Consider the following 115,343-nt stretch of genomic DNA (forward strand, 5'->3'; position numbering starts at 1 on the left):
GCCCCCCCCCCGCCCGCGCGCGCATATTTATGGGGGGGGGGGGCCGCCGGGCCCACAATCCCCAACACCTTTGGGGGGGCACGCCCGGGACTGAACTCCGGGGCTTCCCGCACATCTGGTGATCGGCCAGTCAAGCCATCCGGCGCCAGAGTGAGACGTTGCAGGGGTCGTCTCGGTAGTCGCTACGTGCTCGGACATGGCCATCGCGGCCGTGAATGAGCAGTTCGACTTGCCTCTGGCGGGCCTTTGCGGTGCCCGAGGTGATGGCTTCTTCCAGCGAGCGAAATACTTCGCGACCGTGTCCGCCGTCGGCTACAACTGCCCATTGATCCGCGGCAGCCACGACGTGAATGTTGTTGCATGACATAACTATTTCCTGATATCGATGTTGAGCAGCGTCAGCGATCGGTGCTAGCTGCCCGTGTCCTCCTTTTAGGCGGCGCTCGCCGTCACTCCTTCGTCTACGGTTTGCTGCTTGCGCAGTTCCTCGGTCGTCGTTCCCTTGCCGTTGGGAGCCCAACCCGGGGGCATCATCAGGTAGCCCATCGCATGGATCACGCTCTTTGACTGCATCATGTCCTTGCCCAGGCCGATCCAGTGCTCGAATTGGTTGACGAAAGGGTTACGCGTAGTGGTCGGGTGGACGAGGCCGAAGCGGCACGGCTCGTCTTCACGCTCTTCCACATAGGTGCCGAACAGTCGGTCGAAGAGGATCAGTACGCCGCCGTAGTTGGCATCGAGGTAATCGAGGTTCGAGGCATGGTGCACGCGGTGAGCCGACGGGGTGTTGAACACGTACTCGAACCAGCCCAACTTGGGGATCCAGGTGGTGTGCAGCCAGAATTGGTACAGCAGGTTCAGGCTCAGGGTGGAGAGCACGACTTCAGGACGTACGCCCAGCCAGACCAGCGGGACGAAGAACATTGAGGCCCCCAGGATCTTGCCAGTCCACCCGAGTCGGTACGCGGTGCCGAGCGTCAGTTCGTTCGGTGAGTGATGGACCGCGTGCGTGGCCCAGAAAAAGCGGATGCGGTGAGAGGCGCGGTGGTACCAGTAGTAGCAGAACTCCTGGCCGAGGAAAAGCAGCAGCACGGCGAGCGCGCTGTTGATCTCGACGGTGAAGATGCGGTGGTGCCAGGCAAACGCGAAGATCGGCGTGGCCAGCGACAGCGGCAGCAGCGCCATCACCTTGCGCCCGGCCATATCGGCCAGCGACAGACCCATCTCATGCCAGGGATAGGTCTTTCCTTGCTTGCGTGCCTTGCGGGCCAGAAAGAAGGCCTCGACCAGTGAAACTGCTACGACAAAGATCGTAGCGAGTAGGGTGATCCTGTGAAGGTTGTGCATGATCGTCCTTTGGTTGCGCGGTGACGTGGCTGCGTCGGTGAGCCAACTGTAGGAGGCGATCAGGTCAGACGCCATGTGGCAATTATGTCGGTCTATGTCATGGCACGCGGGACCGTGCGCCGCATGGGATAGCAGGTGTTTCCTTTGCGTGCGGACGTCCATCTGCTGCTCTGGGCTATCTCCAGGTCGTGTAACGGCGTGACATGTTTTTCACCGCGAAATTCTCGAGTCTCCAACCTATAGTTCGGTCCGTTGCCGCGCTGCACCGGCCCGGCAGAAATCAAATGAAGGACTTGTGATGACCGCTCGCTTCTCCCAAATCTCCCGTTTCCTCGCAACCGCAGCCGGCACCGTGATCCTGTTGGCAAGCGGTCAGGCGTTCGCTTCAACTGTTGTGGTGACGCCGGCGCCGGTGTATGTCGCACCTGCGAAGGTGGTTGTGTTGACATCCTCCGCTCCCTCGGCCTTAGGCCGCCGCCTGGTGGCGGAAAGGGAGGGGATTCCTTCTGCGCTATGCCGCGATGGCAGAGTCGCTTCGGTGGGTTCCTGCTGCTGACGGCCTGACAGCGCCGTTCACTTCACAGGCTATCCGGGCTGTGCTTGCGCACCCGAGCGAAGCGACGCTCGTGTCCTGCCCTTCGATCATTTCCAGACCTCTTGCGAGGATATTCATTGCGCCGACCACGTCGGCGTTGTTCTCGTAGCCGCATCCGACGCACCTGAACAGCGCCTGCGCCTTGCGATTGTCGGCCGAAATGTGGCCGCAGCATGGACAGGTGCGGCTCGTGTTCCGCGGCGGCACCGCGACGAAGTAGCCGCCGCGCCATGCCGTTTTGTACTCAAGCTGGCGACGGAATTCGCCCCAGCCCTGGTCCAGAATGGCCTTATTGAGCCCACTCTTTGCGCGGACGTTGCGCCCCGGCGCGTCGACCGTACCGCTGGCCGATCGCGTCATGTTGCGAACCTGAAGGTCTTCGACGGCGATCATTGCGTGGTTTTTGCTGATCGTGTTCGATGCCTTGTGGAGAAAGTCAGAACGCACGTCTGCGATGCGCGCGTGGATGCGTTGGATTCTGGCTTTCGCCTTCTTCCAGTTCGCTGAGCCCTTCACCTTGCGGGCCATGCGGCGCTGATACTTCGCGAGCCGCTGCTCGTGCTTCTTGAAGCTCGCGAGCGGCTCCACGAACGAGCCGTCGCTCGCCGTCGCGAAGCGGGCCACGCCCACGTCGATACCGACTGACGCGCCGTGCGGAACCGGTTGCTCGACCTCGCGCAGCGTGAGGATAGAGACGTACCACTTGCCAGCACGATGCGATACTGTGGCGCTGCGAACCTCGCCGAGCACCATCCGGCTGTTGCGGTAGCGTAGCCAGCCAAGCTTGGGCAGCGAAATGCGGCCGTTCTCGCGTTCGAGCTTAATTCCTTGCGGAAAGCGGAACCCGTCGCGTTCACCCTTGCGCTTGAAGCGTGGGAAGGCCGCACGCTTCTCGAAGAAGTTCGCATAGGCGCGTTCGAGATCCTTTAGGGTCTGCTGGGCGACCTGAGCGTGCAGTTCGGACAGCCACGGCGTTTCAGCGCTGTTGCGCCATTCCGTTAGCTGCTTGCACAGCCCCCCGTAGCCGAGCTTCTTCTCCCCACGCTCGTAGCGCTCCTTCTGCATCGCCAGTGCCTTGTTGTAGACGAAGCGGCATGCGCCGGCGAACTGACGCATCTTGAGCATCTGTTCGCCGGACGGCATGAGTTCGAACTTGAAGGCCTGGAGTCTTTGCATGAACCAATCCTATCAGGATTCCAGCGCCTGCAAGGACGCCTGTGGCGTCCGCGCTCTACATCCCCGCCATGAATGACGGGGCTTTCCGCGCGTCCCGGTAAAGCCAGCACCCAAAGTGGTCGTCAAGCCTGCTCCGAAGGTGGTGTATGTCCCCGTGGCGCCGCTCCCGACCGTGGTGGTCAAGCCCGCCCCTCGTACCGTCTACGTCGCTTCCCGTCCGATCTATGTCGTGCGTTGAGACCGTAGGCCCACAGGGCATTGCCGGCGGATGGGGCAGCGTGCACATGGCGGCGCATTTGTTTAGTGATGCGTCTGCCTCGCACGAAGGCCGTGACATTGGATGAAATAACTCGTGGCTGGCTAACCGCCCCATCGTTTTCCATACTCTGATCACCGCGCCGCAGCGCCATGCCTTCCGAGGGAATCAAGATGTCCTCCACGCTCCAATTCATTGCGACCCAGACCAAGCGCCTCGCCATCGTCGCCCTCGCTACCGGTGCGATGCTGACAGCCGGCTACGCGAACGCAGGTGTTACCGACCTTGCCCATGTGGGTCTATTGCAGACGGTGAAGGCTGACGTGATCTACGTTCATGCTTTCAATGCCGACGCTGGTCAGGTGCAACTTGACGGTGGCGTGATGCAGAGGATGAAGTCAATTGCCGCCGGCAACGGTTCCGCTGATTCGCAATCGCAAGTCGCCGCCGAGGCCAGAGAGCAAGTGGCCAGCGAGATCGTCCGCACGTTACGTGCGCAGAGCCTGAACGCAGTGCGCTTGGATGGACCGGCACCGGAGAATGCCAATGCGTTGATCGTCGAGGGTGATTTCCGGAAGATTGATGAAGGCACCAGCCGTCGTCGGCTGCTGATTGGCTTGGGTGCGGGCAAGAGCGACGTTGGCGTACAGGTGCGCATCTCCTACAAGCCAGCTAACGGCGCATCGGTGCCGCTACAGAACTTTGTCGCGAATGCTGATAGTGGCCATATGCCTGGCGCTGCAGAGACAGCAGGCGTGGGCGCTGTAGCCGGGCATGTGGCTGTGGCCGCAACTGCGGGATCTGGCGTGCACGGTGTGTCCGAGGCGAAGCGCGACACGATCTCTGCCGATGCCACGCGCCTGGGTGAGTCGATTGGCAAGCAAGTGGCTGCGGCTTGTGAGACGGAAGGATGGATGGCTGTGCCGTCTGCAAAGTGATAGCGGAGGGGCAACGCCGGATGACGGTGAAGTACCGACGATCACTGGGCCCTCCGCAGACGATACTGGCGTTCTATGACTGGCTGCGAAAAGACCTGCGCCTGCAGACCAGCGTGCCGCGCAGCAGTTCGGGCTTGGAAAACGCCTGAATGAGACATAGGCAATATTGGCGTGGCAGATTCGCGCCCTGCATTATATTGGCATAACAATATGCTAATATCTCTCGATGTCACATATTATCGACCGACTCTCCACTGTTCCCCTATATAGCCAGATCAAGGAAATCCTGATCGCTGAGCTGCAAAGTGCGGGGCGCGGTACTGCGCCGGCATTGACGGAAGCCAGCTTGATGAAGCGGTTTCACGTGAGCCGGGCACCAATACGCCAGGCGCTGAAAGAACTGGTGGATGAAGGCTACGTGGTTCGCCAGAGGGCCAAGGGAACCTTTCCGGTTCAGGGTGCCAATGTTCGCCTTCCTCCGGCTTTGGAACTCGGTGGGTTGACCCGTTACCTGACAGAGCAGGGGTTGAAACCCACCTCGCGCGTGACGGGACTTGAACGGGTAGCGCCACCTGAAGAGGTCAGGGACGCGCTCGGTCTCGAGGCGCCTGAGAAGCTGCTGTACGTTCAGCGGGTCATATCCGTCCAGGGTGCCCCGCTGGTATGGGCGCATACCTACCTGCGTACGCCGCCGGACTTTATTCCTGATGTCGAAGAACTCGAGCGGGTCGGTACAGTGTTCGCTCTGATCGAGCTGAGGCTTGGTGTGGTCTACACGCGAGGCGTACAGCATATCTGGGCTTCCGCAGCCACTCGGCAGGAAGCGAAAGCCCTTGAGATCAAAGTGGGTGCGCCTGTCCTTGTTGCTGTGACGACGTTGATGACCAGCGACGGCTCTGCAGGCGGCTGGCGGCGGGCCGTGCATCGTGCCGATGACTTCAAGTACGCGTTCGGCCTGAGTCGATGAATTTTCGACATCGACGAGATTCCCGCTCGATTCATTAAACCTCTTTGTGAATTGCAACGCGGCATTGAAGACAGAAAATCCGACATTCCATTATCGTTGTCACCATGCCAAAGCCACAGAAGAACCAACGTCAAATCCAGAAGGAAGCGACTCGTCAGCACATCCTCGCCGTGGCACTCGAACTATTTGTTTCGCGCGGCTACGTGGCCACGACCGTCGATGACATTGCTGCCGCCGCGAACACCACACGCGTCACCTTTTACTCTCACTTCGAGTCGCGCCGCGAATTGATGCGTGCTTTGATTCACGGACTCAACGACATCCTTGAGCGGCGTGACGAACCAGGTCGCAGCTCGACGGCAAGTTTGCTGGTAGCGGCGGTACGCGAAGGCTCACGCGAAAAACTGGGGGGCTGGCTGAACGAGCAGGCCGCTCGCTGGCCATTAATCAAGCCACATGTGCTGGCTGCCACCGAAGCTTCCGCTGTTGATCCCGAAATGCGCGCACTGGTTCGCGGCTGGATCGAAGAGGTGGTGGCGGACATCCGCGAGGGTCTTGATGCCGCTAACCGCTATGAACCGAAAACGCGGCATTTTCGCGGTGAACTGGCTTATGTCGCGCTCGACCAGACCGCGCTCTCCTGGATGCGCGGCGACCTGGACCTAACGACCGAACCGGCGCTCGAAGTGCTGACCGAGTTGTGGTGGAAGTTGTTGGGGGCGCCATGACTAGGGGATTACCCTGTCAGGGCATTCGTTTACTTTACACAGTGTAAAGTCAAATCAATAATGCAGGCCATGGTCAACAACGAGGAAAAGGCTTGTGACTATGGTCCCCCAATCCGGCATCGATCTATGGGCTGACGATGTGCTCGTCGATCCCTACCCGGCATACCGGGCTTTGCGTGAACTCGGCGATGTCGTCTATCTCACGCACTCGAAGCTCTACGCTCTGACTGGCTACGACGTCATCAAGAGCGCGCTTGCCGACCCGACGCGCTTTTCTTCCGCACAGGGCATTGGCTTCAACGATGGCGTGAATCAGGCCCTGCAGGGAACGTCACTCGCTTCCGACCCGCCGACGCATACCCAACTGCGCGCCGCCCTTTCGGAAAACCTCACGCCGCGGGCGCTGCGCGGTCTGGGCGAGAAAATCAGGGCCGATGCGCACGCCCTGGTGGCCCGCCTGGTCAAGCAACCGTCGTTCGACGCGATCGATGAAATCGCCCGGCGCTTTCCGATCGGAGTTGTCGCCGACCTTGTGGGTTTCCAGGGTGAGGCCAGGGCGAACATGCTGCGCTGGGGACAGGCCGCGATGGAAGTCGTGGGACCGATGAACCAGCGCACCGCAGAGAATTTCCCCATCGCGGGCGAGCTCTACGGCTACTGCTCGCAAATCACCCAGGACGCCCTGACTCCCGGCTCGGTCGGTTGGGGCGTCTTCGAGGCCGAGAAGAAAGGGGTGATTCCCGCAGGCGCCGCGAGCCACATCATTCACCAATATCTCGGTGCCGGTCTTGACACGACACTGGCCGCGATCGGCAACACCATCGCTCTGTTCGGACGTTTTCCTGAAGAGTTTGCCAAGGTCCGCGCGGATTTGTCGCTGGTTCCCTCTGCGTTCAACGAGGTATTGCGCTACTACTCGCCCGTCCACGTGTGGAGTCGCGTGGCCACACATGACGTAGAGGTGGGGGGCGTGAAGATCCCGGCCGGCTCGCGCATCGCAATCATTCTGGGCGCAGGCAATCACGACCCGCGTCATTACAAGAATCCTGAAGTCTTCGATGTGACCCGCAACCCGATCGACCATCTCTCCTTTGGCTACGGTCCGCACGGTTGCGCCGGTCAAGGCCTTGCCCGCATGGAGGGTGCGGCAATCATCGAGGCGCTCGCGACCCAGATCAAATCGTTCCGCATCGGCGATGTCGCCCGCGTGCCAAGCAACGTCACGGTGTCTTTCGACACCGTTCCTGTCGTGGAGTTGGAGGCTGCATGATCAAACTGATTCTTGATCGTCCTCGTTGCGAAGGCCATGGACTGTGCGAAGAGGTGGCCGCACAGCTTCTTCACATCGACGAAGAAGGCTATGCGGCCATCGATGTCAACGAGATCAACGATGCGAACCTCGCGACCGCCAAGGCTGCGGCGCGCGTCTGCCCGGTAGCCGCGCTCAAGCTCGTCGACGACGAGGCGACTTGATGAGCGTGCATCAAAAGAACGTGCCACGCGACATCGTGGTGGTGGGCAACGGCATCGCCGGTCTGACCGCTTGCGATACGTTGCGCGCCGAAGGGTTCGACGGCCGAATCACGGTCGTCGGTGATGAACCGGTCGCGCCATACAGCCGTCCCGCTTTGTCCAAGGCCCTGCTGCGCGACGGGGAGGATCTCACTTCGCACTTGTTGCCGGAGGCGACGCACGGCGCAGTCGAGCGGCGCGGAATCGCAGCCGTTGGACTCGATGTCGATCGACAGCGTGTGCGGCTCGCGGATGGCGAAGAGGTGCCGTATGACGCCCTGGTAATCTCCACTGGCACGCGCGCCAGGCGCCTGAGTCCTGATAGTCGAAGCGGAGAATACACCGTTCGCACGCTCGTCGATGCGCTGACGCTGCGGGCACGACTCGCGTCGAAGCCTTCGGTCGTGGTGGTGGGTGGCGGCCCGCTCGGCATGGAGATCGCTTCCGGCGCGATCGGGGCCGGATGTGCCACGACGCTGGTTGCAAAAAGGATGCCGCTCGCAGCCCAGCTAGGCACACTGCTCGCGACGCGGTTCCATGGTGCTGCGCTCGCGCACGGTCTCAAGATCGTCACGACTGACTCCGCGAAGGTTGTGACACGCGACGGTACACCCGTGGTGGCGCTTGGCGATGGCACGGTCATCGAGGCCGAGGTGATCGTTTCTGCCGTCGGCGATGTCCCCAATGTCGAGTGGCTCTCCACAAGCGGACTGCTCAATGGCGGTGCGCTCGTGGTGGACACACACGGTCTTGCTCGCCCGAATATCGCAGCCGCGGGAGATGTCGCTGCCTTTCCGCACGCGGGTCGCGTGGCACGCGTTCCGCTGTGGACGAGCGCCATCGATCAAGCGAAAGTGGCCGCCGCCGCGCTCCTCAGACCGGATGCTCCGCAACTCGCATTTCAGCAGTACTTCTGGACAGAGGCGTTTGGCATTTCTCTCAAGGCCATTGGGCCGACACCCGTGGTGGGTGAGGCAGAAGTCGTGGAAGGCACCGACGAGCGGGGAGTGCTTCGCTGGCGGCAGTCCGACGGTACAGCGACGGCGGTTGCGCTCGACTATCGCATACCGATTCCCAAGCTGCGCCGCATGACTGCGTGCAGTACGTAGGCATCGGGAGCGGTTGAAAAGCGGGTAGGACGTTCGGCAGGACCGCGGCAAGGCATTAAGCGCGCGTAGACCCCAAACCAAAAGACAATTTCTGCTTTTTACTTTGGCATAACAATAGAACATTGCAATGAATGAACGCGTGTCGCTTCGCGGTGGCATGACGGTTTTTCTGCCGGTGACGTGCTTTGCACCCCGGCGCTTTTAGGAAGCAAACATGTGCGTGAAACACAGCCAGGGCGTCCCGGAAACGACGCCACCATTCACCTCCCTCATCCTGGATCCCCCCAGCGGCAAGGGCGTCAATGCAACGCTGGTCAACACGGTGCTCGGCCCGGTCGACGCCAGGCGGCTTGGAGTCACGCTCCTCAGCGAATCGCTGCTGTACGTGCTGCCGGGCGCGCAGTACGGGTATGACATCCGGATCGATCGTGCCGAGGTGTTCGATGCCATTGCGGCGAAGCTGAGGGCGTTCAAGGCGGCGGGAGGAGGTGCCATCGTCGATGCGACGGGCATGTTCGAAGGACGTGACCTGCGTCTGTATGAGGCACTGTCACGCGCTACCGGCGTGCATATCGTTGCGTCCACGGGGCAGGGGCCCGAGGCCATGCTCGGTGGTTACTTCCTGACACCGCAGGCCAATCCCCCCACGCCTTGGCCGGCACACAAGTTCGCCGAAATGTTTGGGCGAGAAGTGAATGAAGGCATGGTGGTTCCGCGTCTGGAGCGCCGTGCGCCTGCCGGCATGGTGGCTACCGCGGTCACCCACAGCGGCATGACGCCGACTGACGGCAGTCTGGTGCGCGGAGCGGCTCGCGCCGGCGCAACGTATGGGGTGCCCGTGTTCATCCGCTGCGGTGCCGATGCACTCGAAGAGATGCAGTTGGCCATTGACGAGGACCTTAGCCCGGAACGCCTTGTCATGGGCGGGATGGATCGCCGTGACGCCGTCGCCAAGGGCTGGCCGATGGCAGTGGCACGCGCAGGCGCCCGGGTGGGCGTCGACCACATTGGCTCGACCGACCCGCGCTACCTCAGTGATTCCGAACGTGTGGCATTGATCGTCGCATTGATCGAAGCAGGCCATGCAGATCGCGTCCTTCTGTCTGCCAGCGCCACCGGGGTTTCGTTTGGCGAAGCCGGCAACGATCTTCCTTATTGCAACGTACTGACGAAGTTCGTGCCCATGCTCAGGGCGGCTGGGGTGTCTCAGGCACACATCGAACAAATGCTGATTACCAATACCGCCCAACTGCTGAGCGTCCATGGGGAAGACAAATGACACGCGTAAACACAGTGCTTGGCACGATCTCGGCTTCGGAACTTGGATTCGTTGCGATTCACGAGCACATCGGCTACGGCATGCCTGGCTGCGAGCTCGACAGCCGCTGGTGGAAGACGCCAGAGCAGCGCTATGAGGAAACGGTGCCCAAGCTGCGCCAGTTTCACGAGAACACGAAACCATGGGGGGCCGCAACCTTCGTGGAAGCGACGGGCATCTGCAACGGCCGCGACATCGACTACTACAAGTCCCTGTCCGACAAGACCGGCGTGCATATTGTCGCCAGCACCGGCTTTGTCGGAGGCGACACGGCATTGCCGTTCTTCGAGCGTGCGAGCGTCGAGTATCTGACCGACCAGTTCGTTCACGAGATCACGGTCGGCATTGGTGACACCGGCGCGAAGGCCGGAATCATCAAGGTTGGGGTGAGCCGCGGCTTCAGGATGAAGGCGCTCGACCTGCGCATCTACCGCGCGGCGGCACGCGCATCCCGCATCACTGGCGCACCGATCTTCACCCATCTCGCGGTCGATTCCGCACCGGCACTGAACATCTTTGCGGAAGAGGGGCTGCCCTGCCACCGGGTGTTGTTCGGGCATGCAGATGATGGCGTGAGCCAGGGGCTGATCAACGAGGAAGGTCTCCTGGCCGCGGGCGGGCGGATTGGCTTCGATACCTTCGGCTACGACCTTGAATTGCCCGATCCGCCGTTCTGGGGTCGCCACCGTCAGGAGCGCCTCGAACACTTTCTGGGATTCCTGAACAGCGGCCTGGTGAAACAGGTTCTTGCCTCGGCAGATGCGAATTGCTCGCCGCTGGGCTGGCCTGGTGTGAAAGGCCACACCGTGAACTATCTGTTCGAGCAGCTCTTGCCTGATCTGCGCGCCGAAGGCATCGAGGATTCGGTCATTGACCAATTGTTCGTGCATAACACGGCCGAGTTCCTGGCCCTGACGCCCAATCCCGCTCATTGAAAAAAGCCAACTACAGAGACACATGATGACACCCGGTACTTTGAAGAGTCTGAACATTGCCGTGATCGGCGCCGGATACGCTGGCGCAACCGCAGCGTTGGCCCTTAGCCAGCTCGGCGCAACGGTGACAGTTTACGAACAGGCGCAGGAAGTCAAAGAGGTCGGTGCCGGAATCGGCCTGCGTCCCTCCACGGTAGACCAGTTCCGCAAGCTCGGAATCCTGGACCGCATCGCTGCCGTGACCTCGGCTAGCGACTACTTTGAGATCCTGACGGCTCACGGTCAACGGATCGCCATGGAGGCGTGGCCCGAAAAGGAAGCCTTTGGTGCCACCACCCGCTTCGTGCACCGTGGCGACTTCATCGATACCTTGCTGGGTGTGCTGCCCGACGGCATGGTGAAGCTGAACCACCGCCTGACCAAGATCATCGACAACGGAAGCAGCGCCACTGCCGTATTTGAAAACGGCGTGACGGTGACCGCCGATCTGATCGTCGGTGCCGACGGCATTCGCTCGCAGGTGCGCCAGCATCTGTTCAGCGACCGGCCTCCGGTATTTGCAGGCGAACACGCCTATCGCGCAGTCATCCCGGCCGCAGACACCTACGGTCTGGTGGATGACGGCAACCTTCGCATGTACGTGGGGCACGGCACCAAGATCTACTTGTTGCCGCTGAAGCATCGCAACGAGGTGTCTTTTGACGTGACGTGTCTTGCGACCGACTCCACGCCAGCGCCTGTTCCGGACAAGCAGCAGTTGCTGAAAGTCGTGGCGGGCTTCGATCCGCAACTGGTGGCAATCGCCGAGGGGCTCGATATGGACAAGGTGAACCTGCGCGCCGTGTATGACATTGACCCCGTTCCTGCTTGGCATACCGACTCGGTGGTGCTGATTGGTGATGCGGCGCACGCGATGCTGCACCACCAGGGGCAGGGCGCTAATTCGGCGGTCCTGGATGCCGGCGCGTTGGCCGCCAACCTCGGTGAGGCTGACTCGATTCCCGCAGCACTGGCGCAGTACCAGGCTAGCCGCAAGCTTGTGACCGATGAGTTGCAGCGCCTGTCCCGTCAGAGCTGGAGCGAAGACGAGATCCAGACCGTCTTTCCGAGCCAGCATCAGGGCGAACTCGCCGCGAGGAGTTGAGTCATGGCATTGCATTCCACGGTTGCCCAGTTCATCGCCTCATTGCCGCCCCCGCCTTCGGGACCTCTCAACCCGGAAGCCATGCGAACGGCAGATGCGAGCCACGTTTCTCCGATGGAGAAACGACTCCCCTTGCATTCGGTAGTCGACAAGTCCGTGCCGACGCCCGCAGGTGATGTGCCCGTACGCGTCTACAAGCCGTCGGCGGCGGATACCCATCCGGTGCTGGTGTATTTCCATGGTGGGGCCTTCTTCCTCGGCAGCCTCGACACGCACGATCACGTTGCGCGCGCGCTGGCCGACGTCACGCAATGTGTTGTTGTCTCCGTCGGGTATCGGCTGGCTCCCGAACATGCTTTCCCGGCAGGGTTGCGCGATTGCTACGCCGTAGTGCAGTGGCTCGAAAGCAATGGCCGCGGCCCGGATAGCGGAATTGGCTGGGACGGCCAGACCCTGGCCGTGGCCGGTGACAGTTCAGGCGGCAACATCGCGGCTGCCGTCGCGGCGATGGCACTCGACGATGGCCTGCAATGCATCACGCACCAGGTGCTCTATTACCCGTCGCTCGACCTCGATTTCGATGTGGATCGCTACGAATCGCTGAAGACCAATGCGGTTGGCAACGGGCTGGAGACCGCGATGCTGAAGCCATTCAATGCGTTCTACATCGACAGCGGTGCCGACCCGGCCGACCCGCTCGTATCGCCCATCAAGCGGGAGGATCTTTCCGGACTGCCTCCGGCACTCATTGTCACGGCGGAATGTGATCCGCTGCGTGATGAGGGTGAGCGGTACGGCCACAACCTGGAGCGAGCGGGAGTTCCGGCAACCGTACGTCGCTACGAATCGGCAGCGCACGGGTTTGTCCAGCACTTCTCGTGGCTGCCCGAGTTCCAGGGGGTGTTTGCCGAGACCGCCGATTTCATCAGGAACGCTCGATGACGAAGACCGTCGATATCCACCCGCTGTTCTCTCAGTGGGGGCGGTTTGGCCTCTACAGTTTTTTCATCGACGGAAGCGAACCAGCGATTGTCGATACCGGCATCGCATCGTCGCCTGCCAGCGGCATCGCACCGGCCCTGAAGCAACTGGGCCGGCGCATCGAAGACGTGCGCTGGATTCTCCTGACGCACGGGCACATCGACCACATCGGCGGTGCCCATGCGCTGTGGGAGCTCACCGGCCGGAAAGCCAAAGTCGTGATCCACGAGGCGGACGCACCGTTCCTGCGTTCGCGCCGCACCCATGTCGACGAATACCTGGAGGGTCGTGGTCGCTATATCGACGATCCGGAAGGGGAGGCCCGGTTGACGGCGGTCTGCCAGGCGGCCGTCTCGGGAGAAATGGAACCCGACGTGCTGGTTCGCCATGGCGACGAGATTTCGCTTGGGCCGGATGTCACGATTACCGTGCATTCCATGCCGGGTCACACGGCTGGCTCGGTGGCCTATGTGGTGGAAGGGCAGCGCGATGTCTTCGCGGGCGATGCCGTCCAGATCCACGGCGCGGCCAATGGATTTCCGAGCTATGCCGATCCCGATGCATACCGCGCCAGCCTGCTGCACCTGCGTGACCACGTCAGGCCAAACCGCCTGTTCCTCGGCCATCCCTATCGCAGCCAGGGTGCCGAATCACTGGGCGTCGTGCTCGATCGCGAGCAGGCGGCAGCAAAGATCCAGGAAAGCCTCGACATCGAGGCGCGGGTGCGTGCTGCTACCGAGCAACAGGGCCTCGACGGCCCCGCTGTTGCCAGGGCCTCCTGTTCGCCGTTCTGTTGCATCGCGCATCACCTGCGCTATGAGGGCGATCCATCGCTGGAACCTTCACCGTTTTTCACCACCATGCACGGCTACTTCCACAAGGGTTATCGGTCATGATCGTTGTACACAAAGACCTGCGCGTACCAATGCGCGACGGGATTCATCTGGCCGCCGATGCCTACCATGGCGAAGGCGATACGCCACGACCGGCGCTGGTTGCACTCAGCCCCTATGGCAAGGAACTGCAGGCGCTGGCGCTTACCGTACCGCCGCAACGGCGCCCGTCTCCACTGTGGGACGGCTGCATCGAGGCGGGTGACATTGCGCGTGTCGTAAAGGAAGGCTACGTGCATGTGATCGGGGATGTGCGTGGCTCCGGTGGTTCCGAAGGAGAACACATCGGCAACTACAACGCCGGCGGCGTGCCACTGGGTCAGGATGCCTACGATTTCATCGAGTGGGTGGCCGCGCAGCCGTGGTGTAACGGCGTGGTCGGGATGATCGGCATTTCGTACTTCGGCTCCATGCAGATCTTTGCGGCAGCAGAACGTCCCCCGCATCTCAAGGCAATTTTCGTCAGCGGCGGCCATTTCGATTTCTACGAGACCACCTATCACGGCGGCGTCATGTGGTTCATGCCACGAGCCGCGCGCGAGGGCCGTGGTGGCGATTCGGGCTGGGCCTTCACCCACCGTCACATGTCCCGCATGCTGGAGACGTACCCCGAGGACGAAATCAAGCGGCGTGTGGCCGAGCGGCTGGCCGACCCCGACGTGGCGGCCTGGCCCAATCTGGTGCATGTGCTGAACTATCCGATCCACCATGAATCGTGGTTCGACATCATCACCAACCACCTCGACGGCGAGTGGTATGAAGAACAGAACCCGATCAATCTGGCACGGAACATCGACATCCCCGTGTACCTGCAGATCAACCAGGGTCGCGGTTGGACTGTAGACGGAACGATCGAGCTCTTCGACGTGCTGAAAGGCCCCAAGAAACTGGATATCGGGCCATACCCGCCGATGCAGACGCGCCCGTGGGTGGACGAGCACGACACCATGTTTCGCTGGTATGAATACTGGCTCAAGGGTATCGACAACGGCATCATGGATGAGCCAAAGGTGAGGGTGCATGTCGAAGGCAGCCGCCAGTGGATGACGGGTGACCACTGGCCAGTCACGCCAGTCGAATACCGGCCGCTGTACCTGCGTACCCGTGGCAAGCTGGCGTTCGAGCCCGAGCCCATGGGCGTGGACCATGCGCATCCCGAGGGCTTCTATCAGGCGCCGCTGACCGTCGTGGACAAGGTGGAAAAGCTGACGTGGTCCACCGAACCCTTCCAGACCGCAACGTCGGTGCATGGCGTGGGTGCTGCGCATCTCTACGCTGCCATCGATCAGGACGACACCAACTTCATCCTGCGTCTGTGGGACGAGGCACCGTCCGGCAAACGTCAGCTTGTCACGACGGGCTTCCTCAAGGCATCGCATCGGGAACTCGACGAGCGGTCAAGCGACGGCAATCCGTATCACCCGCACACGCGCAGCGTGCCCGTCGAGCATGGCGTGATCAACGAATACGTCATCCGGCTCTATCCCTTCGCCAATGAATTCAAGGCTGGGCACAGGTTGGTCGTCGAGCTCATGTGCAATGAGCCACTGGTGGATGAGCACAACTCCCTGTTGCCGCCCGACGCATTTCACCTGCCGGTTGGGCGGCCAGTCACCCACACGATCTATCGCGACGCTACGAATCTTTCGCGTCTGATGCTGCCTTTTGCATCGTCCCCGAAGTAGGCAAAGGTTCGTTCACCGCAGGGGAATCGATCAGAGCCAATCCTCAGGAGAGCGGCTGCAAAGCCGTTTCTCCTTGCAGTAGCAAATAAAGAAATTCAAATATCTAGGAGACAAGAATGATCAATGAAGCGAGGTATCGAAGCAGGATTGGGCGCTACAAGCAGGCGATTGGGGGCGTTGCATTGGCTGCAATGGCGTGCGCAGGGCAGGCGTCGACGTATCAGCCGGCCGGCATCAATCTTGGCGCGACAACGTTCAACGACGGGTTCGGCCGTATGGACCCGGGCTGGACATCGATTCAACTTCTCCAGTTCAAGCACAACACCCGGTTCTATACGAATACCGGCGCGCAGAGCTCGGCGTTCAAGGATGCACAGCTCAATGCGTTCGTATGGATGCCGCAACTCGCCTATACGTCGCCGATCCAGGTGCTTGGCGGCGCGCTCGGTTTCACGGCGATGCTGCCGGTCACGTCGCTGAACGCACACTCCACCGAGTTCAGTCCCTATGCACCGACGCTGACTGCGCGTTCGGGCTTTGGCGATGTGACGTTCGGCCCGTTCCTGCAAATGCCGCCGGTGATCCGAAACGGTCGTCCGGTTTTCGTGCAGCGTTTCGAGTTCGACGTGATCGCGCCAACGGGTGCCTACGATCCGAACACGCTGGTGAATCCGAGTTCGGGGTTCTGGTCGCTGAATCCGTACTGGTCGGCAACCATCCTGCCCACGCCGGAGACGGAAGTGTCGGTGCGCATGCACTATCTGTACAACATGAAGAACACCAACCCGGGAATCAACAATCCATTCCAGGTCCCGGGCATCGCGAACTTCCAGGCCGGTCAGGCGGTGTGGGCCAACTTTACTGCGTCCTACAAGATACTGCCGAACTTCAACGTCGGCTTGAACGGCTACTGGTTCCGCCAGCTCACCGATGACCGTGTCAATAGCGCCACCCAGCCGGCCGCCCGCACGCTGAACCTCTCACTGGGTCCCGGCGCCCAATGGACCATCGACCACAAGAACTTTGTGTTCGTGAATCTCTATTTCCCGGTGGTGGAGCGCAATACGTACTCCGGCACTCATATGAACCTGCGCTGGATTCATACGTTCTGACCAGGAGATGAACATGCGGAAGGTCCGCGATTTACCAGTCATCGAGAGTGCTCGCGGTATAGCGGCACTGATGGTTTCCCACTGCGCAGGCATGTTGGACTTGATTGCACTGCCGTTATGGGTAGGTACGCTGGTTGCACATTATCGATTCAACCCCCAGCAGGCCGGAACACTGCCGACCCTGTTCCTGATCGGCGCATCGTTGTCCAGCATATTCTTTGCCTCACGATTCAACCGCTTGATGGCAAAGTGGGCTGTCGTGACTGGCTTTGCTGCGGCTGCACTGGCCTTCGTACTGTGTTTCGGTCAAACGACCTTGGCCGTGCTGGGCCCCCTGCATTTCGTCGGCGGCCTGGCAGTGGGAACCGCGCTGAGTGCCACACACGGCACGATTGGACGTGCGCTCAATCCTCATCGGGTATTTGCATGGGCCGGGCTGGCTATCGGCGTATTCGGCATCGCCTTTCTCGGCGGCACGCCGGGGATACTGGCCAGGCTCGGGGGCGCGACGTTGTTCGTTGTCTTTGCCGGAATCATGGGGCTTGCGGCCCTGATGGCGCTCCTGTTTTTCCCGCGTCCTAGCCGTCAGATTGCGGAGGATCGCCACGAGCCCCTTGATCCAGTACCGCCACTCTCCCGCGCGGTCTGGTATTCGATCGTCGGCATCGCACTGCTGGCGATGACTCAGGCCATGACGCTCAGCTTCTACGAGCGAATTGGCATGGAGCGAGCCTTTGGCCGGGAGATGGTAACGCTGGCGCTAGTGATTTACGGCATCGTCACGTTGTTTCCGGCGCCATTGGCCGGTCTGCTTGAGAAGCGCATCAAGGCCACAACGGTGATCTCGATCGCGCCGATCATGCAAGCTGTGTTTGCCATGGTGGTAACGCACACCGGAATCTATCCGTTGTTCGCCGCTTCAGGGGCGCTCATGGCATTCACGATTCTGTTCACGCACACCTACGCTTTTGGTCTGCTCGCACGACTGGATTCCACTGGACGCGCGGTGGCGGCCACGCCGGCCATGCTCATGGCGGGCGCAGCCATTGCGCCGTTTCTTGGCGGAACACTTGTCAAATTCGTCGGCTTCAGTGCGATTGGCTACGCTGCCGTTGTCCTGGTCGCCGTCCAGCTATTGTTGTTCAACCTGACTCGCCGGGCGGTGCGGTGTGAGTCATCGACCGAGCAAGTTCCAGCAGTAATTCAATCAGGTATCTGATGATGGGGAGTGGGTGTGCTGCCCGCTCCGATGACGCACCGTTTCAAGTACTACAGGTAACCAACATGATTCCCGTCACTATCCTGACCGGCTTTCTCGGCAGCGGTAAAACCACTTTGCTCAAGCGGATCCTGAATGAAGATCACGGCATGAAGATTGCCGTGATCGAGAACGAGTTTGGCGAAGAGAACATTGATAACGACATCCTCGTGCAGGATGCGAGCGAACAGATTATCCAGATGAGCAACGGCTGCATCTGCTGTACGATTCGCGGCGACCTGTCGCGCGTGCTGATCGATCTAGCGACCAGGAAGCAGGGCGGTGAAATGGATTTCGACCGCGTGGTCATCGAAACCACCGGCCTGGCCAATCCCGGCCCGGTCGCGCAGACATTCTTCATGGACGACCAGATCGCCAGGGAATTCCTGCTCGACGCCGTCATCACGCTGGCCGATGCCAAACACGCGAACCAGCAGCTCGACGAACACGAAGTGGCTCAGCGCCAGGTCGGCTTTGCCGACCGCCTGTTCATTACAAAAGCTGACCTGGTCGACGAGAATCAGGTGGCCGACCTGCGCCACCGTCTACTGCACATGAATTCCAAGGCGGCGATCAAGGTCGTCAACTTCGGTCAGGCGGACATCAAGGAAATCTTCGATCTGCGCGGTTTCAACCTGAATGCGAAGCTTGAGATCGATCCGGACTTCCTGGGTGACGATGAGCACACACACAGCCATGCTCACGCCCACTGCGATCACGACCACGGCCAGTGCGACCACGACGATCATGCGCACCACGACGACAAAATCAAATCGTTCGTCTACCGCAACGACCGACCGTTCGACCCGGTCAAGCTCGAAGATTTCCTTGGCGGCATCCTGCAGGTTCATGGCGAACGTCTGCTGCGCTACAAGGGGGTCCTGTATATGAAGGGCGTCGAACGCAAGGTCGTATTCCAGGGCGTGCACCAGATCATGGGAAGCGATCTGGCTGCGAAATGGCAACCCGCGGAGAAAATGACCAGCAAGATGGTGTTTATCGGCGTGGAACTGCCGCAAGACCTGATTGCCGCCGGTCTGGACGCCTGTCTGGCGTAGCGCCTGTACTGCGGTAGTGCGACTGACTCCCTTCAAGCGCGCTGTAGGGCTCCAGCGGAGCCATGGGCTCCCTTCTCAAGCCTGTGTTGTTCGGGTGATCAGAGATTGCACGGATCTTGTTGGCAACTGCGCGGATCTTTTGGTGTGTGAAGGCTGGCATCCGGGCCATCAGACTGCAGGACAATGGAGCGATAGGGAGTAGCGATCGGCGCAGCCAAACGCTCAATAGGAAATGCATTTGCCAAGTGCACCGCGCCGATCATCTAGATGCACGGTCGATCGAGTTCGCCCGAAGTTGACGTAGGCAAAGTCTGCTTCCGACCCCAAGGGCGTCATTCGATTGCATTGAACCGATTGGCTGAAACAGGCAGGAAACCGGCCAATGATGGAGTGGGGCGAAGTAAGCTCACTCTGGCTAACCACGCGGGTTTCCGGGCGGCCTCCATTTCCCTCGTAGCAAATCCGTAGCGCTGGCGTCGGCGTCCCGGGCAATTTCCTCTTTCAGATCGGGCGGCGGCGGCGCGAAGGCACGCACCACGCCAGACACGTCCAGCGCGCAGTAGCCTCTTTTTAGCAGTTCCACCAGGACGGTTCGCGGGTCGATGCCCGCTAGGGGCATGTCGGCCGTGATTTCCGTCCAAGCTTCCGAGTATGGTGTGCCGAGCCAGAGCCGGACCAGCAGGGGGCAGCGGCTCAGATCCCGGCTACGCGGGAGGATCAGCGCGCGATTGCCGCAGCGCAGCAGGAGGATGTCCATGTTGGGGAGCCGGAAGAGGCGGAGCCGGTGACGTAAGCCGGCCCGCGGGCAGGAAAAACCGCCATCTGGGCAGATTGCGGGCCGCTTCAAGCTATCGCTCCCCGTACAAGGGCAGCTACTCCGAGCATAGGTCAAACGCCGGCGTGCGGCGGCAATTTCGGCACTTCCGGGAGGCGATGCGCGATGGGTTCCGCCGTCTGCTGGATATCGGGCCGTGAGGCTGTTACCTAAGTTTTCCTGCGAGGAGACGACATGGTCTTGCACTGCATGGAGAAGGACGGCGTTACGCGCTCGAGTACGAACCACGTGATTGCCGAACTTGCGGGTAACTGGAGCATTCCCAATGGCGGGCCCGGGGTCGGGAAAAGACGTCTGGGTTAGCGTAGTGCTTCCATTCGTGCGTAGAAGTCATCCACCTGCTGCTGTGCAGTACGCCGCATCGTCTCGTTGCAGACGTTCAGAATGGTCGTGTCTTCCTGGGCTCCAGCCTCGCCAACTTTTCGTGAGGTGTCCTGCACGAACTTGCACGAGGGATCCATTGTCCGGCAGGCTCGGGCAGCGTACCGAACGGGTACAGTCGGTCGTCGCTGATCGGCATGATGCCGAGGCGCTTGCCGGTGCCCATCATCATGATCTTCGCGGTGAGGTCCTTCGGCCGGTTGTGTACGCTGCGCCAGACACCGAGTCCGGTATATACCTGTTCCAACGGACCCGTGACCAGGCGTCGGATCTCCGAGCGAATACCGTCCGCCCCAACCACAAGATCGTATTGGCCAGAGGTGCCATCGGAGAGCGTGACATTGACGTGGTCCTCCGTGTCCTGATCGATCTGGACGGCAGTGCTGCCTAGGCGGATATCGACGCGCAGCGCCTCGAGCCGGCTAGCGAGGATGCGATGCATTTCGGCCCGACGAATGCCGACGATAGGCGGAATATCCGGATGCGAGGAAGGATAGTAGGTATCGGTGATTGGCGCGCCGCGCTCGTCAAGGTAAATCTTCCGTCACTGCGCGTTCGGCCTTGCATGCGGAAAGGATTCGGCTTAGGACGTCGTGCGGTCCGGGGTTCATCGTTCGGGAAGCGAGGCGCTTGGATGGGCCATGGGATTCTAGCGCAGCACCTTTGGCGGCCGGGACATGGCCGCTTTGGTCGACTTCGGCCATGGGCGAAGTCGACGTTAAACGTCAGTAACTGACCCGATAGCTGCCGCTACGGGTTGGGAGTCCGCGAAGCGACGAGTACACGAGCGATGGATGCAGGCGATACGTATCGCGTGCCGATCGACGTACGCCTAGTGCTCTGAGCGCGCGGTACAAACTTATCGCGTCCAAACAGCCAGGTTGAGGCGGCATTCCACGCTCGCCTGGGTGTCTCTCGGCATAAGAGGAGCCGCCCGGAATTGCCGCGTAGAACACGAATACTTGTTCGCAGACCAGTGACCAGCCAGTAGGCCAGCCCAGTCTCGCGCGGTAGATGCCAGCCCCGCCTACTCCAGCTTGACCCCTGCGCCGGTCACCACCTTGTTCCAGCGGACGAGCTCCGCATCGATGTGCGCGCCAAGCGCCGCCGGCGTCGAACCCACGGGCTCATAGCCATTGGCCGCTATCTGCGCGCGCAGTTCGGGCTGGGCCAGCACGGCGGCAATCTCGCTGCTAAGCTTATCGACGATGTCGCGCGGCGTGCCGGCTGGTGCCAGGATGGCGTACCAACCGTTGATATCAAAGCCGGGCACGCCGGCTTCGGCCAGTGTGGGTACGTCTGGGGCCATGGCCGCACGCTTGGCGCTGGTCACGGCCAGCGCCCGCATCTTGCCCGCGCGGATCTGCGGCATCGACGTTGAAATGCTGTCGAACGTGAGCTGGATATCGCCAGCCAGCATGGCATTGACCACCTGCGCGCTTCCCTTATAGGGCACATGTGTCATCTTCACGCCCGTCATTGAATCGAACAGTTCGCCGGCCAGGTGTCCCGTATTGCCATTGCCGGCAGAGCCGAACGTGATCTTGCCGGGTGTGGCCTTGGCCTGCGCAATCAACTCGGCCACGTTGCGTGCCTGCAATGACTGGCTGCTGGCCAGGATCAGCGGCAGGTTGGCCACAAGAGAGACCGGCGCGAAATCCTTGCGCGTGTCGTACGGCAGCTTCGGATACAGACTGGGATTAATGGCGTGCGCGGCGAGCACCATGATTAGCGTATAGCCGTCCGGTTTGCTACGTGCCAATGTTTGTGAGGCAATCGTGCCGCCAGCACCGGGACGGTAGTCGAGCACGATCGGTTGCCCCAGCCGCTCTTGCAGCTTCGCACCCAGCGGGCGCGCCAGCAGGTCGGCACTGCCGCCGGGCGGATAGGGAATCAGTAGCTGGATGGGCTTGGCCGGCCATGTGTCGGTGGCGTGTGCGATGCGCGGTGCGGCCACCGCCAGCAGTGCACCAAGCATGATTGCTGCCGTGGCGCGCGGTTTGCCAATGGTTCTTGTTGTCATGGTGTCTCCCCTCGGTGAGCGACCGTGTCAGCGGCCTGTGCGCAGCACGCGATGATCGTTGGCCAGCGTCAATGGCGCAGCCGTCAATGCCTGGACCGTCTCGAACGAAACGCCCTCGACCAGTCCGGTCACCATCAGGCCGCTACCGGGCTGTACGTCGATCACGGCCAAGTCCGTGTAGATGCGATCCACCACGCCCAGGCCGGTCAGCGGATAGCTGCAGTCCGCCACGATCTTTGGCTGTCCGTCACGGGTCACGTGTTCCATCATTACGAACAGCTTCGCGGCACCAACGACGAGGTCCATCGCGCCGCCCACGGCGGGAATGGCATCGGGCTCGCCCGTCGACCAGTTGGCGAGGTCGCCGCCGGCCGATACCTGGAAGCCTCCCAGTACAGTGATGTCGATATGGCCGCCGCGCATCATCGTGAACGACACCGCGTGGTCGGAGATTGAGGCGCCAGCCAGCAGGCCGACCGGCTCCTTGCTGGCGTTGATCAGGTCGGGGTCGGCTACTCCATCGCGAATGACCGGGCCCATGCCGAGAATGCCGTTCTCGCTATGCAGCACAATCTCGCGATCGGCGGGCAGCTGGTCAGACACCAGAGTGGGCATGCCGATGCCAAGGTTGACCACGCTGCCATCGGGAATGTCGTGCGCAACGATGCGTGCGATTTGCATGCGAGACAGGCGCGGCAGCCCATCGGAACGAATGGAGCTGTCATGCGGCATGCTGAACTCCCGGGTTGGCTAGCGCCACGGCCTGGACGAAGATGCCAGGCGTCATTACGTGCTGCGGCGGCATCTCGCCCAACGGCACGATATCGTCCACCTGGACGATGGTGTGGCGCGCAGCCGTGCACATCACCGGCCCGAAATTGCGGCCCGCGTAGCGATAGGTCAGGTTGCCCCACCGATCGGCGCGATGCGCCTTAACCAGTGCGAAGTCGCCGTGCAGCGGTTGTTCGAGCACGTGGCCAGTGCCGTCGATCACACGTGTCTCCTTGCCTTCGGCCAGCGCCGTGCCATAGGCGGTGGGCGTGAAGAAGGGACCCAAGCCGGCACCAGCGGCACGCATGCGTTCCACCAGCGTGCCCTGCGGCACGCATTCCAGCGCTACCTTGCCCGCGCGATACGCTTCGATGAAAGCCTCGGCATTGTTTGAGCGCGGATGCGAGCAGATGACCTTGCGCACGCGGCCCGCCCGAATCAGCGCGGCAATGCCAGTGTCGCCGTTGCCCGCGTTGTTATTGACGATGGTGAGGTCGCGCGCACCGTGCGCGAGCAGGGCATCAAGCAGGGCGCCGGGAATGCCGGAGCCACCGAAGCCGCTGACGAGCACTGTGGCACCATCGCCAATGGCTGCCACCGCGGCTTCCAGGGACGGGACGATCTTGTCGATCATGAAACCTCCTGAGGCTGCCGTTGACGGCTTATTGCTGCGGAATGCCGGTGTCCTTGACTACGCGCGCCCAGCGTTGGCGCTCCTCGTCGATGAACTGGCCGAAGTGCTCGGGCGTGTCGCCGCCCGCCTGACCGCCCAGTTCGGCCAGCCGCAACTTGACCTGTGGCTCGGCGAGTGCCGTCGCGGCGGCCTTGTGCAAGTGGGCAATCACGGCCGGCGGCGTGCCGGCACGGGCGACCAGCCCAAACCATGCGGTGACCTGGAAGTCGTCGAAGCCCACTTCCTTCATGGTGGGCACGTCGGGCAGTTCGGCCACGCGCGCGGCGCTGGTCACGGCCAGCGCACGCAGCTTGCCGGCCTGGATCTGCGGCAGCGAGCTGGGCAGGTTATCGACCATCATGGTCACCTGGCCCGCCACCAGATCCGCCACGGCGGGTGCGGCGCCTTTATAGGGCACGTGGATGACGTCGATACCAGCGCGTTTGCGGAACAGCTCGCCAGAAAGATGCACGGATTGGCCCGTGCCGGATGACCCGAAGGACAACTGGCCGGGCTGTGATTTGGCCATCGCAACCAGTTCCGCCACGTTGTGCGCAGGCACCTTGGCGTTGACTACCAGCACATTGGGGACCGACACCACCAAGGTGATCGGCGCGAAATCCTGCGGCTTGTATGGCAGTTGCCGGTAGAGGGCGTAGTTGATGGCGTTCGGGCCGATATTGCCCATCATGATGGTGTAGCCGTCGGCGGGCGCCTGCAGCAGTGCCTGCGATCCGATGATGCCGGCCCCGCCGGCGCGGTTGTCCACCACAATGGGCTGGCCTAGGATCTCGCTCATGCGCTTGCCAACGAGCCGCGCCGCGATATCGGTGGTGCCGCCCGGCGCTGTGGGTACGATCAGCCGGATGGGCCGGTCGGGCCAAGCCGCCTGCGCGCTGCCCGCCATGCCGAACGAGAAAACCGTGGCCGCAACCCATGCGGCCGCCAGACGGGGGATACCCATCGTCTTGGTCATTCCTGTCTCCTTGTGCGGCGCTGGCCCGTCTGGTTGCGGCGGCGCTTACCGTCGTCTTTTTTAATGTCGTGATGCGTGACCTACGATAGGCCCCGGCCCCGGACAAGGGAATTCATGATTCACAAAACTGGGCTTCGGTTTCGTGGAAGGCGGTGCGAGCGATGTAGGTCAGGGATGGCCGGGGCTGGCCCCCACGGTCTTGAAGCCGTCCAGATGCAGGCTCATTAGCCCACGACGGCGCCCTTGATATCGAGCTTGTTATTGATGCTCATGACGCGCGCCACCATCGTGGCGGCCCTAAGACCTCGCCGGGGCGGCGATTTGCGTTTCTGAGCTGAAGGCGATTGCGCTTGGAGCGAGGTTGGACTTCGTTGGTCGCCCCTTTAACGCTGCCGCCAGCGTCGGGGGCGAGCAAGGTGTGGCGCATGCTTCAGATAGACATGGGACGCAACGCTTGGTCCGTAGAAAGGCAGAGAGGACTTCGCACCGTACGGAGTGGAAATGAGGGGGGCCTCGATGCTCCGCGCAACGCCCGCTGTCCCGCTGGTCAAAGACGCACGTCATCCCCTTCTATGAGACGTCTTCCTTTTTCGCCAGTCGGAGATGACGTCTAAAATATGTCTGGTTCTGCGGCTGTTTCCCCGAACGATGATTCGAGAAAATCCATGTCGCAACCCTCGTTGGCCTGACGAATGTGGTGGCTGAACATCCAGCCATAACCACGGCCAAATCGTGGCGGCGGCGCTGTCCATTCTGACCGGCGTCGCGCAAGTTCATCGTCGGAAACGTCCATGGAGAGAGAGCGGCTCGGCACGTCGATGCGGATGATGTCGCCGGTACGCACCAGTGCCAGGTTGCCACCAACGTACGCCTCTGGCGCAACATGCAGAACGCACGCGCCGTAGCTGGTGCCACTCATGCGAGCGTCAGAGATGCGCAACATGTCCCGCACGCCCTGCTTGAGGAGCTTCTTGGGAATCGGGATCATGCCCCATTCGGGCATGCCTGGTCCGCCCTTGGGTCCCACGTTGCGAAGGACGATGACGTGGTCGGCCGTTACGTCGGCGTTCTCGTCTTCAAGCATTGTTTTGAGGGCAGGGTAGCTGTCAAAGACCAGCGCAGGCCCGCTATGTACCATCAATCGCGTGTCCATGGCCGCGGGTTTGATCACACAACCGTCCGGTGCCAGATTGCCGCGAAGCACAGCCAGCGAGCCTTCCGCATAGACGGGATTCTCGAGTGGACGAATCACATCGTCGTTGAACACGCGCGCATCGGCGATATTCTCGCCCAGTGTTCTCCCGGTGACGGTTAGGGCGTGGAGGTGGAGACGGTTGCCTAGTGTCTTCATCAGCGCCGGCAGACCGCCGGCGTAATAGAAGTCCTCCATCAGGTACTGGCTCGTGCCACTCGGGCGCACGTTTGCCAGCACCGGCACCTCCCGGCTAATGCGGTCGAAGTCGTCCAGGCCAATGGCGTGGCCGGCGCGCCGCGCCTGGGCAATGACGTGGATGATGGAGTTGGTCGAGCAGCCCATCGCCATGGCCACCGTGATGGCGTTCAGGAAGGCGTCATGGGTTTGGATGCAAGCGGGCCGAAGATCTTCCTGGACCATCTCGACAATGCGACGACCGACCTGGGTCGCCATGCGTTGATGGCCCGCATCCACGGCTGGGATGGAAGAAGCACCCGGAAGCGTCATGCCCAAGGCTTCCGCAATTGCGGTCATGGTGCTCGCTGTACCCATCGTCATGCACGTGCCGTGACTACGTGCGATGCCACCAATGATGGCTTCCCACTCTTCCTCGCCGAGCGAGCCGGCGCGTCGTTCGTCCCAGTAGCGGAAAGCATCTGAGCCGGAACCCAGGGTCTTTCCGCCCCAGTTGCCACGCAACATCGGGCCGGCCGGCAAGAAAATGCTGGGCAAGCCTGCGCTGGTTGCCCCCAGCAGCATCGCCGGGGTAGTCTTGTCGCAGCCGCCCATCAGCACGACGCCATCGACGGGATAGGCGCGGATCATTTCCTCCACTTCCATCGCCAGCATATTGCGATAGAGCATTGCAGACGGCTTGATGAGGTTCTCACCGAGCGAAATCGTCTGGATCTCCATCGGAAAGCCGCCGGCTTGCAATACCCCCGTTTGACTTCTTCCACACGCTGTTTGAAATGCATGTGGCAGGGGTTGTAGTCCGACCAGTTGTTCAGGATGGCAATGACGGGCTTGCCTTCCCAGTCGCGCTTGTCATAGCCCATCTGCATGACACGCGACCTGTGGTTGAACGTACGGAAGTCCTCGTTGGCTAGCCACCGCCGGCTACGCAACTTTTCTAACTTGGCCATGGCAATGATCTCGATTCCGGGAATCAGGTGGAGGACTTGGCGTCGGCTGTCGACACGCGGTAACCGGCGCCGGACGCGGTCGTCCGGGTGGGGGCTTGGGCGGGCGCGTCGGGCAATTCCATCCGTTCAATGCGACCGACCACTAGCCAGTAGCACAAGATGGCGACTAGGCCGTGTGTGCCGACGTAGACCAGCGCGCCGTTAAACGAATGCGTCTCGGCGATGATGTAACCGATGACGATGGGCGTCACAATGCCGGCCACATTGCCCACGGCATTGAACACGCCACCAGTGCTGCCGACGATGCGTGCTGGCGCGGTATCGGCCACCACAGTCCAGCCCAGCGAGCCGAAGCCCTTGCCGAAGAACGCCAGGCTCATCAGCGCAATGACAAGCCAGTCAGTGTCCACGAAATTGCAGGCGATCATGCTGGCGCTAAGCAGCAGCCCAATCGTGATGGGCAGCTTGCGCGCGAGTGTCAGCGAGCCGGTGCGGCGCAGCAGGGCGTCCGAGACAAAGCCCGTTGACACCCCGCCGATAAAGCCGCAGATCGCAGGCACGGCAGCCACGAACCCCGCCTGAAGAATGGAGAATCCGCGTCCATTGACCAGGTAGCTCGGGAACCACGACACGAAGAACCATGTGATCGACGTAATGCAGTACTGCGCGATGAAAATGCCGACCAGCATGCGGTTGCGAAACAGCAGGCCAATATCAGCCAGTCGCGGCCCAGGTGTGTCGCTTTTGCGCTTGCCGCCCAAATGAACCAACGCGCCTCCCGCTTCAATGTGCGCGATTTCGGCGCGCGACACGCGGGGGTGATCAGCCGGCGAGAAGTAGTTGCGCATCCAGACGAGGCCCAACAAGATTCCCAGGCCGCCCATCACGGTGAAGATATGGTTCCATCCAAACTGGTGGTCAAGCCAGCCCATCAGCGGTGTAAAGACCACGAGCGACAGGTATTGCGCGCTGTTGAAGATGGCGCCGGCCACGCCGCGTTCTGATGCCGGAAACCACGCAGCAATGATGCGGCCCGAGGCAGGACCAACCGGGGATTCCATGGCCCCGAGCAGGAAGCGCAGTACCAGCAACGCTGCGAACGCGAAGCTGAACCAATGCACCGCACCCATCAACAGCGTTGTCAGCGACCACAGCACCAGGCCCGTGGTGATTGCGGCCTTCGCTCCGATGCGATCTACAAGCCATCCCGCAGGCACTTGGCTCAACACATAAGCCCAGGCGAACGAGGAAAACAGCCAGCCCATTTGGACGGCATCAAGACCGAGGTCTTTGGCCATGTGTGGACCCGCCACGGACAGCGTGGCGCGGTCGCCAGTGCTGAGCGCTAGGACGATGGTGATGAGGGCAAGAGTGATATAGCGATAAAAGCCAGCCTTGGGGGCGGCGCCGTCGAATGTAACGGACATACTGCGTCTCCGAATAGTCTTGTCTGCTCCGCGAAAATCTCGCCGCGAAGCTACTTGGCCGCATCGTAGTGAAGGCGTGGGCATCGTGAAAGCCTTGTGCACGAGCGCCAGTTCCTGATTCCCACAGCGTGGGACAAATCGCCAAGACACAGCCCGTCGCACCCACTAATCAACTTGCCCGCAGCGCCCGTGCCGGCAACAATGAACACGTGTTCATTTGATTAAATATGACGGAGGCAGTACATGTACATTTCTGAGCAACTGTTGAATCCGGACGAGCGCCGCTTGCGTCTTTCCACACAGTTGGGCGTGCAGAGCGTGGTCTTGGACAATCGCGGCACAGATCTCGTGTCAGCGGCCGGCGGGGTGTCGGCGTGGGATGCTGACAAGCTGGCTACATACCGGCGATGGGTGGAAGGCTTCGGGCTGAAGCTCGACGTGTTCGCGCTCGATGTCGGGTCGATCCTGCTCGATTCGCTGGTTGACCTGGAGAGTGCTCGTCGGCAGCGCGAGGTCCTGGCCCAGAATATCCAGAAGGCCGCGGACGCGGGCATCACCTGCCTGAAGTACAACGTCCAGATGGTGGGGATTACGCGCACGGGGTTGAAGCCCGGCCGCGGTGGCGCGCAGAACTCCGGCTTCGTCTACGCCGAGTATTCGCCAGAGGAAGACCGCAAGCATTCGTACTGGGGCGTCGGCTATCCCACGAATCAGCAAGAGGGCGATGCGCAGAGCGCCATGCTGTGCGGCCAGAAGATGGCGCGTGACGTGCCGGCTGTGACCGAGCAGGCCGGCTGGGATGCGATCGAGTTCCTGGTCGAAGGGTTGGTGCCCGCGGCGGACCGTGCGGGCGTGCGCCTAGCCTGCCATCCTCACGACCCTGCGTATCCGGTAGGGGGCCTGAACGGTATCGAGCATGTCGTTGGCTCGGCCGATGGCATTCGCCGCTTCCTGGCGTTAAGCGACAGCCCGAATCACGGCCTAAATTTCTGCCAGGGTACGGTTGCCGAGATGTTCACCGAACCTGGCAAGGCGATGATTCCAGTCATCGAGGAATTCGCCGCGACCGGCCGAATTTTCATGGTCCACTTCCGCAACATCCGCGGCGGATACCTCGATTTCCAGGAAGTATTTCCTGACGAGGGCGATGTGGACATGTTCGAGGCGATCAAGGCGTATCAGCGTGGCGGCTACAACGGCCCGCTGTGCCCCGACCATGTGCCCGTCTCTGACCTGGACGAGAATCGCGAGCGCTTCATGTCCTTTGCGCTCGGCTACACGCGTGGCTTGCTACAGGCGGCGGGCGTGTGGTCGACGGCTGCATCGCAACGGGCCTGATGATGACGGTCGGCCCTGAATCCTAGCTGCTTTCGCGCGCGACGACGCTGAAGCCCAGATCTGCAATGGGCGCAAGAGCCTTGCCGTCATCGGCAAGGCGGGCAAGCAGCATGCGCGCAGCATGCTTGCCCATCTCGCGCGCCTGTACACGCACGCTGGACAACGGGGGCTGGCTGGCCGAAGCAATCGCCAGGTCGGAGAAACCTACCACGGCCATGCGCTGCGGCACGGCCCATCCTTCCTGCCGGCAGGCAAGCAGTGCGCCCACCCCCAGCGTATCGTTGCTGCAATACACCGCTTGCAGCTGCGGCGCGCGCACCATCAGCACGCGCATCATCCTCGCGCCGTCCTCGATCGACGACGGTGGCGCCACCATTTCGCTTTCGATGGCAGGCAGTCCAAGCCGTGCCACTTCGTCGCGATAGCCGGCCAGCCGTTTGGCTGCGCGGTGTTCCTGCGCGCCAAGGAAGCCCAGGTAGCGATACCCCCGCTGGCCAAGATGCTGCGCCACGGCGGCGCCGGCCGCTTCATTGGAGAAACCCGCCACCATGTCGATCGGGTTATCAGTCAGGTCCCACGTCTCGACTACGGGTTTGCCGAAGGCGCGCAGCTTGCGGCGAACCGCTTCGCCGTGCTCCACGCCTGTCAGTACTAGACCGTCAACCTGTCGGCCAATGAAAGTATCGATCAGCGCCTCCTCGCCAGAGGCCAGATAGCGCGATTGGCCGAGCAGCAGCTGGTAACCGCCCGCTTCGAGGATTTCGCCCAGACCGTCCATGGTCTCGGCGAACCATGCGTTCGATAGCGTGGGGACTATGGCTCCGACGATACGCGACCGGCGCGTCGCCAGGCTTCCTGCATTGAGATTGGGCACATAGCCAAGCTTTTCGATGGCCGCCCGGACCACGGCGAGGGTTTCTGGCGACACCAGCTCAGGGTGGCTGATAGCCCGCGATACGGTGACGCGCGAAACGCCGGCGACACGCGCTACATCGATCATCTTGCTACTGGGTCCAGAGGGCATCTAAAAGACAAGGGCAAAGTGCGCAGAAATGTGCGCGGGACATTGGCAGATTCCGGTACTTCTTATTTCGTCCCAAGCGGTGGGAATTGCCAAGCAGCGTTCGAAACAGCGGGTTGTATTGTCAGTGAGCTTCTCGAAGAATGGAAGCAAGACAAAGCTGCGTGTCGGCTTTACCTGCGACAACGCTGACGCCGCAAGAAATCTCGTATGAGGATAGCAATCCCAATTCAACTCGAGGGTCAACCAAGGACCTGGTTGACTTTTCCAGGCTAGCGCAACCGCTTCGACATCGAAGCCCGCCACACCTCAATTAAGAAGCGGGCTTTCCACAATTAGGAGACAACATGCTGCACCGCAGGAATTTTCTCGCGGCGTGCACGGCTGCGGCCGTCGCTACGCTTTGCACACCCTGGGCCGTCTTGGCGCAGAGCCCGGAGAATTGGCCTTCCCGGCCCGTGCGTATCATCGTGCCATTCCCCGCGGGCGGTACCAGCGACATCATGGGTCGTCTGATTGCCGACCAGCTTAGCAAAGCTTTGAAGCAGCCCTTTATCGTAGAGAACAAGGGCGGCGCCGGCGGTGTGATTGGCGCCGAGCAAGCCGCAAAGGCACCTGCGGACGGCTACACGTTGCTCTTGTCGGGGATTGGTAGCAACGCCATAGCACACGGCATGTCGCCGAAGCCCAACTACGATTCGTCGAAGGACTTTATCCATATCTCCCAACTCGAATCGGGTCCGAACGTCCTGGTGGTCAACCCGTCTTTTGCTGCGAAGACATTCAAGGAGTTCATCGCATACGTGAAGGCGAATCCCGGCAAGGTGAATTACGGCGTGACGAACGCGTCTTCAGGGCACCTGGCCATGGAACTGCTGCGCCAGACGGCAAAACTGGACATGGTCGGCGTGCCGTATCGAGGCGGTGGTCCGGCGCTGACCGATGTGTTGGCCGGGCAGATTCCGATGATGTTCGTCAACCAAGATGCCGTGCTGCCCTACGTCAAGGCGGGCAAGCTGCGCGCCCTTGCTGTGACTAGCGAGCAGCGCAATCCACTCTTTCCCGACGTGCCGACTGTTGCCGAGTCCGGTTTCCCCGGTTTCTCGGCGGTCTCGTGGGTCGGACTGTCTGCGCCGAAGGGTACGCCAAAGCCAATTGTCGACAAGCTGGAAGCTGCAATGACGACTGCGTTTAAGCAACCCGCAGTCAGGGAGAAGCTGGAGGCAAACGGCTTTGTGGTCGTAGCTTCGAACTCGAAGGACTACACCGCATTTATCAAGACGGAAACCGACCGCTGGGCCAAGGTGATCCAGAACGCCGGCATCAAGGCTGAGTAACTTTTTAACCTATTGCACCATGACGACTCCAGACCGTATCGAATCCATCGACCTCTCGCTGGTTATCCTTCCGCTTGCGGCCCCCATAAGTGACGCCAAGGTGTTGACGGGTCGTCAGCGACCGCTGACGGAGATCGCCTTCATCTTTGCCGAAATCTTTACCAAGGACGGCCACTCGGGTACCGGGTTTGGATACTCCAAGCGCGCCGGAGGTCCTGGCATGTTTGCGCATGCCAAGGAACTGGCTGGCGACCTCATCGGCGAAGATCCTAACGACATCGGTCGTCTGTTCAACAAACTGCTGTGGGCGGGCGCCTCAATGGGCCGCAGCGGCATGACTACGCAGGCGATCGCGCCGTTCGACGTGGCGCTCTGGGACCTGAAGGCTCGCCGTGCTGGGCTGCCGCTTGCCAAGCTGCTGGGCGCGCATCGGGATTCGGTGCAGTGCTATAACACCTCTGGCGGTTATCTCTCTATGCCGCTTGACCAAGTGCTGAAGAACATCGACAAGTCGCGCGAAAATGGTATCGGCGGCATTAAGATTAAGGTGGGACAGCCTGACACGGCGGAGGATCTGCGCCGCGTGAAGGCAGTGCGCGAGCACCTAGGCGATTCCTTCCCGTTTATGGTTGATGTCAACCAACAGTGGGACCGGGCTACCGCTCAGCGCATGGGCCGGACGCTGGAGCCGTACAACCTGGTCTGGATTGAGGAACCGCTCGACGCCTACGATACTGAGGGCCATGCCGCGTTGGCTGCTTCCCTCGACACGCCCATCGCCACTGGCGAGATGCTCACCAGCTTCGGCGAACACGCTCAGCTGATTACGGCAGGGGCATGCGACTTCGTGCAACCCGATGCGCCGCGAGTGGGTGGCATCACGCCATTCCTGCAGATCATGCAATTGGCCGACTTCAAGGGCCTGCGTCTGGCGCCTCACTTCGCGATGGAAATTCATCTGCATTTGGCAGCTGCTTATCCGCGCGAGCCTTGGCTCGAACACTTCGAATGGCTGGAGCCGATGTTTAACGAGCGCCTCGAATTGCGCGATGGCCGCATGGTGGTACCGGATCGCCCCGGCCTCGGCTTCAGCCTGAGCGAACAGGCGCGGCGGTGGACTAAGGAGACCGCGAGCTTCGGCAAGCGTCCCTAAAGGAACTGAGAAATATAACGCACTGAAGGGCACCATATTAGGTGCCTTTCCTCATCGAGCCTACTTTGCCTCGGTAGGCTCGCATGATTCAATCTTTGACCCAAGTGTTTGGCTCGCACAAGTGAGTCGCGGCGATCCAGGAAGATAGAGCTCGTTGAAAAATCCTTTTGGCGTAGCCCAGATGCCGATAGTCCCACAGCGCCTTTAGGTCGTCTTTGAGAATGTAAACCGTCATCAGCGCCTGGTTCGCAGTTCTTGCAGTTCAGCGTGCGCGCCAATCACCGCTTTCAGTGATGATTGCGCCGGTCAAGGCCGGCGAACTGAACGAGATTGCAGATCGTCCCATGGCAATGGTGCTGGTGCGGGACACTCAATCAAAAGGTGGAAGCACGCCCGAGACCCTGCAGCCCCTGTTCGGCCTCACCAGGACAGAGGCGAGGCTCGCACACTGACTCGCCGAAGAGCGCAGTGTGGAGGACTTCGCCCGTACTAGAGATGTCAGCTTGAACACCGCCCGGTCGTTTTCGTATCCGAGAACCACATTCGTGCAAATCGTTTCACCGCCCTACATGCGGTGATTCCACGCAACGCAGGGCACAGCCCATTGGCGGCGCGGCGCGCCACGTTCAGGAGGTGCATCCGGCCGTCCACAGTGCCCAGCCGGTTGAATTGCTCTGACGCACACGGGACGAGCACCATCGGAAAGTCGATGCAGTTGCATACCTACAGCGCTGTCGAATGTTACGGAAGGGTCGCGTCCAGTCGAACCGCCATCGTCACATACGGCCGAAGTTTCAATTCATTGATCAGTGTCAAGGCCGTCTGCGGATCGATGATTACTGTAATCAGGCAGGGCGCTTTGATTCGTGGCGTCGAAGACGACCCGACCTAAATCCGTTCGCAAGGAGCACACGCCGTGACTACCACCCTCGCTGCATGGCACCAGGATCATATTCATTTCGCCAGACTGCTTGACCTTCTGGAAGAGCAAGTTATTCTTTTCGATCGTGGAGAGCGGCCAAATTACGATTTGATGAAAACCATCATCTATTACCTGCGAAGTTTCGGCGATCGCATTCACCATCCTCGGGAGGACGTCGCATACGCGCGGCTCGTTGAGCGAGATCCTGACATGGAAATCGTGGTTAGCCGGCTTCAGCAGGAGCATCGAGTCATTGCCACTGTGGGTGAGGCGCTGTCAGACCGCCTCAAAGAGGCTGAAGAAGATGTCATAAGCTCGCGCACGGCTTTGGAGGCTGCCGGGGCGATGTACCTTGTGTACTATCGAAATCATCTTTCGACAGAGGAGCGACAGGTCATGCCGCGCGCTGCTCAGCGGTTGACGAGAGAGGATTGGGCTGAAGTTGACGCGGCCATTCCGGCGGAGGAAGATCCGCTCTTCGGGGAAAGCGTCCACAAGCATTTCGCGATGCTACGCAAGCAAATCGAAAGTGAGGCGAGCGTGTCCGGCGAGGTCTAGATTCGGCATCTCCTGCCACCGGCCAACGCGCAGTAAGAAAAGCGTCGGCACATTGCCCCGTTCGGTCCAACGCCACGGGGCGTGGCGAATGGTTGCCGACCAGGCTGCAAGTGCCAGCGGGTCGTCCCGATGCGACCTGCCACGTATCCCTCACGTAGGCGAGGCTCCGGTTGACCAATGAATGGCTGATTGCCGAGGTAGATTCGACATCTGAACGACCATGCAAGAGGGCCGGCTAACGACCGTCGATGGCCGATTGGGTGAGGTCGCCAGCGGCCGCATTTTTTTGGCACTCCAGCTCGCAGAACCTGGATCTGGCTGACTGACCGGTTTGGAGAAAGTTATCCGACCGCAATGGGTCCCGGCAGTTGCCTCTGGCACCCGAAAATTTGTGCCGGGATGTCGGCAAACTTCGAAGTATCGAAGTTTACCGTCCTATCACGGCACACTGCTTGGAAGGCTGTGCGTCTACAGCGTATAGTCCACTGCCGCCCATTCGAAGTAGGGCTTCAGGTCTGCGACCAGGGCTTGGTGCAGCGGGTGGAACAGATAGGCGTCCAGGGCGGCGGCATCGGCGACCTCAGATTCCAGCACATAGTCCCAGCAAATTGCCCGGTCCATCTCGTTGCGCGCGACACGCCAGAATGTGATCGCCGGAATCTCTGCGCCGAGCGCCGTCATGCGCGCGGCCAGCGCGGTTTCACGCGCGGGGTCCGGCGCCACGTCGGGCTTGCGCCGGAATAGCACGATATGCCTTAGCATGGCACGCCCTTCCGGCCGACCAGCCAGGCCGGCGCATCCTGCAGCGCTACGGGGCGAAGGAAACGGTCGAGAGCGGCGTAGCCAACTGACGTTGTCGCCGGCGCGGTCGACGCTGGGAAGGGACCGCCATGGTGCTGTGCGGCGGTTACGGCTACGCCAGTGGGCACGCCTGCAAACAGGACGCGTCCCGCAACCAGTGCCGCGGCGCGAACTAGTGCGAGTGTGTCTGCGTCAGGCGTACCAGTTCCCGCATCGACGCCCCACAGGGTGACAGTTAGCGAGCCACCGACTGCGCGCAGCACGTCAACAGCCTCAGACCACGCATGGGTGCGCACAACGATTGCCGCAGAACCGAATACTTCTTCGTGCAGGGTGGCGTCTGAGACGAATGTCTCGACATCGACTTCCACAAGACAAGGCCGTGGAGTACTGTCGGGCTCGGCAGTGTCGGTGACCAGAGGACGGACGCCGGACGCCTCGCACCAGTGCTTGGTGCCCTTGTCGAACGCGCGGCGGATGCCCGGCGTCAGCATGGCATGCGGGTTCAGACTGGAAAGCTGCGTGGCCAGGGCGCTAACGAATTCATCGCCAGCGGCATCTTTCTGTACGACGATCACACCAGGACTGGTGCAGAACTGCCCGCTGCCCTGACAGATGGAACCGGCTAACGTCTGAGCGAGCTCCGTGACATCCCCACGCAAGGCTTGAGGCAGCACAACAACCGGGTTGACCGAGCCGAGTTCGCCGAAGAAGGGGATAGGGCGAGACCGCTCGGCTGCAACCTTAGCCAAGGCCGTGCCACCGACGAACGATCCAGTAAATGCCACGGCGGCGATGGACTCAGCCTGCACGAGCTGGACACCCGTCGCGATGGCGGCGCCTTCCACAAATCCGATCATCCCCGCCGGGAGGTTTTGGTCTGCCAGCACCCGCTGCGCGAGCGCCACGGTCTGCCGAGACAGCTCAGGATGAGCTGGATGTCCCTTGACCACCACCGGGCAGCCAGCCGCCAGCGCCGAGGCTGTGTCGCCACCGAGCACCGAAAACGCGAACGGAAAATTACTGGCGGCGAACATCGCCACGGGACCCAGGGGCACGCGGACGAGGGTGAGACGTGGATGCCCGGCCGGCGGTGCACCAGCCACAGCCGCATCGTCCTGTACCGCGAACGCAGCACCTTGCTCGACAACGTCGGCAAAGCCGCGAAGCTGGAACGCTGTGCGGTCGAGTTCGCCATTCAGACGCGCGGTGCCGAGTGCGGTTTCTCGGTCGGCCAGCGGCACCAGTTGGTCGCGCGCGGCTTCGAGTGCATTGGCCAGGCCACGCAGTAGACGTGCGCGCTTCGCTCCGTCACTGGCTGCCCAGGAAGCGGACGCCTCCGATGCCGCCGCTACAGTTGCGGCGATCTGTGCGGGCATCGATGCGGCCCACGACTCGCCTGAGGGTTGGCCGGTACGGGCGTCGATGGATTGCAATGTCGAGGTATCGGTCACGCAGTTACTCGCTTTTGAGGTGGTAGCCGCGGCTGGCATAGTCGAATGCCACCAGTTCGTTTATGGTCGTGGTCTTGTCGGCCGGAGACGCATAGTAGGCGCGAATCTCCTTGATCTTGCCGGTAGCGGGGTCGAAGTCGTACCACTCCGCACCGCGCAGGGCGGTGCCGCTCTTGTTTTTCCAATGCGTCCATTCGATCATCGCCTCGGGCTTGTCGTGGCTAATCAGGATGCGCTCGATGGTCCATTGCGAACCGAGGGTGTCCACACACCAGATCCAATTTTTTGCGATGGTGTCGGCCGAGCGCCAAGGCACTTCGGGCAGACCCGCAGGGAAGTAATGCACCGCGTCAGGGGTGAAGCAATCGATCAGGCCCTGATAGTTGGCGGCGTTGCAGGCGTCGAAGTAGCGGCGGATCAGCGCGTCGTAGTAGTCGGGAGTAAAGGTTGCCATTTGGGATGTGATCTGAGTTATCGGCTGTTCGCGGCGGCGAGCGCGGCGCCCGCAGGTGCCACGGGGGCAATCGGCGGGCGGCCAGCAGCCACCCACTCGCGGTGCTGTGCTCGCGTGGCCTCGCTAGGCGGGTACAGGCCCCACAGTGCTTCGCCTGCCTGCACACGCAGCCCAAGGTAAGCCTCAATGTCATCGCGACGCTCGCACAGGTCAGCCATTTCTTCGGCCAGGTGGGCGGGCACGACGGTGATGTTGTCGCCATCCCCGTGGATCACGTCGCCGGGATAGATGGCCACGCCGGCGCAGCCGATGGGAACCTGAAGATCAGCCACGTGGTGGTAAGACAGCCGCGTAGTGGCCGTGACACCGGTGCTCCAGATCGGGAAGTCCATCTGCGACAGTTCGACGCCGTCCCGGAACGTGCCATCGGTAATCACGCCACGCGCGCCGCGCATCATCATGCGGGTGATGAGCATGTTACCCATCGACGCGGCACGACCATCGCGATTGCTGTCGATGACAAGCACATGGCCCGGCTCAATCTGCTCGACGCCTACCCATTGCAGGTTGTCAGCGGACGGCTCCGTGGTCAGGTTGCCGTAGACATCAATGTCTTCACGAGCCGGGATGAAGCGCATGGTGTAGGCGCGGCCCGCAAACGGCTTGATCTTCTTGTTCAACGGCGTCAGTCCGTGCAGCACCGGCTGGCGGAATCCCTTGATGTAGAGCTGAGTCGTGAGTGATCCGCTGGTTACCTTCGCCAGGCGGTCCAGCACTGAATCCGGAACATAAGGGGCCGGTGCGCGTTGCGGAATCGTAGTGAGCGGGGCGGGGTTGACGACGTGCATGCTTGTCTCGCTGGATGGATGATGTATGTAGAAGTCCGATTCATCCCATATGCTGGGACTGTCGCAGCTGGAGCGGCTCAAATGCGCTACGTCGCTGCCTTGGAGGCATCCTAGACAGCTTTTGGCGGTTTTAGAATGGCCGAAGACTGACGTCGAGGGCGAATCGGCGGCTGATTTCCAAATACTGAGACAAACTGCTATGTCCGCGAATCCTGGTGACGGCACCGGCGCAATAGAGAAGGCAATTGATGTCCTGGACGCCGTTGGTGCGGCTCCTGATGGCTTGAGCCAGACGGAGCTGACCGAGAAGCTTTCCTTGCCTCGAACGACCATTTATCGCCTGCTGGCCACGCTGGTAGCGCGTGGCATGTTGCGTCGCGATCCGGCTCGGAAAGTCTATCGACTTGGCTTTCGCTGGTTTGAAATGGCACGCCAGTCGTACACGATGCCGGACCTGGTCGCTGCCGCTGCAAATGAGATGCGAGGCCTTCGCGACTTGACCGGCGAGACCTGCTATCTGGCGACGCTGGACGGCCTGGAGGTGATTTCGCTCGAACGTTGCGACGGCGCGCATAGTGAGCGCTCGGCGGCTGCGCTGGGCCAACGTAAGCCCCTGCACTGCACCAGTCAAGGCAAAGCAATTCTGTCAGCGATGAACAGCGAGATGCGCGACGGCATCGTTCGCGACCTCACACTCAAGCCGCTGACCCCATTGACGATTACGGACAGGCGTAGGTTGAACGCCGAATTGAACATCACGGCAGCACGCGGTTATGCCATCGACGACGAGGAAATCGTGCTCGGCGTGCGCTGCGTGGGTGCGCCTATCGTCGACAGCCAGGGGGCGGTGCGGGGCGCGATTAGCGTGGCCGGCCCGGCGTATCGACTGACCCGCCAGCGCCTGGAACTCTTGGGACCGGAGATTGCTGAAGCCGCACGGCGCGTAGGTGCGGAAATTGGTGCGCTCAAGCCCAATGCTCGGCTCGGGGAGGTTCAGGCTGTTCCCGGGCCATGGGCGTTTCAGGGGGCTTTTCCATTCTGGTGCGAGGCTGACAGCCGATTGGTGTGGGCCGATGTGCTCGCGCCAGCCGTGCGCTGCCTCGATATGACGCCAGACGGTACGATGCTGCCGCGCGTCCTAACGCGCTTGGAAGCACCAATACGAGCAATGCAGCCAATGGGCGGCGATTTGCTGGTGCTCCATGACAACGGCGTGGTAGTCGTGGATGCCGAAGGGAACGTTCGACCAGCAGAAGGGTGGCAAGGGGCAGTCCCAGGCGTACTGGCGCTGTGCGTCGACCGGGAAGGTGCCCTCTGGGCAGCGAAGCCCGCGGCTGCCGGAGGCTGTCAGATCGGCGCCTGGCGTCAGGGTGAAACGTGGCAGCCGCTGTGGGCCCTTGCTGAACCCGTGCAGGCATTGCGCTGGTCCGATGATGGCGGTCATCTCTATGCCACGACCCCTGAGTCCGGATCGATCTTAGTGCTCGACCCCGCAAATCGCGCCGTGCGACGGCTCGCCACAGTGCCCAAAGGAGCGGGGCGACCGCATGGTCTGGCCATTGACGAGGGCGGCGGCATCTGGACCGCACTATGCGACGGCTGGAACGTGATGCGATTCCTGCCAGACGGCACGCTGGACCGCGTGGTGGGCACGCCGGTGCCATGCCCATCGGATGTCTGCGTGGGCGGGCTGGCGCGCGATCGGCTTTTCATCACGTCATCCCGACAGGAGGTGCCGCTCGATGTATTGGGCAAAGCGGCGCTCTCCGGCTGCCTTTTTGAGCTTCCGCTGTAGCGCCGGGCGTGCCTTACGCGGACGAACCGTAACAAACGGTCCCGTTTTTCCACATGTTGGGAACGAACGGCTTATGCATGCTTTGGGAGCGCATCCAGAGATTTCGCAAGAGCGCTTCGGTATATAGCATGTGAGACAAGCCTCAGGCTCAAGCCTAGAGGTTGCCATAAGCAAGGACAACGTCCAGGCCGTGGGACGGCCGGACGATATTAGAGACTAGAGACCCCCAATCCATGACCAATGCAGCTAATACCTCGGCGCTCCATTTTCAGGGATATGTACGCGCCGATGGTCGCGTGGGTACCCGCAACTACCTGGGCGTGCTGATCGTCGGCAACTGCGCCGCCACTGCGGCCCGCAAGGTGGCCGACCATTTCACGGCAGAACGGCTGGCTGCCTATCCCAACGTAGATGGCGTCGTGCCGTTCATCCACGAGCTAGGGTGCGGTATGGAAAAGAGCGGTGAGCCGATGGACCTGCTGCGCCGCACGCTAGGCGGCAGTATCCGCAATGCAAACCTGGCTGGCGCCGTTGTTCTGGCTTTGGGGTGCGACAGGAACAATATCTACGCATTCATGGAGCAAGAGGAGCTGGAAGAGGGCCCTATGCTCCATACGGTGGTATTGCAGGAAGTGGGGGGCACCGCCAGTGCCATTGAGGCCAGCGTCAAAGCAATTGAGGCTATGTTACCCGCCGCCAACCAGGTGGCCCGACAACCCGTTTCGGCTGCACACCTAACCGTTGGGTTGCAGGGTGAAGTGCTCGACTCGAGCGCATCACAAGTCCAGGCGGCCATCGGCGCGGCCGCCGACCAATTGATCGCAGCTGGTGGCACAGTCATCGTATCGGACACCTTGGCCACGGGCGCGGGCTTGGCGCAACGTGCCCGTTCTGAAACGTTGAAGCATGAAGTAGAACAGACAATCGTCTGGTGGGGCGACTACACGGCTGGCCGCGATACGGCAAAGCCGGAGAAGGCTTCGCCGGGTGTCCTCGCGTGGTATGGCACTGGGGTGTTGGATGCTGCAGTCAAATACGCCGAGCCGCTCGCTGCAGACCAACGCGGTTTGGTGCTGATGGATTCGCCCAGTCATGAGGCAGTGTGTGCCAGCGGCCAAGTGGCCTCGGGCGCGACGCTGCTGTGCGTGGCTAGGCCTGAGGCTACGGGGTTTGGCGCCGCCGCGGTGCCGACCGTGAACGTCGCCGTCAGTGCCAGCCAGTTCGCCGAGTATGAAGACGATCTGGATGTCGACGGTTCGCAACTGGTAGCCGGTAGTGCGGACTTGCAAGAGGCGGGTCTTAACCTACTACAGCAATGGCTCGCGTATGCGTCAGGTCAGGAAACCCAGAGTGAGTACTTTGGCACGGGTGAGTCGAAATTCATGCCCTGGTCGGTGGGCGTCTTCGCATAAGGAAAGGTCATGAACAAGGTCACTGTAGAACCGAAGCCCCTGCGGCTTCCGCCCGCCCCTAAGCCTTCCGCCGATGCGCTGCGTAACCCGTTCATCCGTCTGGACCCCAAGGACAATGTCGTCGTTGCACGCATCGAGGTCGAGCAGGGCACGCCGGTGCCGAACGAGGGTGATGGGAGCCTGGTGACACTGCAGAAAATACCCGCTGGGCATAAGGTCACCACACGCGCAATCCAGCGAGGCGAGCCGATCCTCAAGTACAACACTGTCATCGGCTTCGCGAGCGACGACCTGCCGGCCGGTACGTGGGCACACAGTCATAACATCGTGTTCGACGATGTGGTGAAGGACTATCGCCATGGCCTGGACTACGTGCCGACACACATTTTGCCGCCCGCACAGCGCGCCCGCTTCATGGGAATTGTTCGCTCGGACGGCCGCGTGGCCACCCGCAACGTTATTGGCATCTTTGCGATCAGCCATCGAGCTAGCACGGTAGTGCGGAAAATCGCCTCAGCATTCCGGCAGGAGGCTATCGCTGAATACGGGAACGTCGATGCCGTTGCGGGCTTTGCGCACGACCAAGGCGCCGGCATGGAAGTGAGCGGCGAGCCGATGGCGATGCTGCGACGTACCCTGGGCGGGACGATTAAGAACGTCAACACGGCCGCGGCGCTTGTCGTGGCCTATGGCAAGGAAGAGAACGAGCTGCAGGCATTCCTGAAGGATCAGGACCTGCTGCCCGGCCCGACGCTACGCACCGTGGTTATCCGTGAGGCGGGTGGCAGCCGTAAGGCCGTCGAGGCTGGTGTGGCGATTGTCCGCGAGTTGCTGCCCGAAGCCAATCGCGCGAAACGTGAGCCGGTCTCCGCGGAACATATTTCGATTGGTATGCAATGCGGTGGCTCCGACGGCTTCTCCGGTTTGTCGGCCAACCCGGCGCTGGGACGCGCCATGGAACTGCTGATTGCGAATGGCGGCACAGCAATCCTGTCGGAGACGTCGGAGATCTTCGGCGTCGAACACACCCTAACGGCGAGAGCACGCACACCGGAAATTGGGAAAAAATTGGTCGCTCGCATTGACTGGTGGTTGCGTTACAACGCCGGTCGCGATACGCAGATAAATGGTCAAGTCAGTCCTGGCAACAACGCCGGTGGCCTGGCCAACGTACTCGAGAAATCGCTAGGCGGCGCAAAGAAAGGCGGCAACGCTCCCTTGATGGAGGTGTACGAGTACGCGGAGCCCATCACCCAGCATGGCCTGGTGTTTATGGATACGCCCGGCTACGACCCAGTTTCGGCTACTGGGCAAATCGCGGGCGGTGCAAACTTGGTCTGCTTCACAACGGGCCGAGGTTCGTGTTTTGGCTCATTTCCGGCACCGACGATCAAGCTCGCGAGCAATACGCCAATGTATGTTCGGATGGAAGCCGACATGGACATCAACTGCGGCCCCATTATTGACGGAGAGGCGACGCTCGATGAGATGGGCCAAGAGATCTTCAAACGAATCCTGGAGTATGCATCGGGGACGAAGACTAAAAGCGAGGCGCTTGGGGTAGGGGAATACGAATTCGTACCTTGGCCCGTGGGTGTCACGGTCTAAAGCGGTAGAGGCTGGTACGCGATTGTACGTTTCGAACACGCGCTAGTTAATACCGTCACAGCGCTGCGCCGCGTGCTTGGAGATCGTGCCCAAAGACGCTGGCGCAACGCCTGCACGTGTGTGCGCACTGCGGGCACACGGCACTGCGGACGTTCGATTCAGCAATATCCGGGCAGGCGACGGAACTTGGCGTCGCCCGGTCTACCTCGGTCTCTGCCAGCGCATTCAGAAGCCTCTCGCCACGGGCTTCGTGCGCCTGGACACCAGAGCAAAAGACATCGTGTTATCGAGTCGATCCGTGTCGTCGTAGTGCGACGGCAATGACTTGCAGGGTTTGGGTTAATGTAACAGGAGATATTTCTCGATCCGCGAATCGGGGAAGAACCAGAATGCCGCCATTGCAATCAGCATCAGCGTTGCGGCGGTGGTGCTGAAAAAACTCACGCCAACGGTCAACACATACACGACCAGCGACAGCCTGCCCTTCAGATCCTTGCCGATGGTGCCTGCGAGCGAAGAATCCTTGCCCTCAGTGGCGATGATGACGCGCTCCAGAATCCAATAGGCGATCGCGCACATGAACAGCACGAAGTCGTAGAGTGCCGTCGGAATCGACGAGAAATCCGATTTGCCCGTCCAGGTGGTGGTGATCGGGATCATCGTCAGCCAGAACAACAGATGCAGATTGGCCCACATCACCTTGCCGTTGATGCCGCGCACCATCTGGAACAGGTGGTGATGGTTGTTCCAGTAAATGCCGACGTAAATGAAGCTCAGCACGTAGCCAAAGAAATGCGGGGCTTCCAAACGCAGGCCATTCCAGTTGAATTCCGTTGGAAACTGGATCTGATACAGCATCAGCGTCAGGCTCACGCCAATCACACCATCGCTGAACGATTCGAGCCGGCTTTTGTTGATAGTCATGAACGCGCTCACTCGAACTGATTGCGGAAGGACAGGCTGGCCAGATACGCGATGATCACGATAAACGGCAGCACGCTCCAGAAACCGATCTGCATATAGAGCACGGCACCGAGGAAAGCACCCAGCACGAAGCCGAGCACGATGCTGCCGCTTTTCAGGACAGCCAGCCGATGTTCGCGAGTCGGTGCGCGGAGGTAGCTCGACAGATCAATACCGAATTGCGTAGTGTTGCCGGTCATCATCGTGCTGGGGCTGATGCTCTTGGTCAGCGTCTTGCTCGAGGTATTGCGGATTGCCAGCGCCATCAGGCCCAGACCACCGGCCAACGCGAGCTCGACGGCGTTCGGGTCGCTGAACGGATCGAAGTACAGCCCCACGCCCATAAATCCCAGCAGGAATATCCCCTCGGCCACGAACAGCCAGCCCAGCGTCTTGTACGTCTGGCTGCAGCGATCGATCCAGATCTTGGCAACCACCACGGTGGCGATAAACAGTGGAATCGCGCCGAGCTTGATCCACAGCCCTGCTCCGCCCTTTACGAAGGCCGCGCCGGCGAGCACCAGGTTGCCGGTGACGTGGGCGGTAAAGAAGCCGAGCAGCGCGATAAAACCGATGGTGTCGATGGCACCGCCGACTATCGTCAACAACACCGCGGTGCGACATTGTGCCCAGATGCTGGCGGCGGAAGTGTCTGTACGTTGGGGAGCGCTGATGGCCGGCATGTGTTTTTTTCTCCCAAAGGCGCCGAAACGTACAGCGCAATGTAGTTCAGTTTATTTGATGGTCCACGCCGCCGTCACCTTGCCGCTTCGGCGTCATGTGTGCTGAACTATAAGCATTGGAGCCCGGACGCAACTGTGCATGCAGCGGACGTGATGTTCAATATTTTTCAACTTTAAAGCGCGATGGCATGCACTCGGCTCAGGGCAACAAGCTGAAAAGGTACAAGCTTCCATATGGATGCGCATACCTCACGGATTGCGGTTGGATATCGTTGAGTCGTCTGGCGGGCAGAAGCCGACCCAATTCCGCCATTTGGCTCGTCATTGCGTGAAGGGAGTTTTCTCAATCACAACGGACGTGCTGTTGGGGCGGTTGCCGGCGTCAGGCAGGTTTATACCCGGGTAATATTGACAATATTTTTACCCGGGTATAAATTGATGCCTTCACTATCAGGCCGGCCGCCATGAATCCTCTTTTCACACTTCCGTCCCACATCGCCTTTGATGGACACCGACGCATCGCATCCGGCTCGCTCGCGGCCGTCGCGCTTGCGGTCAAGCGTGCAATAGGAGGGGGCGCCGTGGGGCCTGTGCTGGTTTTCGACAACGCGACCGGTCGCTCGATCGACATCGACACACGCGGCGCTGACGACGAGATCATTGCGCGCTTCACGAAGGCAGAGTCCGATGCGCAGCACGCGGACGAAGCCGACTGCGGGACCACGCAGCGCGAAGCACGCGGCAGGGGACGTCCAAAGCTAGGCGTCATTGCGCGTGAGGTCACGCTGTTGCCGCGTCATTGGGATTGGCTCTCGAAGCAGCCCGGCGGTGCATCAGTTGCGCTGCGAAAGCTCGTCGAAGACGCGCGTCGCGTGAATGCCCCGCGTGACACTCGACGCGCAGCACACGAGCGTGCATACCACTTCATGTCCGCGATGGCCGGCGATCTACCCGGCTTCGAGGAAGCCGCGCGCGCGTTGTTCGCGGACGATCGCCCGCGTTTCGGCGCACTGATAACAGGCTGGCCTGTCGACGTCCGCGACCATGTGTTCGCGCTTGGCTACGGCGACGCACCATGAGTGACGCGTTCAACAAAGAAGAACACTGATGAAATCCATCGATCTGAATGCTGGTGCCGTCGCGCCAGTTGCGCGTGAAATTGATCTCGTTACGCTGCGTGTAACGGGAAAGGTGCCAGACGATCTCGACGGCGTGCTGGTTGCGAAATGGCCCGAACCCTCTGTCAGGACGTTTCGAAGGTAACGGCGTGCTGTCGTGGTGGCCGGAGGCCGCGATGCTGCACGGGATAGCATTCGAATGCGGCCGTGTGACCGGCTACCGCAACCGCTGGCTGCGTACCCAACGATGGGCGTGCGCGCATGTGCCGGAAAGTGCGTCGTCATGGCCGGACACCAATCCGAACGTCAATGTGATCCGGCACGCGGGGGCGATACTCGCGCTGGCCGAAGGCGGCGCGCCGCTGGCGATCACATCGACGCTCGACACACTCGGGGCGACCCGCCGGCATGCGAGCTTATCGACGGGCATGACCGCGCATCCAAAAATCGATCCGCGCACTAGCGAGCTTGTGACGTTTCGCGCCGATTGGAAAGCCCCGTTTCTGCGCTATGGCGTGACCGATGCGATGGGGGAGCAGGTCGTCGACACCGAGATTGCGTTGCCGGCGCCGGATCATGCACGACATCGCGATAACCGTGACGCATAGCATCCTGCTCGGTCGCTCCGCGCGGTGACCACCAGGCGTCCAGCTCCCCGTTTGCTTTCTACGAACTCGCGATCAGGGATGAGTCTAAGTGCGCCTCGCGCTCCTCGACCATCGGCCTCTTGTATCAAATCTGCCGTATGAAACGCACTCCGGCTCAACCTTCTCATTTTCAACGGCTTGTGCTGCACCGCTTTCAACGACACAGGGAACCGTCGCCTCGGAGGTACCGGAATCCGAGGCTAAGCACAGGATGATGTACGAGGTCAATCTCCTCACTGAGCCAGAAAATCTTACAACGATGCGTAGAGAGGGGATTCGGTTAACGGCATATATGAAGGGTAGATTAGCGAATGTCGACACTTCTTCCCTAGTCACGAATGGAATGGGTCTTGCGTTTGAACAGTACGCCTCGCGTCTCTGCCCAACGCCGCCGGCGCCAATTCCGCTCAAAGGAGCACGACATGAACAAGACATTCTCAACTCTAACGGCGTTGTCGTTTGTATTGGCTGCGCTCGGCGGCTGCACCGCAGCGGGAAGCGGCACAGGTACCGGATCCGTGGCCGGCTCGGGTGCCGTAACGCCAACCAGCTCCGGCGCTAGTGGTGGCTATGGTGGCCCAAGCGGTAGCACGAGTACCAGCGGCTCTGCAAGCGGTGCAGGTAGCACAAGCACAAGCGGCACACGCAAGTGATGATTGATCGGCGAGTCTGGGTCCACTAGCCCTCTCGGCCCTAACGCATTTTCGCCTAGGCTCGCTTGACATCTGCCTAGCTATTTTATATTGCGAACTACGCTTCGTTGGGAATCATTCATGGCACATGCATGCATTCACGTATTGCGTATCGAAGGTGTTCAATGGATTGTGGAAGGCCCGCACGGCGTAAAGGACCGCCACTATTTTCCCAATCGTTCGGAGGCGATTGCAGCCGGTGTTGCCTTCGCTATTCAACATAGAACCGAACTTGTTGTGCACACTCGAGATGGCCGCGTGAGCCGACGCCGGTCCTTCCCGGAGTCCTTGGCATAGATCGGTTGAACTTGAGCCCGCCGAACCGTAATCTGCCGCGGACTCGAACGCCTGTACCTTGTAGGGCTCCAACCAGTCACCATCGCTTGCAGCGGGATGCCGGACATCCAGACAGACTCGCACTAAGCGACGTTGACAGGATGCGCGCCCAACGACCATTCACTAGCGCTTGGCTGTCATTCGTCGCGGGCGCTATTTTTCAGCGAAAAAGCCACGTCGTGAAGATCGAGGCGTAACGTTCTACGCATTAAAAAAACACATAAAACTAGCTTGGCTCCATTTTTTGACGCCGTACGGCGGCTCTGGATTCGTCAGCAGCCGCTGCGAAAGCCCACCGTCGAGACTTACTGCTACGCCGCCCTCAGGGAATTGGCGAGAGCCAACGTGAAACTATCAACCTCGAGCCAAAACAATCTCGATTGACGCGGGGAGTCATATCAGCTATCTGACTTTTCGCGTACAGCGTTGCGGAGGTGCAAGCGCATAAAATCCGCGGCGGCTTCCTGTTGCCCAGCCAACAGCATGTCGATCAGATCCAAATGCTCGCGGCATCGGCGCTCGGCTTGGTCGCGGTCCACGGCCTTCCGATACTCCATAAGTCGCCGGAGCCGGTCCAGCCTACGCAACCCTTCGAGAATAAAGGCATTGCCCGAGCACGCTGCGATGGTTTCATGCAAACGGCTGTTGGCGTCAAACAGAGCGGCTGCAGTGGCAGTGTGGGCACCGCCGTTGGCCAGCGCTTCCTGTTCGGCACGGCAGCGCAACAACGCTTCGCGGTCGAGCTCGAAAGTCGGCTCAAGGATGCCTGCAGCCTCAATTAGCAGGCGGTAGCGGTAGCCTTGCTTGTACGTCTCAGCAGACGTCAGCACAGGCAAGAACATCCATCCGTGGCCGGGCAAGCGCTCCACCCAACCCTCTTGCGTCATGCGGCGCAGGATCGCACCCAACTGGGCGCGTGTGACGCCATACCGGCGCATCAGTTCGTTTTCGGTGAAACGGTCCGGGAGTACTCCGTTGAGCCGCTCCTCAGCAATTCTGAAATAGATCGCCTCGCCGTCATCACCTTGTGCGGTATTCGGTTCGTGGCCGTTTGTCGTAACGGCGGGTCCGCCCTCGGCAACCGCATAGCCGCCGTCAGGATGTGCACTGACCACGGCTTGGCTCGCCAGACGGCGCAGGGCCTCGCGTACCGGCGAGCGCGACACGCGGAACTGTTCGGCCAGCGCGCGCTCGGGCAGACGGGTTCCTGGCGCCATGCCGGCGGCAGAAATGTATTGGTGAATGTTGGCCGCAAGGACGTCGGCAAGTTGGCGGGCCATGTGGGAAGCGTTCCAAACCAGATTGGCACATGCTATCACATCCGCATTCGGTCTTTTGATTGCTCAAAGTTCCAATCTGTTGCAGCACGCAAAAAGGCGCCGCTCGCGTCTCAAAATGGACCGATGCGCGGCACCGTCGGATAAACCATCAAAAATGCCCGCAATCCCTTGTTGCCAAACGCTTGGCGAGATCCGCATCTGAAGTTTGGTCCTTTGTTACATCAAAAAACCCTTTACATGGTTCTTTGAATTTATAAAATACCAATCATCGCGTTGCCGGATGGTGGCGCAGCCCACAAGAACAGGAGACAGCAGTGCATCGCAGACAAGTGCTTCAGGCTGGCCTTGCGGCCATCAGCGGACTTTCCCTCTTTGACGCCCTGGCGGCTGATGCGACTGGTGTACCCCCACAAGGAACTACCGTGAATCAGGACCTCGTCCGCCACGTCAGCGCTCCCGTGTTCCAGCCACCAGCAGGAAGCTGTGATTGCCATGTCCACATCTTCGACGGTGCGCGCTTTCCATTTGCGGCCAAGCGTTCGTACACACCGGCCGCAGCGCGTGTGGCAGACCTGGTCGCGTTCGAGCAACGGATTGGTATCGATCGCATCGTGCTGGTGCAGCCGAGCGTCTATGGCTTCGATAACGCGGCGCTGCTTGATGCGCTCAGCCAGCTTGGCGACCGGGCGCGCGGTGTGGCGGTTGTCGATCTGGAGAAGGCCTCACCGGCGGCTCTGCATGCCATGCATGCCAAAGGTGTCAGGGGCATCCGCCTCAATTTGGAGGTCAGCGGCCAGCGCAACCACGAATTCGCACTGACGCAGTTGAAGCGTGCCGAGCAACTGGTTGGTCCACTCGGCTGGGCGGTACAGGTCTATGCGGATGTCGACGTGATTGCCGAACTGGCCACCGAGATTGCCGAGCTAAAGGTGCCGGTGGTACTCGACCACTTCGCCGGCATCAAGGCTCACAAGAAGGACGAACAGAAGGCCGCGTTCGCAACGGTGGTCGAGTTGGTCAAGCGCGGCAATGCCTACGTGAAGCTGTCAGCGCCGTATCGCGCATCGCGTAGTGCCCCCAATTTTGAAGACGTTACCGAGTTCGCCCAGACACTTATCGAGGCGCGTTCAGATCGCTTGGTGTGGGCATCCGACTGGCCCCATACGGGCAGTTCGGGCAACCGCAACGGCAATCTCGACCAGATCGAGCCCTTCCGAAAAGAGGACGCTGGGCGCGCACTGAACCAGTTGGCTAGCTGGGCGAGAACGCCCGCGTTGCTGCAACGCATCCTCGTCGATAACCCGGCCCGTCTTTATGGCTTTGGCCGCGCGGCGGCCTGACCACGCACCCACGTATTAGCAGGAGTTTCCTATGACGATCAAGACCCCTTCGGGCGCAGTACTGCTCAAGCCCGACGAATTGCCCAACTATGATCGCGGCGGCGGCGCGAGCACCACCCCGCTGGTTGGCCGGTCCGTTGGTTCGGACAGCTTTATCACCGGCTACACCTCGTTTGCCGGCGGAGTCGAAATTCCGTTCCACAGCCACAACTGCCAGGAAAGCGTGGTGCTGGTGGAGGGCGAGGCGATGCTCGACATCGACGGGCTCGAATACCGCCTGAAGCCGCTGGATACGACCTTCATTCCGCCCAACGTCCCGCATCGCTTCCGCAACCTGTCGAAGACGGCGCCGATGAAGATCCTGTGGATCTACGCAACCAGCGACGCCACTCGCACACTGGTCGATAGCGGTGAAACCCGTCCCGTATCGGCCGAACACCAGACCCCCAAGGCTTAACAGAGAGTTTTCATCATGCGCATTCTTGTTCTCCCGGGCGACGGCATCGGCCCCGAAATCGTTGCTGCTTCCATCGACGTCCTGAAGCAGGCCGATCAGGCCTTCGACCTGGGCCTGCAGTTCGACTATGAAGACGTTGGCTTCGTCAGCCTGGAAAAGCACGGTACCACCCTGCGCCAGGAGGTGCTGGACAAAGCCACGTCGTACGACGGCGTGATCCTGGGTACCCAGTCCCACGCAGACTATCCGACGCCGGACAAGGGCGGCCGCAATATCTCGGCGGCGTTCCGTTGCGATCTGGACCTGTACGCGAACGTGCGTCCGTCGCGTTCGCGTGAGTTCCTGGGCAAGGGCGCCAAGAACATGGACCTCGTCATCATGCGCGAGGCCACTGAGGGCTTCTATCCCGACCGCAACATGTACGAAGGATGGGGCGAGATGATGCCGTCGAAGGATATGGCCATTTCGGTACGCAAGATCACGGCCCATTGCTCGGAGCGTATTGCCCGTCGTTCATTCGAGTTGGCAATGAAGCGCAAGAAACATGTGACTGCGATCCACAAGGCCAACAGCTTCCATATGACTGATGGACTGTTCCTGCGCGAAGTGCGCAAGGTGGCGGCCGAGTTTCCCGAAGTCAAGTTCGATGACCTGCTGGTCGATGCGTCGACGGCGTATCTGGTGCGCGACCCGTCGCGCTTCGACGTAGTCGTTGCCACGAATTTCTATGGCGACATCCTGTCGGACCTGGCCAGCGAACTGTCGGGCAGCCTTGGTCTGGGCGGCTCGGTGATGGCGGGCGACAACCTTTGCTGCGCGCAGGCCCAGCATGGTTCGGCCCCGGATATCCAGGGGCAGGACAAAGCTAACCCGACGTCGATGATCCTGTCCGTCGCCATGCTGGTGCAATGGCTGGGCGAGCACCGCGCCAAGCCCAACTTCGTGGCGGCCGCTGCGGCCATCGATGCGGCCGTCGACAAGGTGCTGGCGAACCCAGCCACGCGCACCGCGGACCTGGGTGGCACGATGGGCTGCGCCGCTTTCGGCAAGGCGGTTGCCGAAAGCATCACGAAGGCCTGATCTCAGCCTTCGGTTTGGCACGGTGATGGGAATCCATCGCCGTGCCGCAGTACACAAATAAGAACATTCGGAGACAGCATGAACCCACTCAAGTCATGGCTGGCGGCGACGCTCGCCGGTATGTCACTGATCGCCGGTGCCGGCGCGAATAGCAACTATCCGTCGAAGCCGGTCAGCATCATCGTGCCGTTCGCCCCTGGCGGGGGCAGCGACAACGTGTCGCGCTATATCGCCACGCGCCTGTCGGAAAAGACCAAAGCCCAGTTCCTGATCGACAACCGGCCCGGCGCTGGCACCAATATCGGCAACGAGGCGGCGGCGCGCGCCGCGCCCGATGGCCAGACGCTGCTGTTCGGACAGGTCGCCTTGTCGATCAATCCGTTCGTCTACAAGAAACTGCGCTACGACACGGAGAAGGACTTTGTGCCCGTGGTACAGATTGCCACGTCTCCGACGGTCCTGGTCGTGACAAAGAGCTTCCCGGAGCAGGATCTCAAGGGAGTGATCCGCTACATCAAGGCCAATCCCGGCAAGGTCAACTTTGCGTCGGGCGGAAAAGGAACCTCGGTGCATCTGGCCGGTGAGCTCTTTCGCAGCATGGTCAACGCCGAGATGATCCACGTCCCTTACAAGGGAAGTGGGCCGGCCGTGACTGATCTAATTGGCGGCCAGGTACAGATGATGTTCGATACCGCAGCGTCGGCGCTGCCCCAACTCAAAGGTGGCAAGCTGCGCGCCATCGCTGTCACGGGCTTGCATCGCTTGCCCGAACTGCCTGACGTTCCGACGTTCGCCGAGGCAGGTCTGACTGGCTTCGATGCCCCGGCATGGTATGGGCTGCTTGCCCCGGCGGGCACCCCGAAGCCGGTCATCCAGTTCCTGAACGCGCAGGTCAACGACATCCTCAAGGAGCCTGCGACAAAGCAGCGGCTGGCCCAGCTTGGCGCGGAGCCGGCAGGCGGATCGCCCGACGACTTCGCCCGGTTCATGCGCGCTGAATCGGCTCGATGGTCGGCCGTGGTGAAGACCGCGAACGTGGCCGCCGACTAGACCAGTTCTCAACCCTTGACGCACCGACGCGATCGTCCGGTGCGCCGCCCCGTGGCGGAGCTACCAGCCGCCAAGGGCATGCTTTTGTCTTGAAGAGAAGGACCGTTATGTATTCCCACTCGATGTCGATCGATGCCGATGTCTCACCGGAAGCTGCGAAGCAGGAAGTGCGGCGCCGAGCGATGAGCAAGAACGCCTGGCGACTATTGCCCTTGCTGACGCTGGCATTCATCTTCAACTACATCGATCGCACGAGCGTGGGCTTTGCGGCGTTGACGATGAATCAGGACATCGGGCTCACGCCGGCGCAGTTCGGATGGGGCGCCGGTATCCTGTTTGCCAGCTATTGCCTGTGCGAGATTCCGAGCAACCTTGCGCTCTACAAGTACGGGGCACGCCGCTGGCTGGCGCGCATCATGATCACCTGGGGCATCGCGGCCACGGCGACGGCGCTGGTGCAGGGTCCGACAAGCTTCTACGTGCTGCGCCTGCTGCTTGGCGTGGCCGAAGCGGGCTTCTTTCCGGGTGTGACGTTTTTCCTGGCGTGCTGGTTCCCCGCGCAATACCGCGTGCGGGTGCTTGCGTTCTTCATGCTAGGTGTGCCGCTGTCGTCGGTGATCGGCGGACCGATGTCGAGCCTGCTGCTGCAACTCGATGGCCTGCTCGGCATGCATGGCTGGCAGTGGATGTTCGTTGTGCAAGGCCTGCCTGCGGTCTTTATCGGCATCGCGGTGCTGATCCTGCTGCGCGACCATCCGAAGGACGCACACTGGCTGACCGAGGAAGAGCGTAGTGAGCTGATCCTAATGCTTGAGGAGGAGCCGCGACAGAAGCCCAAGAAAGCGCTGTTCGGCGCACTGAAGGACGGTCGCGTTTTGCTTCTGGCCGCCATCCAGTTTGGCTTTGTGCTCGGTTCGTACGGCATCGGCATCTGGCTGCCGCTGATTCTGAAGGGCCGTGGCTATAGCACGATGTCCGTGGGGCTGCTCTCGACCATCCCCTATATCGCTGCCGTGATCGGCATGCTGATCTGGGCGCGCATCGTGGATCGCAGCGGCAAGACGACCCTCAACCTCGCCCTGGCATGCGTGCTCGGCGCGGTAGGGCTGGCACTGTCGACGGTAGTCGACGGCTTCGCGTGGGAACTGGCTGGACTCAGTATCGCTGTCGTCGCCGTCAGTTCGGCGCGCGCCATCTTCTGGACGATTCCGACGCGCTTTCTGACCGGCGTGGCGGCCGCCGGCGGACTGGCTTTCATCAACTCGATCGGCACGCTGGGCGGATTCGCCGGCCCCTATCTCATGGGTTACCTGAAAGAGGCGACGGGGCAATTTTCCGCAGGCATCTGGGCTTTGGCGGCCATCCTGATGGTGTCGGCATCGCTGACGGCATCGCTCCCATTGCTCATCCGCAAGGATTGAGCCTCTTCCAAACACTATGTTCCATAGCTCGGACTTCCGAGGGATAGTCATGACCCAAACCATTACGACCTATAACCCCAGCACCGGTGCCGTCCTGCAAACCTATGAGGGCTGGACTGCAGAACAGATCGAAGTCGCGGTTGACGCCGGCCATGCTGCAGCGAAGGCCTGGGGCCAGCAGCCGCTGACCGTGCGCGTGGCTGCGTTGCGCCGCCTGGCCGAAGAGTTGCGCCGCCAAGCGACGCCCTTCGCCGAACTTATGACTGCCGAAATGGGCAAGGTCTTGGCCGAAGCCGCTGGCGAAATGGAAAAGTCCGCCGTCACCGCGCTCTACTACGCCGACAACGCTGCCCGTATCCTGGCTGATGAGAAGGCCAGCATCGACAACGTGGACGCATGGGTCAGCTACGAGCCGATCGGCCTGGTGCTGGCGGTGATGCCCTGGAACTTCCCAGTGTGGCAGGTCATGCGTTTCGCGATCCCGACGATTGCGGCCGGCAACGGCGTCTTGTTGAAGCACTCGCCGAATGTCACGGGCTGTGCGTTGGCGCTGGAGAAGTTGTTTCTCGACGCAGGCCTGCCAAAGCACCTCGTCACCACGCTGGTGGTGGCGGAGCCTCAGGTGCCGCAAGTCATCGACGGTCTGATCGAAGACGACCGAATCGCCGCCGTGACGCTGACGGGTTCCAATCGCGCCGGCGCAGCGGTTGGCGCGGCTGCGGGGCGCGCGTCGAAGCGGTCCGTGCTGGAGCTGGGCGGCTCCGACGCCTTCATCGTGCTGGAGGACGCGGACCTCGACAAGGCCGTGCCTGCGGCTGTCAAAGCTCGTTTCAACAATGCCGGCCAGAGCTGTGTCTGCGCCAAGCGCTTTATCGTTGCAGAAGGCATCGCCAAGGCATTTACAGAGCGGTTTGTGCAGGCGACCCAGGCGCTGATTGTGGGCAATCCGAACGATTCCGTAACGCAGATGGGTCCTCTGGCACGCGCCGATCTGCGCGAAGCGCTGGATTCTCAAGTGCGCCGGTCGGTCGAGGCGGGCGCGGTGCTGCTGACCGGTGGCAAAGCCGTGGAGGGGTCTGGCAGTTTCTATGCGCCGACGGTGCTCGGCAACATGCAGCCAGGCATGGCGGCGTTCGATGAAGAGACGTTTGGTCCGGTAGCGGCCATTGCGGTTGCTAAGGACGATGCGGACGCCGCCCGTCTGGCCAACGCCACGCCATTTGGTCTGTCGGTTAGCGTGTGGTCGGCCTCGACTCAACGCGCGCTCGCTGTGGCCAAGGATGTCACCAGCGGCGCGGCGTTCATCAATGCGATGACGGCATCGGATGCCCGAGTGCCGTTCGGTGGCACGAAGAAGTCGGGCTATGGCCGTGAACTTGCCGCTGCAGGTATCCGCGAATTCACCAATGCGCGTACCTACTGGTCTGTCGCCTCTGCCTGAACGTCCGCGACGTATGCCCAGGGGCGCAGGCTAACCAGGGCATCTGCCTGATCCATTTCAAATCCGCTCGATAAGGGGCGGCAAAACGCACAAAAGATGCCTGCGGGTCAGGCAGGAGAGCGTTCGACCGCAGGATTCTCGCGGCGCGCTTCTATACGGCTTGCTGGATTCGCCGCGCCAGCGATTGACGAGCCGATAACAACAACGGAGGAGAAGGTCGAATGAAAGGTAAGGTCTTTCTGGGCGTTGCACTGCTGGCATCGGTCACGCAGTCCCAGGCACAGTCGGCTTCGAGCGTCACGCTGTATGGAATCATCGATACAACTATCCGATATTCCAACAACAATGCAGGAGACAAGAACCTGGCAGAGCTCACGGACGGCTACTTCAACGGGTCGCGCTGGGGCATTCGGGGCAATGAAGATCTCGGAGGAGGGCTGAATGCGCTCTTCGTGCTGGAAAGCGGGTTCGACCCGAGCACCGGTGTGTCATCCCAGGGCACATCCACAGCGAATTATGGGCAGCAGTCAACGGGTGGACAAGGCAGACTCTTCGGCCGCACGGCGATCATTGGATTGGAAAAGGATCGGATCGGCCGTCTGACGTTTGGACGGCAGTTCACTACCGCCTACGATGCTTCGGGGCGCTTCCAGCCAAATGGTCACCCCAATCTCGATCCGGTCACTATTATCAATAGCTACACCGGACCGCGGCAGGACAACATGGCCAAGTATTTTGGTCAGTGGGGACCGCTGTCGGTTGGCTCGCACTACACGTTTGGAGAAGTGCCTGGCCAGACCAAGCGCAGTTCCAGCTATGGGGTCTCGGTCGGTTACAGCGCGAGTCCGTTCGACATAGGGGCGTTCTGGCAGCAAGCCAATGCGCTGACGACGCCCGAGGCACGCAAGATTTGGGGTCTCGGCGGGAACTACCGCATCGGCATCGTCAAGATTGCCTTTGGTTACCTGAACAACCGGTTCGACGTCAGTCCCACGCGCAACGACGTTTTCACAGGCGGATTCGCCGTGGATGTAACTCCTGCGCTCACGATGTCGGTGGCCTCGCACTACGACCGCCAGCGTAACGCGGATGGCAGTCGAATCATGGTCACCGGCGTTGCCGACTACAGCTTTTCCAAACGGACTGACGTCTACGCCGAGGTCGACTTTAACCGAATCAACGGCAACTATGCATTACCGACCTTCATGGGCGTAAAGGGAAGCAAGGTTGGCGGCGGTATTGGTCTGCGGCATCGCTTCTAAAGCGCGAATTTTGCTCACCGACAGATGAGCGACCTAAAGCGGGCATCGAGCCACGCCAGCCCGATGTCCGCGTCGACCCATTTCGGCCCTCTGGTCGCCACGCCTTCACTGACGCATGTGTGACCTCGTTCAGCCATTCGATTCGAGAGGCTGTAACTCCCAAATGAAGCGAGCAGTGGCCTATCCGTCGCGTTCAGTTCCGCAGGAAGTCCAACACCATCCGATTGAATGCATCCGCATGCTCCCACTGTGCCCAGTGACCGCAGCGATTGTAAATATGCATCTCGGCGTTCGGGATACCGGCAATCAGGCGCAGGCCGACGTCCATCGGTACGAAGCGGTCCTCGCGGCCCCAGATGACCAAAGTGTGTGCCGCAATCTCGCCCAGTCGGGGGCCGTAGTCGGTGAACTGCTTCGGGTTGGCCTGCAGGCTCTTGACGAAGTTCTCGAGGTGGTCTCGCCGGGCAAGCATGTTGTCGAGGCGGGCCTGCATCAGGTCGTCGGTCAGTGCACTGGCGTCGTAGACGAAGACGTTCATCATGCGCTTCAGGTTCTCGATGGTCGGCTCACGGTACAGGCCGTTAAGCAGCTTGATGCCTTCGGTAGGCATCGGTACGAACTGGCTCGGGCCGCCCGTGCCGCCGCCCATCAGGATGAGCTTGCCGACGCGGGTCGGGTTTGCAAGCGCGAACGCCACGGCGCTATGGCCACCCATCGAGTTTCCCACGAGGTGGGCGCGCTCGACGTCCAGGGTATCGAGGACGGCCTTAACCACGCGGGCGTTGAGTTCCGAGCGTGAGCCAGTGTTCACCACGGTGTCGCTCTTGCTCCAGCCGGGGCAGTCCACAAGCAGTACTCGGTAGCCGGCTTCGACCAGTGGGTCGATATTGCGGTTAAAGTTGGCCCAGCCGCTGGCGCCAGGGCCGGAGCCGTGGAGCATGACAACGGTTTCTTTGCCCGTGTTGCCGGTGTCATTGAGGTGGATGCGGAACTCGGTATCGCCGTCACGGACGGTGACGAATCGACTGGAGGAAGCTTCGGTAATGGCTTGCATGATGGATTCCTTGTGAGTGTGTACGGAGTGGAATCAGGCGCCGTGACGGTCGGGCAGGGCGGCGCTGGCCTTGAACGATGAGAAGGTGCCAACTACCGTTAGCGCGGCCAATGCCGCAATGATGACCAGCGGGATGCTGGCCGCTACCAGCATCGAAGGGCTTTGGCCGAGGGAAAACAGTTGTCCTGCAACAAGCGGTCCGAGGATCGAGCCGAGGCGGCCCACGGCTACCGCCGCACCCACGCCCGTCCCGCGTACTTCGGTCGGATATGCCTGGCCAGCCAGCGCATACAGCACGGACTGTCCGCCAACGAGAAACAGACCGCAAAAGAATGCCCCTGTCGCCATCGAGGTGCTGCTGCCGGCCCCGGCCAGCCCCGCCAGTGCGGCGGCGATGCCCACGTACATGGCGATCACCGTGAAATGCCGGTTGAAGCGGTCCATCACATTGGCGATAGCCACCGCGCCGATGCCACCACCGACGTTGAACATCATCATCGCCACGCCAGCCTGCGTGCGGCTAAGACCATTTGACAGCACCATCGACGGGAGCCAGTTCATCAGGAAATAGAGGACGATCAGCGTGCCGAGATAGCTGATCCACAGGGCCAGTGTCGTACGCGCACGCCCTTCGCGGACGAGTGCCTCGATAAAGCCCGGCGTGGCGGCGCGGCCGGCCGACTTCGCCATCACGAACTGGGTTGACTCGCGCATCCACAGGCCGAGCAGCGGCAGCATCAGCAGTGGACCGAATCCGCCAACGTAGAAGATATGCCGCCATCCCTCGTCAGCCGGGCTGACGATGCCAATGCCCGCTGCCAGCGCTGCACCGAACGGCATGCCGCAGTACATCGCGCCGACCGCCGTGTTGCGATGTCGCGGAGAGGCGGCTTCGGAGCAGAGCGCAATCAAGTTTGGCATGGCCGCGCCCAGTCCGAGGCCGGTTAGCAGACGCGCCGCCAGCAATGACTCGAAGTTCCAGACCAGCGTGGTCGCCAGCGAGAACAGCCCGAACAGTGCGACCGACAGCATCAGCACACGCTTGCGGCCAAGGCGGTCAGCCAGTCGCCCACCGAGTGCCGCGCCGGGCAGCAATCCGATGGCGCCGGCGCTAAATGCCCAGCCCATCTGGGCGACGGACAGCGAAAACTCCTTCGCGATGCGCGGTGCGGCTACACCGGCGGACTGCAGGTCGAGTCCTTCGAGCAGGGCGATGGCCAGGCAGAGGCCGATGGTAGCGAGGCCGCTGGTGTTGATGGTGTCGGTGGGGCGTGGCAAGTTCATGGGTGTCTCCGGTTGGATGTCGCGGTCCCGCTCTGTTGGCGGATGCTCTCGCGTTGGTTGGCTACGACTGTGCGACGGCGGCGCGCTTCGTGAGGTCGAGCGCCACGTCGACGATCATGTCTTCCTGGCCACCGACCATGCGTCGCTTGCCCAGTTCGACGAGGATGTCGACCGTTCGGAGGCCGTACTTCTTCGCAGCAACTTCCGAATGGCGCAGGAATGACGAGTAGACGCCGGCATACCCGAGGGCGAGCGTTTCCCGATCCACACGCACGGGGCGGTCCTGCAGCGGGCGGACAATGTCGTCAGCGGCATCCATCAGCGTGTAGAGGTCGGTGCCGTGGTTCCAGCCGAGGCGCTCAGCGGTGGCGATGAACACTTCCAGCGGCGCGTTGCCCGCACCTGCACCCATACCGGCCAGCGAGGCGTCGACACGGTCGCAGCCTTCCTCGACGGCGACGATCGAGTTGGCCACGCCCAGCGACAGGTTGTGATGCGCGTGCATCCCGGTCTCGGTCTCGGGGTTAAGCACAGCCTTGACGGCGCGGAAGCGGTCGCGCACGTCGTGCATCGTCAGTGCGCCACCGGAATCGACCACATAGATGCAGGTGGCGCCATAGCCTTCCATCTTCTTCGCTTCGACCGCCAGGTTCTCCGGCGTGGTCATGTGGCTCATCATCAGGAAGCCGACCGTGTCCATGCCCAGTTCGCGGGCATATTCGATGTGCTGCCTCGAGATGTCAGCCTCCGTGCAATGCGTAGCCACGCGCACCACGCGCGCGCCGGCATCGTAGGCAGCCTTCAGGTCGTGGGTGGTGCCGATGCCCGGTAGCAGCAGCGTGGCGATCTTTGCGTGCTCGACCACGTCGGCCACGGCGGCGATCCATTCGAGGTCGCTGTGGGCACCAAAGCCGTAGTTGAAGCTGGAGCCTTGCAGGCCGTCGCCGTGCGCGACTTCGATGCTGTCGACCCTGGCGCGGTCCAGCGCGCGGGCAATGTCCTGCACGTTCTGGATCGAGTACTGATGGCGAATGGCGTGGCTGCCGTCGCGCAGCGTCACGTCGGAGACATAGATTTTCTTGCTGAGATTCATGCCAGGGCTCCTTCGGTATTCGCTTGGGTCGTCAGCATCGCCTCGGCCATTCGCTCGGCAGTGGCCAGCGCGGCGGAGGTCATGATGTCGAGGTTGCCCGCATAGGCGGGCAGGTAATGGGCGGCGCCCTCGACTTCGAGGAACACCGAGGTCTTCAGGCCGGCGAAGCGGCCAAGACCGGGCACGTTCAGCGGCGCATTCTCGGGAATCTCGTCGAACTGCACCGTCTGCTTGAGGCGGTAGCCGGGCACGTAGGCATGCACGGTGGCGACCGTCGCGGCTATCGATGCCTCGACCGCGGCTCGGTCCGCGAGGTCGGACAGCGTGTAGACCGTATCGCGCATCATGACCGGCGGCTCGGCCGGGTTGAGCACGATGATTGCCTTGCCCTTGCTGGCGCCGCCGACCACTTCGATGGCTTTCGACGTGGTCTCGGTGAATTCGTCGATATTGGCGCGGGTGCCGGGACCGGCCGACTTGCTGCTGATTGATGCGACGATCTCGGCGTAGTGGACGGTCGCGACCTTCGACACGGCCGCAACGATGGGAATGGTGGCCTGCCCTCCGCACGTCACCATGTTGACGTTGGGCGCGTCGAGGTGCGCATCGAGGTTGACGACCGGCACGCAATACGGACCGATGGCAGCGGGCGTGAGGTCGATCATGCGCAGACCCGGCTTGCGTTGGCGCAGGAACGCATCGTTCCTGACATGTGCACCGGCGGAGGTGGCGTCGAAGACGAAGTCGATCTCGTCGAAGACCGACATGCGGGCGAGGCCTTCGGCGCCTTCGTGCGTGGTAGCGACGCCGAAGCGTGCAGCGCGCGCCAGGCCGTCGGAGGCGGGGTCGATGCCGACCATTGCCGCGATGTCGAGATGCTTGCCGTGACGCAGGATCTTGATCATCAGGTCGGTCCCGATGTTGCCGGAGCCGATGATCGCTGCCTTGAGTTTCGTGGTTGCCATGTGGAGGTTTCCTTCGCTTCGATTAGTCGCTGAACGTCGCGCTGACGCTGCCTAGTCCTTCGATCTCGGCGGTGAATGTGCCCGGTGCGGTGACCGCCACCATCGGGCCCAATGCACCGGTGAGCACCACGTCGCCTGCGCGCAGTGGCGTGCCCAGGCGAGCCATGCGGTCGGCCAGCCATACGGCGGCGTTCAATGGGTTGCCCAGGCAGGCGGTGCCGCTACCGCGCGACAGCACCTCGCCGTCCTGCGACAGCGTCATCGCGCAGGCGGTCAGGTCGACCTGTGCCAGCGGCACCGGGCGGCTGCCGAGCACGAAGAGCGCGCTCGAGGCGTTGTCGGCCACGGTGTCGACGAAACGGATGTCCCAGTTGGCAATGCGGCTATCAACCACCTCGATGGCGGCCAGCGCATAGGCCGTGGCGTTCAGGATGTCGACGAAGGTGTGCTTGTCGTGGGTCAGGTCGTGCGCGAGTACCAGCGCGATTTCGGCTTCTACCTTCGGCTGGATCAGGCGCGACAACCGCATCGGCTGGCTGTCGCCATAGGCCATGTCGGCGAAAAGCGCGCCGAAGTCGGGCTGGTCGACGCCCAGTTGCTTTTGCACGGCCAGCGAGGTCAGTCCGATCTTGCGGCCGACGATGCGCTCGCCGTTCGCTACACGGGCGTCGACGTTGGCCTGCTGGACGGCATAGGCGCAAGCCATGTCGTCGAGGGCGATCTCGCCACGCACCGGAGCGATGGTCTGGCGCGATGCCGCGGCGTCGCGCAGACGCGCGGCGATGGTGGTGATGTGCTTGTCAGTCATGAGGATTTCCTGTTCAGGCTGCCTGGGCCAGCGCGGCGGCCGGTGCGGCGTGCATGGTGGCGAAGCCCGCGATCCATTCGGGAATGGCGCGGTAATAGTCAAGCGAGGCGCGGTATGGGCCGTATGCGGACAGTGCGCCGAACGCCGCCACCCAGGTGCGGATCTCGTGGGCGGACTTGCCACCGTCGCGGGTGATCGCGTCGTTGCTCATGCGGTCGACGTTAGCCAGATCGCCCGAAGAGAGGCAGGCAAGGAAGCTGCGGTCCCAGTCGGGGTTGAGCGGATGCAGGTGACTGTCGCCAGCCGTGAAAGCCTTTGCCGCGGCCACGGTACGGGCCTGCCGGGCGGCACGCGATTCGGCCGACGGGTTGCGGCCGGCAATCAGGCGCTCGGCCACTTCCGCGTTTGCGCCGGCCAGTTCGGGTACCGGTGGCTCGTGCGAGATACCGCCGGAGCCAACCACCAGCACGCGCTGGTTGGTCTGGGCGAGAAAGCGGCCGACGGCGTGGCCAAGCAGCCGCGCGCGGCGCAACGTGGCCATTGGCGGCGCCACCGAGTTGATGAAGATGGGGATGACAGGGTAGTGGTCGAGTCCGCCGGTGAGCGCTTCGAGCGCATCCGCAAAGCCATGGTCGACCTGCATCCGGTATGACAGGGCAACGTCGATCTCCGACGCCAGTACGCTCTCCGCCATCGCCAGCGCGAGGTCGGCCGGCACGGGCAGCGTGCCGGCCATGCTGTGGAAGTCGCCAATCGCTTGCGCGGCGGCGCCGATGCAGAACGACGGCATCAGGTCATAGAAGAAGCCGTTGTAGTGATCGGGCGCGAAAATCACGATCACTTCCGGATCGAACGTACGCACCCGTGCGCGGGCAGCGGCCTGCACGCGCTCCACTTCGGCCATCACCTCGGGGGCAGGGTCGAAGTAACCGTGCAACGGCGTGTGGGACAGGCATTCCAGATGAATCGGCATGGTGTCAGGCTCCAGCGGCTTGCGTGTTTTCGATGGGGCTCCGGGCGGGCCGGCGCGGCGTGGTCGACATGGCTGGAGCGGCTGGAATGGCCGGATGCGTGCAATCGGTCATGCCGAGCTTGTCGGCCAACTCGACGACGGCCGTCGACACCTGCTGCGGCGCGCAGACGCCGGCCACGAAGCGGTCCGGACGCAGCAGCACCACGGATTCCGGCAGGCGGCCGAACCATTCCTTCAGACGCCCCGTCGCATCGCCAATCGCCATCACGCCTTCGGGCACGTCCTCGACATGGCGAAGCTGCACGTCCGGCTTGGCGAGGATGAAGCGCACGCCAGCGCGCTCGCATAGGGCGCGGGCCTGAGTGGTCAGGCCAAAGGTTGGATCGCTACCCCAGCCGATCACTGCGAAGGCGTTGCCAATCGCGTCGTCCAGCAGCACGAGGCGGCCGTCGGCGGTGCGCACGCGCGGCTGGATGAACAGACGGCCGACGGGCGAGGCGGCTAGCGGATCGCGCCCGTAGGCCAGGCGGCCGAGCAGGGATTCACGCTTCTGGCTCATCAGGCCGAGCAGACGTCCCGGCGCGGAGTTGCCGGAGCGTTCGAGCACTCGGGCGAGCCAGCCGCCGGTCTTGCGCGGGGGCGGTAGTAACACCACACCTTCCTCGTAGCGCGGCATCGGCTTGAACCGCATCTCGACAAAGTAGCGCTTGACCGATGGCAGTAGGTTGAAGCTGCGCACGAAGGCGTCGCGGAAGCGGGCGCCAAAGCGGGTGGTGGGCGCGAAGATGTCACCGGCCACTTCTGACAGGTGGATCATCGAACGGGCGTGGGTGCGGCGCTCGACAGTGTAGGTGTCTAGCAGGCGGGCGTCGGCCTGGCCCTTGGCAACCATGGCAAGCTTCCAGCCGAGGTTGTTGGCGTCGCGGATGCCGCTGTTGTAGCCCTGGCCTTGCCAAACCGGCATGATGTGCGCGGCGTCGCCAGCCAGCAGGATGCGATCCACACGGAATGTCTCGGCCAGCCTCGCATTGTGCGTGTAGACGCGTTTGCGGATGTACTCGACCTGGTCCGGGTCCGCCACGACCTTGCGGATCAGTGCGGCCATATTGGCCGGCTTCGACAGCTCTTCCTCGGTCTCGCCCGGCATCACCATGAATTCGAAACGACGGATGCCATGCGGCAGGGCGGCGGACACGTAGGGACGCTCGTGGTCGCAGTGCATGTAGATGTGCGGCGAGCCGACGGGATCATTGGGCACGTCGACCACAATCCACTGGTTTGGTTTGGTGCGACCCACGAACGGCACGTTCAGCGTGCGGCGCACGAAGCTGTTGCCGCCGTCGGCGCCAACCATGTATGCGGCGCGAATCTCGCGGGGCTGGCCGTCGGCCGTGCTGACTGTGATGCTCACCCCTGTGGTGTCCTGCGCGAACGATTCGACGCCATGGCCCAACAGTACTTGTACGTGCGAGAAGCGATTCAGACCGTCGTACAGCACGCGGTCGGCCAGTGGCTGCAGGAACGCGTTTCGGCGTGGCCAGCCGAACTCGTCGGTGCGCGGCTCGATCGAGGCAAAGCAGTGACCGTCCCGGGTGACGAAGCGCATCCAGTGGTCGGGCGTGGTGTGGGGCAGCAGGGTGTCGGCCAACCCGACGGCCTGGAACACGCGCAGCGCTTCGTCGTCGAGACCGATGGCGCGCGGGTAGTCGATGATCTGATCCAGCTTCTCGATGACCGTGACGCGAACGCCTTGTAGGCCGAGGATGTTGGCAATCATCAGCCCGACTGGACCCGCGCCGATGATGGCAACGTCGGTGTCGATGCGGGTTGGGCGGTCTATCGCCGCCGTGTTGGCTGTGGTGTGCATGGGTCTCCTTCTCAGGCGCATGGGCGAGTGCGCCCCCGCGCCTTGCGCGTACTGGCTTTCAATGACTGGCTTCGGGGAGCGGTGCCGGCCTGGCTGTCTGTCCGTTGACGATCAGGACGAATGCCAGCGCTCGCTCAGGTATCGCTCGATATCAGTCAGGCACGACTGAGGCGAACTGCAGGGCTGAAGGGCATTGGGTTGTCTCCGTGTCTGTGTGATTTTGATGAGAGTCTATGCATCGATTGACTCGCCTTCAAAAAAAGCTGCAGAATGTGCAAGGAGTGCACATCTTTGATTTTTAAGGATTTTGTCGTGACGAAATACGCCAATGTGCGCGGTCTGGCGCGCGGCCTGCAGGTGCTGAGGGCGCTCAACGCGATGGAGAACGGCCGCGCCACGAGCCAGCAACTCAGCGATGCGACGGGATTGCACCGGACCACGGTTCGGCGCTTGCTTGAAACGCTGGTGGAAGAAGGCTTCGTGCGACGCAGCGCGTCGGACGACACCTTTCGCCTGACGTTGGATGTGCGCTCGCTCAGCGAGGGATTCACCGACGACGAACGCATCGCTACGATTGCGCCACCGATCATGGGCCGCTTGATGCAACGCGTGGTCTGGCCGTCCGACCTGACCACGCCCGACGGCGACGCAATGATCATCCGCGAGACCACACACCGCTTCAGTCCGCTGTCATTCCACCGGAACATGGTTGGCCGTCGCTTGCCGATGCTGCTGACGGCGGCCGGGCGTGCGTACTTTGCCGCGTGTCCGGAAGCGGAGCGCGAAGACATTCTGGAACTATTGCGTTCGGGCGTGGGTGGCGAGCAGCAGGCGAAGCTAGCCAGCGACAACACCTATATCCGCAACCTGGTGCGCCAGACCCTCGCCGACGGCTTCGGCTCGAATCACGGCGATTGGTCCGATCAACGCAAGATTGGCGCGGTGGCCGTGGCAATCGCGGTGCACGGCCGGGTGTTGGGAAGCCTGAACGTGATCTACCTGCAGCAGGCGATCACGCGCGCCGAGGCAACGCGACGCTTCGTGCCCGAACTACAGGAGGCGGCGCACGAAATGGTCAAGGCCCTAGCCGCGCAGTAGTTGGCGGTCCCAGCGAAAAGCTGAGTTGCTGGAAGTCCTGGGGGTACGCCGGTTGCATACGGCTAGGCAACGGCTGTCTCTGAGCGAGCGCCGGGAGGCGCCAGCCGAAGAAATGAGGATCCGATCGCGGCGACGCAATAGCATTTGCGGGTAGCTGCCCCACTCACCCCAACCATAGGCTCGCCACGAGGGCGTGGGCGTTAAGATCCGAATTGCGCCTTGTGGGGCTCGGGTGTTCTCGCAGAACAGCCTTTGCCGAAAGGCCGAATACTGACGAACGCGGCAGATCATGGACCCGCCCTCTGGGGGCACCCTCGAGGGAGTAGTTCGACTTCACAACGGCCGGCCTTGGCGTCCGGCACTTTTGGCTGCGGGCGAGATCGCGCAGTGGCCTGCGTCCGCGGACAGGCGGTCCTCGGCAGACGGGTACCGTATGGCGGGCATCGGTGCGACCGGCCCGCGGTTCAGGCCTGGAGCGGCCCGCGCAACAGGTCAATGGCAAGCTGACCTCGTTGTACCCCGGCGCGTTCTGCTGCATCTCGCGAATGGTAGGGACTAACATGGTGCAGCAATCCCGCTATACGCGTGCCGCCTGACCGGGGGTGGATACTGACTTCATAGCCCCAGGGGCCGGCCGATTCGGCCCCGACAGTTGCCTCGAGATAAACGTGTACATGCATCATCAGGCCGCGATAGATCTGCATCGTGGTATCGGTTGCATCGTTCAATTTCCACTCCGATGATTCGGCCGAGACGGCGGCTGGCCGGCGGCGCCGGAGTTGGCGAGGCATCTCCAGCCTGCGCGCGAAACGTAGGGAAGGATGTCAGCCGTTGTCCTACGCCATCCCTCTTTCGCGACGGATCTGCACGCTCAAATAAAGGCCGGCGTGACCGACGAACTAGCGTAGAGTGGGTAATCTACCCAAGGGAGCGTGGTATGGACAATTACCCGGCAGCAAACAGCAAGGGCTTCGACCTTTACCCGCTGGTCTACAAATACAATCCGCCGCGCGAATGGCATGAACGACGTCCGGACCGCAGCTACAGCGCCTCGGTGGTGATTTGCCGCGAGGGCGTGGCGCCGTCGGCGCAGAGCGGGCGTGTGTTCCAGGTTCCGAATGCGCAGTGGGAAGATCTGGGGGCGGCCAAGCGCGCCGCCGTCCAACATGGGGAAGACATCATCGATGGACTTATCACGGGCGAGTCAATCACCGGCATCTGAGTAAATCTGCGGTCAATACAACCTGTGTTTACGCTCGCCGGATCACACAGCGCAGTTTGGGCGACACGATGCGTGCGACATCATTTAGAGATATTCGCGTGTGGCATGTGCCTGCGACCGCGAGGAATTTGCTCTCTCTGCCATTGAACTCGCACAGATTCGAGCAAATCTCGCCCCCGACTGGAGCTCTGCAGGTTGGGAATTTCGGAGGGAAAACGGGCTAGCGTACCTGCACTGCACGCCCAATGAAGAGTACCGGTCCAGTGGGACGCCCGATTGGCGATCCGGCGGAGTCGCTTGTACGCCGAGTGGGATCAGCTTGAGGTTGCGGGTGTTCGATGCCTGGATCAGCCAGCCCAGGGTCTTGTCCTGTGGGGTGGCCAGCACCACGACATAGCGTGGCGGCTGCGGTGGCGCAAACGCGCGCGGTCCCAGCAGCGCTGCAAGCCGTGGCGCCAAACGCAGTCCCTCGCCGCAATGCGAGCGAATGCCACCATAACTGAGAGCGTGCCGATCACATAGCCGGAGGCGATCTCGTCCAGCGCGCCCCGACCTTCGCTGTGCAGATCATGCGGTCCGCCGGACTCGCGGCTCATTGCATGCACTCCTTCAAGGCTTGAAGGCCACGCCGGACCCACGCGCAGAACGTCTTCCGCCGTAGCCCGGTCCCGGACGATGCGCACGGCAACACCTAGCAGGTAGGGCCGGCGTGTTCGTCCAAGCGGCGCAATGCCGCCGAATCGCGGGTGGCAGAGCCCGCGAGCGCGGATTCGTAGTCAAAATGGTCGGTGACGGGAGGCAGGGCGGCAATCAATAGACCCGGCCTGGCAATGCCATCTGCCTCTCGCCGGGCGTTGAACATCCGGCATACGGGGCACGGGACCCACAGGTAGCGGCGATGTATCCACTGGGCCACCTTGACTACGTTGCCGCAGCCCCGGGCCGGTGGCAGCACCATACCGTCACAACGGTCGTCGGTTCAATATGAGCAACTGCGGCCAGCCAGGACGAACCCAGCCACATCTTCACCGAACTTGGATAGCCGGCGCAACGGCGCGGCGAACGCCCCAATAAGTAGCGTGGGCGAAAGATGCCCGTACTCGCGACCGACGACCGGTACGCCGGCAGCGCGCAATTTTTGCGCAAGCTGTGCCGAATTGCGCGCTAGATCGACCAGCCGGTCGCCGATGTCGGCGCCGATGAATGCCGGCGGCGACAGGCTGATGACATGGTCGACCGGTTGCGTGCCAGCGGGATAGGTGGGTGATGGAACACCGGACGCGCTTCGGGCTTTGTAATCGGCAGAAAGTCATACGGACCAGCCGCGGCGCCCATCACTGGTGGCTGGGAAGTGCCGGCCGCAATGGTCCCTTCCCTGGGTCATCCGCAGATGACAGCCTGACTGGCGAGCTTTAGGCAAGACATGGCGCTGCAGCAGATCTCTTTCCAGTTTATTTGCGCAACTATGCATCCGAAGTTCGCGTTGGCGCGTAGATGCAGGATGAAGGTGCATGGCCGACTATCGACTGCGGCCGGCGCACCTTCATGCCGCGATCCGTCTCGATGCATTGAGATGGCCGCACCTGCCCCGCGCCCGCACCGGACTCATCGTATTGTTTGGATGGTATCAGAGGAGCAGTATCATGCCCGACTCGAAACACGACCTACCCAATTCTGCCGCACTCATCGATATGTTCAATCGCCGCGTGACCCGGCGATTGCAGCGCAGGCAGTTTTTCCGCAATGCCGGCGGCCTTGGCCTTGGGCTGATCGGCGGGACAATCATCAGTGCCTGTGGCGGCGGTAGTGGCGACAATGCGACCGCTAGCCCTTCTGCACCCACCGATGCGGAGATCCTCAACTTCGCGCTCAACCTCGAATATCTGGAGGCCCAGTTCTATACCTACGCGACCACCGGAAGCGGGCTGCCTGCAGGCATGCTGTCGGGCGTGGGCACGCAGGGCGCAGTGATAGCGGGCCAGCAGGTTCCATTCCAGGATCCCGTAGTGAGGGCGTATGCGAACGAGATCGCCAATGACGAGCGCGAGCATGTGGCCTTCCTGCGCACTGCGCTCGGGTCCGCTGCCGTGGCGCAGCCTGCCATCGACATCAGCGGCGCCAATCCTAACGGCGCTTTCTCCGTTGCCGCACGCGCGGCGGGACTGGTGGGGCCCGGCGTGGCATTCAACCCGTATGAGAGCGACAACAATTTCTGCTCGGCGCCTTCATCTTCGAAGACGTTGGCGTGACGGCGTACAAGGGTGCCTCGCCACTGCTCACCAACAAGACCTTCCTGGAGGCTGCCGCAGGCATCCTGGCGGCCGAAGCCTATCACGCAGGCCTGGTTCGCACATCGCTCTATGCCAGGGGCATCAACATGGCGAGTCTTATCTCAGCCGCCAATGCCATCTCCGATGCGCGCGATGCACTTGACAACACGGTGGACGACGATCAGGGCATCACCGGCAGTACGCCGGGCACCTCCAACATCGTGCCGCTCGACGGAAATGGTCTGGCATTCAGCCGCGGCTATGCCGACGTCCTCAACATCGTCTATCTCACCAGCACTTCGGCCGTGAAGGGCGGATTCTTCCCGAATGGCGTGAACGGCACGCTCAACATGAGTTCCTGACTGGCGCCACCGCACTGCTGAGCGGAGAAGCCTAGGGCATCGGCAGTGAAGGAGTTAGATTGAAATCCAGGGGCAACCGACGGGCGAGCGCGGCATCGATGTCGCGCTGGACGCCGATCCGGGTGCGCGAGGCCGGCATCCGGCCGGTCCCGCAAGGGCGAACATGGAAACGCAATGGAGCGCCAACGTGACAGAACTAGTGAATCAGGCTGACTTGCGGCGAACGCTTACCGAACGTGCCTGCGCCGATGTTCATGACGTACTCTCGGGCAGGCGCTGCGGGCTGCGTGCGTTGTCGGCGCTTGCGGGGCCAGCCGTGGTGGCCTCGATCGCCTACATGGACCCTGGCAATTTCGCAACGAGCATCCAGGCTGGTGCCGGGTACGGCTACTCGCTACTGTGGGTGGTGGTGTTCGCCAACGGCATCGCCATGCTGTTCCAGATGCTATCCGCAAAGCTCGGCCTGGTCACCGGGCGCAATCTAGCCGAGCTATGCCGCGACACGCTGCCCCGGCCTCTGGTGATCGCGATGTGGGCACTCAGCGAGGTGGCCGCCATGGCAACCGACCTGGCCGAGTTCGTTGGCGCAGCGATCGGGATTTCGCTGCTGTTCCATCTTTCCATGATGGCAAGCATGGTCGTGACGGCGGCGGTTACGTACGCACTGCTCCAGTTCATGCGTGCGGGCTTCCGGCCCCTGGAGTTGGTTATCGCGGGCCTCGTCGGCGTGATCGGTGTTTCCTATGTGGCGGAGCTACTGATCGCACCCGTAGCATGGCCGGACGTCCTGCATCACGCATTGCTGCCGCAGGTACTGGACCACGGTGCGCTGCTCATCGCGGTCGGGATCGTCGGTGCCACGGTGATGCCGCACGCGTTGTTCTTGCATTCTGGCCTGACCCAGAATCGCGTGCCGCCGCGCAGCGAGCGCGAGCGCGCGAGGCTCATTGTGTTTTCCAACATCGAGGTTGTCGTGGCACTGGGCGTGGCCGGGCTCATCAACATGGCCATGGTGATCATGGCCTCGGGTGCATTCCATGTCGATCACCCCGGCATGGCGCAGATTGACACCGCCTACGAGACCCTCTCACCGCTGCTCGGCGGCGCCGCGGCGGCATTTTTTCTCGCCGCGCTGATCGCCTCCGGCATTTCCAGTTCGGTGGTCGGCACGGTGGCTGGGCAGATGATTATGCAAGGCTTTGTGCGATTCCGACTTCCCGTATGGCTAAGGCGTCTGGCGACGATGGTGCCGGCGTTCATCGTAATTGGCAGCGGCAGCAATCCTACCGATGCGCTGGTGCTTAGCCAGGTGGTGCTGAGCATCGCTCTGCCAGTGCCGATGGGCATGCTGATCTGGTTCACCTCAAGGCGCGCGCTGATGGGTCGGTATTGCAACGGCAAGCTCACCAGCGTCGTCGCATTCGCAGCTGCGATGGTGGTGTTGTCGTTGAACGTTGTGCTGCTGGTGCAGACCTCGGTCAGCGGGTTTTGAGTGCGGTCTTGGAGAATTCTCCCAAGTGGTATCGCTAACTAGGTAGGACAGGTTGAATTGACTTCCTCTCCGGGCTAAACGCCGGACAGGAAGTCAAGGTCGCTACGAGAACCATCCGACTGGATGCATTTTTGCTAGCGGTTGCCGCCGGGCAAAGCCGCTGTTAATATTTCCGCACCTACCGCGTCTCAGACGCATCGATCCCTTCCGGTTGTTTAGCCGGACAGCTTTTTATTCTCCCACCTACGGGCCTTCCTGCCCGTGGGCATGTTGGCCCTATTTTCGTTGAGGCCATCATATTCAAGCGTTTTTTCTCGCTTTTCCTTTGCTCGGTCATGTTCACCGGCTGCGCTGTCCAGCAGACGTCTCCGAATGCTTATCGCAGCTCGGAAGCGCTGCGCACCGGCTCCGTTGAAGTCGTCACTGTCATCCGTGTCCGCCAGGTCACGATCGTCGACAGTGATGGCTACACGTCAGCCAACAGCGGCATCCCCGGTATTGTTGGGGCAGTCGTTGGTGGTCTGCTCGGTGCCCGTGTCATTGGCGGTGGCAATGGTCGTTACATTGCCGGTGCGCTGTCCGGCACGGTGTCCGGAATTGCTACGCAAGCTGTGGCCAGCTATCTGAACCGCCGCAACGGCCTCGAAGTCATTGTCCGCAAGGAAAACGGCAACCAAATCGCCATCACGCAGGATGCTGACCAGCAGTTCGTCACGGGGCAGCAACTGTACCTTGTGGGCTCTGGTGGCGGCTACCGTCTGACGCGTTAAACGGGTTCCAGCCGGAGCCCCAAATCTCTTCATTTACCCTGCGCGGGCCCCCGCGCGGGGCCTTCTGCGCGATTCCTGGAGCAAAATATGTCCATCGCTGTGGAAGCCGTTCCGCTCAGCATTGCGCCCATCGATACACAAGGCAAGACGATTGCCGATGTCGTCTCGGAGGTTTATGGCCAGCTGCGTGCTGCAGACCTCGAGCCTGAGTGGCTCGACGCGGCAAACTTTGGCGAAGACGAGAATGAAGCCCTGTATGGGCCCAACCCTTTACATCCTTGGCCGGAGCTTGGTGGCCGCGACAGGTATGCTGTATCGATGCATCGCGGCCAGTCGGAGGGCTGGATTGTGTGCGTTGACCGCATCGGGCGCACCGGCGAGGCACCTCGCATGGTAACCACGGTCCAGAAGCTGATCACGGCCAAGACGCTTTCGCAAAGTCATGGCTGGCAACTGGTCCACGCCATCATGAAGATGCTCGACGTAGCCTGATCTCAAATGACAAGCCCGAGAGGGCCTGCCAAAGCCCATAGGCTTCGGGAAGTCGCTTTCCCCCGCGTCATAGACGCATCGACCCATGTCCGGCATCGCCCGGACTACCAACCCAGCCGGGACACTCGTCCCTTGGGGAAGGGATGTCCCGTCCTTATCGAAGACGTCCATGAAACCTCTCACAGGGATTGTCCCCTGGTGGGACGGCTCAGTGGGCTTCGCCCCATTTACGTTTTTGAGTTGTAGTCATCGGCGCAAGCTGTCGCCGTAGGCGACAGCTTGCGCCATTCCTGCCCGGCGTCCGCATGGACGTTCCCTTTCTTTCATTTCAGTTCAACGCGAGTATTCGCCGCTGGCGGCGCTCGCTCATCTCTTTCTGGAGCTATACCATGTCCCATCTCGTAGAAACCATGGCTTATGTCGGCGCGACCCCCTGGCACAGCCTGGGTAATCGCCTAGAGGCCCACCAGCCGCTTGAAGTCTGGGCGGACGCCGCCGGCATGAACTGGCGGATCGAGGAAACCGATGTGATGTATCGCATCGGCTCCCACGATCTGGATCCGATTCAATCTTTTCCCGAGCAGAAGGTGCTGTATCGCTCGGATAGCAAGAAGCCTCTGTCGACCGTATCGAAGAAGTACCAGGTCGTGCAACCTGCCGAAATCCTAGAGTTTTATCGGGATCTCACCCAGGCGGGCGGCTATCAGCTCGAAACGGCTGGTGTGCTCAAGGAAGGCCGCAAGCTCTGGGCCCTTGCGCGAACGGGACAGTCGGCGTTGCTCGCCGGTGGCGACGAAGTCCGCGGCTACCTGCTGCTGGCCACTGCCTGTGACGGCACGCTGGCCACGACGGCGCAGTTCACTTCGGTACGCGTGGTGTGCAACAACACTTTGCAGATCGCCGTGGGCCGTAACCGCGGCGCCGTGAAGGTGCCGCATCGCAGCCAGTTCGACCCACGCGCCGTCAAGGAAGAGCTTGGCATTGCCATTTCTTCCTGGGATGGCTTCATGGCCAACATGCAGCAGCTTGCATCACGCAAGGTGAGTCAGGCGGAAACTGAACGGTTCTTTCAACGCCTGTTCACCTATTCCTTGGCAGACAAGCCTGGGGTACAGACCTTGGACCGCATGAACGAACGTGGTTTCAAGGCTGTGATGCACCTGTTCGAGGGTAATGGTCGCGGCGCGATGCTTGAATCGGCCTCTGGCACGGCCTGGGGCCTCTTGAATAGCGTGACGGAGTATGTCGACCACCAGCAGCGCGCCCGTAATGAAGGCAACCGCCTCCATTCCGCGTGGTTTGGCGCCGGTGCCGTGCTTAAGCAGAAGGCATGGGACGCGGCACTCGAGCTTGCAGAGTAACGTCAGCAACAGTGCATTTCCTCTAGACCATCTCAAGCGACCACGCAATGTGCCGTTGAAAGGTACAGAAGTGGTCGTTTTAGGCATTGCCCCGGCTCAGTCCGGGGTTTTTTTTTGGTCGTCCCATGCGCATCCCTTGTGTAGAAGTTGCATTGCAGTTGCCGGTTGTTGGTCTGCTCACGTTAGTGCTGGTCATTTTTGTTCGATCACTCTTCTTGTGCCTGGAGTGGTTACCGTTGCTCTGGGAGGGGCGTTGCGCGGTCAGGGGCGTTCGCTTGGACAGCGACCCCTTGGACGTTGATATCGGCAAGTTGCCCCCGAGAGGGCTGGCTCGGCGTCTGGATGAGTGGAGCGGGGAAGCGCGTTCCGGAAGGACCCAGCTGGGGTTTGACGACTGGTTCGCCGGCGTTGCGTTGCCTGGCAGGGTTGCAGATGCTGGCATCAATCTGCGTCAGAACAAGCTGGCGTTTGTGCTCCAGCATGGCCGACGATACGTCATCACTGACGAGCATCGCGGCATACGCGCGTTTGAATGCCGTATTGATGGGCAACTACCAATCGTTGCATTCATAGATGCCGTGGGCAACAGAGGCCCCTGGTTGACGCTCCAGCGGCTGTTCACGATCGAGGAAATCGTGAGTCTGCGGCCGTGGAACAGCGGATGAAAAAATCCCGACGAGAAAAATCGCCGGGATTTTTTGTTTCTGTGGGTCCGGAAACAATGGTGATTTATGTGAGCTTACCGAGGAAATAGGTTGAGCATGCTTACGTGTTTGTGGGTTTCGGCATTGCCGCGACTTCAGGGTTTGAGGCGCCGGGCGCGTCATAGCCAATGCCCGCGATGCGGGAAATCGTACCTTCGAGCACTGCGTTGGCCCCGAGCCGAATCGTGCCGGCATACGCGATGCGTCCCTTTACCTTGCCGTTTATCTGAAGCGAAACGCGGGCTGCAACGTCGCCTTCCACCGTGCCATCGATGAGAACATGGTCGCCCTCTACGGTTCCGCGGATAAGGCCTTCTGGCCCAACGTGCACGAGCCCACGCGACGACCGGAGGTCGCCACCCACCAGCCCGAAGCAGCTAATGCCGTGATCCAACGCGACATCTCCGTGGATGCTCAGACCTGCCTGAATAAGACTGAAGTTTGTAGTCGTCATTGTCATCTTCCGTCCGTCGCTCAAAACAGTTTGACGTCAGCTCCGATCGGAGCCCGCGAGGTAGCCTTCGCCGAAGATTGCGGCAAAGTCGGCGCCGTCACTGGGGTGGCTGTTGGCTTTTGCGATGTCGCTGGTGCCTTGACCGGCGTTTTGTTCGCTGGCGCCGCGTGAACCGGAGGCGCAACGGCCGCCGGCGCTGGCGTAGATTCGGAAACGAGCGCAGATCCGCCTTGAGGAGCGGCTAGGATGGGCGACTGGCCTTCATTGGTGGTCTGGTCGCCTTGAACCGAAGAAGCTCTCGGAGGCCATTCATGACCCTGGACGTCCAGTGTGCCGGCAGGCGCGATAGCCGATACCGTGGTGGTACTTCCCTGAACAGAATTGGTCGCCACTGCATCGTGCTTACTGCCGGACGCGGTCCACATGCCAATCGGAAACGCGATTGCCGCAACGATAAGTACGCCGATGGCCCGGCGCTGCCCAGCCGTCAGTCTTCGCCACATCGGCTTCGGATCTTCAGCAGGCACTGAGCCTGCACGTTCGAGGAGTGGCGTCGCGTGAGTATCGCTCGGTATGTCGATCGTGAGGGGCGGCTCGTTATAGCGGGTGTGCAGGCGTGCAATCTCTTGGATATCCATCGTAGGTTTCGGGGAAGAATGATCAGTGATCGGCGTCGAGCGGCTTGCCGTCGCGGGTAAAGCGGTCGTTGTCGGGGATGCACAAGCGGTGGATCGCCCGGATATGTCGCGCAGCCTTGATTAGCGCATCGTCCTTTTCCGCGTCGTCAATACTGTGAGCCATGTACGCGCCCAGCACGTTCGTAAAGAGTTGGTCATGCTGATTCAATAGGCGAATGAGCCGGCCGCCAAGGGAGTGGGTGACGACGACCTCGCGCTTGTCATACCGGACACTCATGCTCCGCTTAGTGAGTTTTCGAGACCAGGCCAGCCTTTCGTCCATCCACGCGTTTGCATTCCGGAAGCGGGTATCCAGCGCAAGGATCTTTCCGCTGGCGGCGACGCTCATCTTGGATGTGCAGAACAGGTAGTCACTGCGCAGGAAGTCGCGTACGAAATCGGAGCAGTAGGCGATCACTGTTCCGCTGTCGGTGTCCGGAATGATTCGCGATGCGCGATCCTCGCTCAGCAGGCGCTCGATCGGCTTGGGTCCGTCGCGTGGGGCTTGAAATTGTGACGGGAAACTGCTGCTGTTAGATGCAGACGACAGCGCGTCGGTATCTCTTCCGCGGTGCTGGGGGTCGGATGATTCGGCCATTTTCCATGTTGATGTGGATCTCTCTCGTAGGGCATTGTCCGTCACAACAACACGGCATCAGCGCCAGAAAGCCCCCCAATTTCGTGAGCTTTCTGACTTTCTGCACCGTTTATCTATGCCACAATGCTTTCCATACCCCGCGTCACAGACGCATCGATCCCGACTCCTCGCGAGTCCATCCCTTTGTACAAGTCGTGCCGTTGCGCATGCGCCGACCAGTTGGCTACTGGTGTGGATCTTTTCTTGTGATAAGTGTTTTCGCCGAGCGCTTCCCTTATCAGCCTGTAATACGCGTTCTCCGCTGTGCTTCCTCTGGAGCGTACGCGAGGACACCGTTCGAGCCTGGGACCATGTGGCGTCTCTCTCTCCAGGCCCCTCCTAGGCAGAACGGCCGACGTCGAGCTGATCCGTGAACCTGCGGTCGAACCTGTGGGTTCGCGAAATGGGTTGTTGTGCAGCGTGACCATGCTGCACGAGGGCGACTTTACGTCCTCAGCATAGAGCAGCGCGCAATCGTGCGCCGTTCCCTGAGTGCCACGCCCCCGGAAGGGGCGTGGCATTGCAGGTTCCTATCTATCAAAGCTCGCTGCCGGCGCAAACCGGGGCGGGCTTTTATTGTTTCTGATGAGAGACCTCGATTCCAGGAGCAACTCATGCACCATCAGAACGCCGAGATTTCCGCCGCAATCGCGGCAACGTTGAACCTGCGCCGTGCCGAGTACGCAGAAATGCCGCAGGCCTGGCGTAACCTTTGTGAGGCGACTTACGTCGCCGGGCTACCGGAAGCCGCGAAAGCGAACTTCCTCAATTTAGTAACGACCCAGCGCGGGGCCGACACAGCCCTGCGCCTTCGGGAGCATGCTGCGTCCATCCGGGCCAACGTCGTTCGTTTCCTTGATAGGAGAAAGAGCGAATGCATGCACCCATCACATACAGCGAGCCCGGCGGACGCCGAAGCCTGCTAGAAGAGCGGCCCATGCGGCCGCCCATCATTGGCAAGATCCGGCCTGGCATCAAAGTCCTGACAAAGGCTGCGCGGGACAGAGAGCAGGCCGTAAAGATCCACGATGCGCTTCTTGCCCGCGGCGAAGGCTTCGAGCGCATTGGTGCCGAGATTACCCGGGCGACGGGCATCAAGACACCGTTGGTTCCGAAGAACGTCCCTTGGTTCACCTGCCGCCGTTCCGACTTCGCTAACCCGGCGGTGGCCGACAGTATCGTCCAGCGCTACGGAGAGGATCGTGGCGATGGCAATGGGCACCGCCTCTGGCAATTCCCCGTTGTCTTCGCGTTTGACGATTGGCTGAGCAACATGCCCAACCAACTCGTGTCATGGACGCAAAGTGGTCGCGAGTTTTTCTCCGAGTACGGTCACGACGGCAAGCGCTATTGCAAGATGTATGCGCCGGCAGTTCGTGATGAGCGGGCCAACCGTGCGAAACGCATCTGGGGCGGGCGCAGAATCATCCTGCGCCAGGACGAAGCGATCCCGGACGGTATCTGCGACCCTCAAGAGTGTCCGCAGTACCAGACTGGTCATTGCAGCCTCTCGGCTAGCTTCTTTTTTGCGGTGCCGCATATCTCCGGACTCGGCCTCATCGAAATGCCAACCACTTCCATTTACGTTTTGCAAAAGGCGCATGCCGCCATGCAAACCGTAGCGATGGCGCGTGGCGGCAGGCTCGTCGGAATCCAGTTCTATATGTCCAAGCAGGAGATCGAGATCAGCCGTATCGACGATACCGGCAGGCCGGTGCGCCAGATGCAATGGCTCATCACTCTGGACGCCGAAATCGATATCGCGGCATTGCTCGATGGCTCGGACCGTCGCCCGCCCGCATTGGAGATGGCAGAGCAGGCCGATTCTTTGCTCGAAGGCGAAGGGGATGATCCTTTACCAGGGCAAGGCCCCGGCGACTACACCATCGATGCCCTGCATGCTGAAGCATCGGAGATTGGTGTGGGTCAGGCCGCTGGTTCGGCGCCCGTATCCAGCACGGAGGTGGGTAACAAGGACCTGGAGAGCGAATACCTCGATCTTGTGCAGCGTCTTGGGCTCAACAGCGAGGATGGCACCCGCCAACTGAAGGCCTTCGCAACGGCGACCTTCGGGCGTGGTTGGTCTAAGCGGGATCAGGGTGTGCGACGGTTCTTGGATGAACTTCGCACCGCCCTGGCTAACCCGATGGCTTTCCGAGAGCAGGTGGCGGCCCTCGCTGCCGACGTCGCTACGTAACATCGCCAGCCTCGTTCCGGCAGTTGAGGGAAGCCCCCGGGCTTCCCATTTTTCTTTCTTGCCGCATGCCGGCACATTCCCTTGGAGGTCCCATGATGCTCAACGATGGCGCAAGCCTACTTGTGGCGCATTTCTCTGATTTGCACTATTCACCCGGCCATTTTGCTGAAGCGGATCATTGTTTTGGTTTTGCGGTGGAGGACGCGATCGCAAGTCGCTGCCATGTTGCTGTGGTGTCGGGCGACTCGACGGACCACCGGCTCGATGCCCACACGCCGGCGCTCTCCGCGCTGGCACGGCGGATCCATCAGTTGTCGGCCCACATGCCGGTGTTGATGTTGCAAGGCACGTTCAGCCACGAGCCGCCCGGTACGCTGGATCTGTTTCGACTGATCGGAGCAAGTCGACCTGTGTACGTTGCGGATCGTATCCATCAGGTCGCGCTCATTGGCGAGGCATTCTTTCCTAGCGACGGCGCGATCTTCAGTCAGGCGGAAATGGACGGGTTGCTGACGCAGCACGGCCTGCCGGATGTCGTGTTCACTTGCGTGCCAACGGTCAACAAGGCAGTGTTGGCCGCTGCGGCCGGCGTGGCGAATGCGGCGACGGCGGTCGGTGATCATCTGGCGGACTATCTGGCGGCTGCGGGCGCTGTAAATCGTCAATGGCGGTCACAAGGCGTCCGTACGATCGGTGTGTCGCACGGTACCGTCAACGGATGCCAAACGGAGCACGGCGTGCCGATGGCAGGACTCGACCATGAGTTCACCCTTGGTGCACTGTTCGCTGCCGACTGCGACGCGTTCATGCTCGGCCACATTCACCGCGCCCAGCAATGGGAGCGCGAGGGCAGGGTGGTCGCCTATCCTGGTTCGATCGGACGGTTCCACTACGGCGAGATTGGTGCAAAAGGCTATCTGCAGTGGCAGGTTTCACCGGGGCAGGCGGCAGCTTCCCAAGTGAAAACGCCAGCGAGCGAGACGGTTTGCATCGACTTCGATGGCCCTCCTGACATGGCAAAGCTTGCCGGGATAGCCGCCGACGCTGCCCACAAGTTCGTGCGAGTGCGCTGGACGGTCAACGAGGAGCATCGTCAACTCGTGGATCGTGAGGCCATCCAGGCGCTCTTTGGTGCCAGTGCGGAGGTCAAGCTGGAAGCGCGTGTCCTGCCGGCTGTTCGCAGCCGCGCCGAAGGCATCAGCCGGGCGGCAACCTTGTCCGAGAAGCTGGGGCGATGGTGCGAGTTGACGGGCGTTGACGCGAATCCGTTGCTGGACAGTCTGTCGATGCTCGAAAACCTCGATGCACAGGCGATTGCCGATCAAGTGCTCGATGGCCTTTCTGATATGCCCGTGGCTATTACGCAGGAGGTGCACCCTGTGGTAGCAGTTGCGCCCGCTTTCGTTGCGAAGCTGGTGGACATGGAACTGGATCAAACTGTCGCCGTACCCGAAGCGCTTTCTGCCGCGTCGGTAACGGAGCCGGTAGCACCCATCGCGACCGCAGCCACGCCAATGAACTGGCTGACCGACGATCTTTTTGCGTAGCGATACGACAATCCCTCGAACTTGCCGAGCCATGTTCCGACAGCCTTCGAGGTTGTCGAAATCTGGTTTTACCCGCGTCTCAGACGCATCGACCCGCAGTATCCATTTCTTTTCTATCTACCCAGACGGATGCTTCCCGTCCGGGGCGCACTCCGTCGTATCCTTGGAGTGCCAAATGATTCTCTACCACGCCGGTCCTGACTGGCTCTTTGTTGAAGAGACCTTTATCAACCGCTCGGACATGGCCAAGCGCCTTTCCGAGCAGCATGACTTTACGCAGTGCATGATGTATGAACCGTTCGGCCACGGCCGCGGCGCTGTGATCGCCAAGCGCGACCACATGCTGGTGATGGCCTTGGGTGAGGCGGGTGGCAACACCTTCTTTGCCCTGGCGCCGTCCAAGGAATTGCAGGACTTGATCTGGTCGTTCTCCAACGGCCTGGCGTCCCAGTGGAGCGAAGTGGACCTGCGAGCCCTCACGGGCCAGCAGGATTGGGACGCTGTGATGAAGCTTGCGAGCCAGCAGTTTGCCGCTGCGCGCCGCTCAGTTGAACGGGCGATCGCGGGCAAGCCTGAGCAGGATGCACCTTCGCTGCCCGACGTTCCGCAATGGGAGGAGACTGCAATGGAAGTGCCGTCGGATTATCTCCATTCCTTCACTGGCTCGGAGGTGCCCGAATGCGCCCACTGAAGCTGACGCTTTCCGGATTCCACGGGATCCGCGACGGCATGCATCGGGATAGCATCACCGTCGACCTGTCGGCGCTGCCCGGCGGCCTGATCGCCCTTGTCGGCCCCAACGGGGCAGGGAAGACAACGATCATGGACAACCTACATCCGTTTCCGATCATGCCGAGCCGCGCGAGCAAGATGTCGGCCGACGCGTTCTCGTACTGGGACCATCTCTGCGCCCCACGCGCTGAGAAAGACCTGGAATGGGAGCACGGCGGCAGGACGTTCCGTTCCGCGTTCGCGTTCCGTAACCCTGGCAAGAGCCGCAAGGCCGAGTACTACCTTTTTGAGAAACACGCCGACGGTGACTGGAAGCCGATTCAACTGGCTGACGGCACGCTGTCAGACGGCAAGGCGGAAACCTACAACCGGTGCCTGGAAACCGTCTTGGGCTCTCCCGAAGCGTTCTTCACCAGTGTGTTTTCTGCCCAAAACCGGCGTCCACTCGCCAGCTATCAGCCGGGCGAGGTCAAGAAGCTGCTCGCCGAGCTGCTCGGGATCGATCACTTGCGAGATATGTCTGCAAAAGCAGGCGAGGTCGCCAAGCTGCTCACCCGCTCGCTGGACACCTTGCAGCGCGACGTGCTGACCTTCAACGGGAAGCGCGAGCGCGCGGCCGTGGTGACCCGAGAGATCGGGCAGATGGGCGAGAGCCTGGATGCCGAGCGCAGTGCACGTGACGACGAAACAGCGAAGGGTGCGAAGCTACTGCAGGAGCGCGCGACGCTTTCTGCGAAGCAGACCGCTAACGCCGGTACCGAAGCGCGGTTGCGGGAACTGAACCAGCGCAAGGTCGAATTGGACCAGCGTGCAGCATCGCTGACCAACGATGAGCAGGCCACCGCCGGACGTGCTGCGGCGCGTCGGCGCGAGTTGGATCGGCAAGCGGCCAGTCATCATGCGGTATTGGCGGAGGCCTCGGCTATTGAGGCGGCAGCCGGCGAAAGGGATGCCGCGCAACTGGCCATTGGCCAGAGGCAGGCAAAACTTGCCCGTCAGCGCGAAGTCGTTGAGAAGCTCGATGCCCTGCAGGTCCTGCACGCGGCGCTTAGTTCAGAGCTCACGGGCCTCGAGCAGCAAGGTGTTGCCGGCGCGAAGCTTGTTGAGTCGTTGAAACTGCAAGCTGACGTCATCGAGACCGTTCCCTGCCGCGTTGATCCGATGCACTCCATCTGTCCGTTGCTGGCGCAAGCCCGCAAAGCCAAGGCAAACCTTGGGGAGCAGGTTGTATTGGTCAAGGCACTACGTGAAAGCTATCGCAAGAAGCTTGATCAGGTGCAGTCGATGCAAGGTGCAGTTGCGGAGCGTGCCACGGCGCGCGCTGCAGCTGCTGCACTGCAGGCACAGCTTGATCGCGATCAGCAACTGCTGCAGCGACTCACGGCGTTGGCCGCCAAGAAGCCCTTACTGGACGCCACGCGCGAAGGACTGGCGCAGGCCGAACGCGATTTGACGGCATTGAGCGAGGAGGACGCGTCACGCACTGCGCGCCACAAGCGCGATATCGCGGATGTGCAATCCCAGCTCGAAGCGGTACGCCGGGAACTGGCGACGCTGGCCACTGAGGATGTGACGGGCATGCTGGCCCAGATGGACTGCCAGATTGCCGCCAGCCGGGAGGCTGTTGCTGCAATCGCCGGTCGGATCGAAGCAATCATTCGGCAGGAGAGCATGTTGGTGGCCGAGCGTGAGCGTCTGGATGTTGAGCTTGCCGGTATGCCGGTGATCGAGGCCAAAGCGCAGACGCTGTCCGACCAGATTGCGCAATGGAAGCTGCTTGCGAAAGGCCTGGGCAACGATGGCGTGATCGCGTTGTCCATCGATGACGCGGGCCCGGCCATCACGCTGATCGTCAATGACTTGCTTCTGGCCTGCTATGGACCGCGATTCACCATCGCGATCCAGACGCAGACAGTGCTGGCCAGCGGCGAACTGCGCGAAGGATTTTCCATTAATGTGATCGACGCCGATAACGACACCACGAAGGAATTTGGCGTGATGTCAGGCGGGCAGAAAGTCTGGATCAATGAGTGCCTGACGCGCGGAATCGCCCTTTATCGGGCGCAGGACGCGCAGCAGCCTTTCCAGACCCTATTCACCGATGAATCGGATGGCCCATTGGATCCGGATCGTAAGCGCGCGTTCATGAAGATGAAGCGCGAGGTGTTGCGGGTCGGTGGCTATCAGCGGGAGTTTTACATATCGCAGACTCCCGACCTGGTCGACGACGCAGATGGCGTCATCGATGTGGTTGCGCTGGCGCTGCAGTAAGCCCGGCGCCATTCACTAACCTTATGCCCGCTTCTCGCAAGAGAGCGGGCATTTCTTTGTCTCCAATGTCTACGGAATATCTTGAAGATGTCTTTGCCCAACTCCGGGCCGATGGCATTGAGAGCTACTGCCAGCAGATCTGCGGCAGTGGCTACTGCGGCACGGGTCCCGTTTATCAGTACGGCAACGATGCGGCAACCGAGTTGCCGGTCGGCTTTTATCCCCCTTTGGAGGGGCAGCCCTTGGGCACCCTCCATCCGTTAAAAACGCAGGCATAGCCCTGTTCTTAGGCTCTGAATTATGTCCAAAGTATTCGTCACGGCCGAAGAGGCCGAAAAGCTGCTACCGCGTCGTCGCAAGATTCACACTTTCATCCGGATCTTTGGTTGGATGGGTGCTGATTTGGACCGGGAAGAGCTGCTGGAGGCCTTCCAAGCGGCCAAGAACGTGGAGGTTTCGCAGGACGCGGCCTGCTTTGATCATTACCTTGCGGTAAAGATCGACGGTATGGTGACCTACATTGAGACCAATCTCAAAGCGCTGGCCAAGTTCGGCCTATTGCCGCCCAACCGCAAGGTGGCTTGAGCTCCCGGCGGGCCACTCGTCCGTCGTCTGCAGCCGAATGCCCGCTGCTCCCCTTAGGGGCGGCGGGCATTTCTCTTTCCAACCCAATGGGACCAGCGCCCGCTGGGGCGTTCGTCCATTCAGGACTTGACGCTGCACGTCGACAGCGCAGTGCTGCTGCGTCTTCTGGCGCCGCGTCCTTATCCTTGGTTCACCGATCCCAGGGGTCGAGGGTGTCAGCCTAGTTCGCAAGTATTGCAGTCGATATCGCCGCATGCAGGAAGTAGCGGGCGGGCCTGATGTTGGTCTACATTGGAAATGGATGGGATGCTGGCGAGGAGCGTACGAAGGACGTCTCTAGAGATGAAATCCAATTCGCCCGCTCCATAGCGAAGGCAATCAGGGGGACATTGCGACTGCCAGAACTCGTCGCTCTCGCACCAGCGCTGGAGTGAGTCTTTATGCCGTTTCCAAAGATCCATGGCTGCCGCTGACTTAGAGTCGACGGATGGAAGGGCGGTGGAAGTATCGTGAGGCATTTCGTTTCCGAGTACAGTGGGTCGTCTGGGTTGGGTTTCTGCCGTCATTCGAGGCGCGGCACTTCTACCCTACGTGAGACCAAGCGAAGTCAAGTCTCCGGCCTTGGGGCGCGCATGTTTAAGGCGCTGAGCCCCGTCTGTAGTTGGCGCAGGTTCGAGCCCGCGAGCTTGATGTGGCTCTCCTGACCTACGTGCGATCTCACCAGTCGGACTTCTGTCACTCCAGCGCGCGGTAGCAATGTAGCTTAGTGGCCCGGAAAGCGCCCGACCGCCTCAGCGATTCGCCAGCTTGGCGGCCGGGTGCCGACCCGTGAGCGTCTATCGATTCAAGCGTAGGTCGGCTTCCGGAGTCTGACCCCATTGCGGTCGCTAGTCCATCGCGTCATTGAATTGGCACCGGGCGAACTCGAATCCTTGCGATCCAGGGCCTGGATTGCGGTCTTCTCATCCACGCAGAACGCCGCCGAATGCGTGGGCGGGTTCAGATTGCCGTCGACATAATGTCAAGTCTGCCATAGGGCAGGTACGCATCGGCGGAGGTCGGGCAGTTCCTCCTGTGTGCCCAAGAGGCGTTGCGGTGCGGTGTGGCCAACGATATTCTTCAGCCTCGACAGCGAAAGACCGTATTGTTCGAAAACCGCGTCCTCTAGTAGGCAGCGATCGGCAAAGCCGTAGCGCAGGGACAGTGTGTGAGCGGGCAGGCTGCAGTCTGATAGATCGATCAGCAGCCGGGTCAGCCGGTGCGTGCGCACGGATTCGCGGAAACTGGTGCCTTCGGCAAAGAGGCGGCGCGAGAGGGCCGGCCGTGTCATGCCTGCGACCGAAGCGAACGCATCGAGCGTCCAGTTTCGCTGCGGTGCGCCAAGCACGTGGTGTGCGAGCAATCGCGTAAGCGGACGCATGGCAGTGCCAGTCGCATCGCTATCGCTGCACAGGTCGTTTGGGTGAATCTCGATGGAGGCGGCCGCATCGTTGGCGATGTCAATCATGATCGGCGTGAACGGCCGCAGCCTCACCTGTTGTTTGGGATGCACCAGACGGCTATGGCTGCGATGGGTGCAGCGGATCGATCCCGCGGTCGGCGCAATGATGGCCGTGCAGGGAAACGAGAGATTGTGGATCGTGGTGTGCGCGCAATGGAATGCGCGGAGCGTCAACTGCATGGTGGTCCTGCCGGTGGATGACGCGGGCAGCGCGTCTTCGTGGTTCCGGCTTTGAACTTACCCTCGCCTGGCGCAGGCGGCCCCACCGGTAGTGGGGGGCTGGCCGACGCCATCGCCGGGTAGCGGGCTGGCACGCGGCGGAGCCGTCGAGGCACGACGCAGTACCTAGCAATCGGCATGCGCTGTAAAATGCCCTGGTACCCATATAGCTCACCGCATGCCAGATTTCCCCGACACGCCGGTGCCTCCATCGCCAAGAGCGGCGCTCAAGCCACTCGTCGCCAGCAAGCTGGTTGCGCCGCGCATCAGCCGCAAGGCCATGCCACATGAGCTGCTACTCGCGCGTTTGATGGCCGAGCGCCGCCGCCGCTGCGTCGTGCTGCAAAGTCCGCCTGGCTATGGCAAGACCACAGCGCTCGTCGCCTGGAGCCAGGCGCTGACGCCGCTTGGCTATCACGTCGCCTGGCTATCGCTCGATGCCGACGATAACGATCCCGCTGTATGGGTGGACTACCTGCTGTCCAGCGTCGCCAATGTCGATCCGAGCATTGCGCGCGAAGCCTTGATGCTCGAAGGCGTTGGCACCGATCGGGATGCCATCGAGAGCATCGTGTTTGCGCTGGTGCGTGGTGTCGCCCGCTACCGCCGCGAGCTGGTGATCGTTCTGGATGATCTGCACCACATCACCGACCAGCGCATCTGGGAGGCACTCCAGTGGCTGCTCGACTATGCGCCGCCCAATCTGCACCTCGTCTTCGCCTCGCGGTCCGTGCCTCGTGTGTCGCTCGAACGGCTGCGCGCCGAGAACCAGACGCTTGAGTTCGGCCTTGCCGATTTACGCTTTTCGCCGGCCGAGGCCGAGCGCTTTCTGAAGGCGCAGCTGGCCGATGTCGAGCCAGCCGTCGCCCAGCGCCTGTACGCCCAGACCGATGGCTGGGTGGCGGGCCTCCAGCTTTTTTGCGTTTTCCTGAAGAAGCGGCCCAGCTTGTCGACAGCCGTGCTCGAGACGGCCATGGGCGAGAAGGTGCGAGACCCGCAGGGATTCTCCGCCTACTTCGAACGCGAAGTGCTGTCGCGGCTGCGTCCGGAGGAACTGGACTTGTTGACCCAGGCAGCGGCGTGCGATCGCTTCTGCGCTTCCTTGTGCGCCGCCGTCGCCGGCCGCGATGCGGCAGTGGAGGCCGGCAGGGAAGCGGCTCTGCTGGAGCGGCTGGAGCATGACAACATGTTCATTCTGTCAATGGAGCAGGAAAGCCCGCAGACCTGGTACCGGTTGCATCCGTTGCTACGGGAGACCCTGCTGGAGCGATTCGAGCGCTGGAGCGCCGAGGCTCGCCGCGCTGTTCATGTGCGGGCGTGGCAATGGTTCCTCGATCGGGGCCATGTCGATGAGGCGGTGCAGCACGCAATGCGTGCGGGCGAGCCCGCGCAGGCCGCATCGTTGGTGGAGCGTTGCGCGCCTGCGCTCTTCGCGCGCGGAGACCTCGGCAAGCTGGTAGCGCTGATGCGGAGTTTGCCGGCGGATCAGGTGGCGGCCAGCTTGCCGCTGCGCATGTGGATGGCGCGCCAGCATCTCTATCAGCGTGATTTCCCGGCCTGCGAGGCCGCCATCGCATCGCTCGAACGGGACCTCCAGCCGCAGGCCGTGTCGGAGCGTTTCACGCTGGTGGTGTTGCGTACGGTGCTTGCCATCCAGCGCGACGACGTGGAAGCCATCATGGTGATGCTGCCGCAGTTGCTGGCACCACCGCCGGAGGCGGATACCGTCGCGCTTGGCGGGTGCGCCAACATACTTTCCTGGATCTATATCCAGCGGGGGGAATACGAACGGGCGCGCAGCATCCAGTTGGGCGCGACGCGGCCCATCATCGATGGCACGCCACTGCTCGGCACGACTGCTGGCGTACTGCAGGGTCAGTGCATTCTCGGCCTGAGCTATGCGCATGAAGGCCAATTGCTGCAGGCGGAGCGCGTTTACCGTTCCGTGCTGCGGGAAGCCGAATCACGCGGCAAGGCGTGCGCGGACCCCGCATGCCTGCCGGCGGCGCTGCTGGGCGAGATCCTGTTTGAGCAGAACCAGAACGATGCCGCTCGCGAACTGCTGGCGAGTCGGGTTGATCTGCTGGAACGCGTGTCGATTCCGGATTCGGTACTACGGGTGATGATCGTCCTTTCGGGGGCGCACTGGCAGGCAGGCAACCAGATGGAGGCGTTTGCCTATCTGTTCCGGCTGGAGGAATACGCCAGTACGCTGGGCCTCGATCGCCTGCTGGCGTACGGTCTCGGCGCGCAGGTTTTCCGCCGCCTGGCACTCGGGGAACTGGATGCCGCGCAGGGCTTGCTGGGCCGTCTGCACGACATCGCGGCCCGTCAGCCAGCGCTTCAGCGCTTCAGCGCGCCGGACTTCGCGGTGCGTGGAGCAACCATTCGCTGGATGCTCGCCACCGGCGACCTGGAACAGGCGGCGTTGATGCTCGATCCGCTCATCGCGCACTGCGAGGCTTACGGCCGCATGCATTACGTGGCCTACCTGCGCCTGCAGCGCGCCGTGGTCGATGCGAAGCTCGGCCGCGCCAGCGCTGCCCGGGGCCATGTCGTATCGGCGCTGTATCTTGGTCATCGGCTGGGTCTGCTGCGCCGGATGCTGGACGCCGAGCCTTCGGCGATGGCCCTGATCGGGGAAGTGGCGAAGCAGGAAACACTCGACCCGGTACTGGCCTTCTACGTGGAGCGGCTGCAAGCGGCCTTGCCGCCAAAGCCCGTTACGGGAAATGCAAGGGCGCACAAGCGCGCGGCGACGGTGGGTGCCGTCGCCCTGAGCGAACGCGAGACGGAAGTCGTGCGGTTGCTGTCCGATCTCATCACGACGAAGAAGATCGCCCGCGCGCTCGGGCTGTCGCCGGAAACTGTCAAGTGGCACTTGAGCAATGTCTACGCCAAGCTTGGTGTAAGCGGGCGCGACGAGGCGCTGGAGAGGCTTCGCGACGCAGGCTGGGAAGCCCGGAGCAGGGCGGACGACGAGAACAACTGATGACGGAGGCTGGGCACTCCCTGCGCCGGCGGCCGGCGAGGGAGTGCGGGCCATACTGCGGGCCTTACTGCGGGCCGCCTGCCACCGCCACGATTTGTCCCGTGATGTAGTTCGACTCCGGCAGGCAGAACAGGTACACCGACCCCGCCGCCTCCTCAGGCGTGCCACCCCGGCCCAGCGGGCAACGCTGGGCGTGTGTCTTGATCAATTCCGGATTGATCCCTACGCGGATATCGCGGCCTTCGATCTTCACGGTCGCGCCAGCCTTGGCGTCGGCATCGGTCATCCGGGTATGGATCAGGCCGAAGGCGACCGCATTGACGTTGACCTTGAGGCGGCCCCATTCGCGGCTCAGGGCGCGCGTCATGCCGATCACGCCGGACTTGGCCGACGAGTAGTTGATCTGCCCCGCGTTGCCGTTGAGCGCCGACACCGACGAAACGTTCACGATCTTGCGGAACACTTCGCGCCCGGCATCCTGGTCGGCCTGGAACTGCGCCTTCAGGTGCGGATATGCCGCGCGCAGGATGCGGAACGGCGCGGTCATGTGGCAGTCAAGGATGGCGTACCACTGCTCGTCCGTCATCCGCTGGATCACGTCGTCCCAGGTGTAGCCGGCGTTATTGACGATGATGTCGATGCTGCCGAACGTCTTGACCGCCGTGCCGATGTAGCGCTCCGCAAAGTCCGGCGCGGTGATGCTGCCGACGCAGGCCACGGCTTCGCAGCCGTTACTGCGCAGCATTTCGACGGTCTCGTGCGCCGGTTCGGCGTCGAGGTCGTTGACGACGAGGCGAGCGCCTTCGCTCGCCAGCTTCATTGCGATGGCCTGTCCGATGCCACGGCCGGAGCCGGTGACAAGGGCGACCTTTCCATCAAGCTTTCCCACGGTATCTCCTTGATGCTAGGGAATTACAGGGCGACGACCGCGTCGCCGAGGATCTTGGCCTCGCCGTACTGGTTGGTCGTCTGGATTTCGAGGCGCGCGCGTTTCTCGCCCGCGGCCTCGAACACCTCGGTCACATGGCCCGAGCAGGTGATCTGGTGGCCAAGGTGCGTGATGCCGACGAAGCGCACGCCGAACTCACGGATCTGGCGCTGATCCACCCATTGCGTCAGCAGGCGGCCGAGCCAGGCCATCGACAGCATGCCGTGCGCGAACACGTCGGTCATGCCGGCCTTGCGGGCGTAGTCGGTGTCGATATGGATGGCGTTGTGGTCGCCAGACGCGCCGGCAAAGAGGGCCAACATCGTGCGGTTGACCGGGGGCAGCGTCAACGGGGGCAGGGTGTCGCCCGTCTTGAGTGCAGCGAGATTAGAGTGGGTCATGAGTCGGTCTCCGGTTCAGCCGTTGCGATGCACCAGCACGCTGCGCAGATCGGCCACGTGCTCGCCGCGCTGGTTGGTCACGCGCGTCTCGCGCACGAGGAAGGACAGCGCGCCGCCTTTCTTGTCGTAGATGTCCGCGATACGGCTCTCGAAGCGCAGCATGTCACCGGCATAGGCTGTGCGGTGATACGTGAACGACTGCTCGCCGTGCAGGATGCGCGACGGGATGATGCCGACTTCCTGGCGCCACTCGCTGGTGGGCTGGGTGAACTCCAGCGAGAACAGGAACGTCGGCGGCAGCGGCAGGTCGGGGTGGCCGGCGTCGCGTGCGGCCGAATCGTCGGTGTAGACGGGGTCGGTCTCGCCGATGGCCTTGGCGAAGAAGCGCAACTGGCCCGCCTCGGCCTTGGCGTGGAAGGTCGGCAGTGCCTTGCCGATGTGCGATTTGTCCAGCATGTCGATGTCTCCGTGAAGCGGACGTCAGGCCTTCTTGAACGCGGTCACCACGCAGGCGCCGCCCAGGCCGAGGTTGTGCTGCAGCGCGATCTTCGCGCCCGGCACCTGGCGGTCGCCTGCCGTGCCGCGCAGCTGGTGCACCAGCTCAAAGCACTGGGCAAGGCCGGTGGCGCCCAGTGGATGGCCCTTCGACAGCAGGCCGCCCGAAGGGTTGACCACCCACTTGCCGCCGTAGGTGTTGTTGCCATCCTCGACCAGCTTTTCGCCTCCGCCGTCGTTGCAAAGCCCCAGCCCCTCGTAGGTCAGCAGTTCGTTCTGCGCGAAGCAGTCGTGCAGTTCGATCACGTCGATGTCCTCGGGGCCGATGCCAGCCTGCTCGTACACCGCGCGGGAGGCCGACTTCGTCATACCCACGCCTACCAGGTCGATCATGCTGGGCGACTCGAAGGCATCCGGCTGATCCGTCGTCATCGCCTGGCCAGCGATGAACACATCCGTCCGCAGGCCGTGCTTGCGCGCGAATGCCTCGGACACCACGATGGCTGCCGCCGCGCCGCAGGTCGGCGGGCACGCCATCAGGCGCGTCAGCACGCCGTCCCACACGGACGGCGCGGCCAGCACGTCCTCAGGCGTCACCACTTTGCGGAAGAGTGCCAGCGGGTTGTTGGCGGCGTGGCGGCTTGCCTTGGCGCGGATCTTCGCGAACGTCTCCAGCTTCGTGCCGTATTTCTCCATATGGGCAAGGCCGGCGCCGGCAAACATGCGGATCGCGCCCGGCAGTTCGCAATTTGGCTGGATCTTTTCCACCATCGCCAGCGTGCGGCTCATGGCGCGCGGGCGGTCGTCCCAATGGCTGGCGAGCGCGCCTGGCTGCATTTCCTCGAAACCAACCGCGATGGCGCAGTCCACCGTGCCGCTTTGCACGGCCTGCCGGGCCAGGAACAGCGCCGACGAGCCGGTGGCGCAGTTGTTGTTGACGTTGACGATGGGGACGCCGCTCAGGCCCACGCGATACAGCGCGGCCTGCCCGCAGGTCGAGTCACCGTAAACGTAGCCGGCATAGGCCTGCTGCACGTCGGTATAGGACAGGCCGGCGTCTTCCAGCGCCTGGCTGATGGCCTGTGCGCCCATCTCGTCATAGTGGGCGCTCGCGCCGGGCTTGGCGAACGGGATCATGCCGACGCCGGCGACAAATACATTGCGTGTCATGGGACTTCTCCTCCTTCGGAAATTTTCTGTCTGGGATTTCAGAGCTTGCGCGAGATCAGTTCGCGCATGACTTCGCTGGTGCCGCCGTAGATGCGGTTCACGCGCGAGTCCACGAAGGCGCGGGCGACGGGGTACTCCATCATGTAGCCGTAGCCGCCGTGGAGTTGGACCATCTCGTCGAGCGCCTTGCCTAGCGTCTCGGTGGCAAAGAGCTTGGCCAGGGCGGACTCTTCCAGCGTTAGGCGACGGCGCATATGCTCGCCAAGGTAGTAGTCCACCATCAGGCGCACGGCAATGGCCTGGGCCTGGATGTCGGCCAGCTTGAAACGGGTGTTCTGGAAGTCCCACACGGTCTGGCCGAACGCCTTGCGCTCCTTCACATACGCCAGCGTGTGCTCTAGCACGGCTTCGAGGCGGGCGGCGGCGCCCACGGCGATCGAGAAGCGCTCCTGCGGCAGTTCCTGCATCAGGTAGCCGAAGCCCTTGCCTTCCTCGCCCAGCAGATTGGAGACCGGCACGCGCACGTTGTCGAAGAACAGCTCGGCGGTGTCCTGCGCATGTTGGCCAACCTTCTCCAGCTTGCGGCCGCGGCGGAAGCCCTCGCGATCCGCTTCCACGACGATTAGGCTGATGCCCTTCGCGCCAGCGGCCGCGTCGGTCTTGCAGACCACGACGATCAGGTCGGCAGTCAGGCCGTTGCTGATGAAGGTCTTGCTGCCGTTGATGATGTACGCGTCGCCGTCGCGCACGGCGGATGTGCGGACGGCCTTCAGGTCGCTGCCGGTGCCCGGTTCGGTCATGGCGATGGCGAGGATGGTCTCACCCGAGCATGCGCCCGGCAGCCACTTTTGTTTCTGTTCCTCGTTGCCTATGCGGGCGATGTACGGGGCGATGATGTCGGAATGCATGCCGAAGCTGATGCCGGACAGGCCGCAGCGATGGTATTCCTCGGCCATCACGGCGGAGTGGCCGTAGTCACCGCCGCCACCGCCGAGTTCAACTGGCAGTGTGACGCAAAGCAGCCCCTCTCGGCCGGCTTTCAGCCAAGTCTGGCGGTCGACCTGGCCGGCCTTGTCCCACTCGGCCTGCCTCGGCACGCACTCGCGCTCGAAGAAGCGGCGCACGGTAGTGCGGAACATCTCATGGTCTTCGCGATAGACGGTACGGTTGGGTTGCACTGAAAACTCCTCTTGCCTGGATTCGAGGTCGACGAGGACGGCTGGCCGCTTTGAATAGCGGTGCCTTAGCCCGGCGACGGGTTGTGTTGCCTATGGGAATGTTCGGGAATGGCGGGCGGCGCCAGCCCACCGGCGTTGGGGGGGCTGGATCAGACGATCCCGGCACCCGCCCGCATCACCGTCGATGGATCGGTGCCTCTCATCTCGTTATCTCTACGGTGTGTTCATGGCCAATCGCTTTCAACCCGCGCCGTGCCGTGGCCGGTACATCGGAATGATGGCGGGGCAGACCCCCACGCGGCCCACCTGGGTTGGGGGGCTTCCGGCCTGCTTGGATTCCCCCCCCAACTTCGGTGGGCGGGAGGGTGCGCACCGCTGGTCTACTTGCCCCAGGCCCGGCGAGCTGCAATCGCCAGGCAGTCGACGAAGTGGGAGGAGAGGAAGCAATGGGCGTTCTATCGGGCATTCGCGTGCTGGAATTCGAGGGCATTGGCCCGGGGCCGTTTGCGGCGATGCTGCTGGCCGACATGGGAGCGGATGTGATCCGCGTGGACCGCCCGGTGGCGGCGGCGGACCTCGGCCCGAAGATCCACGGCAAGCGTGTCGACGTGGTCGGGCGCGGCCGGAGCTCGGTGACGCTCGACCTCAAGCGGCCCGAGGCCGTCCAGGCTGCGAGGGCGCTGATGGAGAAGGCGGACGTGGTGATCGAGGGCTTTCGCCCCGGCACGATGGAACGCCTCGGTCTGGGCCCGGAGCAGGCACTTGCGTGCAATCCGCAGCTGGTCTACGGCCGGATCACGGGTTGGGGCCAGACTGGCCCGCTGGCGCTGAGCGCCGGCCACGATCTCAACTACATCGCGCTGTCCGGCGTGCTATCGGCGATCGGCCGTGGCGACGACGCACCTGTGCCGCCGCTGAACCTCGTGGGCGACTACGGCGGCGGTGGCATGCTGCTCGCTATGGGCGTGCTCGGTGCGCTCCTTCATGCGCAGCGCACCGGCGCAGGCCAGGTAGTGGATGCCGCGATGATGGAAGGCGCGGCCCAACTTGCGTCCGTGGTTTGGGGCGTGCTCGCATCGGGCCATTGGCGCGAAGCGCGCAGCAGCAATCTGCTCGACGGCGGCACGCCCTGGTATGACAGCTACGCCACCAGCGACGGCCACTACATGGCCGTGGGCGCGGTGGAGGAGCGCTTCTATCAGGAACTGCTGCAGAAGCTCGGTCTTGCCGATGCGGACCTGCCAGCGCGCAGCAACCGCGCGGACTGGCCGGTACTGCGGCAGAACTTCAAGATGGCGTTTCGATCGCGTACCCGAGACGAATGGTGCGCGATCTTCGAAGGCAGCGATGCCTGCGTGGCGCCGGTGCTCAAGTTTTCCGAAGTCGCGCGGCATCCGCACAGCGTAGCACGCGGCAGCTTCGTCGAGGTCGACGGCGTCACACAGCCGGCACCCGCGCCGCGCTTCTCGGTAACGCCGTCAACGATCCGCCGAACCGCACCGGGGCGCGGCGAACACGGCGGGCAGGCGCTGGAAGCCTGGGGCTTCGATGCCGCTGCCATCGCCGGGCTGACCGGCCTCGGCCTGGGTTTCACGGCAGCAGGCGCTAATCGTGCCGATGGCGACGCCGCCTGAACCTTCACTCCATCCCATGCATCCCAAGCCTTCCACCATGCGTCACGCCTATATCGTTTCTCCCCTGCGCACGCCGGTCGCCAAGTTTGGCGGCGCGCTCGCGCCGCTGACCGCCGCCGACCTCGCGGCTCACGTAGTGCGCGCCGTCCTGGAACGATCGGGTGCGCCGGCCGACAGCATCGACGAGGTGATCGTCGCCCAGTCGTACCAGTCGAGCGAAGCGCCGTGTATCGGCCGCTACGCCGCCTCGCTTGCCGGCCTGCCTGAGACCGTCTCCGGCTATGCGGTGGATCGTCGCTGCGGATCCGGACTGCAGGCCGTGATCGATGCCGCGATGCAGGTGCAGGGCGGCGTGGCCAACGCCGTGCTGGTGGCCGGCGTCGAGAGCATGAGCAATATCGAGTACTACACCACCGACATGCGCTGGGGCGCGCGGCTGGGCAGCGTTTCCCTGCACGACCGACTCGACCGTGGCCGTGTGAACTCGCAACCCGTGCGCCGGTATGGCGTGATGGCCGGCGGAGCCGCAGAAACGGCCGAGAACCTAGCCGCGGACTATGGCATCTCGCGCGAGGAGAGCGACCGCTATGCCGTACGCAGTCACCAACTTGCCACCGAGGCGTGGAAGGCGGGGCGCTTCGACGAGGAAGTGGTGCCAGTGCCCGTGCCGCAGCGCAAGGGCGAGTCGAAGCTGTTCAGCCGCGACGAAGGCATTCGCGAGGATGCCAGTCTCGAAGTGATGGCAAGGCTGCCGGCGCTGTTGCGCGGCGGCACGGTGACGGCGGGCAACGCCTGCCAGCAGAACGACGCCGCGTCGGCTTGCCTCGTGGTGTCGGAGGACTACCTGAGGTCCCACGGACTGGAGCCGATGGGCCGGCTGTCCGGCTGGGCGGCGGCGGGCTGCGATCCGCTGCGGATGGGCATCGGCCCGGTTCCCGCTGTCGGGAAGTTGCTGCCGCGCTTGGGCATGACGCTGTCCGACATCGACCTCATCGAGGTCAACGAAGCCTTTGCCGTGCAGATACTCAGCGTGCTGAAGGCATGGGGTATCAGCGCCGATGACCCGCGCATCAACGTCAACGGCTCCGGCATCTCGCTGGGCCACCCGATCGGCGCCACTGGCGTCCGCATTCTCACGACGATGCTGCACGAGATGCGCCGCCGCAAAGCGCGCTTTGGCCTAGAAACCATGTGCATCGGCGGTGGCCAGGGGCTTGCGGCCGTGTTCGAGCTTGTCTGAACGAATCGGATCGAATGGAACTGAATTGAAGGAGTACGACATGAAAGACAGTCATGCCGACGCGCCGCGCTGCGCCTCGGAGCAGCCATGGCGCCAACAGGATGGCGGACTCGTGCTGCTTGCCTATCGCCATCGCGGCAGCGACGTGCTGCACTTCCCGCCGCTGCCGTTGACTTCGCCACAGTCCGATGGGATGGAACTGGTCGCACTGCATGGCGCGCCCACGCTCTACAGCTACACCGTGATGCATCCGTCCCCGAAAACTGGCCTGCCGCCGACACCGCTCGGCCTGGCCGATTTCCCGGAAGGCGTGCGCATCTTTGGCCGGCTGGTGTACCCGGAAGGCCGCCGCCCGGCCGTTGGCGACCCCTTGCGGGCGTGCCTCGTGCATACCGCAGAGGGACCGATCTACGCGTTCGAACCCGTATCCGGTCCGACCCAAGCTGAGGTGAACCGATGAACAAGCCAATCTACATTGCAGGCGTCGCCATGACCCGCTTCGGCCGCCACGATGGCTCGATGCAGGACCTTGCCCAAACCGCCGTGCACGATGCCGTGCGGGATGCCGATGTCGACCTGCGTGAAGTGCAGGCCTTCTACGCCGCTAACGTCTTCGGCGGCATGGTGCTGGGGCAAGTGCTGTTGCGCGACCTCGGCGTGACGGGTCCCGCCGTCTATAACGTCGAGAACGCGTGCGCCAGCGGCGCCACCGGCGTGCACCTGGCCTGCCACGCGCTGCAGGCCGGGGTCTACGACACGGTGGTGGTCTTCGGTGCGGAGCAACTGACCGCGCTGGGGGGCGGCGCGCTGCCGCTGCAGAAGAACGACTACATGACGTCGCTGTATGCCCGGGCTGGCCTGACACTGCCGTCCGTGTATGCGATGCGCGCAACGCGCTACATGCACGAATTCGGCCTGAGGCCGGAGGTGCTGGCCGAAGTGGCAGTGAAGAACCGCCGGCACGGTGGCCTGAATCCGTATGCGCAGACGCGGACAGGCGTCAGCGTGGACGAGGTGATGGGGTCGCGCATGGTGTTCGACCCACTGACGCTGCTGCAATGCTGCCCGTCGGCCGTCGACGGTGCCGCTGCGCTGGTGCTGACCACATGCAAGCCGACGACGCATGCGAGGCCGGTGCGCGTCCTGGCGTCGGTCGTCCAGTCCGGCCGCCAGGAAGTGGGCCACGACGACATCCTGGCCGCCGAGATTACGGCGAGAGCTGCAAATCTTGCCTATCGCGAAGCGGGCGTAAAGCCCGCCGACCTCGACATGGTGGAACTGCACGACGCCTTTACGATCGCCGAGCTGATCTACTACAACGCGCTCGGTCTGTGCGAGCGGGGCGAGGCGCATGCGTTGCTGCAGTCGGGGGCGACCGCGCTGGGCGGCCGCGTTCCGGTCAATCCGAGCGGTGGCCTGCTCGCCAAGGGCCACCCGCTGGGCGCCACCGGCGTGGCCCAGATGGTGGAAGCCGTGTGGCAACTGCAGGGCCGCGCGGGAGACCGCCAGATTCCTGACGCCGAACTGGCGCTGACGCAATGCACTGGCGGTGGCATCGCCGGGGTCGATCACGCAGCATCCGCGGTGCACATCCTTGGCCACTGACAGAACAGGAGGGATCATGAAAAAGCAAATCGCTGTCGTTACCGGCGGCGCGCAAGGCATTGGCCTCGGCATCGCCATGGCACTGCTGGAAGCAGGACACGCGGTCGCCGTGTTCGATCTGAATGGCAAGGCGCTGGAGAAGCTGGCCGTCGAAGCAGCGGAGCACGCTGACCGGCTGATGGTGCTGCGCGTGGACGTGACATCGGACGCCGAAGTGCAGGCGGCCGTCGCCCAGATCAAAGCCCGCTGGAAGACGCCCGACATCCTTGTCAACAACGCCGGCATCACCCGGGACAAGCGGTTCATCAAGATGACGGAGGAAGACTGGGACTTCGTCATCGACGTGAACCTGAAGTCGCAGTTCCTGTGCGCCCGCGCGGTGGTGCCGGGCATGATCGAGCAGGGCTATGGACGCATCGTCAATATCTCGTCGCGCGCGTGGCTGGGCGGCTTTGGCCAGTCAAACTACTCGGCGGCCAAGGGCGGGGTAGTGAGCCTGACGCGCTCGCTCGCCATCGAGCTGGCCCGCAATGGCATCACCGTCAACGCCGTTGCCCCGGGCATCGTCGAGACACCGCTGATGGCGACGTACACCGACGAGCAGCGTGACCGGCTCAAGGCCACCGTGCCGGTCGGCCGCATTGGACAGCCCGAGGATATTGCACAGGCCGTGCTGATGTTCGCCGGCAGGAATGCGTCGTACATCACGGGGCAGACGCTCTATGTCTGCGGCGGCCGCTCGCTGTCAAGCCCGAGCGTCTGAAGGAGCCGACCATGACCATCCACTATCGGCAGAAGGGCCACGTGGCGGTGCTGACGCTGGACGCGCCCGAATCGCTCAACGCGCTGACCGTCGAGGAACTGGTGGCGCTGCGCGAGCGGCTCGCCCAATGCCAGGATGACGACGGCGTGCGCGCCATCGTCATCACTGGTGCGGGCGAGCGAGCCTTCTGCACCGGCGCAAACCTGAAGGCGACACTGCCGCCGTCCACCGGTTTCGCAGCGGGAGCCTTCAAGAGCCGTGCCGGCGAGGCCAGCATGGGCGGATACACACGGCTGCTGGACCTGAGCGACCTGCAGATCTGGAAGCCGATCATTGCGGCGATCAACGGCTATTGCTTGGGCGGGGGGCTGGAGCTGGCGTTGCAGTGCGACCTGCGTATCGCTGCCGATTCCGCGAGTTTCGGCCTGCCGGAAGTCAAGGTTGCCAGCGTGCCCGCCGTCGGTGGCGTCCAGTACCTGATGCGTGCCGTGCCGGCCGCCCATGCGATGAAGCTGGCGATGACCGGCGAGCGCATCGACGCCGCCGAGGCGTTGCGCATCGGCCTGGTCAGCGACGTGGTGGCGGCTGCCGGCCTGATGGACCTTGCCGAGCGTCTGGCCACGCGTATTGCGGCCAACGGTCCACTGGCCGTGCAGGCAGTCAAGCAGCTCGCGGTGCAGACCGCGCACCTGGCGCCGCGCGAATTCGTGGCGCAGGCCAACCTCCAGTGGGGTCTGCTGCGTGATAGCGCCGACCGTATCGAAGGCCGCACGGCCTTTGCCGAAAAGCGTCCACCAGCCTATCGCGGTGCCTGAGGTGGAGCAAGGAGAGCAGTTACCATGAATTTCAGCCTGACAGAAGACCAGGACCTGATGGTCAGCGCCACCCGGCGCATGGTGCAGACGCGCATCGAGCCCATATTGCGCAAGCATCCGGTTAGCCAGCCGTTGCCCAAGGCGGCCATGCTGGAGATCTTCGCCGCATTTGCCGAGCTTGGCATCACTGCGCCACGCATCCCGGTGGAAGCCGGTGGTGGCGGCCTGAAGATGCTCGACTACGGGATGATCCTCGAACAGTTGCCGCCGGTGGTGGCGCTGTCGCTGGCGTCGCACGAGGGCACGATCCTGCGTATCCACCTTGGTTGCCCGGACGAGATTCGCGAGCGCTACCTCCCGGACCTGATCGCGGGCCGCAAGATCGCCTGCACCGCGAACACCGAGGCCAATGCAGGTTCCGATTCGGGAGCGATCCGCACGCGCCTGGAGATAGACGGCGATGACGCCTACCTGACCGGCCGCAAGATGTGGATCACCAACGCCTCCATCTGCGACGTGGTTAATGTGTCGTGCGTGGAGGGTATCGGCGAAGACGGTCGGCCGATCACGCGCCGCGCGCTGGTCGACCGCCACGAGGTCGATTTCGAGATCCGCGAGACCGGTATCACCGGCCTGCAGCAAGGCCATCTGAGCGAACTGGTGTTCGAGCGCACCCGCGTGCCGGCCAACCACATCATGGGCGAGGCCGGCGACGCGGCGAAGACGCTGACCATGGCGTGGAACGGAAACCGTCCGTTGCTCGGGTTGATGTGCGTGCATCTTGCACAGAAGGCGTTCGAGATGGCCGTCGAGTACGCGAAGTCGCGCCAGCAGTTCGGCAAGCCGCTGGCCAGCCACCAGCTCGTGCAGAAGGACCTTGCAGATATCGAGACGATGATCGTGTCGTCCCGTCTGCTGTGCTACCACGCGCTTGACTGCATTGACCGCGGCTTGCGCGCCAACGGCACGTCCGCGATGGCCAAGCGCTACGCCACGCAAGCGTGCGAGCGAGCCATCCACCTGGCCATGCAGGTGCACGGTGCGATGGGCATCAGCGAGGAACTCGGGCTGGAACGCATGTGGCGCGACGCCCGCGTGTTTCAGGTGCCAGACGGCATGAACGGCATCCTTGCCCTGATCCAGGGGCGCGAACTGACAGGCACGGCGGCCTTCCGCTGAACGATGCCAACTCCATAAAGAGACACTGAGAGAGACACCATGAACGAAAAGATGATGGAAGGAAAGGTTGTGATTGTCACTGGCGCGGGCCGTGGCATCGGGCGCGAGATTGCACTGGCGATGGCGCGTAACGGTGCGAAGGTCGTCGTCAACGACGTGGGTGTGACCGTAACCGGCGATGCGAGCCAGGAGGATCCGGCCGAGGAAGTGGCGGGCCTGATCCGTGCCGAGGGTGGCGAGGCGGTCATCAGCCGCGAAAGCGTGTCCGAAGCGGACAGCGCCGCGCGCATAGTGGAAGCGGCAGTCGACCACTTCGGGAGCGTCGACACCGTGGTCAATAACGCCGGCATCCTGCGCGACCGCATCTTTCACCAGATGACTCCCGAGGAATTCGATGCGGTGATGCGTGTGCATATCTACGGCGCCTTCAACATGAGCCGCGCCGCGGCCACGCACTACCGCAACCAGAAACGTGGCAACTTCGTCCACATGACGTCGACGTCCGGCCTGATCGGCAATATCGGCCAGGCCAACTATGCCGCCGCCAAGATGGGCGTGGCCGGGCTGTCGAAGGCCATCGCGCTGGACATGGCCCGCTACAACGTCCGCTCAAACTGCATCTCGCCGTTCGCGTGGAGCCGCATGGGCGGCGCGATTCCGGAGACGCCGGACCAGGTGGAGCGCATTGCCAAGGCTAGGACCATGTCGCCGGCCGATATCGCGCCGCTTGCCGTGTTCCTGGCAAGCGACGCGGCTGCCACTGTCAATGGCCAGATCTTTACCGTGCGCCGCAACGAGATCTTCCTGATGAGCCAGCCACGCCCGGTGCGCGCCATGCAGCGCAGCGACGGCTGGACGCCGCAGACGCTGGCCTCGCACCTGCTGCCGGCCATGGCGCCTTCGTTCTTCCCCGTGGAAGTGTCGGGACAGGTATTCGCCTGGGCCCCAGTCTGAGGAGCCGAACATGGATTTCACGATTCCTGGCGAATGGGTGGACTTCGGGGACGCGCTGCTGAAGTTCATCGACCGAGAGGTTGCGCCGCTGGAGCACGAGCACCGCGCATTGCTGTCGAGCGAACGCACGGTCTACACGGACGACGGCCGCTTCAACCCCGAAGTGCTGGCGCTGCGCCGGCAAGTGCGGATGCGCTCGGCGGAGATGGGGTTCTACACGGCACTGTCCCCCGAGTCGCTGGGCGGCGGCGGGCTCGGCGCGCAAGCGGCATGCTACGTGCAGGAGCGCCTGAACGCGCATTGCGGCCCCGATAGACCGCTGGTGCAGACGGTGGTGTTGCCGTCGCCGTTTACGAATGGCCTGTCGCCCGTGCTGAAACACCTCGACCCGGCAGTGCTGGACATGGTGCATGCCAACTTGGCAAGCGGCGGCAAGACCATGTGTTTCGGCTTGTCCGAGCCGGACGCCGGTTCGGACGTCTTCGGCATGCGCACCCGGGCGGTGCGGGACGGCGACCACTGGATCATCAACGGCGCCAAGCAATGGATCACCAACGCGTCTTACGCTGACTACGCGATGGTTTTCGCCGTCACCGATGAGGAGAAGGCGCGGGCGCACAAGGGTGGCATCACGGGCTTCTTCCTGCCGACCGCTACGCCTGGTTTCTCCGTGCCGAGCGTGATCCCGACCATGGGCCACCTCGGCGGCGACATCGCTATCGTCTCGCTGGAGGACGTGCGCGTGCCCGACACTTACCGCCTTGGCCCCGTCGACAAGGGGCTGCAGGTGGCACTCGACGGCGTCAACGCCGGCCGCCTGAGCATGGCGGCGTCGTGCGTCGGCCTCGCACAGTGGGCGCTTGCGCAGGCGATCGAGTATTCCAAGGTCCGCAAGACCTTCGGCGGTCCGATCAGCCATCACCAGGCCGTGCAGTTCATGCTTGCCGAGTGCGCGATGGACATATACGCCGCCAAGTCGATGATCCGTCATTGCGCATGGCTGGTGGACCAGGGGATGCCCGCCACCAAGGAAGTGTCGATGGTCAAGGCGTCGGCCACGGAGATGGTGGGCCGGGTGTTCGACCGCGCCATCCAGGTCCACGGCGCCATGGGCCTGACCAACGAGCTGCGGCTGGAAGCGGGCTATCGCTATGCCCGCACACTGCGGATTCCAGACGGTACTTCGGAAATCCAGCGCCGCACCATCGCCCGCCAGCTTCTTGGCGGTGACACTGAAATCTGAACGCATAGACAGGAGGAGACATGACAATGCCTTCCGCCATTCTCGAGCGCCCGGCCGGCACGCTCATTCTCGACCGCAAGTACGCCAGGGCCGGCTTGCCGGACCGCGTGCACGTGCCCGATACCACGGCATTCGAGAACCTCGAATTCTCCGCTCGCCGCTACCCTGGCAAGACTGCGGTCCAGTTCTACGGTGCGGCTCACTCGTACGCTGCCCTGCTGCGCGAGGCAGAAGGGCTCGCGGGCTATCTGCAGCACTGCGGCGTCCAGCCTGGCGACCGCGTGATGCTGTTCAGCCAGAACTGCCCGCAGTTCATCGCCGCCTATTTTGCGATCCTGCGTGCGCAGGCTGTGGTGGTTCCCGTCAACGCGATGCTGCTGGAAGATGAATTGCGTCATATCGCCACCGACAGTGGTGCCGTGGCCTGCTTCGCGGCGCAGGAGCTGGCGTCGCAACTGTCGCCGTTGCTCGGTGCGACGCCGTTGCGTACGGTGATCGTCCATGCCTACGGCGACGCACTTGGCGACGACGACGCGGGCCTGGCTATCCCGGACTGGGTGCGCGTGCGCTGCACCGCCGACAGCCTGCCGCCCGGCACTGTGAGTTGGCTGTCCGCGCTGGCGGCAGGGCACCGGCCACGCCCGTACGCCGGCAAGCAGTCCGATCTCTGCATGCTGCCGTACACGTCAGGCACCACCGGCGCACCGAAGGCCTGCATGCACGACCATCGCACCGTGATGACCTCGGTGTCCGGCTCGCAGCTCTGGAGGAACACCAGTGCCGAGGCCTGCTATCTCGCCGTTGCGCCGATGTTCCACCTGCTCGGCCTGCAGAACGGCATCAACGGCCCGGTGTTCATGGGCGGCACCATCGTGCTGCTGCCGCGTTGGGAAGCCCGCACCGCCGCGCAACTGATCGAGCGCCATCGCGTGACGTTCTGGGGCGCGCTGCCGCCGATGCTGGTCGATTTCTTCAGCCAGCCCGACATCGAGACGCGTGACATCGGCAGCCTGCGGGTGGTGGCCGGCGGCGGCGCGGCCATGCCGGAGAACACGGCCACGCTGATGCGCGAACGGTACGGGCTGCAGTACCTGGAGGGCTACGGCCTGACCGAGACGGCGTCGTTCCTGTTCGCCAATCCGATGCACCGGCCCAAGCCTTCGTGCCTGGGCGTGCGTACGTATGGCGTGGAAGCGCATGTGATCGACCCGGAGACACTGCAGTCGCTGCCGGCGGGCGAGGTGGGCGAGATCGTCGTCCATGGCGCGCAGATCATGCATGGTTACTGGAACAATCCGAAGGCCAATGCCGAGAGCTTCATCGAGATCGACGGCAAGCGGTTCTTTCGCACCGGCGATCTCGCCTGCATGGACGAGGAAGGCTACTTCTTCATGCGCGACCGTCTCAAGCGAATGATCAACGCTGCTGGCTACAAGGTCTGGCCAGCCGAGGTCGAGGCCATGCTCTACCGCCATCCGGCCATCCACGAAACCTGCGTGATCTCTGCACACGACAGCCATCGCGGCGAGACCGTGAAGGCGGTGATCGTGCTCAAGTCAGGCCATGAGAGCACCACAGCCGAGAGTCTGCTGGCTTGGTGCCGGGAGCATATGGCAACGTACAAGGCGCCGCGCATCGTGGAGATCGTGCCGTCCATTCCACGCACGGCCACCGGCAAGCTGGCGTGGCGCGCATTGCAAGAGGCGGAGCAGGGCAGATGAAACAGGTATCGACCAGCCAGCGGGAGGATGCGCCGATGACAGCATTCCGGGAACCGGTGCTGGCGGAGATTCCGGAACACTTCGAGCCGCTGGTTTCGACGTCCGGCTTCATTCGCATGACGGGACCGTTCTACATCCACGCGGCTCAGCCCATCGTGGCGGCTCGCGTGGGTCGGGAGCATCTAAATCAGATCGGCATCGCGCACGGCGGCTTTCTGGCTACGCTCGCCGACGTGGCCCTGGGTGCCATCGTGCGCCGAGATCTTGCGGTGGCGGCCGCGCCGACCGTACACCTCAGCGTGGACTACGTGGGCGCGGTGCAGGTGGGCGACTGGGTCGAGGCCCATGTGCGCGTGCTCAAGGACGGCCGCAATCTCATTAATGCGGACTGCGACGTGCGGGTGGGCGGGCGCGTGGCGCTGCACGCGAGCGGAGCCTTCTTCGTCAAGGTCCGCGCCGGACAAGCCGTAGATTGACCCAACGCAGCTCACCCTTTGATGGATCTTTGGTGGCCGCTGCTTGCGCGGCACCCAGACGCCGGCATCGATCATGATCCGGCGTACCGTTTCCTTGGCCAGATCAACGCCATGGCTGAGCTTCATCGTCCCGTACAACTGACACCGGCCCGTACGGCAGGCGAAATGAACCGGGTCGCCCGCCGCCCCGCAGCCGGCACCGTCCTGCGCGGAGGTCAATCCCCCCTGGCGCCGGAAAGCTGGATCATCCGCCCGACCACCGGCTCGGCGACCTCGTAGTCGCGGCGGAACTGCGCCGCGCTGTTGCCGACGGGTTCGAGGGAGTAGGTCGCGAGGTGCATCTTCATTGCCGGCGACTGTGCGGCGAGGCGCGCTTCCTTCTCCAGTTGCGCCAGCACCGGGTGTGGCGTCTTTGCCGGCGCCAGCATGCCGATCCATGCTGCAGGCGTGAGTTCGACGTCGGTGAATCCCGCCTCGGCCATCGTGGGCACGCCGGGCAGGCCGCTGGCCCGCGCATTACCCATAACGGCCAGCGGGCGGATCTTGCCGCTTTCCATGAACGGGCGCAGTGCCACCAGCGTGGCCACGCCCCACGTGATCGAGCCACCGGCCAGGTCCTGTGCCAGCGGCGCCTCGCCCTTGTAAGGAATGTGGGCCATATCGAGCTGCCGGCTACGGTTCAGGTAAGCCCCTACCAAATGGCCGTAGGTGCCTGGCCCGTAGGAGCCAAAACTGGCCTTGCTCTGGTTCTTCGCAGCCCATGTCAGCAGACCCTTCACGTCCTGCGCAGGCACGTCGGCGCCGACAGCGAGCACGAGGTTGCCCGAGCTCAGCTCTGAGATGAAGGCGAAGTCGCGCCGAACGTCATACGGAACGGTGCGGTAGAGGTGAGGTGTGTTGAGCAGGGGCGATGCGTGCGTGACAAGCACCGTGTAACCATCCGGTGCGGCGCGGGCCACGCTCTGCAAGGCCACGATGCCGCCCGCGCCCGGCCTGTTGTCCACCACGATGGGCTGGCGCATCCGCGTGCTCATCTCCTTGGCGAATGCGCGTGCGACGGCATCGGTCGCACCGCCGGCTGGCGCCGGTACGACAAAGGTGACCGGCCGGGTGGGGTACTCCTGCGCGGAGCTTGCGTGGCTGAAGGCCAATGCCAGTACGGCGGAAATAGTCTTGATGCGCACGACGGGCTTCCTTGTTCGTGGATGTTGTGGAGCGCATGCCGCATCGGCGGCGATGGCAGTTGGCAGCGTAGGGCTATCGGCGGCTGTTCTTGCCACCGGGTGTGGGGGGCGGGGAAATCCCTCCCCCCTGAATCCGGTGGGGTGGGAGGCGTCTTCCCTTGGTCTACTTGCGTCACAAGGACGTACGGAGACATTGATGGATTTGCGCTTCACTGCCGCAGAAGAGACCTTTCGCGAGGAAGTCCGCGACTTTGCTCGGACCAATCTGCCTGCCGATCTTTCGGATAAGGTGCTCACTCACCGGCGGCTGGCCAAGGAAGACTTCGTGCGCTGGCACCGCATCCTCCATGCGCATGGCTGGGGCGCGCCGGCGTGGCCGAAGGAATGGGGCGGCACCGGCTGGAACGTGATGCAGCGCCTGATCTTCGAGATCGAGACGTTTCGCGCTGGCGCACCGCGCCTGCTGCCGTTCGGCCTGAACATGATTGGTCCGGTGCTGATGAAGTACGCAAGCCCCGCCATGCAGCAGCGCTTCCTGCCGCGCATTCCGGGAATGGACGACTTCTGGTGCCAGGGTTACTCCGAGCCCGGCGCGGGGTCGGATCTCGCTTCGCTCAAAACGCGTGCGCTCCGCAATGGAGATCGGTACATCGTCAATGGCCAGAAGACCTGGACGTCCTATGGCCAGTACGCCGACTGGATCTTCTGCCTTGTGCGCACCGACAGCGGAGCGAAGCCGCAGGATGGCATCTCGATGCTGCTGATCGACATGAACTCGCCTGGCGTCACCGTGCGTCCGATCAGGACGCTCGACGGTGGCCATGACGTCAACGAGACGTGGTTTGAGGACGTGGAGGTCCCAGCCGAAAACCTGCTTGGCGAAGAGAACAAGGGCTGGACCTATGCCAAGTACCTGCTTGGCCACGAGCGCACCGGCATCGCGGGCATTGGTCATTGTCATCGCGAGATGCGGCGCCTGAAGGACTGCGCACGGCAAGCCGCCGACGGTCAGGGCCGGCCGCTGATCGAGGACGTGCGCATGCGCGACAAGATTGCCCGCCTGGAAATGGACCTGACGGCCCTGGAAATGCTGCTGCTGCGCGTGGCCACGCAGGACGCCGCGTGCGGACCCGGCCCGGAGGCATCGATTGTCAAAATCAAGGGCTCGGAACTCCAGCAGGACATCGCCATGCTGCAGATGGAGGTTGCCGGCCCGCATGCCTGGCCCTATGCGCCCGAGTGGCTGGAGCCCGGCGCAGTCCCGCCTGCTGGCGGACAAGCATGGGCGGCGGCCGCGACCGCAGCGTACTTCGATATGCGCAAGACCTCGATCTACGGCGGCGCCAACGAAGTGCAGAAGAACATCATCGCCCGGATGCTGATCGGCATTTGAGCCAGGCGAAGCCATCAGGACAGATACGACATGGACTTCAACTACAGCGTAGAGCAGCGGATGCTGGCCGACAGCCTGCGCCGCTTCATCGACTCCGTCTACACGTTCGCCAGACGCCGGCGCATCGCACGCGAAGGCCATGGTTTCGACCGCGACATCTGGGCCTCGCTGGCCAACATGGGCGTCTGCGGGTTGACCGTGCCGGCGGAGTTCGGCGGCTATGGCGAAGGTGCGGCAAGTCAGCTCGTGGTGCAGCGCGAGCTTGGGCGAGGTCTGGTGCTCGAACCCGTGATCCCGAGCGCGGTCATGGCAACCGCCATCCTCGCCGCACACGGCACGCCGACGCAGCAGACCACATGGTTCCCCGCCATGGCGAGCGGCGAGCGCGTGCTTGCGGTCGCGTACCTGGAGCCGGACAGCCGCTATCGGGCCGACTCCGCATGGGCCACGGCCACGCGCTCGGGCGAAGGGTATGTGCTTGACGGCGTCAAGTCATTGGTCTGGCATGGCGAGGCCGCCGATGCTTTCCTGGTCAGCGCCCGCCTTGGCGGCGAGATCGCGCTTTTCCTCGTGCCGCGCGACGCACCGATGGTGGTTCCCTATCCGGCCATCGACGGCACGCGCGGTGCGGACCTGCGGTTCGACGTCGTACGGCTCGGTGCGGATTCGCTGGTCAGCAACGACGGACTGGCGGCTCTGCAGCACGGCCTGGACCACGGTATTGCAGCCCAATGCGCGGCGGCGTCCGGTGCGATGGAACGGCTGATCGAGATGACCGCCGAGTACCTGCGCACGCGTCGCCAGTTCGGCATCCCGCTCGCCGCATTGCAGGCGCTGCAGCACCGCATGGCCGACATGCTCGTGCAGAAGGAGATCGCCCTGTCAATGGCCTATGTGGCCGCGCAGGCGCTGGATGAGGCCGACTCCGCCAGACGCCAGCGGATGCTGGCCGGCGCCAAGGTGACGATGACACGCGCCGCCCGTTTCGTCGGCCAGCAGGCGGTGCAGTTGCACGGCGGCATGGGCATGACAGACGAACTGGAGGTCGGCGACTACTTCAAGTTCCTGACCATGGCGGACATCCTGCTGGGCGACGCCGATTTCCACCTGGAGCGGTACGGCATGGCGATGGTGGCCTGAGCCAGGCGCAATCCTCACTGACAGCAAACCATGTGCGGGCAGGCAAGCCAGGCTCGCGTTCGGGGAAAAAGCATGCAAGCAAGTTACGACTACATCGTCGTTGGCGCCGGCTCGGCGGGCTGCGCGGTGGCTGGGCGGCTGGCCGAGAGCGGTTCCGGCTCGGTGGCGCTGGTGGAGGCTGGCCCACATGACCGCAGCGGGCTGATCACGATGCCCATCGGCATCGCCATCGTCGCCCGCAAGCGGGGGCCGCGGAACTACTATTTCGATGCGATGCCGGACGCGGAACTGAACGGACGCAGCGTCGCGCAGCCTCGCGGACGGGGCCTCGGCGGCAGTTCGTCGATCAATGGCATGGTCTACATCCGCGGCAATGCGCACGACTACGACGGCTGGGAGACCGACGGCTGGCGCTGGCAGGACGTGTTGCCGTACTTCCGCCGCTCCGAATGCAACGAACGTGCGGCGGGCCATGATGATGACCCCTTGCATGGCGGTACGGGCCCACTTAGCGTGGCCGACCTGCGCTCGCCGAGCCCGTTCGCACGCTACTTCCTGGAGGCCGCGATGGCCGTCGGTCATCGCTACAACCCCGACTTCAACGGTGGGCAACAGGAAGGGGCTGGCTACTACCAGGTGACCCAGCGCAACGGCGAGCGCTGTAGCGCAGCCCGCGCCTACCTGCGAGACGCATCCGGCACCGCCACGCGCTGGCAGAACCTCGATGTGCTGACCGACCGACAGGTGCTGCGCATCGTCTTCGAGGGGCAGCGGGCGACCGGCGTGGCGGTGATGCGCGACGGCCGCGAAGAGATCCTGACGGCCAGGCGCGAAATCATCGTCAGCGGCGGAGCCTTCGGCTCGCCGCAACTGCTGATGGCCTCGGGTATCGGTCCGGGCCAGCAACTGCAGGAATTGGGCGTCCCCGTGGTACATCACGCACCGGGTGTCGGGCAGAACCTGCAGGAGCATCCGAACGTGTCGCTCTATCAATCGCACGTGCCTACCACCGACCTGTTTGGTGTGTCGGCGGCCGGGGCGTGGCGCATGATGGCCGAATGGAAGCGCTACAAACGCAACCGCACCGGCATGCTGACGAGCAACTGCGCGGAAGCGGGCGTGTTCGTCAAGAGCCGCCGGGAGCTGGCTGATCCAGACCTGCAATTGCACCTGATCCCGGCGGTGGCAGCGCGGGACCGCGTGCTGGCGCACGGCTATTCGTGCCACGTATGCGTGCTGCGGCCCAGGAGTCGCGGACAGGTCCGGCTGCGTTCCGCGGATACGCGCGAGGCGCCAATGATCGACATGCGGTTGCTGTCGCATCCGCAGGACATGGAAGACCTGGTGACGGGCGTACGCGTGGCCAAGCGCATCATCGACGAACCCGCGTTGGCCCGCTTTGGTGGCCGCCGTCTGCATTCCGCCCACCTGCGCGGCGACGGTACCGACGACGATGCCATCCGCCAGTACATCCGCGAGTACTGCGAAACCGCCTATCACCCGGTGGGGACATGCCGCATGGGCCATGACGCGGAATCGGTGGTCGACCCCGCGCTGCGCGTGCGCGGTGTGCAAGGCCTGCGCGTGGCCGACGCCTCGATCATGCCGCTGCTCGTGAGCGGCAATACCAATGCACCGGCCATCATGATCGGCGAGAAGGCAGCCGACTTGATCCTTTCTAACTGATGGCATCAAACGATATGTCGAACACACTGAAGGAGACATCCATGCGGAGCCAAACCAAGGCGCTGCACGCGGTACTGACCTGCACCGCGGCATTCATGTTCATGTCAGCGTCGGCGGCCACGCCGAGCGTCATCTCGCCGCCCAACCCCTATCTGGCGCAATCCTTCAACAACCAGACGCATTGGAACGATGCCGCGTCCGACAGCACAAGCATCGCGGTGCCGCGTGGCGCCTACGAGATGACACCCAATGCCTACGCTGTAGTGCCTAACGAAGGGCTGGCGCTGTCCGCGTACAGCGACCGTGTGGCCGGTACCGAGATCCATTGGTACTGGGCGGGCTATTCGTTGCGCAAGCTGAAGGTTGACGGGATGAAGATCACCGAGATCGATCGCCTGGACATGCCGCCCAAGCTGCCCGGATACCAGCCCGTCACGGCAGTGCAGCGGCTGGAACAGGCCGCAGCGGTGCAGAAGCTGATCGAGGCGCAGGACGAACAGGGCCTCTTCGACTACATGAAGAGCCAGCCAAATCGCCTGATCACGACGACGACCGATCAGATGATGGCAGGCGCGTTCTATACGCTTCTCACGCGCGAGGACGCCTTCATCGGTGCCAACGCCCGCAAGGTGTTCCGGATCGAGCAGGAGGACCCGAAGCAGCCGCTGTCGCGCATGCGGCTCGTGCGCGAGGCAGCAATGCCGGCAACGCTGTTCGACAACGAAAAAGTGAAGCAGTCCACCCGCATCAGCGTCGACACCCTGTTCGGCATGGGGATGACTTTCAACGGCTATCTTGTGCTCAACACCGTGGGCGGCAAGGTGGCTACCCTGCGGCGCGACACGCTCGAACTGGTAGACACCTACAGCGTGGAAGGGCGGGACGAGGTCTTCCTCAACAGCTTCGCCACGGGGCCGGAGGCTGGCGGTGGTGCCGTGTATGTGGCGTCCAATCAGAACATGTATCGGCTCGTCGTCGATGCCGACGGGAAGATCCACGCGGATGAAGCCAGCGGTGCGTGGAAGGCGCCCTACGAGCGCGGCCGCCGCTTCACTTCCGTCAAGGCCGGCGATGGCACGGGATCGACGCCCACCCTGATGGGTTTCGGGCCGGGCGAGGACAAGCTGGTGGTGTTCACCGACGGCGCGGAGAAGATGCGCCTGGTGGCGATGTGGCGCGACGGGATACCCGATGGCTGGAAGCGGCGGCCAGGCGCGCTGTCCGATCGCGTGGCCGACCAGCGCGAAGTGGATCTCGGGGCCGGTATCGAAACCGTGCAGTCGGAGCAGTCCGTCTCGGTGTACGACGGCCACGCCTTCGTAGTCAACAATATCCCTACCCGCGAGAGCCCGACGCTCGCCAACGAGGGCTTCTACGTGAACTTCCTGAACGGCGCAACCCGCCCGCCCGCGCGCGGTGCCGCCATGCTCAGGTGGGACAACCACCTGCACGCCTGGAAGGCACTCTGGACCCGTACCGATGTGAGCTCGGTTTCGGTGGTGCCAATGATCAGCGGCGGTAGCCGCATGGCCATTATCGACGGCTACTTCCCGGAGCGCCGGAACGAGCGCCATCTGATCGGGATGGATCTCGACACGGGCAAGACCGTCATGGCGATTCGTACCGGCACCAACCCGTTGTTCAACGGCATGTACGCGCCGGTCAAGTGCGATAGCGATGGACGCATTCTCTACGGCATGGCGTTTGGCCTCGTGCTGGCGGACACCACGCGCATGACGCGGTTTGATCTCGCGTCGCTGCCGGGCGCCGCCACTGAAAGCAAGCGAGTGGCTGGCGCCGGCAAGTAATCACGAAACAGGGGATAGACATCTTGACTACAAACCTCACGGATTCCGCGGCGCAGGAAGCGGAAGCCAGCCGAATTGCCGGCATTGTGGCCAGACAGCGCGCGGCCTACCTGGCCGACGGCATGCCAGATGCGGCGCAGCGGCATGACCGCATCGATCGGGCCATTGGCCTGCTGGTGGACCACCAGCAAGAAATCATCGAGACCGTCGCCAGCGATTTCGGGCATCGCAGCCACGACTTCACACGCGGCACGGACGTACTGGGCCCGTTGATGTCGCTGAAGCACGCGCGACAGCACTTGGCCTACTGGATGAAGCCCGAGCCGCGCTCCGCGCCGCGCGGTGAAGCCTGGGTGGCATACCAGCCGCTGGGTGTCGTCGGCATCATGAGCCCGTGGAACTTCCCGGTTGGCACGGCGTTCCTGCCGCTGGCGGGTGCGCTTGCGGCGGGCAACCGTGTGGTGATCAAGCCGTCGGAATTCACACCGGCCAACAGTGCGCTAATGGCCCGCATGGTGGCGTCGGTCTTCGATCAACAAGAGGTCGCCGTCGTCTGCGGCGGGGCAGAGACCGGCATGGCGTTCAGTGGCCAGCGCTTCGATCATCTTCTGTTCACCGGCTCCGGCTCGGTCGGCCGACATGTGATGCGCGCCGCCGCCGACAACCTCGTGCCGGTCACGCTGGAGCTTGGCGGCAAATCCCCCACGATCGTCTCCCGCAGTGCCGATCTGGAGTTTGCTGTGCGCCGGATCATGGCCGGGAAGCTGCACAACGCCGGCCAGATTTGCCTGGCGCCGGACTATGTCTTCGTGCCGGAGGAGATGCTCGATGCCTTCGTTGATACCGCCCGGCGTGTTGTCGCGGAACTCTATCCGTCGCTGCACGCCAATCCTGACTACACGGCGATCGTCAACGAGCGTCATCGTGCCCGCCTGCTTGGCTATCTGGATGATGCGCGCCGCGACGGTGCCCGGATCATCGAGCTGAACCCGGCCGGCGAGAGCTTCGATGGCGTGTCTCCCGCGAAGATGGTGCCGGCGCTGGTGATCGATCCGTCCGGTCGCACCCGGATCATGCAGGACGAGATCTTTGGCCCCTTGCTGCCGGTGAAACACTACAGGACCTTGGCAGAGGTGGCCAGCTACATCGGCGAGCGGCCGGCCCCGCTTGCGCTGTACTACTTCGGGACCGACGCGAACGAGGAAGCGTGGGTCCTGGCGCATACAACCTCCGGTGGCGTCACGGTCAACGGCGTGATTCGACATGGAGGTGTCGAGGAACTGCCGTTCGGCGGCGTGGGGGCGAGCGGCATGGGGGCGTATCGCGGGTTCGACGGGTTCAAGCGGTTCAGCCATGCACGGGCCGTACTCCGCAGTTCCGCTCAGGATATCGACGTCTTGCAGCCGCCTTACAGCACGCCGTTGCGTCAGATGATGAAGTCGATGGTTTCACGCTGAGGCAGCTCGTCTGGCAACGATCGGGTGCGTTCCAGTTGGGCTGAGTTTTATAACAAGGGAGGAGGAGAAACGTGTTGAGAGCATTCAACCGGCTTGGCAAATTCAACATCGCGCTGGCAGCCACCGGCGCGATCGTGGCGGGAAGCGCGCAGGCACAGTCCACGGTGACGCTGTATGGCGTGGTGGACGCAAACCTGGAATATGCCAACCATGTCGGCAATGTACCGACGTCGGCCAACGGGTTCCGGCCCGGGCCGGGCAACAATGTCTTCCGGCTGGACTCGGGCGGGTACTCCGGTTCACGTTGGGGGCTGCGCGGCACGGAGGACCTCGGAGGCGGCCTGAAATCCATCTTCGTACTGGAAAGCGGATTCAGCATTGACAATGGCACCTCCCAGCAGAGCGGGCGGCTGTTCGGGCGACAGGCCTTTGTCGGTCTTCAAAGTCCCTACGGGCAGATCTCGTTTGGACGTCAGTACACGTCGATGTTCGAGGCGTTGGCGAACTTTGCGCCTGCTGCCTATGCGACGCAGTACGAACCGGTAGTGGCCATGGCGGGAGCGAACTTCCGCGAGGACAATACCGTCAAGTACACGGGTGTGTTCGGTCCGGTGACGGCACTGGCGCACTGGTCCTTCGGCACGGGCCTGGCGCTGCCGCCCACGGTGGGCGCACCAATCATCCTCGGCGGTAACGGCGAGGTGCCTGGGCAGTTTCGGCGCGATTCCGCCTACGGTGCAGGCCTCGTCTATGCAGCCGGATCGTTTGCCGCCACCGTCGGCTACGACCAGTTCAACCCCACCATTGCCCCTGCGGCCAATCCGACGAACGCAGGGAGTGGTACGTTCAAGAAGGCCTCCGTTGCGGCCAGCTATTCGTTCGGAGCGGCGAAGATCATGGGCGGCTACCGCTGGGGCCAGAACAAGGACGCGAGCGGCAACGTGTTCATGCGCGACGATTTCTACTGGGTGGGCGCAACCTATCAGGTGACGCCGGCGATTGGCCTGACGCTGGAGTACAACTACGACAACCTGAAGAGTCAGTTCGGCAACGCCAGCATCGCGAATCCATGGCAGATCGCGTTTATCTCGTCCTACGCGTTCTCGAAGCGCGCGGATGTTTACCTGACCGCGGCCTACGCAAAGAACGCCGGCCTGGCGCTTGAATCGCCCTCACTTTTCTTTGCCAACAGCCTGTCGCTGGGCAACAGCTATGCATTGGGCAGTGGGGAGAGCTCGATGGTGGGTGTCGCGGTGGGCGTGCGCCACAAGTTCTGAATGAGCCGAGAGACCCGTAAGGAGGAGCCGGTGAAAGTCCACTACGATGAAGGAATAGCGAACCACATCGGCCCCGAGTTCGGGAGTCGTTTTATGCGCTCAAACGCAACGCGGCACCCGGCGTGGATGGCACGACGTGGCGGTACTACGAGGGGGACTTGAGTATCTTCAGCGTCTGCACACGCAAGTATTCAGCGGAGCGTATCGGACACTGCCCGTTCGGCGGCAGTACATACCCAAGCCGGATGGCAAGCAGCGCCCACTGGGGATTGCCGCACTGGAAGACAAAATCGTCCAGCGCGCGGTAGTTGAAGTGCTAAATGGGCGCGCTGGGATCTGTGCGGGGGGGGTGTTCACCGCGATACGCAAGGCGTTCGTTTGCCGATCTCGATTGGCGCCGCGATTGCCGCGCCTTTTTTCTTTGTGGTCGTGTCGGATGACCCGGGTGCCTTTTCGACAGTCTTCTGATGGATTGGCGATGCCTAGCACCGTCAGCCAACACCATCCGCGCTCCGATCAAATGTACAAGGCGTTGCTGGGCGCAGCCCGATTTCGATGATGCCGAGGCGCTTCTTGCATGCTTCCGCCGGACGGATTCGCGATGGGACAGGTCCTCATACGTTCGAACTGACAGGAAAACGCAGCTTGTATCTGAAATAAGTCAAACTGAGTTGCGCTGTAGTATGCACTGATGCAGTGCTACCGCCCGCGCTACGCTTCCCCGGAACGCGGGTTTTTTTCGGCGTCGCTCCAGGCAGCATCATAGATTTGGCGTGGTCGCACCTGCGAGCGTAAAAGCCATTCTGCGGACGCGCCTGGCGCCGTTCTACCGAAAGCCATGGCTTTAGAGCCACGAATACTATGTCGGGAGCGTCGGCGGTGCGCGCTGGAAACCGTGCCGGCGTACGTGGACGGGCAAGGAACTAAGGAGCATGCGCGGAAGTCGGCGGCCAAAAAAACCAAGCCGTTCGTTTGCTCCCCTCCTGATCCGGTCGGCTTCGCCTCTAAGTTCGAAAGCGAACCGGCCGGACTAGAAGGGGGAATGCGCTCGCAGATGTTC

The 115,343-nt window shown here is 62.5% G+C and carries 98 protein-coding genes and 6 pseudogenes; 66 read left to right on the forward strand and 38 right to left on the reverse strand.

Annotated features, from left to right (window positions below; genetic code table 11):
* Nucleotides 1-130 precede the first annotated feature (130 nt).
* From ACO550_RS05455 to ACO550_RS05465, 3 genes are all read right to left on the reverse strand, one after another.
* Complete coding sequence (locus ACO550_RS05455; RefSeq protein ID WP_315591907.1) at nucleotides 131-367, reverse strand: DUF2188 domain-containing protein; 237 nt, start codon at nucleotides 365-367, stop codon at nucleotides 131-133.
* Nucleotides 368-432: 65 nt separating this feature from the next.
* Nucleotides 433-1,347, reverse strand: coding sequence for a sterol desaturase family protein (locus ACO550_RS05460; RefSeq protein WP_315591935.1), 915 nt, complete (start codon nucleotides 1,345-1,347; stop codon nucleotides 433-435).
* 511 nt (nucleotides 1,348-1,858) lie between these two features.
* Nucleotides 1,859-3,118, reverse strand: coding sequence for an RNA-guided endonuclease InsQ/TnpB family protein (locus ACO550_RS05465; protein WP_485994299.1), 1,260 nt, complete (start codon nucleotides 3,116-3,118; stop codon nucleotides 1,859-1,861).
* 429 nt (nucleotides 3,119-3,547) lie between these two features.
* Between ACO550_RS05465 and ACO550_RS05470 the strand changes: the two genes are divergently transcribed.
* The 15 genes from ACO550_RS05470 (at nucleotide 3,548) to ACO550_RS05540 (ending at nucleotide 19,012) form a co-directional block, all read left to right on the forward strand.
* The gene (locus tag ACO550_RS05470; RefSeq protein ID WP_315591909.1) at nucleotides 3,548-4,312 is read left to right on the forward strand and encodes a DUF4410 domain-containing protein; all 765 of its coding nucleotides are present in this window, start codon (nucleotides 3,548-3,550) and stop codon (nucleotides 4,310-4,312) included.
* 226 nt (nucleotides 4,313-4,538) lie between these two features.
* Nucleotides 4,539-5,279 (forward strand): UTRA domain-containing protein, encoded by a 741-nt coding sequence (locus tag ACO550_RS05475; protein ID WP_315591910.1) that lies wholly within the window; start codon nucleotides 4,539-4,541, stop codon nucleotides 5,277-5,279.
* Nucleotides 5,280-5,383: 104 nt separating this feature from the next.
* The gene (locus tag ACO550_RS05480; RefSeq protein ID WP_315591911.1) at nucleotides 5,384-6,007 is read left to right on the forward strand and encodes a TetR family transcriptional regulator; all 624 of its coding nucleotides are present in this window, start codon (nucleotides 5,384-5,386) and stop codon (nucleotides 6,005-6,007) included.
* A gap of 100 nt (nucleotides 6,008-6,107) precedes the next feature.
* On the forward strand, nucleotides 6,108-7,277 hold the full coding sequence (locus tag ACO550_RS05485) for a cytochrome P450 (protein ID WP_315591936.1): 1,170 nt from the start codon (nucleotides 6,108-6,110) through the stop codon (nucleotides 7,275-7,277).
* Nucleotides 7,274-7,480 carry a ferredoxin gene (locus ACO550_RS05490; protein WP_315591912.1) on the forward strand — a complete coding sequence of 69 codons (207 nt, stop codon included), beginning with the start codon at nucleotides 7,274-7,276 and terminating at the stop codon, nucleotides 7,478-7,480. Before ACO550_RS05485 ends, ACO550_RS05490 begins: the two co-directional genes overlap by 4 nt.
* Nucleotides 7,480-8,628: an NAD(P)/FAD-dependent oxidoreductase gene (locus ACO550_RS05495; RefSeq protein WP_315591937.1), complete on the forward strand. Its 1,149-nt coding sequence runs from the start codon at nucleotides 7,480-7,482 to the stop codon at nucleotides 8,626-8,628. Before ACO550_RS05490 ends, ACO550_RS05495 begins: the two co-directional genes overlap by 1 nt.
* Nucleotides 8,629-8,842: 214 nt before the next feature.
* A complete protein-coding gene (locus ACO550_RS05500) occupies nucleotides 8,843-9,907 on the forward strand; it encodes a phosphotriesterase family protein (protein ID WP_315591913.1) in 1,065 nt (354 codons plus the stop codon).
* Complete coding sequence (locus ACO550_RS05505) at nucleotides 9,904-10,881, forward strand: phosphotriesterase family protein (RefSeq protein WP_315591914.1); 978 nt, start codon at nucleotides 9,904-9,906, stop codon at nucleotides 10,879-10,881. Before ACO550_RS05500 ends, ACO550_RS05505 begins: the two co-directional genes overlap by 4 nt.
* Nucleotides 10,882-10,906: 25 nt before the next feature.
* Complete coding sequence (locus ACO550_RS05510; RefSeq protein WP_485994428.1) at nucleotides 10,907-12,025, forward strand: FAD-dependent monooxygenase; 1,119 nt, start codon at nucleotides 10,907-10,909, stop codon at nucleotides 12,023-12,025.
* Nucleotides 12,026-12,028: 3 nt separating this feature from the next.
* Nucleotides 12,029-12,967: an alpha/beta hydrolase fold domain-containing protein gene (locus ACO550_RS05515; protein WP_315591916.1), complete on the forward strand. Its 939-nt coding sequence runs from the start codon at nucleotides 12,029-12,031 to the stop codon at nucleotides 12,965-12,967.
* Entirely contained in the window at nucleotides 12,964-13,902 is a 939-nt protein-coding gene (locus tag ACO550_RS05520) for an MBL fold metallo-hydrolase (protein WP_315591917.1), read from the forward strand. Before ACO550_RS05515 ends, ACO550_RS05520 begins: the two co-directional genes overlap by 4 nt.
* Nucleotides 13,899-15,584, forward strand: coding sequence for a CocE/NonD family hydrolase (locus tag ACO550_RS05525; protein WP_315591918.1), 1,686 nt, complete (start codon nucleotides 13,899-13,901; stop codon nucleotides 15,582-15,584). Before ACO550_RS05520 ends, ACO550_RS05525 begins: the two co-directional genes overlap by 4 nt.
* Before the next feature lie 116 nt (nucleotides 15,585-15,700).
* Nucleotides 15,701-16,696, forward strand: a complete 996-nt coding sequence (locus ACO550_RS05530) for a SphA family protein (RefSeq protein ID WP_315591919.1) — start codon at nucleotides 15,701-15,703, stop codon at nucleotides 16,694-16,696.
* 13 nt (nucleotides 16,697-16,709) lie between these two features.
* Nucleotides 16,710-17,915, forward strand: coding sequence for an MFS transporter (locus tag ACO550_RS05535; RefSeq protein WP_315591920.1), 1,206 nt, complete (start codon nucleotides 16,710-16,712; stop codon nucleotides 17,913-17,915).
* A gap of 65 nt (nucleotides 17,916-17,980) precedes the next feature.
* A complete protein-coding gene (locus ACO550_RS05540) occupies nucleotides 17,981-19,012 on the forward strand; it encodes a GTP-binding protein (protein ID WP_315591921.1) in 1,032 nt (343 codons plus the stop codon).
* A 415-nt stretch (nucleotides 19,013-19,427) separates the two neighbouring features.
* Here the strand turns inward: ACO550_RS05540 and ACO550_RS05545 are convergent, their stop codons facing one another.
* The 6 genes from ACO550_RS05545 to ACO550_RS05570 all read right to left on the reverse strand — a co-directional run bounded on the left by ACO550_RS05545 (nucleotide 19,428) and on the right by ACO550_RS05570 (nucleotide 24,671).
* Nucleotides 19,428-19,769 (reverse strand): hypothetical protein, encoded by a 342-nt coding sequence (locus ACO550_RS05545; protein WP_315591922.1) that lies wholly within the window; start codon nucleotides 19,767-19,769, stop codon nucleotides 19,428-19,430.
* A gap of 457 nt (nucleotides 19,770-20,226) precedes the next feature.
* On the reverse strand, nucleotides 20,227-20,670 hold the full coding sequence (locus tag ACO550_RS05550; RefSeq protein ID WP_315591923.1) for a hypothetical protein: 444 nt from the start codon (nucleotides 20,668-20,670) through the stop codon (nucleotides 20,227-20,229).
* Nucleotides 20,671-21,255: 585 nt separating this feature from the next.
* Complete coding sequence (locus tag ACO550_RS05555; protein WP_485994334.1) at nucleotides 21,256-22,251, reverse strand: tripartite tricarboxylate transporter substrate binding protein; 996 nt, start codon at nucleotides 22,249-22,251, stop codon at nucleotides 21,256-21,258.
* Between the two features lie 27 nt (nucleotides 22,252-22,278).
* A complete protein-coding gene (locus ACO550_RS05560; RefSeq protein ID WP_485994336.1) occupies nucleotides 22,279-22,983 on the reverse strand; it encodes a 3-oxoacid CoA-transferase subunit B in 705 nt (234 codons plus the stop codon).
* Nucleotides 22,973-23,656, reverse strand: a complete 684-nt coding sequence (locus tag ACO550_RS05565; protein ID WP_315595240.1) for a 3-oxoacid CoA-transferase subunit A — start codon at nucleotides 23,654-23,656, stop codon at nucleotides 22,973-22,975. Before ACO550_RS05565 ends, ACO550_RS05560 begins: the two co-directional genes overlap by 11 nt.
* Nucleotides 23,657-23,684: 28 nt before the next feature.
* Nucleotides 23,685-24,671: a tripartite tricarboxylate transporter substrate binding protein gene (locus tag ACO550_RS05570; RefSeq protein WP_315595241.1), complete on the reverse strand. Its 987-nt coding sequence runs from the start codon at nucleotides 24,669-24,671 to the stop codon at nucleotides 23,685-23,687.
* Between the two features lie 334 nt (nucleotides 24,672-25,005).
* On the opposite strand from ACO550_RS05570, the pseudogene ACO550_RS05575 reads away from it, so the two are divergent.
* A pseudogene (locus ACO550_RS05575) lies at nucleotides 25,006-25,176 on the forward strand (alpha-hydroxy-acid oxidizing protein); the annotation flags it as partial.
* Between the two features lie 105 nt (nucleotides 25,177-25,281).
* Here ACO550_RS05575 and araD read toward each other — a convergent pair.
* Both araD and ACO550_RS05585 read right to left on the reverse strand, forming a co-directional pair.
* Nucleotides 25,282-27,011, reverse strand: a pseudogene (gene araD / locus ACO550_RS05580) (L-arabinonate dehydratase).
* A 23-nt stretch (nucleotides 27,012-27,034) separates the two neighbouring features.
* A complete protein-coding gene (locus ACO550_RS05585) occupies nucleotides 27,035-28,438 on the reverse strand; it encodes a D-galactonate transporter (RefSeq protein ID WP_315595242.1) in 1,404 nt (467 codons plus the stop codon).
* 243 nt (nucleotides 28,439-28,681) lie between these two features.
* Here ACO550_RS05585 and ACO550_RS05590 point away from each other — a divergent pair, with 243 nt between their 5' ends.
* A complete protein-coding gene (locus tag ACO550_RS05590) occupies nucleotides 28,682-29,776 on the forward strand; it encodes a mannonate dehydratase (RefSeq protein ID WP_315595243.1) in 1,095 nt (364 codons plus the stop codon).
* 22 nt (nucleotides 29,777-29,798) lie between these two features.
* Here ACO550_RS05590 and ACO550_RS05595 read toward each other — a convergent pair whose 3' ends face one another.
* Nucleotides 29,799-30,776, reverse strand: a complete 978-nt coding sequence (locus ACO550_RS05595; RefSeq protein ID WP_315595244.1) for a substrate-binding domain-containing protein — start codon at nucleotides 30,774-30,776, stop codon at nucleotides 29,799-29,801.
* Between the two features lie 368 nt (nucleotides 30,777-31,144).
* On the opposite strand from ACO550_RS05595, the gene ACO550_RS05600 reads away from it, so the two are divergent.
* The 3 genes from ACO550_RS05600 (at nucleotide 31,145) to ACO550_RS05610 (ending at nucleotide 34,767) form a co-directional block, all read left to right on the forward strand.
* The gene (locus tag ACO550_RS05600) at nucleotides 31,145-32,134 is read left to right on the forward strand and encodes a Bug family tripartite tricarboxylate transporter substrate binding protein (protein WP_485994340.1); all 990 of its coding nucleotides are present in this window, start codon (nucleotides 31,145-31,147) and stop codon (nucleotides 32,132-32,134) included.
* 19 nt (nucleotides 32,135-32,153) lie between these two features.
* A complete protein-coding gene (locus ACO550_RS05605; protein ID WP_315595246.1) occupies nucleotides 32,154-33,287 on the forward strand; it encodes an L-talarate/galactarate dehydratase in 1,134 nt (377 codons plus the stop codon).
* 916 nt (nucleotides 33,288-34,203) lie between these two features.
* Nucleotides 34,204-34,767, forward strand: coding sequence for a hemerythrin domain-containing protein (locus tag ACO550_RS05610; RefSeq protein ID WP_315595247.1), 564 nt, complete (start codon nucleotides 34,204-34,206; stop codon nucleotides 34,765-34,767).
* A gap of 468 nt (nucleotides 34,768-35,235) precedes the next feature.
* On the opposite strand, the gene ACO550_RS05615 is transcribed toward ACO550_RS05610, so the two are convergent.
* From ACO550_RS05615 to ACO550_RS05630, 4 genes are read right to left on the reverse strand one after another with little or no spacing between them, the layout of a single operon-like run.
* Nucleotides 35,236-35,529: a Dabb family protein gene (locus ACO550_RS05615; protein ID WP_315595248.1), complete on the reverse strand. Its 294-nt coding sequence runs from the start codon at nucleotides 35,527-35,529 to the stop codon at nucleotides 35,236-35,238.
* A complete protein-coding gene (locus tag ACO550_RS05620) occupies nucleotides 35,523-37,022 on the reverse strand; it encodes an aldehyde dehydrogenase family protein (RefSeq protein ID WP_315595249.1) in 1,500 nt (499 codons plus the stop codon). The genes ACO550_RS05615 and ACO550_RS05620 overlap by 7 nt, the downstream gene beginning before the upstream one ends.
* Nucleotides 37,023-37,026: 4 nt before the next feature.
* Nucleotides 37,027-37,476, reverse strand: a complete 450-nt coding sequence (locus ACO550_RS05625) for a nuclear transport factor 2 family protein (RefSeq protein WP_315595250.1) — start codon at nucleotides 37,474-37,476, stop codon at nucleotides 37,027-37,029.
* Between the two features lie 17 nt (nucleotides 37,477-37,493).
* Nucleotides 37,494-38,324 (reverse strand): RraA family protein, encoded by an 831-nt coding sequence (locus tag ACO550_RS05630; RefSeq protein WP_315595251.1) that lies wholly within the window; start codon nucleotides 38,322-38,324, stop codon nucleotides 37,494-37,496.
* A gap of 49 nt (nucleotides 38,325-38,373) precedes the next feature.
* Here ACO550_RS05630 and ACO550_RS05635 point away from each other — a divergent pair, with 49 nt between their 5' ends.
* From ACO550_RS05635 to ACO550_RS05645, 3 genes are all read left to right on the forward strand, one after another.
* The gene (locus ACO550_RS05635; RefSeq protein WP_315595252.1) at nucleotides 38,374-40,119 is read left to right on the forward strand and encodes an IclR family transcriptional regulator domain-containing protein; all 1,746 of its coding nucleotides are present in this window, start codon (nucleotides 38,374-38,376) and stop codon (nucleotides 40,117-40,119) included.
* Between the two features lie 233 nt (nucleotides 40,120-40,352).
* Entirely contained in the window at nucleotides 40,353-41,531 is a 1,179-nt protein-coding gene (locus ACO550_RS05640; RefSeq protein WP_315595253.1) for a UxaA family hydrolase, read from the forward strand.
* A gap of 9 nt (nucleotides 41,532-41,540) precedes the next feature.
* Entirely contained in the window at nucleotides 41,541-43,139 is a 1,599-nt protein-coding gene (locus tag ACO550_RS05645; protein WP_315595254.1) for a UxaA family hydrolase, read from the forward strand.
* A gap of 339 nt (nucleotides 43,140-43,478) precedes the next feature.
* Here ACO550_RS05645 and ACO550_RS05650 read toward each other — a convergent pair whose 3' ends face one another.
* Nucleotides 43,479-44,063 (reverse strand): TMEM175 family protein, encoded by a 585-nt coding sequence (locus ACO550_RS05650; protein ID WP_315595255.1) that lies wholly within the window; start codon nucleotides 44,061-44,063, stop codon nucleotides 43,479-43,481.
* Nucleotides 44,064-44,071: 8 nt separating this feature from the next.
* Complete coding sequence (locus ACO550_RS05655) at nucleotides 44,072-44,785, reverse strand: DUF1275 family protein (RefSeq protein WP_315595256.1); 714 nt, start codon at nucleotides 44,783-44,785, stop codon at nucleotides 44,072-44,074.
* Nucleotides 44,786-45,249: 464 nt separating this feature from the next.
* On the opposite strand from ACO550_RS05655, the gene ACO550_RS05660 reads away from it, so the two are divergent.
* From ACO550_RS05660 to ACO550_RS05670, 3 genes and pseudogenes are all read left to right on the forward strand, one after another.
* Nucleotides 45,250-45,864 carry a DUF2239 family protein gene (locus ACO550_RS05660; protein WP_315595257.1) on the forward strand — a complete coding sequence of 205 codons (615 nt, stop codon included), beginning with the start codon at nucleotides 45,250-45,252 and terminating at the stop codon, nucleotides 45,862-45,864.
* 28 nt (nucleotides 45,865-45,892) lie between these two features.
* Nucleotides 45,893-46,518, forward strand: a pseudogene (locus ACO550_RS05665) (carotenoid oxygenase family protein); the annotation flags it as partial.
* 805 nt (nucleotides 46,519-47,323) lie between these two features.
* On the forward strand, nucleotides 47,324-47,539 hold the full coding sequence (locus ACO550_RS05670; protein WP_315595258.1) for a DUF2188 domain-containing protein: 216 nt from the start codon (nucleotides 47,324-47,326) through the stop codon (nucleotides 47,537-47,539).
* Nucleotides 47,540-47,976: 437 nt separating this feature from the next.
* Here ACO550_RS05670 and ACO550_RS05675 read toward each other — a convergent pair whose 3' ends face one another.
* On the reverse strand, nucleotides 47,977-48,858 hold the full coding sequence (locus tag ACO550_RS05675) for a GntR family transcriptional regulator (protein WP_315595259.1): 882 nt from the start codon (nucleotides 48,856-48,858) through the stop codon (nucleotides 47,977-47,979).
* Between the two features lie 422 nt (nucleotides 48,859-49,280).
* Here ACO550_RS05675 and ACO550_RS05680 point away from each other — a divergent pair, with 422 nt between their 5' ends.
* The 7 genes from ACO550_RS05680 (at nucleotide 49,281) to ACO550_RS05710 (ending at nucleotide 56,909) form a co-directional block, all read left to right on the forward strand.
* Entirely contained in the window at nucleotides 49,281-50,198 is a 918-nt protein-coding gene (locus ACO550_RS05680; RefSeq protein ID WP_315595260.1) for an amidohydrolase family protein, read from the forward strand.
* A gap of 31 nt (nucleotides 50,199-50,229) precedes the next feature.
* Nucleotides 50,230-50,655, forward strand: a complete 426-nt coding sequence (locus ACO550_RS05685) for a cupin domain-containing protein (protein ID WP_315595261.1) — start codon at nucleotides 50,230-50,232, stop codon at nucleotides 50,653-50,655.
* A gap of 15 nt (nucleotides 50,656-50,670) precedes the next feature.
* Nucleotides 50,671-51,735: an isocitrate/isopropylmalate dehydrogenase family protein gene (locus ACO550_RS05690; protein ID WP_315595262.1), complete on the forward strand. Its 1,065-nt coding sequence runs from the start codon at nucleotides 50,671-50,673 to the stop codon at nucleotides 51,733-51,735.
* Between the two features lie 78 nt (nucleotides 51,736-51,813).
* A complete protein-coding gene (locus tag ACO550_RS05695) occupies nucleotides 51,814-52,785 on the forward strand; it encodes a tripartite tricarboxylate transporter substrate binding protein (protein ID WP_315595263.1) in 972 nt (323 codons plus the stop codon).
* A gap of 107 nt (nucleotides 52,786-52,892) precedes the next feature.
* The gene (locus tag ACO550_RS05700; RefSeq protein WP_315595264.1) at nucleotides 52,893-54,206 is read left to right on the forward strand and encodes an MFS transporter; all 1,314 of its coding nucleotides are present in this window, start codon (nucleotides 52,893-52,895) and stop codon (nucleotides 54,204-54,206) included.
* 49 nt (nucleotides 54,207-54,255) lie between these two features.
* Nucleotides 54,256-55,647: an aldehyde dehydrogenase family protein gene (locus ACO550_RS05705; protein ID WP_315595265.1), complete on the forward strand. Its 1,392-nt coding sequence runs from the start codon at nucleotides 54,256-54,258 to the stop codon at nucleotides 55,645-55,647.
* A gap of 221 nt (nucleotides 55,648-55,868) precedes the next feature.
* On the forward strand, nucleotides 55,869-56,909 hold the full coding sequence (locus tag ACO550_RS05710; RefSeq protein ID WP_315595266.1) for a porin: 1,041 nt from the start codon (nucleotides 55,869-55,871) through the stop codon (nucleotides 56,907-56,909).
* A 193-nt stretch (nucleotides 56,910-57,102) separates the two neighbouring features.
* On the opposite strand, the gene ACO550_RS05715 is transcribed toward ACO550_RS05710, so the two are convergent.
* The 7 genes from ACO550_RS05715 to ACO550_RS05745 form a co-directional block, all read right to left on the reverse strand.
* Nucleotides 57,103-57,963, reverse strand: coding sequence for an alpha/beta fold hydrolase (locus tag ACO550_RS05715; protein ID WP_315595267.1), 861 nt, complete (start codon nucleotides 57,961-57,963; stop codon nucleotides 57,103-57,105).
* A 33-nt stretch (nucleotides 57,964-57,996) separates the two neighbouring features.
* Complete coding sequence (mhpT, locus tag ACO550_RS05720; protein WP_315595268.1) at nucleotides 57,997-59,247, reverse strand: 3-(3-hydroxy-phenyl)propionate transporter MhpT; 1,251 nt, start codon at nucleotides 59,245-59,247, stop codon at nucleotides 57,997-57,999.
* 61 nt (nucleotides 59,248-59,308) lie between these two features.
* Nucleotides 59,309-60,340, reverse strand: a complete 1,032-nt coding sequence (gene dmpG, locus ACO550_RS05725; RefSeq protein WP_315595269.1) for a 4-hydroxy-2-oxovalerate aldolase — start codon at nucleotides 60,338-60,340, stop codon at nucleotides 59,309-59,311.
* Nucleotides 60,337-61,305, reverse strand: a complete 969-nt coding sequence (locus ACO550_RS05730) for an acetaldehyde dehydrogenase (acetylating) (protein ID WP_315595270.1) — start codon at nucleotides 61,303-61,305, stop codon at nucleotides 60,337-60,339. Before ACO550_RS05730 ends, dmpG begins: the two co-directional genes overlap by 4 nt.
* A gap of 22 nt (nucleotides 61,306-61,327) precedes the next feature.
* Nucleotides 61,328-62,113: a 2-keto-4-pentenoate hydratase gene (mhpD, locus tag ACO550_RS05735; RefSeq protein WP_315595271.1), complete on the reverse strand. Its 786-nt coding sequence runs from the start codon at nucleotides 62,111-62,113 to the stop codon at nucleotides 61,328-61,330.
* 13 nt (nucleotides 62,114-62,126) lie between these two features.
* The gene (locus ACO550_RS05740) at nucleotides 62,127-63,086 is read right to left on the reverse strand and encodes a 3-carboxyethylcatechol 2,3-dioxygenase (protein WP_315595272.1); all 960 of its coding nucleotides are present in this window, start codon (nucleotides 63,084-63,086) and stop codon (nucleotides 62,127-62,129) included.
* Nucleotides 63,087-63,090: 4 nt separating this feature from the next.
* Nucleotides 63,091-64,953: a bifunctional 3-(3-hydroxy-phenyl)propionate/3-hydroxycinnamic acid hydroxylase gene (locus tag ACO550_RS05745; protein ID WP_315595273.1), complete on the reverse strand. Its 1,863-nt coding sequence runs from the start codon at nucleotides 64,951-64,953 to the stop codon at nucleotides 63,091-63,093.
* Nucleotides 64,954-65,265: 312 nt separating this feature from the next.
* Between ACO550_RS05745 and ACO550_RS05750 the strand changes: the two genes are divergently transcribed.
* The gene (locus ACO550_RS05750) at nucleotides 65,266-66,051 is read left to right on the forward strand and encodes a DNA-binding transcriptional regulator (protein ID WP_315595274.1); all 786 of its coding nucleotides are present in this window, start codon (nucleotides 65,266-65,268) and stop codon (nucleotides 66,049-66,051) included.
* A 464-nt stretch (nucleotides 66,052-66,515) separates the two neighbouring features.
* Here the strand turns inward: ACO550_RS05750 and ACO550_RS05755 are convergent, their stop codons facing one another.
* Entirely contained in the window at nucleotides 66,516-66,779 is a 264-nt protein-coding gene (locus tag ACO550_RS05755) for a hypothetical protein (RefSeq protein ID WP_315595275.1), read from the reverse strand.
* A gap of 209 nt (nucleotides 66,780-66,988) precedes the next feature.
* Here ACO550_RS05755 and ACO550_RS05760 point away from each other — a divergent pair, with 209 nt between their 5' ends.
* The 7 genes and pseudogenes from ACO550_RS05760 to ACO550_RS05790 all read left to right on the forward strand — a co-directional run bounded on the left by ACO550_RS05760 (nucleotide 66,989) and on the right by ACO550_RS05790 (nucleotide 74,685).
* Nucleotides 66,989-67,273 carry a hypothetical protein gene (locus ACO550_RS05760; protein WP_315595276.1) on the forward strand — a complete coding sequence of 95 codons (285 nt, stop codon included), beginning with the start codon at nucleotides 66,989-66,991 and terminating at the stop codon, nucleotides 67,271-67,273.
* A gap of 1,691 nt (nucleotides 67,274-68,964) precedes the next feature.
* Nucleotides 68,965-69,905 (forward strand): annotated as a pseudogene (locus ACO550_RS05765) (ferritin-like domain-containing protein).
* A 163-nt stretch (nucleotides 69,906-70,068) separates the two neighbouring features.
* Entirely contained in the window at nucleotides 70,069-71,397 is a 1,329-nt protein-coding gene (locus ACO550_RS05770) for an Nramp family divalent metal transporter (protein WP_485994353.1), read from the forward strand.
* Nucleotides 71,398-71,732: 335 nt separating this feature from the next.
* Entirely contained in the window at nucleotides 71,733-72,167 is a 435-nt protein-coding gene (locus tag ACO550_RS05775; RefSeq protein ID WP_315595278.1) for an outer membrane lipoprotein, read from the forward strand.
* An 87-nt stretch (nucleotides 72,168-72,254) separates the two neighbouring features.
* A complete protein-coding gene (locus tag ACO550_RS05780) occupies nucleotides 72,255-72,659 on the forward strand; it encodes a hypothetical protein (RefSeq protein WP_315595279.1) in 405 nt (134 codons plus the stop codon).
* Nucleotides 72,660-73,048: 389 nt separating this feature from the next.
* Entirely contained in the window at nucleotides 73,049-74,020 is a 972-nt protein-coding gene (locus ACO550_RS05785; RefSeq protein ID WP_315595322.1) for a DUF932 domain-containing protein, read from the forward strand.
* Between the two features lie 290 nt (nucleotides 74,021-74,310).
* On the forward strand, nucleotides 74,311-74,685 hold the full coding sequence (locus ACO550_RS05790) for a hypothetical protein (RefSeq protein WP_315595280.1): 375 nt from the start codon (nucleotides 74,311-74,313) through the stop codon (nucleotides 74,683-74,685).
* 100 nt (nucleotides 74,686-74,785) lie between these two features.
* On the opposite strand, the gene ACO550_RS05795 is transcribed toward ACO550_RS05790, so the two are convergent.
* From ACO550_RS05795 to ACO550_RS05805, 3 genes are read right to left on the reverse strand one after another with little or no spacing between them, the layout of a single operon-like run.
* Nucleotides 74,786-75,178 (reverse strand): polymer-forming cytoskeletal protein, encoded by a 393-nt coding sequence (locus tag ACO550_RS05795; protein WP_315595281.1) that lies wholly within the window; start codon nucleotides 75,176-75,178, stop codon nucleotides 74,786-74,788.
* Nucleotides 75,179-75,198: 20 nt separating this feature from the next.
* Nucleotides 75,199-75,816, reverse strand: a complete 618-nt coding sequence (locus tag ACO550_RS05800; RefSeq protein ID WP_315595282.1) for a hypothetical protein — start codon at nucleotides 75,814-75,816, stop codon at nucleotides 75,199-75,201.
* A 22-nt stretch (nucleotides 75,817-75,838) separates the two neighbouring features.
* Entirely contained in the window at nucleotides 75,839-76,453 is a 615-nt protein-coding gene (locus ACO550_RS05805) for a hypothetical protein (RefSeq protein ID WP_315595283.1), read from the reverse strand.
* Between the two features lie 653 nt (nucleotides 76,454-77,106).
* Here ACO550_RS05805 and ACO550_RS05810 point away from each other — a divergent pair.
* From ACO550_RS05810 to ACO550_RS05835, 6 genes are all read left to right on the forward strand, one after another.
* Nucleotides 77,107-77,418, forward strand: coding sequence for a DUF7696 family protein (locus ACO550_RS05810; RefSeq protein WP_485994358.1), 312 nt, complete (start codon nucleotides 77,107-77,109; stop codon nucleotides 77,416-77,418).
* Nucleotides 77,367-78,689, forward strand: a complete 1,323-nt coding sequence (locus ACO550_RS05815; RefSeq protein WP_485994360.1) for a recombination directionality factor — start codon at nucleotides 77,367-77,369, stop codon at nucleotides 78,687-78,689. The genes ACO550_RS05810 and ACO550_RS05815 overlap by 52 nt, the downstream gene beginning before the upstream one ends.
* A gap of 95 nt (nucleotides 78,690-78,784) precedes the next feature.
* The gene (locus ACO550_RS05820; RefSeq protein WP_315595324.1) at nucleotides 78,785-80,236 is read left to right on the forward strand and encodes a metallophosphatase family protein; all 1,452 of its coding nucleotides are present in this window, start codon (nucleotides 78,785-78,787) and stop codon (nucleotides 80,234-80,236) included.
* A 175-nt stretch (nucleotides 80,237-80,411) separates the two neighbouring features.
* Complete coding sequence (locus tag ACO550_RS05825) at nucleotides 80,412-80,927, forward strand: hypothetical protein (RefSeq protein WP_315595285.1); 516 nt, start codon at nucleotides 80,412-80,414, stop codon at nucleotides 80,925-80,927.
* The gene (locus tag ACO550_RS05830; protein ID WP_315595286.1) at nucleotides 80,915-83,239 is read left to right on the forward strand and encodes an AAA family ATPase; all 2,325 of its coding nucleotides are present in this window, start codon (nucleotides 80,915-80,917) and stop codon (nucleotides 83,237-83,239) included. Before ACO550_RS05825 ends, ACO550_RS05830 begins: the two co-directional genes overlap by 13 nt.
* Before the next feature lie 300 nt (nucleotides 83,240-83,539).
* On the forward strand, nucleotides 83,540-83,824 hold the full coding sequence (locus tag ACO550_RS05835) for a hypothetical protein (RefSeq protein ID WP_315595287.1): 285 nt from the start codon (nucleotides 83,540-83,542) through the stop codon (nucleotides 83,822-83,824).
* Between the two features lie 874 nt (nucleotides 83,825-84,698).
* On the opposite strand, the pseudogene ACO550_RS05840 reads toward ACO550_RS05835, so the two are convergent.
* A pseudogene (locus tag ACO550_RS05840) lies at nucleotides 84,699-84,827 on the reverse strand (IS630 family transposase); the annotation flags it as partial.
* An 18-nt stretch (nucleotides 84,828-84,845) separates the two neighbouring features.
* A complete protein-coding gene (locus ACO550_RS05845) occupies nucleotides 84,846-85,499 on the reverse strand; it encodes a helix-turn-helix transcriptional regulator (protein ID WP_485994363.1) in 654 nt (217 codons plus the stop codon).
* Nucleotides 85,500-85,722: 223 nt separating this feature from the next.
* Between ACO550_RS05845 and ACO550_RS05850 the strand changes: the two genes are divergently transcribed.
* On the forward strand, nucleotides 85,723-88,536 hold the full coding sequence (locus ACO550_RS05850) for a winged helix-turn-helix domain-containing protein (protein WP_315595290.1): 2,814 nt from the start codon (nucleotides 85,723-85,725) through the stop codon (nucleotides 88,534-88,536).
* A 64-nt stretch (nucleotides 88,537-88,600) separates the two neighbouring features.
* Here ACO550_RS05850 and ACO550_RS05855 read toward each other — a convergent pair whose 3' ends face one another.
* The 5 genes from ACO550_RS05855 to ACO550_RS05875 are packed head-to-tail and all read right to left on the reverse strand — an operon-like array spanning nucleotide 88,601 to nucleotide 92,708.
* On the reverse strand, nucleotides 88,601-89,425 hold the full coding sequence (locus tag ACO550_RS05855) for an SDR family NAD(P)-dependent oxidoreductase (RefSeq protein WP_315595291.1): 825 nt from the start codon (nucleotides 89,423-89,425) through the stop codon (nucleotides 88,601-88,603).
* A 23-nt stretch (nucleotides 89,426-89,448) separates the two neighbouring features.
* Nucleotides 89,449-89,865 (reverse strand): MaoC/PaaZ C-terminal domain-containing protein, encoded by a 417-nt coding sequence (locus ACO550_RS05860; protein WP_315595292.1) that lies wholly within the window; start codon nucleotides 89,863-89,865, stop codon nucleotides 89,449-89,451.
* Nucleotides 89,866-89,880: 15 nt separating this feature from the next.
* On the reverse strand, nucleotides 89,881-90,321 hold the full coding sequence (locus tag ACO550_RS05865; protein ID WP_315595293.1) for an FAS1-like dehydratase domain-containing protein: 441 nt from the start codon (nucleotides 90,319-90,321) through the stop codon (nucleotides 89,881-89,883).
* 24 nt (nucleotides 90,322-90,345) lie between these two features.
* Nucleotides 90,346-91,530, reverse strand: coding sequence for a thiolase C-terminal domain-containing protein (locus tag ACO550_RS05870; RefSeq protein WP_315595294.1), 1,185 nt, complete (start codon nucleotides 91,528-91,530; stop codon nucleotides 90,346-90,348).
* 38 nt (nucleotides 91,531-91,568) lie between these two features.
* Complete coding sequence (locus ACO550_RS05875) at nucleotides 91,569-92,708, reverse strand: acyl-CoA dehydrogenase family protein (RefSeq protein ID WP_315595295.1); 1,140 nt, start codon at nucleotides 92,706-92,708, stop codon at nucleotides 91,569-91,571.
* 446 nt (nucleotides 92,709-93,154) lie between these two features.
* Between ACO550_RS05875 and ACO550_RS05880 the strand changes: the two genes are divergently transcribed.
* From ACO550_RS05880 to ACO550_RS05930, 11 genes are read left to right on the forward strand one after another with little or no spacing between them, the layout of a single operon-like run.
* A complete protein-coding gene (locus ACO550_RS05880) occupies nucleotides 93,155-94,342 on the forward strand; it encodes a CoA transferase (protein WP_315595296.1) in 1,188 nt (395 codons plus the stop codon).
* 37 nt (nucleotides 94,343-94,379) lie between these two features.
* The gene (locus tag ACO550_RS05885; protein WP_315595325.1) at nucleotides 94,380-95,582 is read left to right on the forward strand and encodes an acetyl-CoA C-acetyltransferase; all 1,203 of its coding nucleotides are present in this window, start codon (nucleotides 94,380-94,382) and stop codon (nucleotides 95,580-95,582) included.
* Between the two features lie 40 nt (nucleotides 95,583-95,622).
* Nucleotides 95,623-96,042 carry an OB-fold domain-containing protein gene (locus ACO550_RS05890; protein WP_315595297.1) on the forward strand — a complete coding sequence of 140 codons (420 nt, stop codon included), beginning with the start codon at nucleotides 95,623-95,625 and terminating at the stop codon, nucleotides 96,040-96,042.
* A complete protein-coding gene (locus ACO550_RS05895) occupies nucleotides 96,039-97,187 on the forward strand; it encodes a thiolase family protein (protein WP_315595298.1) in 1,149 nt (382 codons plus the stop codon). The genes ACO550_RS05890 and ACO550_RS05895 overlap by 4 nt, the downstream gene beginning before the upstream one ends.
* Nucleotides 97,188-97,203: 16 nt before the next feature.
* Entirely contained in the window at nucleotides 97,204-97,950 is a 747-nt protein-coding gene (locus ACO550_RS05900) for a 3-oxoacyl-ACP reductase FabG (protein ID WP_315595299.1), read from the forward strand.
* Nucleotides 97,951-97,961: 11 nt separating this feature from the next.
* Nucleotides 97,962-98,765, forward strand: a complete 804-nt coding sequence (locus ACO550_RS05905) for an enoyl-CoA hydratase/isomerase family protein (protein WP_315595300.1) — start codon at nucleotides 97,962-97,964, stop codon at nucleotides 98,763-98,765.
* A 24-nt stretch (nucleotides 98,766-98,789) separates the two neighbouring features.
* Nucleotides 98,790-99,944: an acyl-CoA dehydrogenase family protein gene (locus tag ACO550_RS05910; protein WP_315595301.1), complete on the forward strand. Its 1,155-nt coding sequence runs from the start codon at nucleotides 98,790-98,792 to the stop codon at nucleotides 99,942-99,944.
* Between the two features lie 39 nt (nucleotides 99,945-99,983).
* On the forward strand, nucleotides 99,984-100,898 hold the full coding sequence (locus ACO550_RS05915) for an SDR family oxidoreductase (protein ID WP_315595302.1): 915 nt from the start codon (nucleotides 99,984-99,986) through the stop codon (nucleotides 100,896-100,898).
* Between the two features lie 10 nt (nucleotides 100,899-100,908).
* Nucleotides 100,909-102,141 carry an acyl-CoA dehydrogenase family protein gene (locus tag ACO550_RS05920; protein ID WP_315595303.1) on the forward strand — a complete coding sequence of 411 codons (1,233 nt, stop codon included), beginning with the start codon at nucleotides 100,909-100,911 and terminating at the stop codon, nucleotides 102,139-102,141.
* A 20-nt stretch (nucleotides 102,142-102,161) separates the two neighbouring features.
* A complete protein-coding gene (locus ACO550_RS05925) occupies nucleotides 102,162-103,862 on the forward strand; it encodes a long-chain-fatty-acid--CoA ligase (RefSeq protein WP_315595304.1) in 1,701 nt (566 codons plus the stop codon).
* A complete protein-coding gene (locus ACO550_RS05930; RefSeq protein ID WP_315595305.1) occupies nucleotides 103,859-104,338 on the forward strand; it encodes a PaaI family thioesterase in 480 nt (159 codons plus the stop codon). Before ACO550_RS05925 ends, ACO550_RS05930 begins: the two co-directional genes overlap by 4 nt.
* Before the next feature lie 215 nt (nucleotides 104,339-104,553).
* On the opposite strand, the gene ACO550_RS05935 is transcribed toward ACO550_RS05930, so the two are convergent.
* Entirely contained in the window at nucleotides 104,554-105,522 is a 969-nt protein-coding gene (locus ACO550_RS05935; protein WP_315595306.1) for a tripartite tricarboxylate transporter substrate-binding protein, read from the reverse strand.
* A gap of 196 nt (nucleotides 105,523-105,718) precedes the next feature.
* Between ACO550_RS05935 and ACO550_RS05940 the strand changes: the two genes are divergently transcribed.
* The 7 genes and pseudogenes from ACO550_RS05940 to ACO550_RS05970 form a co-directional block, all read left to right on the forward strand.
* The gene (locus ACO550_RS05940; protein WP_315595307.1) at nucleotides 105,719-106,915 is read left to right on the forward strand and encodes an acyl-CoA dehydrogenase family protein; all 1,197 of its coding nucleotides are present in this window, start codon (nucleotides 105,719-105,721) and stop codon (nucleotides 106,913-106,915) included.
* 30 nt (nucleotides 106,916-106,945) lie between these two features.
* Complete coding sequence (locus ACO550_RS05945) at nucleotides 106,946-108,055, forward strand: acyl-CoA dehydrogenase family protein (protein ID WP_315595308.1); 1,110 nt, start codon at nucleotides 106,946-106,948, stop codon at nucleotides 108,053-108,055.
* 72 nt (nucleotides 108,056-108,127) lie between these two features.
* The gene (locus ACO550_RS05950) at nucleotides 108,128-109,741 is read left to right on the forward strand and encodes a GMC family oxidoreductase (protein ID WP_315595309.1); all 1,614 of its coding nucleotides are present in this window, start codon (nucleotides 108,128-108,130) and stop codon (nucleotides 109,739-109,741) included.
* 41 nt (nucleotides 109,742-109,782) lie between these two features.
* Nucleotides 109,783-111,549: a hypothetical protein gene (locus tag ACO550_RS05955; RefSeq protein WP_315595310.1), complete on the forward strand. Its 1,767-nt coding sequence runs from the start codon at nucleotides 109,783-109,785 to the stop codon at nucleotides 111,547-111,549.
* Nucleotides 111,550-111,572: 23 nt separating this feature from the next.
* A complete protein-coding gene (locus ACO550_RS05960) occupies nucleotides 111,573-113,006 on the forward strand; it encodes a coniferyl aldehyde dehydrogenase (protein WP_315595311.1) in 1,434 nt (477 codons plus the stop codon).
* A 74-nt stretch (nucleotides 113,007-113,080) separates the two neighbouring features.
* On the forward strand, nucleotides 113,081-114,283 hold the full coding sequence (locus ACO550_RS05965) for a porin (RefSeq protein ID WP_315595312.1): 1,203 nt from the start codon (nucleotides 113,081-113,083) through the stop codon (nucleotides 114,281-114,283).
* Between the two features lie 77 nt (nucleotides 114,284-114,360).
* Nucleotides 114,361-114,605 (forward strand): annotated as a pseudogene (locus ACO550_RS05970) (group II intron reverse transcriptase/maturase); the annotation flags it as partial.
* Nucleotides 114,606-115,343 lie beyond the last annotated feature (738 nt).

The sequence above is a fragment of the Cupriavidus sp. genome, from assembly GCF_057315035.1.

Bases quoted from the DNA above. Each gene is read 5' to 3' on its own strand.
- ACO550_RS05455 (WP_315591907.1), bottom strand. From the start codon at position 367: ATGTCATGCAACAACATTCACGTCGTGGCTGCCGCGGATCAATGGGCA.
- ACO550_RS05460 (WP_315591935.1), bottom strand. From the start codon at position 1,347: ATGCACAACCTTCACAGGATCACCCTACTCGCTACGATCTTTGTCGTA.
- ACO550_RS05465 (WP_485994299.1), bottom strand. From the start codon at position 3,118: ATGCAAAGACTCCAGGCCTTCAAGTTCGAACTCATGCCGTCCGGCGAA.
- ACO550_RS05470 (WP_315591909.1), top strand. From the start codon at position 3,548: ATGTCCTCCACGCTCCAATTCATTGCGACCCAGACCAAGCGCCTCGCC.
- ACO550_RS05475 (WP_315591910.1), top strand. From the start codon at position 4,539: ATGTCACATATTATCGACCGACTCTCCACTGTTCCCCTATATAGCCAG.
- ACO550_RS05480 (WP_315591911.1), top strand. From the start codon at position 5,384: ATGCCAAAGCCACAGAAGAACCAACGTCAAATCCAGAAGGAAGCGACT.
- ACO550_RS05485 (WP_315591936.1), top strand. From the start codon at position 6,108: ATGGTCCCCCAATCCGGCATCGATCTATGGGCTGACGATGTGCTCGTC.
- ACO550_RS05490 (WP_315591912.1), top strand. From the start codon at position 7,274: ATGATCAAACTGATTCTTGATCGTCCTCGTTGCGAAGGCCATGGACTG.
- ACO550_RS05495 (WP_315591937.1), top strand. From the start codon at position 7,480: ATGAGCGTGCATCAAAAGAACGTGCCACGCGACATCGTGGTGGTGGGC.
- ACO550_RS05500 (WP_315591913.1), top strand. From the start codon at position 8,843: ATGTGCGTGAAACACAGCCAGGGCGTCCCGGAAACGACGCCACCATTC.
- ACO550_RS05505 (WP_315591914.1), top strand. From the start codon at position 9,904: ATGACACGCGTAAACACAGTGCTTGGCACGATCTCGGCTTCGGAACTT.
- ACO550_RS05510 (WP_485994428.1), top strand. From the start codon at position 10,907: ATGACACCCGGTACTTTGAAGAGTCTGAACATTGCCGTGATCGGCGCC.
- ACO550_RS05515 (WP_315591916.1), top strand. From the start codon at position 12,029: ATGGCATTGCATTCCACGGTTGCCCAGTTCATCGCCTCATTGCCGCCC.
- ACO550_RS05520 (WP_315591917.1), top strand. From the start codon at position 12,964: ATGACGAAGACCGTCGATATCCACCCGCTGTTCTCTCAGTGGGGGCGG.
- ACO550_RS05525 (WP_315591918.1), top strand. From the start codon at position 13,899: ATGATCGTTGTACACAAAGACCTGCGCGTACCAATGCGCGACGGGATT.
- ACO550_RS05530 (WP_315591919.1), top strand. From the start codon at position 15,701: ATGATCAATGAAGCGAGGTATCGAAGCAGGATTGGGCGCTACAAGCAG.
- ACO550_RS05535 (WP_315591920.1), top strand. From the start codon at position 16,710: ATGCGGAAGGTCCGCGATTTACCAGTCATCGAGAGTGCTCGCGGTATA.
- ACO550_RS05540 (WP_315591921.1), top strand. From the start codon at position 17,981: ATGATTCCCGTCACTATCCTGACCGGCTTTCTCGGCAGCGGTAAAACC.
- ACO550_RS05545 (WP_315591922.1), bottom strand. From the start codon at position 19,769: ATGGACATCCTCCTGCTGCGCTGCGGCAATCGCGCGCTGATCCTCCCG.
- ACO550_RS05550 (WP_315591923.1), bottom strand. From the start codon at position 20,670: ATGCATCGCATCCTCGCTAGCCGGCTCGAGGCGCTGCGCGTCGATATC.
- ACO550_RS05555 (WP_485994334.1), bottom strand. From the start codon at position 22,251: ATGACAACAAGAACCATTGGCAAACCGCGCGCCACGGCAGCAATCATG.
- ACO550_RS05560 (WP_485994336.1), bottom strand. From the start codon at position 22,983: ATGCCGCATGACAGCTCCATTCGTTCCGATGGGCTGCCGCGCCTGTCT.
- ACO550_RS05565 (WP_315595240.1), bottom strand. From the start codon at position 23,656: ATGATCGACAAGATCGTCCCGTCCCTGGAAGCCGCGGTGGCAGCCATT.
- ACO550_RS05570 (WP_315595241.1), bottom strand. From the start codon at position 24,671: ATGACCAAGACGATGGGTATCCCCCGTCTGGCGGCCGCATGGGTTGCG.
- ACO550_RS05585 (WP_315595242.1), bottom strand. From the start codon at position 28,438: ATGTCCGTTACATTCGACGGCGCCGCCCCCAAGGCTGGCTTTTATCGC.
- ACO550_RS05590 (WP_315595243.1), top strand. From the start codon at position 28,682: ATGTACATTTCTGAGCAACTGTTGAATCCGGACGAGCGCCGCTTGCGT.
- ACO550_RS05595 (WP_315595244.1), bottom strand. From the start codon at position 30,776: ATGATCGATGTAGCGCGTGTCGCCGGCGTTTCGCGCGTCACCGTATCG.
- ACO550_RS05600 (WP_485994340.1), top strand. From the start codon at position 31,145: ATGCTGCACCGCAGGAATTTTCTCGCGGCGTGCACGGCTGCGGCCGTC.
- ACO550_RS05605 (WP_315595246.1), top strand. From the start codon at position 32,154: ATGACGACTCCAGACCGTATCGAATCCATCGACCTCTCGCTGGTTATC.
- ACO550_RS05615 (WP_315595248.1), bottom strand. From the start codon at position 35,529: ATGCTAAGGCATATCGTGCTATTCCGGCGCAAGCCCGACGTGGCGCCG.
- ACO550_RS05625 (WP_315595250.1), bottom strand. From the start codon at position 37,476: ATGGCAACCTTTACTCCCGACTACTACGACGCGCTGATCCGCCGCTAC.
- ACO550_RS05630 (WP_315595251.1), bottom strand. From the start codon at position 38,324: ATGCACGTCGTCAACCCCGCCCCGCTCACTACGATTCCGCAACGCGCA.
- ACO550_RS05635 (WP_315595252.1), top strand. From the start codon at position 38,374: ATGCTGGGACTGTCGCAGCTGGAGCGGCTCAAATGCGCTACGTCGCTG.
- ACO550_RS05640 (WP_315595253.1), top strand. From the start codon at position 40,353: ATGACCAATGCAGCTAATACCTCGGCGCTCCATTTTCAGGGATATGTA.
- ACO550_RS05645 (WP_315595254.1), top strand. From the start codon at position 41,541: ATGAACAAGGTCACTGTAGAACCGAAGCCCCTGCGGCTTCCGCCCGCC.
- ACO550_RS05650 (WP_315595255.1), bottom strand. From the start codon at position 44,063: ATGACTATCAACAAAAGCCGGCTCGAATCGTTCAGCGATGGTGTGATT.
- ACO550_RS05655 (WP_315595256.1), bottom strand. From the start codon at position 44,785: ATGCCGGCCATCAGCGCTCCCCAACGTACAGACACTTCCGCCGCCAGC.
- ACO550_RS05660 (WP_315595257.1), top strand. From the start codon at position 45,250: ATGAATCCTCTTTTCACACTTCCGTCCCACATCGCCTTTGATGGACAC.
- ACO550_RS05670 (WP_315595258.1), top strand. From the start codon at position 47,324: ATGGCACATGCATGCATTCACGTATTGCGTATCGAAGGTGTTCAATGG.
- ACO550_RS05675 (WP_315595259.1), bottom strand. From the start codon at position 48,858: ATGGCCCGCCAACTTGCCGACGTCCTTGCGGCCAACATTCACCAATAC.
- ACO550_RS05685 (WP_315595261.1), top strand. From the start codon at position 50,230: ATGACGATCAAGACCCCTTCGGGCGCAGTACTGCTCAAGCCCGACGAA.
- ACO550_RS05690 (WP_315595262.1), top strand. From the start codon at position 50,671: ATGCGCATTCTTGTTCTCCCGGGCGACGGCATCGGCCCCGAAATCGTT.
- ACO550_RS05695 (WP_315595263.1), top strand. From the start codon at position 51,814: ATGAACCCACTCAAGTCATGGCTGGCGGCGACGCTCGCCGGTATGTCA.
- ACO550_RS05700 (WP_315595264.1), top strand. From the start codon at position 52,893: ATGTATTCCCACTCGATGTCGATCGATGCCGATGTCTCACCGGAAGCT.
- ACO550_RS05705 (WP_315595265.1), top strand. From the start codon at position 54,256: ATGACCCAAACCATTACGACCTATAACCCCAGCACCGGTGCCGTCCTG.
- ACO550_RS05710 (WP_315595266.1), top strand. From the start codon at position 55,869: ATGAAAGGTAAGGTCTTTCTGGGCGTTGCACTGCTGGCATCGGTCACG.
- ACO550_RS05715 (WP_315595267.1), bottom strand. From the start codon at position 57,963: ATGCAAGCCATTACCGAAGCTTCCTCCAGTCGATTCGTCACCGTCCGT.
- mhpT (WP_315595268.1), bottom strand. From the start codon at position 59,247: ATGAACTTGCCACGCCCCACCGACACCATCAACACCAGCGGCCTCGCT.
- dmpG (WP_315595269.1), bottom strand. From the start codon at position 60,340: ATGAATCTCAGCAAGAAAATCTATGTCTCCGACGTGACGCTGCGCGAC.
- ACO550_RS05730 (WP_315595270.1), bottom strand. From the start codon at position 61,305: ATGGCAACCACGAAACTCAAGGCAGCGATCATCGGCTCCGGCAACATC.
- mhpD (WP_315595271.1), bottom strand. From the start codon at position 62,113: ATGACTGACAAGCACATCACCACCATCGCCGCGCGTCTGCGCGACGCC.
- ACO550_RS05740 (WP_315595272.1), bottom strand. From the start codon at position 63,086: ATGCCGATTCATCTGGAATGCCTGTCCCACACGCCGTTGCACGGTTAC.
- ACO550_RS05745 (WP_315595273.1), bottom strand. From the start codon at position 64,953: ATGCACACCACAGCCAACACGGCGGCGATAGACCGCCCAACCCGCATC.
- ACO550_RS05760 (WP_315595276.1), top strand. From the start codon at position 66,989: ATGGACAATTACCCGGCAGCAAACAGCAAGGGCTTCGACCTTTACCCG.
- ACO550_RS05770 (WP_485994353.1), top strand. From the start codon at position 70,069: ATGGAAACGCAATGGAGCGCCAACGTGACAGAACTAGTGAATCAGGCT.
- ACO550_RS05775 (WP_315595278.1), top strand. From the start codon at position 71,733: ATGTTCACCGGCTGCGCTGTCCAGCAGACGTCTCCGAATGCTTATCGC.
- ACO550_RS05780 (WP_315595279.1), top strand. From the start codon at position 72,255: ATGTCCATCGCTGTGGAAGCCGTTCCGCTCAGCATTGCGCCCATCGAT.
- ACO550_RS05785 (WP_315595322.1), top strand. From the start codon at position 73,049: ATGTCCCATCTCGTAGAAACCATGGCTTATGTCGGCGCGACCCCCTGG.
- ACO550_RS05795 (WP_315595281.1), bottom strand. From the start codon at position 75,178: ATGACGACTACAAACTTCAGTCTTATTCAGGCAGGTCTGAGCATCCAC.
- ACO550_RS05800 (WP_315595282.1), bottom strand. From the start codon at position 75,816: ATGGATATCCAAGAGATTGCACGCCTGCACACCCGCTATAACGAGCCG.
- ACO550_RS05805 (WP_315595283.1), bottom strand. From the start codon at position 76,453: ATGGCCGAATCATCCGACCCCCAGCACCGCGGAAGAGATACCGACGCG.
- ACO550_RS05810 (WP_485994358.1), top strand. From the start codon at position 77,107: ATGCACCATCAGAACGCCGAGATTTCCGCCGCAATCGCGGCAACGTTG.
- ACO550_RS05815 (WP_485994360.1), top strand. From the start codon at position 77,367: ATGCATGCACCCATCACATACAGCGAGCCCGGCGGACGCCGAAGCCTG.
- ACO550_RS05820 (WP_315595324.1), top strand. From the start codon at position 78,785: ATGCTCAACGATGGCGCAAGCCTACTTGTGGCGCATTTCTCTGATTTG.
- ACO550_RS05825 (WP_315595285.1), top strand. From the start codon at position 80,412: ATGATTCTCTACCACGCCGGTCCTGACTGGCTCTTTGTTGAAGAGACC.
- ACO550_RS05830 (WP_315595286.1), top strand. From the start codon at position 80,915: ATGCGCCCACTGAAGCTGACGCTTTCCGGATTCCACGGGATCCGCGAC.
- ACO550_RS05835 (WP_315595287.1), top strand. From the start codon at position 83,540: ATGTCCAAAGTATTCGTCACGGCCGAAGAGGCCGAAAAGCTGCTACCG.
- ACO550_RS05850 (WP_315595290.1), top strand. From the start codon at position 85,723: ATGCCAGATTTCCCCGACACGCCGGTGCCTCCATCGCCAAGAGCGGCG.
- ACO550_RS05860 (WP_315595292.1), bottom strand. From the start codon at position 89,865: ATGACCCACTCTAATCTCGCTGCACTCAAGACGGGCGACACCCTGCCC.
- ACO550_RS05865 (WP_315595293.1), bottom strand. From the start codon at position 90,321: ATGCTGGACAAATCGCACATCGGCAAGGCACTGCCGACCTTCCACGCC.
- ACO550_RS05870 (WP_315595294.1), bottom strand. From the start codon at position 91,530: ATGACACGCAATGTATTTGTCGCCGGCGTCGGCATGATCCCGTTCGCC.
- ACO550_RS05880 (WP_315595296.1), top strand. From the start codon at position 93,155: ATGGGCGTTCTATCGGGCATTCGCGTGCTGGAATTCGAGGGCATTGGC.
- ACO550_RS05885 (WP_315595325.1), top strand. From the start codon at position 94,380: ATGCGTCACGCCTATATCGTTTCTCCCCTGCGCACGCCGGTCGCCAAG.
- ACO550_RS05890 (WP_315595297.1), top strand. From the start codon at position 95,623: ATGAAAGACAGTCATGCCGACGCGCCGCGCTGCGCCTCGGAGCAGCCA.
- ACO550_RS05895 (WP_315595298.1), top strand. From the start codon at position 96,039: ATGAACAAGCCAATCTACATTGCAGGCGTCGCCATGACCCGCTTCGGC.
- ACO550_RS05900 (WP_315595299.1), top strand. From the start codon at position 97,204: ATGAAAAAGCAAATCGCTGTCGTTACCGGCGGCGCGCAAGGCATTGGC.
- ACO550_RS05905 (WP_315595300.1), top strand. From the start codon at position 97,962: ATGACCATCCACTATCGGCAGAAGGGCCACGTGGCGGTGCTGACGCTG.
- ACO550_RS05910 (WP_315595301.1), top strand. From the start codon at position 98,790: ATGAATTTCAGCCTGACAGAAGACCAGGACCTGATGGTCAGCGCCACC.
- ACO550_RS05915 (WP_315595302.1), top strand. From the start codon at position 99,984: ATGAACGAAAAGATGATGGAAGGAAAGGTTGTGATTGTCACTGGCGCG.
- ACO550_RS05920 (WP_315595303.1), top strand. From the start codon at position 100,909: ATGGATTTCACGATTCCTGGCGAATGGGTGGACTTCGGGGACGCGCTG.
- ACO550_RS05925 (WP_315595304.1), top strand. From the start codon at position 102,162: ATGACAATGCCTTCCGCCATTCTCGAGCGCCCGGCCGGCACGCTCATT.
- ACO550_RS05930 (WP_315595305.1), top strand. From the start codon at position 103,859: ATGAAACAGGTATCGACCAGCCAGCGGGAGGATGCGCCGATGACAGCA.
- ACO550_RS05940 (WP_315595307.1), top strand. From the start codon at position 105,719: ATGGATTTGCGCTTCACTGCCGCAGAAGAGACCTTTCGCGAGGAAGTC.
- ACO550_RS05945 (WP_315595308.1), top strand. From the start codon at position 106,946: ATGGACTTCAACTACAGCGTAGAGCAGCGGATGCTGGCCGACAGCCTG.
- ACO550_RS05950 (WP_315595309.1), top strand. From the start codon at position 108,128: ATGCAAGCAAGTTACGACTACATCGTCGTTGGCGCCGGCTCGGCGGGC.
- ACO550_RS05955 (WP_315595310.1), top strand. From the start codon at position 109,783: ATGCGGAGCCAAACCAAGGCGCTGCACGCGGTACTGACCTGCACCGCG.